Below are 115,343 nucleotides of genomic sequence, written 5' to 3' on the forward strand. Positions count from 1 at the left end.
TACCGGACCACCCCGGCCACACCCGGGTAGCCGCCGGCGGCGTTCTGCCGCAGCACCTCGGCGTGCACGCCGGCCGGGTTGACCGCGCGGGGTTCCCAGCGCCGGCCGGTGTCGGCGTGCCGCAGCCGGGCGGCCAGGCTCTCCAGGGCCCGCACCATCATCATCGACGCGTCGTAGGCGAGGCTGACCCGCTCCCCGACCGGCGGGCCGGCGTCGTCGCGGCAGCGCGGCGGCTCCAGCAGGTCGTCGGCGCGCACCCAGCCGAGGAAGGTGCCCCGGGCGTCGTCGCGCCGGGCCTGCGCGGCCCGCAGCGCGCCGCAGGTGGCCAGGGCGGCCTTCGACACGTACGTCACCGGCAGGTTGCCGGGCGCGCTGGCCCGCAGCCCGGGGTTGGCCATGTAGCGGTTGACCGAGTCGTCGGCGAGCAGGTGCCGGGGCGGGTTCGCGCCGCACTCCTTGAGCGCGCGCAGGAACCCGTCGAACTCCGACCAGCGGCCGGCGAAGACCAGCACGCCGGGGTAGCCGCACTCCTGGGTCAGCCGCCGCCCGGTACGCCACTCGTCCAGCCGGGTGAGCCGGTCGCCGAAGCGTTCCCGCAGGCCGTCGACGAGGGTGGAGACGTAGAGGTCGTCGGCGAGCGAGCTGCCCTCCCCGGTGGTGTGGTAGACGTGCGCCTCGGTCACCTTCAACACCTGCCGGGCGTACGCCTCCAGCATCCGGGCCTGGTCGGAGTTGGGCGCCGACATCTGCAGGTAGAGGCTGGAGTTCTCGTCCATCCGGTCGGCCGACAGGGTGGGCGCGAGCACCGGCAGGCCGACCCGGTTGAGTTCCCGCAGCGCGGCGGCGGTGCTGGTGCGGCTCTCCACCAGGCCGACCACGCCGAGCAGGGTGGGGTCGTCGCGGGCCAGACCCTCCAGCATGGTCACCGCCCGACCGGCGTGGCGCATCTGCCGGCCGCCGTTGGCGACGACGATGTGCAGCAGGGCGGCGCCGTCCGCGGCGGCGGACTCCTTGAGCAGGGCGTACTGGGCGGTCGCCATGCCCTCCAGCTCCTCCCGCTCGGAGACGTACGACTCCTCGTCCGCGCGGGTCCGGTTGCCGGTCAGCGAGCCCAGGTAGACCAGGGTCAGGTACGGCCGGCGGTGCTCGCTGCGCCGCCACACCTCCTCGGCGGCGCGGTTCTGCGCGAAGATCCGCCGCTGCACCGCCCGGAGCCGCTCCTGGCCGGGGTCGCTGTTGAACAACTGCCCCGCGCTGTCGCTGTAGCCGACGCACTCACCGTCGACCATCTGCACCCGGACCTGCCCGGTCGGGGACGGGTGGCAGTCGGGCGCCCAGCGCCGGTCGGCCCACGCCCCGGCGGCCAGCAGCAGCACCAGGACCACCGCCGCCGGCAGGAAGCGCCGCGACCACCAGGGCGGGTCCGGCGCCACCAGCGCCCGGGGGGTGACCCCCGGCGGGGGTACGACGTCCCCCTGCGCCAACCGCAGGACGACCAGCCAGGCGGCGGCCCGGCGCAGTCGCCGGGTCTCCGGCAGCGCCTCGGCCCACTCCTCGTACGCCTCGTCGGCCTCGCGCAGCGCCCGCGTGGCGGGCAGTTCCGGCGGCGGCTCGTCGGCGACCGCCACCACCAGCAGCGGATCGTTGCGACCGGTCTCGTTGCGGACGTCGTTGAGCAGCCGGACCAGGGTGTGCCCGACGGTGCTTACGGCGACCCCGTCGAGCAGCAGCACCGGGTACGCCGTGCGGCGCCAGTCCCCCGGCCGCCAGAACCGCCGGCGGTACGCCTGCCGCAGGTCCTCCAGAAAGGCGTGCAGCAGCAGCTTGTCGACCTGGGCCGGCTGTTCGCCGTCCCGCCAGCCGGCGGTGAGCCGTTCGGCGAAGCCGAGGAAGGTCACCGACTGCCGGGGCGCGAGGTACTGCTGCCGCATGAACCACCGGTAGTGCCGACCGACCAGCGGCACCCGCCCGGAGACGGCGACCCGGAACACCGCGCTGGGCACCGCGCGGCGCAGCAGCCAGAGCAGCACCTGCAGGGCGGTGCCGAAGCCCGACTCGCCGGTCACCGGGGGTTCCTCGGCGGAGCGCCGGCCCCGCCGGTCACGAAGCCGCCGCACCAGCGCGGCCCGGCCGCTGTCGGCGGCGTCGACGCCATCGGCGAGGGTCTGGTGCATCAGCCAGTCGGCCAGCGGGTAGTGCCGGAACCGCAGCCGGGCCGTGCCGAACGCCTCCAGGGAGAGCTGCCGGTGCAGCTCGCGCAGCACGGCGGGGATGTCGTCGGCGCCGGGCCGGGTGGCCGGGTCGAGCACGGCGTGCGGCACCCGGCGGCCGGTGCCCTGACCGACGAAGCGGCGCAGCAGCCCCGCCACGTCACCGGCGCCGGCCGCGCGGACCAACCAGAGCAGCGGCAGCCGCCGGTCACCGCGCCGGGGCCGGCGCAGCAGCCGGGCCAGCAGGGAGAGCAGCTCCGGCCCCCCGGTGGGGAGCCGGTCCCGGGCCGGCCGGGGCCGCTGCCGGGTGGTCGGTTCTCGCATCGCGCACCTCCGCCGGGTCCGGGGCAGCCACGGACTCTCCATTGTCGGCGATGGATGCAACGGCGGCCGGCGGCCCGGTTACGGGACCGCCGGCCGCCGAGGCGCGTCGGTCAGCCGAGCACCGCGTTCAGCGCCGGCAGGTAGCCGTAGCGGTAGCCGGCGGCGTTCGGGTGGTAGGCCTCGATGACCCCGGAGACGTCCCGGATCCACGGGTCGGCGGCGCAGACCCCGTGACCGGCGAAGAAGGGCCGGGTGTCGGCGAAGGTGGCGCCGGCCGCGCGGGCCCGGTCGGCGATGACCGTGGCGAGCAGGTCGGCGGCCTCGTTGAGGATGGTGCGCTTGTACGTGCTCATGGCCAGCAGCCCGCAGTAGTTGGTCTCGAACAGCCGCGGGTAGCCGAGGACGACGAGCCGGGCGTTGGGGGCCCGGTTGCGGATGGCGGCGTAGGTCGTGTCGAGCCGACCGGGCAGCGTCGAGGTCCCGAAGCTCTTGGCCTCGTTGACGGCGTTGGTGCAGGTGGAAGTGCTGCCGAACCGGCAGCTGGTGATCACGTCGGCGAAGCCGGCGTCGTTGCCGCCGATGGTGATGGTGACCAGCGTGGTGCTGGTGCTCAGCGAGTTGACCTGGCTGTTGATCACGTCGGCGGTGACCGCGCCGCCGCAGGCCGGGAACCGGAAGCTGGTCACCGCGTTGGCGGCGGCCCAGAGCGGGGCGTACGACTTCTCGCTGCGCAGGCAGGTGGAGAGGTCGTACGGGCCGGCGCCGACCCCGGACGAGTAGGAGTCGCCGAGAGCGACGTAGTTGACGGTGGCCGCCTGGGCGGTGCCGGGGACGAGCACGACGCCGAGGACGGTGGCGAGCAGGGCGGCCAGCGCGGTGACGGCGCGGGCCAGGGCGCGGTGGGGCATCACGGACCTCCACGGAGCAGGGGTGGTGGGATCCTCGTGACCGCGCGCTGGCCAGGGGTGTGGGTCTTGTTACTAGTCAGTAATGCTATCGAAACATTTAGATCAAGTGAACAGCTGATCTCACCGCGCGGGGCGGACACGTTCACAAACGTCGATTAGGTTCATTCTGCGAACACCCCGACGGAGGGAGTCCACCTCGTGCGACGTGTTTTCACGGCGGCCATCGCCGCCCTGACCGTCACCACCGCCGGCACCCTGGTGACCGGCACCCCCGGCCAGGCCGCCCTACCGGGTTGGGGCCGGCCGGTCCCGGTCGCCGCCGCACCGGCGCCCGGCAGCCCGGGCCTGGGCGACAGCTACTTCCCCGACTACGGCAACGGCGGGTACGACGTCAGCCACTACGACGTCCGCCTGCGCTACGAGCCGGCCACCGACCGGCTCACCGGCACCACCACCATCCTGGCGACGGCCACCCAGGACCTGTCCCGCTTCAACCTCGACTTCCTGCTCGACGTGGAGTCCGTCCGGGTCAACGGCTGGTCCGCCGCGTACACCCGCGAGGGCACCCACGAGCTGGTGGTCACCGCGCCGCGCGGCATCGCGAAGGGCCAACTGCTCACCATCGTGGTCAAGTACTCCGGCGTGCCCTCGGAGACCCTGGTCGGCGGCTACACCGGCTGGACCCGGACCGACGACGGCGCGCTGGCGGTCAACGAGCCCGAGTCGGCCTGGTGGTGGTTCCCGGCCAACGACCACCCGCTGGACAAGGCCACCTTCGACATCTCGGTGTCGGTGCCCGCCGGGGTCGAGGTGATCAGCAACGGCGTGCAGCCCCGCCCGCCGCTGGCCGAGCCCGGCAACCGGATGCGGTGGGGCTGGCGCAGCACCAGGCCGGCCGCCACCTACCTGGCGTTCCTGGCGATCGGCCAGTACGACATCGTCACCGACACCGCGCCGAACGGGCAGCCGGTGATCAACGCGTACAGCGCCACGCTGGGCGAGCGCGGGCCGGCCGCCCGGGCCAGCATCGAGCGGACCGCCGAGATCGTCGACTGGGCGAGCGGGCTGTTCGGGCCGTACCCGTTCGAGGCCCAGGGCGGCGTCGCCGGGCCGATCGACGGCATCGGATTCGCGCTGGAGACGCAGACCCGCCCGGTGTACGGGCCGAGCTTCTGGCGCCGCGGCGCGAACACCTACGTGGTGGTGCACGAGAACGCCCACCAGTGGTTCGGCGACTCGGTCTCCGTCGCGCAGTGGCGGGACATCTGGCTCAACGAGGGCTTCGCCTCGTACGCCGAATGGCTCTGGTCCGAGGAGCAGGGCGAGGGCACCGCGCAGGAGCTCTTCGACTTCACCTACGCCGCGTACCCGGAGGACTCCGGGTTCTGGCAGGTGCTGCCGGGTGACCCGGGCGCCGACCGGGTCTTCGACGACGCGGTCTACGACCGGGGCGCGATGGCGCTGCACCAGCTCCGGCTGGCCGTCGGCGACGAGGCGTTCTTCGAGATCCTGCCGGCCTGGACCGCCGAGCACCGGTACGGCAACGGCTCCGTGGCGCAGTTCCAGGCCCTCGCGGAGCGGATCTCCGGACTGGACCTGGACGAGCTCTTCACCACCTGGCTGTTCACCGCCGGCCGTCCGGAACTGGCCACGGCCGCCCGCGCGACGGCAGCGGCCGCCCCGGCGCAGCCGAAGTCGTGGACGAAGATCCGCGAAGCGCACCAGCTCCTGCAACGCTGACCCCGGCCCGGCCGGGTGCCCGCGCCCCTACCCGGGGGCCGGGTACCCGGCCGGCCGCTACCGACCTGATGTCGTGGACGACTCACACCCGCCCGGCCGGCGTCAGGCGGCCGGCGCCGACACCGGCGGCGCGGCCGGCGCGCCGGCGGCCTCGATCGCCCGGATGTGCCGGTAGGCGAACCAGAGCGGCGGGAAGGCGCCGACCGCGAAGGAGAGGTCGACCAGCGTCCAGAACCACGGGATGTCCCGGATCGGCCCGCAGATCAGCGCCAGCGGCACGATCCCGGCGCACGCGATCATGCCGAGCTGCACCACCCAGACATTGCGCACCGGATCCCGCAGCGGTCCCCAGAAGGCCACCGCCAGCACCAGGTGGGCGAAGGCGAGCCAGTCGGTGCCGTAGAGCATGAACGGGTAGCGGTCGCCGGTCTCCACCAGCCCGGTGTGCACCCGCTCGATCCAGCCGACCAGCGCCGGCAGGTCGGCGGCGAGCGGGTCGAGCGCGCGCAGCAGCCAGCGCACCTCGATCTCCAGCGGGAACGCGGTCGCTCCACTGAGGAAGAGACCCACCAGCACGATCCACAGCCACCGGCGGATCCGCCGCAGCCGCTCCTCGGTATCCATGGCCGGAGCGTAACGATGATCTTCGCGCCGCTCGGTCCCGTGCACACCTGATCCACCGGCGAAGCTCATGACGTCGCTCACCCGCAGCCGGTCCCCGCCACGCCCCGGTGACTCCATCAGGAACGGCCACGCGGCCACCGGAGGACTCCGCATCGCCACCGGCGAATCGTCTACGACATCAGGTCCGTAGCGTCCGGACACCGCAGCAGCAGGCGCGGCTCCCCGGGCCAGGCGGCGAGCAGCACCTCACGCGGCCACGCGGGTCGCACCGGGTGAGGTCGGGCGCAGCCGGGTCGGAAACCTCGCCCGAGGCAGGTGTGCAGCCGCACCGAGAGCGCTTCCGCAGCGCCCTGCCCCTGCGTCGAGCCTCCTCAGGGCAGGCAGTCGCCCGGGGGCACCTCGACCAGGGCCGCGCCGCCTGCCATCCGGGGGCGACGGCGGGACCGGGCCGGCGCCCCGCCGGCGCAGTCGGCCGCGGCCCGGACCAGTCGGCTGGACGGCAGCCGGCCCGCCCCCGGCCGGCGCACCGCCGCCGGGTACCAGCCGGGCGGCGGGCTCCCCGCCGGGCGGGGCGTCGTGGCCGGGCGGGCGGTCGCCACGGGCCGGGTCGCGGGCCGGGCCACGCGGGTGGCGATGGCGGCGACCCGGCGGGCCGGGCGGCGCACCACGGGCGCGGCCAGCACCAGGGTGACCCGGCGACGCAGCCGGCGGTCGCGCAGCGCGTCGAGGGCGACGCCCGCGGCGGCCGTGGCGACGGCGGTCACCGCGCCGGCCAGCACCAGGGTCTGCCGGGGGCCGGCGTGCTCGGAGAGCCAACCGAGCAGGGGCGCGCCGACCGCCGCGGAGACCGAGCCGGTGACCGCCAGGGCGGCCAGCACCCGACCGCGCATGGCGTAGTCGGTGTCGAGCTGGGCGCGGGCGCCGACCGTGGTGTCGATGACCACCGCCGCCGCGGCCACCGGGAGGATCACCGCGGCGAAGCTGACCGTGCCGGGGGCCAGCCCGGCGGCGATCTGCAACACGCTGGCCAGCAGGCCGGCGCAGATCAGCAGCCCGTAGCCCAGCTCGCGGCGGCGGGCCGCCACCAGCGCGCCCAGCACCGTGCCGACCGCGAAGACGGTGGAGAGCACGCCGTAGCCCGACGCCCCGGCGGCCAGCGGGCCGTCACTCATCGCCGCCATGGTCACCTGGTAGTTGCGGCCCAGGCTGCCCAGCACGAACGACAGCGCCAACGCGACCAGCACCACCGGCTGGCGCAGCAGGTAGCGGAAGCCGGCCCGGATGCCGCCGTCCGCCGGCGCCGCATCGGCCGCCGCCGGCTCGCCGGTGTGCCGCTCTCCCTCGCGTACGGCGAACAGGGCGCCGACCACCGCGACGAAGCTGGCCGCGTTGACGGCGAAGAGCAGCGCGGGGCCGACGGCGGCGACCACGACGGCGCCGGCGCTCATGCCGAGGATGCGGCCGGCGGAGTTGGTCAGCGAGCCGAGCGCGAGGGCGTTGCCGAGGTCCTTCCGGTCGACCAGCGTCGAGGACCAGCGGCCCGACACCGGCCCCTCGATCGCCGACACCGCCCCGGTCACCAGCGCGATCGCGTAGATCGCCGGGAGGCCGCCGACGCCGGTGACGGCGACCACCGCCAGTCCCGCGGCGAGCAGAGCGTGTACCGCCTGGGCGGCGATCAGCAACGGCTTCGCCCGCAGCCGGTCGGCCAGCGCCCCGCCCCAGACGCTGAGCAGCAGCGTCGGCAGGGCCTGGAGCAGGACGGCCAGGCCCATCGAGGTCGCCGAGCGGGTCTGCTCGAGCACGTACCAGTTGACGCCGAGCACCTGCATCCAGGTGCCGATCACCGACACGAAGCCGGCACCGGCCCAGATCCGGTAGTTGCGGTGACGCAGTGCGGCGAACGTGCTCCCGAGGGCCACGAGGGCCTCCCCGTCCAGACGACGACATGACGAAGCCGAACCCACGGCGGGTTCGGCAGCGGCCAAGTCTGCCGCGCGCTAAACCAATTTGCGGCTTTCGTGAGCGGACTCACCGGGGTCGACGGCGCCGGCGTCGGGCACGCCCCACCAGCCCGGCAGGCCCCGGGACAGACCGGACGCCGACGACGGACACCCCGGTCGGGACGGGCACGTCCGGACCGGGGTGTCGGTGCGGCGGAGTCGCCGCCGGGGTCGTCAGCGGGCGGCGAGCGGCTGCCGGGCCGGGTCCACCGGGGCCGGCAGCTCCCCGACCCCACCGAGGTACGCGTGGATCGCCGCGGCGGCGGCCCGCCCCTCGGCGATGGCCCAGACGATCAGCGAGGCGCCCCGGTGCATGTCACCGGCGACGAAGACGCCGTCGGCGTCGGTCTGCCAGTCGGGCCGGGCGTCGACCGCGCCCCGGGCGTTGCGGCGCACCCCGAACTGCTCCAGCAGCGGCTGCTGCTCGGTGCCCTCGAAGCCGATGGCGAGCAGCACCAGGTCGGCGGGAAGTTCGCGCTCGGAGCCGGGCAGCGGGGTGACGATCCGCCGGCCGTCCCGCTTCTCGACGCTGACCTCGGCGATCCGTACGCCCTTGACCTGGCCGGTGCCGTCGTCGACGAACTCCTGCACCGCGACGGCGAAGACCCGCTCGCCGCCCTCCTCGTGCGCCGGGTAGTTGCGCAGCACCCACGGCCAGGTCGGCCACGGGTCCCGGGCGGCGTCCCGGGTCTCCGGAGGCTCCGGGTAGAGGTCGAGCTGGTGCACCCCGGCGGCGCCCTGCCGGTGGGCCACCCCGAGGCAGTCCGCGGCGGTGTCTCCACCGCCGATGATCACGACGTGCTTGCCGGCGGCGTCGATCGGGGTGCCGTCGGGCAGCACGGCGAGGGCCGGTCGCCCGTCGCCGGCCGCCGCGACCACGCGGTTGGCGGCGACCAGGTGCGACATCGCCTGGTGTACGCCGCGCAGCTGCCGCCCGGGGGTCTCCGGGGTGTCCCGGCCCTGGAGCGCGCCGCAGGCCAGCAGCACCGCGTCGTGCTCGGCGCGCAGCTGCTCGGCGGTGACGTCCACGCCGACGTCCACTCCGGTGCGGAACTGGACGCCCTCGGCGGCGAGCTGGGCCAGCCGCCGGTCGATGTGCTCCTTCTCCAGCTTGAAGTCGGGGATGCCGTACCGGAGCAGGCCACCGATCGCGTCGTCGCGCTCGTACACGGTCACGGCGTGACCGGCGCGGGCGAGCTGCTGCGCGGCGGCGAGGCCGGCGGGGCCGGAGCCGACCACGGCGACCGACCGGCCGGTCGGCGCCGGCACCGGGCGGGGCCGCAGCCCGCCCCGGGCCACCGCCGCGTCGGCGATCTCCACCTCGACCTGCTTGATGGTGACCGGCTGCCCGCCGCCGATGCCGAGCACGCAGGCGGCCTCGCACGGCGCCGGGCAGAGCCGGCCGGTGAACTCCGGGAAGTTGTTGGTGGCGTGCAGCGACTCCACCGCGGCGTCCCAGTTGCCGGTGCGGACCAGGTCGTTCCAGTCCGGGATGCGGTTGCCCAGCGGGCAGCCGTCGTGGCAGAACGGGATGCCGCAGTCCATGCACCGGGTGGCCTGCTCGCGGATCAGCTCCTCGCCGGCCGGCGGGTAGACCTCGCGCCAGTCGCTGATCCGCACCGGCACCGGGCGGCGCGCCGGCAGCCGCCGGTCGTAGCGCAGGAAACCGTTCGGATCAGGCACGAGCCACCTCCTGGGCCGCCACCCGCGGGGCGGGCGGCACCGGCGCGGTCAGCGCAGACATGACCGCGTCGTCGACGTCACGGCCGGCGGCTTCGGCGGCCCGCATGATCTCCATCACCCGGCGGTAGTCCCGGGGCACCACCGCGGTGAACTCCTCCACCGCCTCCGGCCAGCGCTTGAGCAGCTCCGCGCCGAGGACCGAGTCGGTCTCCGCGACGTGCCGCTGCACCAGCTCGTGCAGCAGGTCGCGCTCGGAGTCGCGCAGCGACACCAGGTCGACCAGTTCGGCGTTGACCCGGTCCCGGTCGAGCCGGTGCACGTACGCGGTCCCGCCGGACATGCCGGCCGCGAAGTTGCGGCCCGTCTCGCCGAGCACCACCACCGTGCCGCCGGTCATGTACTCGCAGCCGTGGTCGCCGACGCCCTCGACGACGGCCACCGCGCCGGAGTTTCGCACCGCGAACCGCTCCCCCACCCGGCCGCGCAGGAACAGCTCGCCGCCGGTGGCCCCGTACAGGATGGTGTTGCCGGCGATGATCTGGTCCTCGGCCCGGGCGCCGGCCGCGGCGTCCGGGTCGGCGAACGGCGCGGCGGCATCCGGGCGGACGACGATCCGCCCGCCGGAGAGTCCCTTGCCGACGTAGTCGTTGGCGTCGCCGTGCAGCCGCAGGGTGACCCCGCGCGGCAGGAACGCGCCGAAGGACTGCCCGGCGGTGCCGCGCAGCACGAACTCGATCGTGTCGTCGGGCAGGCCGGCGCCGCCGAAGCGGCGGGTGACCTCGCCGCCGAGCATCGCGCCGACGCTGCGGTGCTCGTTGCGCACCGCCACCTCGACCCGGACCGGGCTGCCGTCGCGCAGCGCCGGCTGCGCCAGGGCGATCAGCTCGTTGTCCAGGGCCAGTTCCAGGCCGTGGTCCTGGGCCCGCACGCCGCGCCGGGCGGCGTCCGCCGGCAGCTCCGGCACGTGCAGTACGCGCCCCAGGTCCAGCCCGTGCGCCTTCCAGTGCTCCACCGCCGGGGCGACGTCGAGCAGCTCGGCGTGCCCGATCGCCTCGTCGATGCTGCGGAAGCCCAGCTCGGCGAGGTAGCCGCGGACCTCCTCGGCGAGGAAGAGGAAGAAGTTCTCCACGAACTCCGGCTTGCCGGTGAACCGCTCGCGCAGCACCGGGTTCTGGGTGGCGATGCCGACCGGACAGGTGTCCAGGTGGCAGACCCGCATCATCACGCAGCCCTCGACGATCAGCGGGGCGGTGGCGAAGCCGAACTCCTCGGCGCCGAGCAGCGCCGCGACCAGCACGTCCCGGCCGGTCTTGAGCTGGCCGTCGACCTGCACGGTGACCCGGTCGCGGAGCTTGTTGAGCAGCAGCGTCTGCTGCGCCTCGGCCAGGCCAAGCTCCCACGGGGTGCCGGCGTGCTTGAGCGAGTTCAGCGGGGACGCGCCGGTGCCGCCGTCGTGCCCGGAGATCAGGATGACGTCGGCCTTGAGCTTGGCGACGCCGGCCGCGACGGTGCCCACGCCGACCTCGCTGACCAGCTTGACGTGCACCCGGGCGGCCGGGTTGACGCACTTCAGGTCGTGCACCAGCTGGGCGAGGTCCTCGATGGAGTAGATGTCGTGGTGCGGCGGCGGGGAGATCAGGCCGACGCCCGGGGTGGCGTGCCGGGTACGGGCGATCCACGGCCAGACCTTGTTGCCGGGCAGCTGCCCACCCTCGCCGGGCTTGGCGCCCTGCGCCATCTTGATCTGGAGATCGTCGGCGTTGACCAGGTATTCGCTGGTCACGCCGAAGCGACCGCTGGCGATCTGCTTGACCGCCGAGCGGCGGGCCGGGTCGTACAGCCGCTCGACGTCCTCGCCGCCCTCGCCGGTGTTGGACTTGCCACCGAGCCGGTTCATCGCGATGGCCAGGGTCTCGTGCGCCTCCGCCGAGATCGACCCGTACGACATGGCGCCGGTGGCGAACCGCTTGACGATCTCGGTGGCCGGCTCGACCTCGTCGATCGGCACCGCCGGGCGCACCCCGGTACGCAGGGTGAACAGCCCGCGCAGCGAGCCGGCCCGCGCGGCCAGCTCGTCGACCTTGGCGGTGTACTGCCGGAACACGTCGTACTGCCGGCTGCGGGTGGCGTGCTGGAGCAGGAAGACCGTCTCCGGGTTGAACAGGTGCAGCTCACCCTCGCGGCGCCACTGGTACTCGCCGCCGACCTCCAACCGGTCGGAGGTCTCCGCGCCCGGCGCCGGCCAGGCCAGCGCGTGCCGGGCGGCCACCTCGGCGTGGATCTCGTCCAGCCCGATGCCGCTGATGGTGCTGGGGGTGCCGCGGAAGTAGCGCTCCACCAGCCGGGTGTGCAGCCCGACCGCCTCGAAGACCTGCGCCCCGCAGTACGACGACACCGTCGAGATGCCCATCTTGGACATGATCTTCAGGACGCCCTTGCCGAGCGCCTTGACGTAGTTGCGTACCGCCTTGGCCGGGTCGACGCCGACCAGCGCCCCGGTGGAGATCATGTCCTCGACCGACTCGAAGGCCAGGTACGGGTTGACCGCCGCCGCGCCGTACCCGATCAGCACGGCCGCGTGGTGCACCTCGCGGCAGTCGCCGGACTCGACGATCAGCGCCACCTGGGTGCGGGTCTGCTCGCGGACCAGGTGCTGGTGCACCGCCGCGGTGAGCAGCAGCGACGGGATCGGCGCCAGGTCGGCGTTGGAGTCCCGGTCGGACAGGACGAGGATCCGCACCCCGTCCTCGATGGCCTCCGAGACGTGCCGGCAGATCTCGGTGAGCCGGGCCTTGATGCCGGCACCGCCGTCACGGACCCGGTAGAGCCCAGAGACCCGGACCGCCTTGAAGCCGGGCAGGTCGCCGTCCTCGTCGATCGAGAGGATCTTGGCCAGCTCGTCGTTGTCGATCACCGGGTACGGCAGCACGATCTGCCGGCAGCTCGCCGGGCCCGGGTCGAGCAGGTTGCCCTCCGGGCCGATGGTCGACGACAGGCTGGTCACCAGCTCTTCCCGGATGGCGTCCAGCGGCGGGTTGGTGACCTGGGCGAAGAGCTGGTGGAAGTAGTCGTAGAGCAGCCGCGGCCGGGTCGACAGCGGGGAGATCGGGGTGTCGGTGCCCATCGAGCCGAGCGGCTCCGCGCCGAGCCGGGCCATCGGCGCGAGCAGGATCTTCAGCTCCTCCTCCGTGTAGCCGAAGGTCTGCTGGCGGCGGCGTACCGAGTCGTGGGTGTAGACGATGTGTTCGCGCGGCGGCAGGTCGGTCAGGTCGATCAGCCCGGCGTGCAGCCACTCGGCGTACGGCCGGGCGGCGGCCAGCTCGGCCTTGATCTCGTCGTCCTGCACGATCCGCCCGTTGACGGTGTCGACCAGGAACATCCGGCCCGGCTGGAGCCGCCCCTTGGCGACCACGGTGGCCGGGTCGAGGTCGAGCACGCCCGCCTCGCTGCCGAGCACGACGAGGCCGTCAGAGGTCCGCCACCAGCGGCCCGGGCGCAGCCCGTTGCGGTCCAGCACCGCGCCGACGATCTCGCCGTCGGTGAAGGCGACCGAGGCAGGACCGTCCCAGGGCTCCATCAGGCTGGCGTGGAACCGGTAGAAGGCCCGCTTGTCCGCCCGCATGCCCGGGTCGTTCTCCCAGGCCTCGGGGATCATCATCAGCACCGCGTGCGGCAGGCTCCGCCCGGCCAGGTGCAGCAGTTCGAGGACCTCGTCGAAGTTCGCCGAGTCGGAGGCGCCCGGGGTGCAGACCGGGAAGATCCGCCGGATGTTGCCGGGGATCTCGGGGCTGCGCAGCAGCGCCTCCCGGGCCTGCATCCAGTTCCGGTTGCCGCGGATGGTGTTGATCTCACCGTTGTGCGCGATGAACCGGTACGGGTGGGCCAGCGGCCAGGACGGGAAGGTGTTGGTGGAGAACCGGGAGTGCACCAGCGCGATCGCGCTCTCCACCCGCTCGTCGGTCAGCTCCGGGAAGTACGCCGGCAGCTGGTCCGGGGTGAGCATGCCCTTCCAGGTCATGGTCCGGGAGGAGAGCGACGGGAAGTACGCCGGCACGCCCCGCTCGGCGCTCTCCCGCTCGGCCTGCTTGCGCACGCAGAACGCCACCCGGTCCAGGTCGAGGCCGGTCAGCGGCGAGCCGGCCGGGCCGGCCGGGGTGTCGGTGAGCCGGTGCGCGGCCAGGAAGAGCTGACGGATCCGGGGCATCGCCGCGAGCGCCGTCTCGCCCAGCCCGCTCGGGTCGACCGGCACGTCCCGCCAGCCGAGCAGGTCGGCCCCCTCCACCAGGGCGTACTTCTCCACCACCTGCCGGGCGCGGGCCTCCGCCGCGTCGTCGTCGGGGAGGAAGACCAGGCCGGTGGCGTACTGGCCGGCCGGCGGCAGCGGGAAGTCGACCACCGCGCGCAGGAAGGCGTCCGGGACCTGGATCATGATCCCGGCGCCGTCACCGGTGTTGTGTTCCGCGCCCCGGGCGCCCCGATGGTCCAGGCGACAGAGCGCGCCGAGGCCGCCCGCCACCACCGCGTGGGAGCGCCGGCCGTGCAGGTCCGCGACGAAGGCCACGCCGCACGCGTCGTGCTCGTTGGCGGGGTCGTAGAGACCGGCCGGGGGCGGGGCCGACTGCGGGCTGTGAGGGTACGGAAAGGCCACCGGGCCTCCTGTCGTCACTCAGGTTGGATCATGGTCGGGACGACGTCGGCCCTTGGCGGTTTATTGAGTCTACGTTAGGGAGACCCGCGCAAGGCCAGTGCAGATTGATCACACCTTCCAGACTCTGGGACATGTAGTCTCGCGCGGTGGATCCCCTGCGCAGCGAAATCCTCGCCCGGCTGGAACGCTTCTACGACGCGGTGCCCCGCGACGTCGCACGCGGGGAGGAGCACGGCGCGCTCGTGCTTTTCGTGCGGGAAGGGGTCGGCTGGCCGTTCTACGCCCGACCCCGCCTCGACGCCCCCACACCCCCGTCGCTGGCCGACGTGACCGCCGTCCGCGAGCGGCAGCGCGAGCTGGGCCTGCCCGAGGCCCTCGAATGGGTGCACGAGACCACGCCCGACCTGCTCGCGGTGGCCCGGGCGGCGGGGCTGAGCGTGCTGGAGGCGCCGCTGATGGTGCTCGACCCGGCCGCCCTGCCCGACCCGGCGACGCTCACCGACGTACCGGTGCGGGTGCTGGACCCGGACGCGCCCGGCTTCGCCGCCGACGTGGCCGCCCGCCGCGCGGTCGCCGCGGTCGGTTTCGCCGCCGCCGGCACGGCGCGCGGCGACGCGGGCCCGGCGGAGCGGGACGCCGCGATCACCGAACTGGACGTGGCGGCGCTGGACGAGGAGCGGACCCGCCTCGCCGACGGCCGCCGGCTGTCGGTGCTGGCCGGCACGGCCGAGGAGGGGGCGCTGGCCAGCGGGATGGCGATGCGGGTCGACGACGTGGCCGAGATCGCCGGGGTGGCCACCCTGCCGGTGGCCCGCCGCCGGGGCCTCGGCGCGGCGGTCACCGCCACCCTCGCCCACGAACTGCTGGCCGCCGGCACCGACCTGGTCTTCCTCTCCGCCGGCAGCGAGGAGATCGCCCGGGTCTACCTCCGGGTCGGCTTCCGCCGCGTCGGCACCGCCTGCATCGCCGAACCCACCGCCCTCATCTGACCCCCGGCCCCCGGCCGCCTGCGTCGATCATGAGGTTGGCGGCGCGACACGCCGCGGCGCGCCCGGCCAACCTCAGGATCAACGAGGGGGGCGGGGCGGCGCGAGGGGCGCGGGGTGGGTCAGGGGGTTGGGGGGCGCCACTGGGCGGCCGACGAGGCGGCGGTGGAGAGCAGGCGGGGGCTTATCGTGCCGAGGGCGGCGTCGCGGGCGCGCAGGGCCAGCCGGCCCCGGGCCTGGAGGACCGCCGACATCCGGCGGGTCTGCCGGACCACCGTCGCCGCGCGGGGACGGCGCAACCGGTCGTACGCCTGCACGGCGTCGGGCAGCCGGGATTCGCGCAGCAGCGAGGAGAGGGTGGCCGCGTCCTCGAAGGCGAGGCAGGCCCCCTGCCCCAGGTGCGGCGGCATCGCGTGCGCCGCGTCGCCGAGCAGCACCACGCCGCCGGAGCCGGCCGGGAAGCCGTACGCGCGGGGCAGCGGGCGCAGCTCGCGGACCTCCTGCTGCACCAGGTCGGCCGGGTCGGTGGCGTCCAGCAGCTCGCCGATCGGCGCGGGCCAGCCGGCGTACCAGCGCTTGAGCAGGGCGAGCTGGGTCTCCGGCGGCTCGGGCCGGGGCGCTCCGGCGGCGGTGGCGACCCAGTAGATGCCGCCCCGGCGGGAGGCGCCGGAGGAGCCGCGCTCGCCCAGCGAGGCGGCCACGAAGCGGTAGCCCGCCCCCAGCACCTCCCCGCCGAGCGGCTGGTCGGCCGGTAGCCGGGGCGCCCGGTACCAGGGGATCACCGCGCGCCAGGCCGCGCAGCCGGAGCTGATCACCGCCGAGGAGGGGGCGAGCTGGCGGCGTACCGCGCTGTCGGTGCCGTCGGCCGCGACCACCAGGTCGGCCTCGAACAGGTGCCCGGCGGTGCCGACCGCGGGCCGCTGGTCGGGACGGACCCGGACGGTGTCCACGGCCACGCCGGTACGCAGCTCCACCCGGTCGCCGAGCCCGGCGATCAGCGCGTCGTGCAGGTCCTCCCGGTGCACCACCACCGGCATCCGGTCGGCCGGCGTCGGGCGCGGCTGCACCAGCCAGTGCCCGTCCGGCCGGCGCACCCCGGCGTCGGGCAGCGGGGTGGCGATCGCGTCCAGGCCCGCGCCGAGGCCGAGCGCGTGCAGCGCGCGTACCCCGTTGGGCCAGAGCACCACGGCCGTGGCTTCCGGACGGACCCGGTCCGCCCGTTCCAGCAGGGTGACCTGCCAGCCGGAGCGGGCCAGCGTGCCGGCCACCGCCAGCCCGCCGAGCCCGGCGCCGACCACCACCGCGGTGCGCATCCCCGCCCCGCTCAGCTGTCCCGGTCGGCGGGCCGGGCGCCGGCGGCGCCCGCCCGGTCGTCCCGCTCCGGGACGTCGTCGTCGCCCACGGGCGCGGCCTCGTCGTCGGCGGGCGCGGCCTCGTCGTCGGCCGGGGGTTCGTGGTCGGCCGAAGGTTCGTCGTCGGTCTCGGTGGTCGTCTCGGCGGCGGGTTCGTCGGGGACCTCGCCGGTCTCCCGGTACGCCTGGAACTGCTCCTCGCTGACCGTCCGGTAGCCCTCCGGGGCGACCGCCCGGGGCCCGTTCTCGGTGCGGGAGAGGTCGACCTGGGAGACGTCCCCACCGGCCGGCGGCACCGGAGTGGCCGGCACGCCCACCGGGATCAGGTACTCGCGGGGACCGCGGACCCGGAGGAAGTAGATCAGCGCGCCGAGGAAGACCAGGGCGGCGGTCCAGACGTTGAGCCGGACGCCGAGGATCTCGTTCGCCTCGTCGGTGCGCATCAGCTCGATCCAGAACCGACCGGCGGTGTAGCCCATCACGTAGAGCGCGAAGGCCCGACCCTTGCCGAGCTTGAATCGGCGGTCGAGGGCGAACACCAGGGCGGCGACGCCGACGTTCCACAGCGCCTCGTAGAGGAACGTCGGGTGGTAGAGCCCGGGCTCCAGGACCGGCTGGCCGGCGGGGTCGCGCTGCGCCCGGCCCGGGTCGGCCGGGTCCATCTTGTGGATCTCCAGCCCCCAGGGCAGCGTGGTGCGGCCGCCGTAGAGCTCGTTGTTGAACCAGTTGCCGAACCGGCCGACCGCCTGGGCCAGCGGCAGGCCGGGGGCGAGCGCGTCGGCCACCACGGCGAACGGGATGCCGAGCTGCCGGGCGGCGATCCAGGCGCCGACCGCGCCGCCGGCCACCGCGCCCCAGATGCCCAGGCCACCCTCCCAGATGGCGAACGCCTTCAGCGGCTCGCCACCGGCGCCGAAGTACTTCTCCGGCGAGGTGATCACGTGGTAGATCCGGGCGCCGATGATGCCGGTCGGCACCGCCCAGACCGCGATGTCGAGCACCGCCCCGGGGGCCACCCCGCGCTGGCGCAGCCGGCGCTCGGTGATCCAGCAGGCCAGCACGATGCCGAGGATGATGCAGAGCGCGTAGGCCCGGATCGGCACCGGCCCGAGCTGCCAGACCGCGGTGGTCGGGCTCGGCAGGGCCGCCTGGGGGCTGAACGAGGCGAGGGTCACGGCTGCAAAGGCTACCGTTGCGGACCGCATCCGCGGCACCCCGGTCCGGCGAGCTTCCGGTGGCGGCTGACTTCCGGTTTGCCGGCCCGTACGCTCTTTGTCCATGAGCACGCTCACCTGGGCGGTCGCCGCGGTCCTGACCGACGAGGCCGGTCGGGTGCTGCTGTGCCGGCGTGACCGGGGCGGGCGGTGGGCGTTGCCCGGTGGGCGGCTGCACCGGCCGGGGTGCCCGACCGCAGCGGTGGCGGGCGAGGTCCGGCGGGAGACCGGGTGCGCGGTCGAGATCGTCGATCTGGTCGGCCTCTACCACCTCAGCGGCTCGCCCTGCGGCGGACCGTCGACGCCGGACCCGCTGCCCGACGTGCTGGTGCACGTGTTCCGGGCGCGTACCCGTCAGGACGCGGCTCCGACGCCGCCGGCCGGCTGCACGCTCTCCTGGCATGTGCCGGAGCGGCTGCCCGCGGAGGTCACCCCGGTCACCCGGGCCGCCGTCGCCGACGCCCGGGCCGGGTGCTCAGGGGTGCTGCGCGACCTGCGCCCGGACCCCGCGACGGGAATCCCGACCCCGCCGTCGCGGGCTGGCGATCCGGTGCCGCCCGCGCCGCGTGGCGCGTCGGCCGTCCGGCCCACTCCCTGACCGAGGCGCCCAGCCTGCGGCCTCCGGGCGCACTCCCGTTTGCGGCGTGTCGGGGTGTTCCGGCTTCGGGACACCCCGACCCGCCGCACACCGAGTTGATCACTGTCGCGGAGCGCGGGCATGGACGTCGGACACCGGCAGTGGCCGGGGCACCGGCCCCCGGGCGCGAGCGCGTTCGGGGACCCGGGCGCGTTACGGCCGAGGCGTCCGGCGGCGGCGGGGGCGGTGCTGGTCAGCGGACGGGGTGGCGGACGCCCTCGGCGAGTTCGGCGCTGAGCGTGCGCAGGGCGGTCAGCCCGGCAGCCGGGTCCGGGGCGTCGAGCACGCAGCGGACCAGGGCGCTGCCCACGATCACGCCGTCGGCGTACCCGGCGACCGTGGCGGCCTGGGCGCCGGTGCCCACGCCGAGGCCGACGCCGACCGGCAGGTCGGTGACCTCGCGGAGCCGGGAGACCAGGACCGGCGCGGCCTCCGAGGTCTGCGCCCGGGCGCCGGTGACCCCCATGATCGCGGTGGCGTAGACGAAGCCCCGGCAGTGCTCGACGGTCATCTTCAGCCGGGCGTCGGTGGACGACGGCGAGACCAGGAACGTGCGGTCCAGGCCGTGGGCGTCCGAGGCGGCCAGCCACTCGCCGGCCTCGTCGGGGATCAGGTCCGGGGTGATCAGGCCGGTGCCGCCGGCGGCGGCGAGGTCGCGGGCGAACGCGTCGACGCCGTACTGCTCGATCGGGTTCCAGTAGGTCATCGTCACTACCGGGGCGCCGGTGGCGGCGACCGCCTCGACGATCCGCAGGGTGTCCGCGGTGCGGACCCCGCCGGCCAGGGCGATGTCGCTGGCCTTCTGGATCACCGGCCCGTCCATCACCGGGTCGGAGTACGGGATCTCGACCTCGATGACGTCGACGCCCGCCTCGACCATGGCGGTCATCGCGGCGATGCTGCCCTCGACGGTCGGGAAGCCGGCCGGCATGCAGCCGACCAGCAGGGCCCGCCCGTCGGCGCGGGCCTTGTCGAAGGCCACCCCGATCCGACTCACGCTGTCACTCCTTGTCGAGGATGCCGAAGTACTCGCCGGCGGTGTGCACGTCCTTGTCACCCCGACCGGACAGGTTGACCACGATGACCGGCTGCCGGCCGAGTTCGGCGGTGAGCCGGGGAGCGATCCGCAGCGCGCCGGCCAGCGCGTGCGAACTCTCGATCGCCGGGATGATCCCCTCGGTACGGCAGAGCAGCTCGAACGCGGCCATCGCCTCGGCGTCGGTCACCGGCTCGTACGTGGCCCGGCCGCTGTCGTGCAGCCAGGCGTGCTCCGGCCCGACGCCCGGGTAGTCCAGCCCGGCGGAGATCGAGTGCGACTCGACGGTCTGGCCGTCGGCGTCCTGGAGCACGTACGTGCGGGTGCCGTGCAGCACGCCCGAGGTGCCGCCGGTGATGCTGGCCGCGTGCCGGCCGGTCTCCACCCCGTCGCCGCCGGCCTCGAAGCCGTACAGCCGCACGTCGGTGTCGCCGACGAAGGCGTGGAAGATGCCCAGCGCGTTGGAGCCGCCGCCGACGCAGGCGGCGACCGCGTCCGGCAGCGCGCCGGTCAGGTCGAGGCACTGCTGGCGGGCCTCCTCGCCGATGCCCCGGACGAAGTCCCGGACCATCTCCGGGAACGGGTGCGGGCCGGCGGCGGTGCCGATCAGGTAGTGGGTGTCGTCGACGTTGGCCACCCAGTCCCGCATGGCCTCGTTCATCGCGTCCTTGAGGGTGCGCGAGCCGGTGGTGACCGGGACGACGGTGGCGCCGAGCATCCGCATCCGGGCCACGTTGAGCGCCTGCCGCTGGGTGTCGACCTCACCCATGTAGACCACGCACTCGAGGTCGAACAGGGCGGCGGCGGTGGCGGTGGCCACGCCGTGCTGGCCGGCGCCGGTCTCGGCGATCACCCGCTTCTTGCCCATCCGCCTGGTGAGCAGCGCCTGACCCAGCACGTTGCGCACCTTGTGCGCCCCGGTGTGGTTGAGGTCCTCCCGCTTGAGCAGCACCCGGGCGCCCACCTCGGCGGAGAACCGCTCGGCGGAGTAGAGCAGCGACGGGGTGCCGGCGTAGTCGCGCAGCAGGGCGTCGAACTCGGCGAGGAACGCCTCGTCGGTCATCGCCTTGCGGTACGCGGCGTCCAGCTCGTCCAGCGCCGCGACCAGCGCCTCCGGCACGAACCGGCCGCCGAAGCGGCCGAAGTGACCGGCGGCGTCGGGAAGCTGACCGGCCGGGGCCGAGGCGTTGGCGCTCATCGCGGTGTCCTCTCGCTGCTGACGTCTCCTGGGCGCGGGCTCAGCGCACCGGGCGGGGCGTGGCCGGGTGGTTGCCGGCGTTGACCAGCTCGGCGACGGCCTCGCGGGGGCTCTTCTGGGTGACCAGGCCCTCGCCCACCAGCACGGCGTCGGCGCCGGCCGAGGCGTACCGGATGAGGTCGTGCGGGCCACGCACGCCGGATTCGGCGATCTTGACGACGCTGCTGGGCAGGCCGGGTGCGATCCGCTCGAAGACCGACCGGTCGACCTCCAGGGTACGCAGGTCGCGGGCGTTGACCCCGATCACCTGCGCGCCGGCCTCCAGGGCGCGGTCGGCCTCCTCCTCGTCGTGCACCTCGACCAGGGCGGTCATGCCGAGCGACTCGATCCGCTCCAGCAGGCCGACCAGCACGTTCTGTTCGAGGGCGGCGACGATCAGCAGCACGAGGTCGGCGCCGTGCGCGCGCGCCTCGTGCACCTGGTAGCTGGAGACCACGAAGTCCTTGCGCAGGACCGGAACCCGGACGGCGGCCCGAACGGCGGCCAGGTCGTCCAGCGAGCCGCCGAACCAGCGCCCCTCGGTCAGCACGCTGATCGCCCGCGCGCCGCCGGAGGCGTACTGCCCGGCCAGGTCGGCCGGGTCGGCGATCTCGGCCAGCCGGCCCTTGGACGGCGAGGAACGCTTGACCTCGGCGATCACGGCCACTCCGGGCCGGCGCAGGGCCGCGTACGCGTCCAGCGGCGGCGGTGCCGCGGCGGCCAGCTCGCGGATCCGCTCCAGCGGAACCTGCTCCTGCCGCCGCGCCACGTCCTCCCGGACGCCGGCCAGGATCTCGTCGAGCACGCTTCCGGACGCCGCCGAACCGGCCTCGTCCCCCTCCGCGTGCCCATGCTCAGCAGTCACCAACGGACTCCCCTCTCCGGGTGTCATGGGCCGATGCTAGGGGGCGCCAGGTGACGACGGGTGCCGGGGGTATGGCGCTCCTCACGAAATGGGCTGTGGCATGATGGCCGACTTCCGGTGAACGCGATGTCACGCAGCGCCACGATGTCCATCGACCGGCCCTCACGCCCCGCTCCGGGTCGTCGCGCGAGCATCCACCGTGGCCCATGGACCATGAGAGCACGGCCGCCCGGTCCCCGCATCATGGCGACGCCCGTCGATGCTGTGACGAAGGTCAAGGAAGAACGGCCCTACCCTGGTCGTTCGCTCCGACGGACAGTTGATCCGCCCGTCACCACGGTGAAACGTGAGCCGGGCAGCGTGTCCACCGGGCAGACTCGATGACGCGCCTGCCGAGACGTCGGACTCCTCCTGCGGGGTGACCTCATGAGCACGACCGGGCCGAACTCCACCGCCCTCGGACTGACCACCCTTTCCCGCACCGTCGCCTCGTTGGCCGTCGGGGTGGTGCACACCCTGGAACGCGCCGTGGTCGGCGAGGGTCGGGTGCGTACCGCGCGCGGCAACGCCTGGGAGGCGGTCTGCGCCGACCGGGCCCGCGCCGACCAGCGGGCCGAGCTGGACCGCCTGGTGGCCGAGCTGGCCGCCGCCCGGGCCGCGGCCCGGGACCGCCGCGAGGTCCGCGAGCGCCAGCCGGTCAGCTGATCGTCGGGTCCTCGCCCCGGTCCAGCGCGTCCCACGCCTCGCGGGTGCCCCGCTCGGTGGTCGGGCGCCCGTCGGCCGCCGCCGGCGCCTCGGCGCCGGCGGGGCGCTCGTACCGGGCGCCCATCGCCGGCCAGCGCTGACCGCGCGCCGCGGTGAGCACGCCGCCGAGCGCCGCCAGCAACCCGCCGAGCAGGCAGAGCGCCGGCCACTGCCGGCTCACCTCGCCGTCGAACGCGGCGACCAGCCCGTACCCGCCGCCCGCCGCCACCGCCGCGCCGAGCAGGGCCAGCAGCCCGCCCAGCAGGCGCCGGACCCGACCCCTGGTGGCCAGCACCGCGCCGCCCCCGGCCAGCCCGACCAGCGCCAGCGCCGACAGCCACGGCAGCAGGTCCGCGCCGGTGCGGCCCTGCCGCGCCGACGGCAGCGATCCGCGCGGGGTCACCTCCACCGACCAGGTCCGGGTCGCCGCCCAGAAGGCGAGGCCCGCCCCGGCCAGGCTGAGCAGCACCGCGTACGTCAACTCGCGGCGGCCCGACGCGGCCGGCGTACCCGCCTCGGCGGGGAGGTCCGGGCCACTCATCGGGCCGGCCGGAGGGTTTCGGCGGCGGCGATGGCGGCGAGCACCGCAGCGGCCTTGTTCCGGGTCTCCAGGTCCTCGCCGGCGGGATCGGAATCGGCCACCACCCCGGCCCCGGCCTGCACGTACGCCCGCCCGTCGCGGATCAGCGCGGTGCGGATGGCGATGGCCATGTCCAGGTCGCCGCCGAAGCCGAAGTAGCCCACGGTACCGCCGTAGATGCCGCGCCGGACCGGCTCCAGCTCCTCGATGATCTCCATGGCGCGCACCTTCGGGGCACCGGAGAGGGTGCCGGCCGGGAAGGTCGCGGCGAGCGCGTCGAAGGCCGTCCGGTCGTCGCGCAGCGTGCCCACCACGGTCGAGACGATGTGCATCACGTGGCTGTACCGCTCGATGGTGGCGAACTCCGGCACCTCCACCGTGCCCGGACGGCACACCCGGCCCAGGTCGTTGCGGCCCAGGTCGACCAGCATCACGTGCTCGGCCCGCTCCTTCGGGTCGGCGAGCAGCTCCGCGGCGAGCCGGGTGTCGGCGTCCGCGGTGGCGCCGCGCGGCCGGGTGCCGGCGATCGGGTGCAGCAGCGCCCGCCGCTGCCCGTCCGGACCGGCGTTGACCTTCAGGTGCGCCTCCGGCGACGAGCCGACGATGTCGAAGCCGTCGAAGCGGAGCAGGTACATGTACGGGCTGGGGTTGGTGGTGCGCAGCACCCGGTAGACGTCCAGCGGATCGGCGCGGGTGTCCCGCTCGAAGCGCTGGGCGAGCACGATCTGGAAGCACTCGCCGGCGCGGATCGCCTCCTTGGCCGCCTCGACCGCCTTCGGGTAGCCGCCGTCCGGGGTACGGCTGACCACCTCGCCGGCCGGCGGCCGGCCGACGGTGGAGATCATGGGCGGAATCGGTCGGGACAGCGCGGTGGTCATCGCGTCGAGCCGCCCCACCGCGTGGTGGTACGCCGCCGCGACCAGCGGCTCCCGGTCCGGCGCGTTCAGCGGCGGCAACACCGCGTTGGCGACCAGGATCGCCGAGCCGTCGTAGTGGTCGAGCACCACCAGGTCGGTCGCGAGCATCATGCCCAGCTCCGGCACCCCGAGGTCGTCCTCGGTCAGCTCGGGCAGCCGCTCGAAGCGCCGGATCAGGTCGTAGCCCAGGTAGCCGACCATGCCGCCGGTCAGCGGCGGCATGTCGCTGGCCGGGTCCCAGACCGGGCCGGCCAGCGCCTCGACGGTCTCGCGCAGCACCTCGACCGGGTCGCCGGAGGACGGCACGCCGGCGGGGGGCTGGCCGGTCCAGACCGCGACGCCGTCCCGCTCGACCAGGGTCGCGCCGCTGCGCACCCCGATGAACGAGTACCGCGACCAGGACATCCCGGCCGAGCCGACGCCCTGCTCGGCGGACTCCAGCAGGAAGGTGCCCGGGCCGCCGGCGAGCTTGCGGTAGACCCCGACCGGGGTCTCCGCGTCGGCCAGCAGCCGCCGGGTCACCGGCACCACCCGCCAGCGGGCGGCCAGCTCGGTGAAGCTGCCCAGGTCGGGGCTCAGGGTGCCGTCGGTCATCGCCGGGCCTGCCTCTCGTCCGCGCCGGCGCGGTCCGGCCGCGCCCCGCTGTCCGCGCTCACCGCTGGGTCCCCGCGCCGCTGACCGGCAGTTCGGTGAAGAAGCAGGTGCGGTGCCCGGTGTGACAGGCCGCCCCCACCTGGTCGACGCTGACCAGCAGCGCGTCACCGTCGCAGTCCAGCGCCACCGAGCGGACGTACTGGTGGTGCCCGGAGGTGGCCCCCTTGACCCAGTACTCCTGCCGGCTGCGCGACCAGTAGGTGGCCCGGCCGGTGGTCAGCGTGCGGTGCAGCGCCTCGTCGTCCATCCAGGCGACCATCAGCACCTCGCCGGTGTCGTGCTGGCGCACCACCGCGGCGACCAGGCCGTCGGGGGTGCGGCGCAGCCGGGCGGCGAGGGCCGGATCGAGGCGCGACGGGCGCACCGCGCCGGCGTCGGCGTCGCTCGGGGAAGAGTCAGTCACGGGCACAGTGACCCATTGTCCCGCACGCGGTGCGGGGACCTGCGGGGCGTACCCGCCCCGGCGGGCGGCCCGGGCGAGCTGGGCGACGTAGCGGTCCAGCCGCCCGTCGGCGAGCGCCGCCGCCAGGTCCGGCCCGGCCACCTCCGCGACCCGGTCGGCGTACGGGCGGACCAGCGGGAGGACCCCGGCCACCAGCCGCGCCGCGGCGGCCCCGAGCTGGCCGGTGGAGGCGGGGCGCAGCCCGAGGCAGAGCAGCATGTCGTCGCGGTAGCCCGGCGGGGCGACCGGCAGCGCGAGCGCGGCGGCGAAGGCGGCCCGCCGGGACACCACCCGGACGCTCGGGTTGGCCAGCCGCAGCACCGAGGGGCAGAGCCGGGCCAGGTCGGCGGCGGCGAGGCGTACCCCGAGATGGTCGTCGGCGGCGCGGGCGCCGGCCACCTTGCCCAGGGTGGCCACCAGCTCCTCCAGGCGGGGCTGGTCGGCGGGCTGGCAGAGCACCGGCAGGTCGATCCGGGGCCGCCAGCCCTCCTCCGCCCAGAGCAGCCGGACCGGCGCGGTGACCGGCAGGCCGAACGCCCAGTCGGCCGGCTCGCCGAGCCGGTCCACCCAGGAGCGGACGTCGCGGGCGGCCACCGACACGTGCACCAGCCGGCCGTCCACCTCGACCAGGTACGCCTGCCGCGCGGCGTACGGGGTGCGGCCGGTGGACCAGCCCGTCGTGCCCGAGGTGGGCGGGGCGGGCCGGTCGTCGTCGGCGACGAGCACGTCGAAATCGACGTCGCTGTGCGCGGTGGCGGCCCGTCGGGCGTGGCTGCCGCGCAGCAGGATCCCGACGACGGGGCGTTCGGCGCCCTCGCGCAGCCGGGTCGCCCAGTCGTCGAAGAAGGTGCCCGCCAACAACGGAGCGTGATCCACCGCGCCATCGTGCCGTGCGCCCCATCGGGCCGCAATGCCCGATGACGGACACGGTGTCCGATGACGGACACCGTGTCCGATCGGCGGGCTAGTGCCCCACGGTTCGCATTGATGCCTCGGGATACCTTTCGCCGGCCACCGCGCCGGCGGGAACGGCCGCACCCAGCCGGTCCCGCTGTTCCGGGGTGAGCCGGATGTCGGCCGCCGCGGCGTTCTCCTCCAGGTAGCGGACCCGCTTGGTGCCGGGGATCGGCAGGATGTCCTCGCCCTGGGCCAGCAGCCAGGCCAGCGCGGCCTGGGCCGGGGTGCAGCCGATCTCCTCGGCCACCGCGCGCACCGCCGCGACCAGCCGCAGGTTGGCGTCGAGGTTGCCCTCGGCGAACCGCGGCACGCCGGCCCGCCAGTCGTCGGCGGCGAGCTGGTCGCGGCCGCTGATCGCCCCGGTGAGCAGCCCTCGCCCGACCGGGGAGTACGCCACCAGCGCCACCCCCAGCTCCCGGCAGGTGCCCAGCATCTCCCCCTCGACGTCCCGGGTGAACAGCGAGTACTCCATCTGGACCGCGGTGACCGGGTGCACCGCGTGCGCCGCCCGCAGCGTCGCCGGGCTGACCTCGCTGAGCCCGATCAGGCGGACCTTGCCGGCCTCGACCAGCTCGGCCAGCGCGCCGACGGTCTCCTCGATCGGCGTACGCGGGTCGCGCCGGTGCAGGTAGTACAGGTCGATGGTGTCGACGCCGAGCCGGTCCAGCGAGGCGTCGCAGGCCTCGCGGGCCCAGGCGGCGCTGCTGTCCACGTACGCGCCAGGCGTGCCGGTGCCGCCGAAGCCGTCGCCGCTGGTGCGGTTGCCGAACTTGGTGGCCAGGAAGACCTCGTCGCGGCGGGCCCGCACCACCGGGGCGAGCAGCCGCTCGTTCGCGCCGGCGCCGTACATGTCGGCGGTGTCCAGGTGGTTGACGCCCAGGTCCAGGGCCCGGTGCAGGGTACGGGTGGACTCCGCGTCGTCGCGGCCCCCGTAGGCGAAGCTCATCCCCATGCAGCCCAGCCCGATGGCCGAGACCTCGGGGCCGGTGGCCCCCATCCGTCGGCGGATCATCGGCCCTCCTCGGCCCGGCGGTAGAGGTCGATCTTGTAGTTGAGCACCTTCAGGTCCTCCTCCAGTTCGGCCATCCGGGCCAGCACCCGGGCCCGGTGCGCCTCGAACAGCGCCCGCCGGGCGCCGAGCGTGCGGTCGCCCTGCCGGGCCAGTTCGGCGTACCGGCGCATGTCGCGCACCGGCATCCCGGTGCGGCGCAGCCGGGTGAGCAGGAGCAGCCAGTCCAGGTCGGACTCGGTGTAGCGGCGGCGCCCCGCCGAGTCCCGGCCGACCGGGGCGACGAGCCCCTCCTGCTCGTACCAGCGCAGCGTGTAGGTGGTCAGACCGACCCGGGCCGCCGCCTCGCCCACGGAGAGGGCCGGTTCCTGCGTGCTGATGTCCACGCCACCCAGGCTTCCAGTTCGAGAGCACTCGAAGTCAACCGTTGCGCCCGCACGGGTATCTCATCTAGCGTTGAGTTCAACAGCTGATGAGTTTTGGAGGTGGGCGGTGGAGGACGCGATCACGGTCCGCGACCTGGTCGTCGACCGGGGCCGGCGGAGGGTGCTGCACGGCATCGACTGCACCGTCCCCCGGGGCTCGGTGACCGGGCTGCTCGGGCCCAGCGGCAGCGGCAAGACCACCCTGATGCGGGCGGTGGTGGGAGTCCAGGTGATCGACTCGGGCACGGTCACCGTGCTGGGCCGGCCGGCCGGCTCGGCCGACCTGCGCCACCGGGTCGGCTACCTGACCCAGGCGCCCAGCGTCTACGCCGACCTGACGGTCCGGGAGAACGCCCGCTACTTCGCAGCGCTGCAGGGCCGGCACGCGGCCGACGCCGACCGGGCGGTCGCCGACGTCGGGCTGGCCGACGCGGCCACCCAGCTGGTCGGCACCCTCTCCGGCGGGCAGCGCAGCCGGGCCTCGCTGGCCTGCGCCCTGGTGGGCGACCCCGAGCTGGTCATCCTCGACGAGCCGACGGTCGGCCAGGACCCGGTGCTGCGGGCCGACCTGTGGGCCCGGTTCCACGAGATGGCCGCGGCCGGCACGACGCTGCTGGTGTCCAGCCACGTGATGGACGAGGCGGCCCGCTGCGACCGGCTGCTGCTGATCCGGGAGGGCCGGCTGGTCGCCGACGACACTCCCGACGCGATCCGCGAGCGCACCGGGGTCGACGACCTGGAGGAGGCGTTCCTGCGGTTGATCCGGTCGAGCGAGGCGGGCCAGCAGCCCGCCGGCAAGGAGGCATCGTGAGCGCGAGGAGTGAGCCGGGCCTGCGAGCCCCGCAGTCGCGAACGGAGGAGGCATCGTGAACGCGCGGATTCTGGCCGTCACCACCGGGCGCATCCTGCGCCAGCTGCGGCACGACAAGCGCACGGTGGCGCTGCTGGTGGTGGTGCCGACGGTGCTGCTGACCCTGGTCTACTACATGTACGCCGACCAGCCCACCGCCCCCGGGCAGCCGTCGACCTTCGACCGGATCGCCCTGATCATGCTGGGCTTCTTCCCGTTCATCGTGATGTTCCTGGTGACCAGCATCGCGATGCTGCGCGAGCGCACCACCGGCACGCTGGAACGGCTGCTCACCACGCCGCTGCACAAGCTCGACCTGCTTTTCGGCTACGGCATCGCGTTCGGGCTGGCCGGGGCGGTGCAGGCGGCGATCGCCGCGGGCGTGGCGTACTGGCTGCTCGGGATGGAGACCGCCGGCAGCGCCGGGCTGGTCATCCTGGTCGCGGCGCTGAACGCCGTGCTGGCCGTGGCGCTCGGGCTGTTCTGCAGCGCCTTCGCCCGCACCGAGTTCCAGGCGGTCCAGTTCATGCCGGTCGTGGTAGCCCCGCAACTGCTGCTCTGCGGGCTCTTCGTGCCGCGCGGCCAGATGGCCGGCTGGCTCCAGGCGGTCAGCGACGCGCTCCCCCTGTCGTACGCGGTCGAGGCCCTGCAGGAGGTCGGCGCGCACGCCGAGCCGACCGGCACCATGTGGCGGGACGTGGCGATCGTCGCCGGCGCGGCGGTGGCGGCCCTGGTGCTCGCGGCGGCGACCCTGCGGCGGCGCAGCGGATGACGCCGCGCCGCACCGGGCGGCGCCCCGGCAACCCGGACACCCGGCAGGCCATCCTCGCGGCGGCCCGGACGACCTTCGCCGAGCGCGGCTTCGACGCGGCCTCGATTCGGGTCATCGCCGCCGCCGCGGGGGTCGATCCGGCCCTGGTGCACCACTACTTCGGCAGCAAGGAGGAGCTCTTCAGGGCCACCGTCGAGATCCCGCTGGACCCGGCGGCGCTGCTCCCCGTCGTGCTGGCCGGCGGCGCGGACGGCGTCGGCGAGCGGCTGGTCCGGACCTTCCTCGGGGTGTGGGACTCGCCGGCCGGCAAGGCGGCGATGGCCCTGCTCCGGTCGGCGGTGAACAACGACTGGACCGCCCGGCTGCTGCGCGAGTTCCTGGTCACCCAGGTGCTGCGCCGGGTGCTCGACCACCTCGACGTCCCGCCGGCGGAGCTGCCGCTGCGCGGCTCGCTGGTGGCCACCCAGATGATCGGCCTGGCCATGATGCGGTACGTCATCCGGCTGGAGCCCGTCGCGTCGGCGGCACCGGAGACGCTGGTCGCCGCGATCGGCCCGACGGTGCAGCGCTACCTCACCGGCGACCTGCCGGCCGGACGGGGCCGTGACGTCTAGAGTGCGCGCGAGCGGTCCGGCAGAACGGCCGGCTCCGGCTCGTCTTCCGGCGTGCGGCTGCGGCCGACGGCGTTTGTTCTGCCCCAGCGGCCGGGGATGTTCAGGAGCTCGACACGTCCGACGTCGGTCGGCAGTTCTGGGTCGACGATGAGGTGTTCGCCCTGAGGTTCGAGGCCGAGCATGACGCGCAGCAGCAGCAGCGGGGCCCCGGCCGACCAGGCCTGTGGGCTGCAGGCGGTGGGGTATTCGACGGGGTAGGTGGTGCGGGCTCGCGGGTAGCCGGCGAACGCCTCAGGCAGCCGGCCCTGGAAGTACTCGGCGGCGTCGAAGATGGCCTGACAGATGGTGGCGGCCTCGCGGCGGAAGCCGTAGCGCCACAGGCCCCAGGCGATGATGGAGTTGTCGAACGGCCACACCGTGCCGACGTGGTAGCCGAGCGGGTTGTACCGGGCGCAGTCGGTGGCCAGGGTGCGCACGCCCCAGCCGGAGAAAAGCCTGGGGCTGAGCAGAAGTTCGGCGATCCGGCCGGCGCGGGACTCGTCGACGATGCCGCTCCACAACAGGTGTCCAATGTTGGACGACAGCGCGTCGACCTGGCCGCCGTCGGTGTCGAGGGCGAAGGCGTAGTACTCCCCGTCGGCTACCCAGAACTCCTGGTTGAACCGGGTCTTGAGGTCGGCGGCTTCGCGTTCGAGGCGGTCGGCGTAGCCGGGGTCGTTCCAGTACAGGCGGGCCAGGCGGGCACCGCGCACCTTCGCGTCGTAGGCGTAGCCCTGCAGTTCGCAGGTCGCCCGCGGAAAGTCGGGCAGCCGGCCATCGCGGTAGGACACGGAGTCCCAGGAGTCTTTCCAGCACTGGTTGGGTAGCCCGGTCTTGGGGTTGCGGGTCTGATACCAGATGTATCCGGTGTCAAGAAGGTCGCCGTAGGTGTCGATCCACCGCAATGCTGCGCGAGCCTCGAATTCGTACGCGCGCACCAGGGTCGCATCCCCGGTCCAGCGTTCGTACTCATCTAGCAAAATCACGAACAACGGGGTGCTGTCCGCAGACCCGTAGTACGGAGAGTGCGGCTGCTCCTCGAAGCCGGCCGATTCGCCGTAGCGCAGCTCGTGCAGGATCTTGCCCGGTTCCTCGTCGGAGAAGTCGTTGATCCGGGTGCCCTGACCGTAAGCGAGGGTGCCGAGGGTGGCCGGCACGAGCTGCGGGGTGAACGGCAGGGCCTGCAGGCAGGTGAAGATGCTGTCACGGCCGAACACGGTCATGAACCACGGCAGGCCGGCGGCGATCAGCTCCGCGGCCATGCTGATCGACGTGTATCGCAGCGCCGCCAGGTCCACCAGACTCCGGCGGTAGGTGGACGCTATGGGCGGGCTGTCGCAGGAGAGCCGCGGAGCTGCTGCCACCCACCGTCGCATCTCCTCGTCCAGCTCGTCCCGGGAGCGGACGTACCGCAGCTTCAAGCTCTCCCGGAAGTCCCGTTCCTGCGCACCGAGCACAAGGGTCCGCACGTGCAGCTGCGTCTGCCACTCCGCCTGCGGCGGGATACGGACCTGGAAGGTCATCCCGTCGGCGTCGATGACCGCCGCGGCCGAGGACGAGATCACGGTCTCCCGGTGGAACCGGTCGCGCAGATAGCGCAGTCGCAGCTGCCCCTCCTCCACGATCGCCGACACCGGCGCCTTCTTGCGCTGCGGGTTCTTGATCTCGAAGATGTCGGCGAAGTCGCTGCCCATGTCCACCCGCACGGACAGTTCGACCTCGTGATCGCCGTGGTTGAGGACAGCGAGGTCTTCAGTGAAACTGCCACCGATCGTCCGGTTGCGAATCACCGAGATTTTCGCGTCGATGTAGTGGGTGGGCTCCCCGGGCACGAGAAAGAAGCGGGTCTCGAAATACCGGACGTCGTCAACCGACAACGCGTGCAGACGCTCACCGTTCACCCTCAGCCGCCACGTCGACAAGAAGCGTGTGTCATAGGAGAACAAGCCTGTCGGCACACTCGGCGATGGATCGACATCGCCCTGCTCGTCGCAGGCCAGGAACGTGTTGCCGTCCAGAATGCTGATTGACCTTCTCATCCCGGCATCACCGGATCCGTGCCTGCAGGCGCTCCCGCCACGCCTGCCCGTGCGGGGCCTGCTGCCGCGCCACCTCCCGCGGATCTCGGGTGCCCGACGGTGAGGGGAAAAACCGCCGGAAAGTCAGGATCAGGCGGGCGTCACCGGCAAAAGACGCCTCATTACGGAGCAGCGCAGCTGTCGTCGGCGTTTCGCCGCAAATCAGCCGCTCGAAAAGCTCGTGGGTGGTCGTCAACACGGCCTCAGCGGCCTTCGCCTCTCGCGTCACCACCACAGCATCCGCCAGGCTCATGTTCACATACCAGTGATCGGTGTGACCGCCATCGACCAGGTCGATGCGCATGGTCCCCCTGATACGTGGCGGCAACAATGAGCGACCGCGTGATTCCAGCGCGAGCAAGAACTCCTCAATCGCCCCGCCCATGCACCCTCCCACGCACCTCGGCAAAGTGTAGGCAGGCGCCAGCCTCGTCGAGGTGGTTTCGAGGGACCATGGTGCAAATCAGATCCCGTCAGCCCTGGGGATCGATGTCGGAGACCGACGCTGGTTCCTGCGGCGGCAGAAATGCCTACCGGCTCCGCTCGCCGGCGCCGGCGTGCGGGCAGAGCATGGGGTGCAGCAGCCGGGCCAGTTCCGCGTGGTCGGCCACCGGATGCGGAAAGGCGAGCCGGGCCCGGCGACGGGCGCCGGGACGGCCGTACGAGACCACCAGGCCGTACCGGTCGATCCGGACCACCCGGGGTGCGGTGTCCGTGCCGCCGTCGGCCAGGCCGAGCCGCCGGCGCAGGTAGCCCGCCACCTGGTCGGCGTGGTGGTCGGTGAGGTCGGCCAGCAGCTCGGGCTCGATCGCGTGCAGCGGGTCCGGCTCGGCGGCGGCGTACTCCGCGGGGTCGACGCGGCGCACGGAGTCGGCACCCTCCAGGCGGGCCTCGACCACCTCGAACCGGTGCAGCCGGAACCGGGTGCCGACGTCGAGCAGGTCACCGGTCGGGTCGACGGCCGCGAAGTCGGCCGCGCCGCGCCGGGCGTCCGCGCCCCGCAGCGGCGCCGCCCAGCCGGAGATCCAGGCCCGGCCGAGCGACGGCGCACCGGGTGCCGGGGGCAGGTCCAGCACGTCGAGCACCACGGCGACGTCGTCGCCGGCCCCGGGGTCCAGCTCGGCGGCGAGGTCGCTCACCACCGGCACGAGCATCAGCACCCGTCCCTCCGGGTCGGTGGCGTGCCGGACGTGGTACGGGCCCGGGCGGTGCGCGAGGTGCACCAGACCGGGGAGCCGACCGGCGACCAGGGTGCGGACGATCTCGGCGGGGCTCGGTCCCATCGGGGCACCTCCTGCGTAGGTTAGGCTTACCTAAGTAGCACCCTAGAACACCCGAGCGGAGACGTCCACGTGAACCACCCCCGCCCCAAGGCCCGCCTCTCCCGGGCCCTCGGCATCCCGCTGACCCGCAAGTGCGTCCAGTACCTCGAACGCCGCCCCTACCCGCCGGGCGTGCACGGCCGGGCCCGCCGGCGCACCTCCGACTACCAGGTCCGACTGCTGGAGAAGCAGCGGCTGCGGCACCAGTACAACGTCAGCGAGGTACAGCTGCGCCGCGCCTTCGAGGAGGCGGCGCGGGGCGCCGGCAAGACCGGCGAGACGCTGGTCGCGCTGCTGGAACGGCGGCTGGACGCGGTGGTGCACCGCGCCGGCCTGGCCCGCAGCATCTACCAGGCCCGGCAACTGGTCGCCCACGGGCACCTCACCGTCGACGGGCGCAAGGTCGACCGCCCGTCGTACCGGCTGCGGCCCGGTCAGGTGGTCGCCGTCCGCGAGCGCAGCCGGCAGCTGCCGCCCTTCCAGCTCGCCGCCACCGGCGCGAACGCGGACGAGGGGACCGGCCGGCCGTACCTGTCGGTCGACCTGACCGGCCTGCGCGCCACCCTGCTGCGCGAGCCGGCCCGGCACGAGGTGCCGGTGATCTGCGACGAGCAGCTGGTGGTCGAGCACTACTCCCGGTGAGCCGACCGGATCCGGCGCGCGACGCGCCGGATCCGGGCTCAACGGGTCAGCGGGTCTGCTCCAGCCAGGAGGCGTAGAGCAGGGCGTAGACCGACTCCGGGTCGCGGACCAGCTCGTCGTGCGGGCCGCGCTGCACGATCCGGCCCCGGTCCACCACGATCACCTCGTCGGCCGCCTGCGCGGTCGAGAGCCGGTGCGCGATGGCCAGGGTGGTCCGGCCGCGGGTCACCGCGTCCAGGGTGCGCTGCAGGCGTACCTCGGTGGCCGGGTCGACGGCGCTGGTGGCCTCGTCGAGCACCAGCAGGTCCGGGTCGGCCACGTACGCCCGGGCGAGCGCCACCAGCTGCCGCTCCCCCACGCTCAGCGACTCGCCCCGCTCGCCGACCGCGGTGGCCAGCCCCGACGGCAGGCCGTCCAGCCAGTCGGCCAGCCCCAGCTCGGTGAAGGCCGCGGTGAGTTCCGCGTCGGTCAGCTCGGGGCGGGCGAAGCGGACGTTGTCGCCCACCGTGGCGTCGAAGAGGAACCCGTCCTGCGGCACCATCACCACCCGGGCGCGCAGCGAGTCGAACCGCACCCGGTCCAGCGGCACCCCGGAGAGCAGCACCTGCCCGTCGGTCGGGTCCATCAGCCGGGTGAGCAGCTTGGCGAAGGTGGTCTTGCCGCTGCCGGTCTCGCCGACCACCGCCACCCGGCTCTTCGCCGGGATGTCCAGGGTGACGTCGTGCAGCACCGGCGGACCGCCCGGGTACGCGAATGTCACCCCGGCGAAGCGGATGTCCAGCGGGCCCGGGGGCAGCTCCCGCCCCTGCTCGCCCGGGTCGGCCACGTCCGGCGCGACGTCGAGCACGTCCAGCACCCGACGCCAGCCGGCGATGGCGTTCTGCGCCTCGTTGAGCACCTCGGTGGCGATCTGCACCGGCTGGATGAAGAGCGTGACCAGGAACAGGAACGCGGTGAGCTGGCCGATGGAGAGCGAGCCGTCCACGCCGAGCAGCACCCCGAGGACCACCACACCGGCCAGCGCCAGGCCGGCGGCCAGCTCCCCCACCGAGCTGCCCAGGATGCTGATCCGGATCGCCCGCTGCTGGGCGTGCCGCTGCCCCTCGATCGCGGTGTCGAGCCGCCGGGCGGTGCGCCCGGCGATGCCGTACGCCCGGATCACCGGCGCGCCGACCACGCTCTCGGCGATGGTGCCGAGCAGGGTGCCCGTCCGCTGCCGGACCACGCCGTAGGCGGCGCCGAGCCGGCGCTGGAGCTGCCGGATCACCAGCACCGCCGGCGCGAAGGCGACGAGCACCACCAGGGTCAACTGCCAGGAGTACGCCAGCATCACGGCCGTGGTGACCACCAGCTGGCCGAGGTTGACGAGCAGGATCACGCCGCCCCACTGGAGGAACTGGGTGATCTGGTCGACGTCGCTGGTCACCCGGGAGACCAGCGACCCGCGCCGCTCGGACTGCTGGTGCAGCATCGACAGGTCGTGCACGTGCCGGAACGCCCGGGTCCGGACGTTGGCCAGCGCGGTCTCGCTGACCGTGAACAGCCGGCGCATCATCAGGTAGCCGCAGCCGGTGGTGATCACCAGCACGGCCGCGGTGATCGCGACCACCCGCCACACCACGGCCAGGTCCAGGCCGCCGACGATGCCGCCGTCGATGCCCCGCTGCACGGCGACCGGCACGGCCACCCGGCCGACCATGTAGACCAGGGCCAGCGCGAGGGTGCCGGCCAGCCCGGTCCGCAGCTCCGGGGAGAGCGCCAGCCCGCGCCGCAGCGTCCGCCAGGTCGTCTCGGAACGCTCCTGCGGCTCCTCCCGCTGCTCCGGCTCCACCGTCGTCGCGCTCACCGGGCCGACCTTTCGTTCGCGACTGCGGGGCTCCGCTCCGCTGCACTCCTCGCGCTCACCGGTCCACCTCGATCTCCAGGCCCGAGGTCAGCGGCGCGACCTCGTCGTACGTGCGGTTCTGCTCGCGTTCGTGCTCGGCCTGCTCGTACGCGGTCACCAGATCGGCGTAGCCGGGCACGGTGGCGAGCAGTTCGGTGTGCGTGCCCCGGGCCACCACCCGCCCCTGCTCCACGTAGATCACCTCGTCGGCGAGGGCGATGGTCGCCCGCCGGTACGCGACCACCAGGATCGACGCGGCGGCGCCCTGCCCCCCGGTCGGGGCGCGCAGCCCGGCCAGGATGGCCGCCTCCACCCTCGGGTCGACGGCGCTGGTCGCGTCGTCGAGCACCAGCAGCCGGGGCCGGCCGGCGAGCGCCCGGGCCAGGGTGAGCCGCTGCCGCTGCCCGCCGGAGAGCGAGGTGCCCCGCTCGCCGACCATGGTGTCCAGCCCCTCGGGGAGCGCGGCGACGAAGCCGTCCGCCTCGGCCAGCCGCAGCGCGGCCCACACGTCCTCGTCGCCGATGCCCGGCCGGTCCAGGCTGATGTTGGCCCGTACGGTGTCGTCGAAGACGAACGGCACCTGGGCGACCAGGGCGACCGTCGCCGCCAGCGAGTCCGCGGTCAGCTCGCGGACGTCGACGCCGTCCAGGGCCACCGTGCCGGCGCGCGGGTCGACCAGGCGCACGGCCAGCGAGGCGATGGTGGACTTGCCGGCGCCGGTCGGGCCGACCAGGGCGACCGTCTTCCCGGCCGGCACGGTGAAGGTGACCTCGCCGAGCACCTCCGTGCCGGGCAGGTGCGCCTCGGCCGGCTCGTACCCGAAGCAGACGTCGGCGAAGGCGAGCGTGGCGGGCTTTGGCTCGGCCGGGTCGAGCCGGCGCTCGCCGTACGGCATCTCGCCGGTGGCGTCCAGGACCCGGCGGACCCGGTCCCAACCGGCGACGCTGCGCGGCAGCTCGGCGAGGACCCAGCCGATGGCCCGCACCGGGAAGGCCAGCACGGTGAAGAGGAAGGCGACGCTGACCAGCTCGGCGACGCTGATCGCGCCCGCCCGCAGCCGGAACGCCCCGACCACCAGCACGGCGAGGGTGCCGAGGCTGGGCAGGGTCTCCAGCAACGGGTCGAAGACGCCGCGCAGCCGGCCGACGGAGACCAGCGCGTCGCGCAGCTCGCCGGCCCGGGCCGAGAACCGGGCGGTCTCCTCGGCCTCGCGACCCATCGTCTTGACCACCAGGGCGCCGTCGAAGCTCTCGTGGGCGATGCCGCTGACCTCGGCGCGCAGCCGCTGGGCGCGGGCCTGCCGGGGCGCCATCCGCCGGGAGTAGACCACGTTGAGCGCGAAGAGCGCGGGGAACACGGCCAGCCCGACCAGGGCCAGCGCCCAGTCGGTGAGGAAGAGCGAGACGATCGCCCCGACCAGCATGACCAGGGTGCCGACGGCGAACGGCAGCGGGGCGATCGGGTACCAGGCCGCCTCCACGTCCGAGTTGGCGTTGGACAGCAGGGTGCCGGTGGCGTTGCGCTGGTGCCAGGCCAGCGGCAGGTCGAGGTAGCGGCGGGTGACCCGGCGCCGGTAGGCGGCCTGCAGACGGAACTGCATGTAGCCGGCGCCGAGCCGGCGGCCGAAGATGCCCGCCACCCGCAGCACGCTGATGCCGAACAGCGCCGTCGCGGCCAGGGCCAGCGCGCCCGTCCCGACGGAGCCCCGGGCGACGGCCGGCACCACCACCTCGCCGACCACCGCTCCCACCACGAAGGCGCTGGCGATGACCATGAGGCCGAAGAGCACGCTGCCGCTCACCGCTACCGCGAAGATCCGCGGTTGTTCCCGGATCGCCCGACCGAGGACCCACAGCCCCCTGCCGAGCACGTCCCGACTTGTCCCGCTCGCCACACTGTCCCCCGCCGTAAGCCGCCCTGTTCCCCCTCATCCTTACCGCTCCCGGCCACCTCCGCCGACCCGGACCCGGTATGTCCGCCGTCACGTGCGCTCCGGCACACTCCGGCGCGCCCCGGTCACCGCGGCACGCGCTCCGGCGCGCCGACACCGGCCGGCGCGCCTACCATCACCCTCATGCCGCGGTACGCCCGATCGGAGCGCGAGGCGCTCGTCGATCTCATGCTGGAGCTGGGACCGGACGCACCGACCGTCAACGAGGGGTGGACGACCCGCGACCTCGCCGCCCATCTGGTGGTGCGCGAGCGCCGCCCGGACGCCGCCGGCGGCATCGTGCTGCCGCCGTTGCGCGGGTACGCCGAGCGGGTGCGCCGGCGGATCGCCGCCCGCCCCTGGGCGGAGCTGGTCGGCCTGGTGCGCCGCCCGCCGCTGTGGAGCCCGGTGAGCAACCCGCTCACCGACGAGCTGGCCAACACCCTGGAGTTCTTCATCCACCACGAGGACGTCCGGCGGGCGGCGGCGGGATGGCAGCCGCGTGACCTGCCGGCCGGCCTGCGGGCGCGGCTGTGGAAGCCGGCCTCCCTGATGGCCCGGGCGGCGTTGCGCCGGTTTCCGGCCGACCTGCTGGTGCAGGCGCCCGGTCACGGCGAGCTGTCGGTGGGCCGGGGCGGCGAACGGCTCCGGCTGGTCGGGTCGCCGGGCGAGCTGGCGCTCTTCCTCTCGGGCCGGCAGCGGGTGGCCCGGGTCCAGGTCGACGGCTCCGCTCCCCTCGCCGACCGGCTCCGCCACGCCTCGCTCGGCCTCTGACCTCCCGGCCGGGTGGAACCGGTCAGGAGGAGTTTTCCCACCATGCGCGCCCAGCGATTCCCGCCAATGTGAGGTGTCGTACTCTTCTGCCCGCCGATCCCGTTCCGGGCGGCGGACGAGGGGGGCCACCATGCGCGGCATCGCCGGGTCGGGACTGCACGAGCCCCCCTTCCTCGCCCGCCGGCATTCCGCCACCGGTCGGGTCGCCGCCGAGAGCCTGACCTGGGCCCGGAGCCTCGGGCTGGTGGAGGACGGGCCGCGCTGGCACCGGCTGCGGGCCGCGGACGCCGCCGAACTCGCCGGCCGGGCCTGCCCAGGGGCGCCGGTCGACCGGCTGCGGCTGCTCACCGACCTGATCACCTGGCTGTTCGTGGTGGACGACAGCTGCGACGAGGACGACCTCGGGGCCGAGCCGGGCCGGCTCGCACCGACCGTCGGCGCGCTGCTGGACGTCCTCGACCGGCACGGCGTCGACGGCGAGGCGGCACCCGCCGACGGGCCGCTGGGCGTCGCGCTGGCCGACATCTGCCGGCGGGTACGCGAGCACCGTCGCCCGGCGCTGCTGCTGCGGCTGGTGGCCCAGTTGCGCGAGTACCTGCTGGCCCTGCTCTGGGAGGCGGCCAACCGGCAGCACCGGCGGGTGCCGGAGCTGACCGAGTACCTCCAGCTGCGCCGGCACACCGGCGGCGTACGCCCCAGCCTCACCCTGACCGACCTGGCGTACGACGTCCGGCCGGGCCCGGGAGGGCGCACCGACCCGGCGCTGCTCGCCCTCGACGACCTCACCACCGACCTGGTCTGCTGGTGCAACGACCTCTTCTCGCACCGCAAGGAGCTGCGCGGCGCGCCCGACCCGCACAACCTGGTCACCGTCATCGCGGCCCGCACCGGGCAGGACGTCGACAGCGCCGTCCGCACGGCGGCCGGACTGTTCAACGACCGGCTGGACCGCTACCTCGCCGGCGAGGCGGCGCTGGCCGGTGAGCCGGCCATGGCACCCTTCCTGGAGGTCCGCCGGTCCTGGATCCGGGCCACCTACGACTGGTCGCTGCGGGCCGTCCGGTACGCCTGAGCGTTCCAACTCGCGGGACACAGTCGGCTCACAGCTTTCGGGGCTAGCCGAGGCCCCGGTGCAGGCAATACTCTTCGGTAACCGCAGAACGGCGTGACCCCCGTCACGTCCATCCACCCCCTGAAGGCGGCTACAGCGATGGCTCTCGATGTACCGTACCGTTCCATTCCCGACATGTTCCTCAAGCGCGTGGCCGCCACTCCCGACCGGCACGCGTTCGCCCACCCGGGCCCGGACGAGTCCGGCCCCGTCTGGCTGACGTGGGAGCAGGTCGGCCAGCGGGCCAAGGCGGTCGCCGCCGGCCTGCACGCACTGGGCGTCGGCCAGGAGGATCCGGTGGCGATCCTGGCCAACACCCGGCTGGACTGGGTGATCGCCGACTTCGGCATCATGTGCGCCGGCGGCGCGACCACCACGGTCTACCCCACCACCGAGCCCGAGGACGCGGTCTACATCATCGCCGACTCCGGCTCCCGGGTGCTCTTCGCCGAGAACCCGGCCCAGGCTGCCAAGATCGCCGGCGCGGAGCTTCCCGCGCTCACCCACGTGGTGCTCTTCGACGGCGCCGTCGACCCGGCCGCGGCCGTACCCCAGCTCACCCTCGCGGAGCTGGAGGAGCAGGGCGCGGCGCGGCTGGCGGCCGAGCCGGACCTGGTCGAGCGCCTCGTCACCCCGATCGGCCCGGAGCACCTGGCCACCCTGATCTACACCTCGGGCACCACCGGCCGGCCCAAGGGCGTCGAGCTGCTGCACGGCGGCTGGTGCTGGGAGGGCGTGGCGCAGGCCGAGATGGGGCTGCTGCGCGACGACGACCTGCAGTACCTCTGGCTTCCGCTGTCGCACTCGTTCGGCAAGACGCTGCTCTGCGGCGCCACCCACGTCGGCCTGCCGACGTACGTGGACGGGCGGGTCGACAAGCTGGTCGACCTGCTCGGCGTGGTCCGGCCGACGCTGATGTGCGGCGCGCCCCGGGTCTTCGAGAAGGTCTACAACAAGGCGGTCACCACGGCCCAGAGCGCCGGCGGCGCGAAGGCGAAGATCTTCGCCTGGGGCGTCCGCGTCGGCAAGGAGAAGGTCGCGCTGGAGCAGGCCGGCCAGCCGGTCCCGGCGGGGCTGAAGCTGAAGTACGCGCTGGCCGAGAAGCTGGTCTTCAGCAAGCTCCAGGCCCGTCTCGGCGGCCGGATGCGGGTGCTGGTCTCCGGCGCGGCGCCGCTGAGCAAGGAGATCGCCACCTTCTTCGCCGCCGCGAACCTGCCCATCTCCGAGGGGTACGGCCTGACCGAGACCAGCGCCGGCAACTTCGTCAACCCGCCGGAGGGGCTGCGCATCGGCACCGTCGGCAGGGCGATGGGCGACCTGGAGTGCCGGATCGACACCGACGGCGAGATCCTGGTCAAGGGCACGCCGGTGATGCGCGGCTACCACAACCTGCCCGAGGAGACGAAGGCCGCGTTCACCGAGGACGGCTTCTTCCGTACCGGCGACATCGGCAGCCTCGACGACGACGGCTACCTGCGGATCACCGACCGCAAGAAGGACCTGGTCAAGACCTCCGGCGGCAAGTACATCGCCCCGTCGCACATCGAGGGCATGTTCAAGGCGATCTGCCCGTACACCTCGCAGGCGATCGTGGTCGGCCAGGCCCGCAACTACTGCACCATGCTGGTCACCCTGGACCCGGACGCGATCAAGGGCTGGACGGCCGGCGGCCCGCTGGAGGGCCGGGACTACGCCGAGGTCGTGGCCTCCCCCGAGGCGAAGGCCATGGTCGAGGAGTACGTCGCGCAGCTCAACGCGAAGCTCAACCGGTGGGAGACGATCAAGAAGGTCACCATCCTGCCGCGCGACCTGACCATCGAGCACGGCGAGATCACCCCGTCTCTCAAGATCAAGCGACGCGGCGTGGAGACCAACTTCGCCGCCGAGATCGACAAGATGTACGAGGGCACGCTGGCTGAGCTCTGACCGCCTCGGGTGGCCGTGACCGGTTCCTCGCCGGGCACGGCCACCCGGGGCCGTCCGCTCACAGGTGCTCGCCCCGCCACCTGCTCTGCTCGGCCTCCGACGCCTCCTGCTCCGCCAGCGCCACCTGCCGGGTCCGGCGCCGGCGCGGGCCGTCGACCATCGTCTGCGCCCCGGTGGAGGCCACGCCGACGAGCGCCAGCAGCCCCAGCGCGACCAGTTCCGGCACCCGGCTGGACAGCGGCCCGAGGGCCGCGAGCAGCACCACCGTCGCCAGCGGCACCCACCGCACCTCACCCCACGTTCGCCACCCCAGCCCGGCCAGGCCGAGCAGGTAGACGGCCACCCCGCCGTGCAGCACCAGCACCCAGAAGCCGCCCAGCGGCTCACCCCAGGCCGGCGTGCTCGGGTCCGCACCCTCGCTCAGCAGATCCTTGATCCCCAGCGCGACGAAGATGATCCCGGCGATCAGCGGCAGGTGCAGGTAGGTGTACACGTCCCGGGCGAGGCGCGCCCGCGCGGCCGGTTCCCGGGTGCCGTGCAGCGCCTGCTCCATCGCCAGGGCGAGGGTGTCGAAGTAGGCCCACCACAGCGCCGAGACGACCGCGATGCCGAGTACCGCGGCCACCATCACCGGCCAGGTCAGCGGCAGCTCGGTGAGGAACCGCGTGCCGAAGCCCAGCGCGATGACCGTCTCGCCGAGCGCGACCAGCACGATCAGCGCGTGCCGTTCCGCCCAGTGCCCGGCCGACCCCACCGCCCAGTACGCGCCGCGCAGCAGCACGCCCGCCCCGTACTCGACCAGGACGGCCGACGACCACAGCAGCAGCCGGAGCCACCCCTCGACGGTGCCGTCGGCGACCCGGTGCGGCACCAGGGCGGCGGTGACCAGCAGCGCGGTCGCGATCACCGGCGGGCTGGCCAGCAGCAGCCACCGCCGGCGGCGGGCCGGGTCGGGCCACTCCACCCAGCCGAGGACCGACAGCTGCGACATCCGGACCACGAAATAGCAACCGGCGAAGACGAGCGGGCCGTTCAACCCGCCCGGCCGGTCCACGAACGCCGTGGGCATGCTCAGCGCGAGCAGGAAGGTGGCGGCCAGGGTGACGAAGCCGATCAGCGGCAGCACGCCCTGGTCGGTGCGGACCGCGTTACCGACCGTGGCGAACCCGGTCCAGCACCACCAGAGCAGCGACAGCACCAGCAGGCAGCCGATCAGGTTGGCAACCGACGGCCGGCTCGACGTCACCGTGGTGACGGTGAGGAAGGCGAACACGAAGACGACGTCGTAGTAGAGCTCCAGCCGGGTGGTCCGGGACCCGGGCGCGCCGGGGCGGACCCCGCGCGACCAGCGTTGGCCTCCGCCCGCCGCGCCCGGCCGCCGGTCCGCTGCCCCCACCCCCGCAGTGTCCCAGCGGGCCCGGCGCGGCCGGGGTGGATCGGCGCAACCCCACCCGGGCGGGCGGCCGGTCTAGTGGTCGGACGCCGGCGCGGAGCCGTGCTCGGCGAGGAAGGCGTCGCGCAGCTTGCGCCGGGCGTCGCCGAAGAGCACCATCTCGACCGCGATCATCCCGACGCAGACCACGGCGAGCAGCCCGAGGGCGGCCAGCGCCGGCAGCCGGTCGGCGACCGGGATCAGCAGCACCAGCAGCACGGTGGTCACCGCCCGCGGCCGGTTGACCGAACGCATGTTGCGCAGCCGGAAGCCGAGGTGGCCGAGGAGGTAGAGGATCACCCCGCCGTAGAGGGCGTACAGGCCGATGCCGTGCAGCGGGTCGGTCAGCTCGTGCGCGGTGCCGTCGCCCACGTACGACAGGACCTTCTTGAGGCCGAGGGCGAGCAGGATGATGCCGGCCACCATCGGCAGGTGCAGGTACGTGTAGGAGTCGCGGGCCAGCGCGGCCCGCTCGGCGCCCTCGGCCCGGGCCAGCACCCGCTCCGCGGCGATCGCCACCACGTCGAAGTACGCCCACCAGAGCGCGGCGGCCACCGCGATGCCGAGGAACGAGGCGACGATGATGGGCCACGAGATCGGCAGCGCGGTCACCCCGACGCCGATCGCCACCAGCGACTCGCCGAGCGCGACGATGATGATCAGCCCGTGCCGCTCGGTCCAGTGGGCGGCCGAGTAGACCCGCCAGCCGCTCGCGCCGATGGCCATGATGCCGCCGTAGTCGAGGGCGAGGGCGAGCGCCCAGAGCGCCGTCCGGATGACGTCCTCCTGGTGCGGGGAGTCGGCGAGCTGCTGGGGCAGCAGGGCGGCGGTGAACAGCAGGGTGGCTCCGGCAAGCATCGGCAGGGCCGCCCGCAGCAGTTGCCGGCGCAGCGCGGCGTCGTCCCGGACCCGGGCGGCGTGCCAGTAGATGACCAGGTGCAGCACCCGGACCACCAGGTAGCCGGCCGCGAAGACGGCCGGCCCGGAGAGCCCGCCGGGCAGGTCCCTGAACGCCTCGGGAATGGTCACCGCGACGACGAACATGGTGCCCATCACCGCGAACAGCGCCACCCGGACCACACCCTCGTCGGCGCGCACCGTGTTGCCCAGCCAGGCGTAACAGCACCAGCACCACCAGAGCAGGGCCAGCAGGAGCAGCCCGTGCAGCATGCCCCACCAGGTCAGGTCCCCTGCCATCAGCGCGGTCACCTGGGTGAGCGCGTAGACGAAGACCAGGTCGAAGAAGAGCTCCAGCGGGGTGACCGAGGCGCCCTCGGTCACGGCCCGCATCCGCGGCGCGCGCCGCGTCGTACCGCCGTCCGTCACGGCGCACAGTCTGGCAGCCGGGACCACGGCGCGGCGTCCCGGTGGGCCCGTCGCGCCGGGCTCAGGCGATGACCGTCGCCTCCCGCCACTGCGGACGCCCGGCCCGGTCCAGGTCGTAGCGGACCGCGGCGAGCCGGCCCACCGCCTCGACCAGGTCGGCGGCGGGCAGGGTGAAGGGCAGCCGCAGGAAGCGTTCCAGCGTCCCGTCCAGGCCGAACCGGGGGCCGGGCGCCAGGCGTACGCCGACCTCCTCGGCGGCCCGGGCCAGCGCGCTGGAGATCGGGCCGTCCAGCTCGGCCCAGAGGGTGACCCCACCGTGCGGCGCGGTGACCCGCCAGTCGGGCAGGCGCTGCGCGAGCGCGTCGAGCAGGGCGTCGCGCTGGGCGGCGAGCTGGGCCCGGCGGGCGGCGACGATGGTCGGCGCGTCGGCGAGCAGGTGCACCGCGACCAGTTGATCCAGCACCGGGCTGGCCATGTCGACGCCGACCCGGGCCGCGGCCAGCCGCTGGACCTGCGGCGCGGAGGCGCGTACCCAGCCGATCCGCAGCCCACCCCAGTACGGCTTGCTCATCCCGCCGATGCTGATCACCCGGCTGTGCCGGTCGAAGGTGGCCGCCGGCGGGGGCAGCTCGGTGCCGTCCAGCGGGAGATCCACGAACGACTCGTCGACGACCAGGTCGGTGCCGGCGCTGTGGGCGGCGGCGACCACCCGCTCGCGCAGCTCGGCCGACATCAGGTGACCGGTCGGGTTCTGGAAGTCGGGAATCAGGTAGGCCAGCTTGGGCCGGACCTGGCGGATGCTGCCCAGCAGCAGGTCGGCGTCCCAGCCGGGCCCGTCGACGGCCAGCCCGTGGGTGGTGATCCGGGCCCGCCGGGCGGACAGCGCGGCCAGCGCGTTCGGATAGGTCGGGGACTCCACCAGCACGCTGCCGCCGGGCGCCAGCGCCAGCCGGAGCACCAGGTCCAGCGCGTGCTGGGTACCGCTGGTCACCATGATCTGCTCGGCGCTGGTGGGCAGCCCCCGCGCGGTGTACGACCGGGCGACCGCCTCGCGCAGCTCGATGATCCCGGTCGGGTGGTAGCCGGCGCCGCCGAGATAGCGGGGCAGGTCCTCGGCGGCGGCGCGGGCGGCCGGCACCAGCTGCGGCGGGGCGGCCAGCGCGGCGACGCCCAGGTCGATCATGTCGCGGTCGTCCAGCGGGGTCCACAGCCCGGTGCTGGCCACCCGGTGGGTGCCGGGCAGCATGGTCCAGCTGCCCGCCCCGCGCCGGCTGGCCAGGTGCCCGGTCTCGCGCAGTTGCCGGTACGCGGCGGTGACCGTGGTCCGGCTGATCCGCAGCGCCTCGGCCAGCTCCCGCTCGGCCGGCAGGCGTACCCCGAGGGGGAGCCGGCCGTCGGCGAGCAGGCCGCGGACCGCGGCGGCGAGCGCGGCGTAGTCCGGGCTGCGACGGCGGCCCGGCAGCGCGTGCCACTGCCCCAGCAGCCGAGCCAATTGGGCTCCCCGCACCTGGCTGGTCACGGCCACCCCTCCCAAATTGGCTCTTCTCTCGCCACGATTGGCACTTAGGGTGGCATGCATGGCAGCGATTGGCAATCTGCGGCACCGGCCGGTCCGGCGGCTCACCCAGCTCTACGTCGGGCTGGTCCTCTACGGCGTCAGCATGGCGCTGATGATCCGCTCCGGCCTCGGGCTGAACCCGTGGGACGTCTTCCACCAGGGCCTGTCCCGGCAGACCGGCATCTCGGTCGGCACGGCGAGCATCGTGGTCGGCGCGGTGGTGCTGCTCCTCTGGATCCCGCTGCGGCAGCGGCCGGGGCTCGGCACGGTCAGCAACGTGGTGGTGATCGGCCTGGCCGTGGACGCCACCGTGGCGCTGCTCCCGGAGGGCCTGCCGCTGCCGGCGCGGATCGGCCTGCTGGTCACCGGCATCGTCGCCAACGGCGTCGCGACCGGCCTCTACCTCGGCGCCGACCTCGGCCCCGGCCCGCGCGACGGCCTGATGACCGGGCTGGTCGCCCGGCGCCCGGGCAGCTCGGTGCGGCTGGTCCGCACCGGCATCGAGGTGACCGTGCTGGCCCTGGGCTGGCTGCTCGGCGGCACGGCGGGCATCGGCACCGTCGCGTACGCCCTCGCCATCGGCCCGCTGGCCCAGTTGTTCACCCCGCTGTTCACCGTCCCGCCCCGGTCCACCCCGGACACCCCGGTGGCCACCCTCGCTGAGCTGCGCTGACGTCACACCGGGAAAGTAGGTGTTTCCTCAGCCGACCCCGCCGGGCATCATTCGTGCATGGGGGAGAGCGGATGGCGCTGGAACGACGCCTGGATCTTCGTGTCACTGGTGATCGCGAGCGGCGCCGGACGGCACCGCCGCGCGGCGGACACCCGGCGCCCGGAGGGCGTCCGGCTGACCGACGTCCTCTCCACCGCGGAGCACCTCAACCAGGCGATCCCGGAGCGGGAGGACGTCGAGGCGGCGGTCCGCCGGCTGGCCGGCGCCGGACTGGTCAGCGTCTCCGACGGCTGGTTCCGGATCACCCCCGACGGCGAGCGGCTCTGGCGCACCCGGCCGAGCGCGGGCGTGGGGACCACGGTGGACACCGTGCAGGGGGTACTGGTCCGGCGGCACACCCCCGGTAGCGCCGAGTGGCACCTGCCCGAGGAGGACCACGCCGCCGCCGTCCAGGAGTACATCGTCCGGTCGATCCCGGCCCCGCGCCGCTCGCCCGAGGGGCGGACCGGCCGCTGAGCCGCGGGTTGCGTAGGTGGAGCCGGCGGAAGGCACCACGTCGGTGAGGGTGATACCTCAGAGTCATATTGATACCTGAGAGGTATCACGCTCACACCGGAACGTGCGCCTTGACCGGGAGCCTCAGCGGATGGGGTGGCCGGCGGCCTTCAGCGCGTCCTTGACCTCGCCGACGGTCAGCTCGCCGAAGTGGAAGACGCTCGCCGCGAGCACCGCGTCGGCGCCCGCGCCGATGGCCGGCGGGAAGTGCGCCACCTCGCCGGCGCCGCCGCTGGCCACCACCGGCACGTCCACCACCGCGCGGACCGCCTGGATCAGCGCCAGGTCGAAGCCGGCCTTGGTGCCGTCGGCGTCCATCGAGTTGAGCAGGATCTCCCCCGCCCCCAGCTCGGCACCGCGCCGCGCCCACTCGACCGCGTCCAGGCCGGTGCCCCGGCGGCCGCCGTGGGTGGTCACCTCGAACCCGCTAGGCGTGGTGCCCGCCGGAGCCCGGCGCACGTCCAGCGAGAGCACCAGCACCTGCCGGCCGAACCGGTCGGCGATCTCGGCGATCAGCTCGGGGCGGGCGATCGCGGCGGTGTTCACCCCGACCTTGTCCGCGCCGGCCCGCAGCAGCGTGTCGACGTCGGCGACCTGCCGTACGCCGCCGCCGACGGTCAGCGGGATGAAGACCGACTCCGCGGTGCGCCGGACCACGTCGAGCATGGTCCCCCGGTCGCTGGAGGAGGCGGTGACGTCGAGGAAGGTCAACTCGTCCGCGCCGGCCCGGTCGTACGCCGCGGCCAGCTCCACCGGGTCGCCGGCGTCGCGCAGGTCGAGGAAGTTGACCCCCTTGACCACCCGCCCGGCGTCCACGTCCAGACACGGAATCACCCGTACCGCCACCGTCATGTGGCGAGCCTATCCAACGGGCACGGGGCGGCGACCGACCTGTGAGGCCGGCCACCGCCCCGCGTCGGGACTCACACCCGGACGAGCATCTTGCCCAGGTTCTCGCCGCGCAGCAGGCCGAGGAACGCCTCGGGGGCGTTCTCGATGCCGTCGACGATCGTCTCGTCGTACGTGAGCTTGCCGTCGCGCAGCCAGCCGGAGACGTCCCGCACGAACTGCTCGCGCAGGTTGCCGTGGTCACCGACGAGGAAGCCGCGCAGGGTGAGCCGCTTGCCGATGACCATCGCCAGGTTGCGCGGGGCGGCCGGCGGCTGGGTGTCGTTGTATTGCGCGATCATGCCGCAGATGGCGGCCCGGCCGTGCAGCTTCATCGCCGAGATCGCCGCCTCCAGGTGGTCGCCGCCGACGTTGTCGAAGTAGACGTCGATGCCGTCGGGGGCGGCCGCCTTGAGCGAGTCGCGTACCGGTCCGTCGTGGTAGTCGAAGGCCGCGTCGAAGCCGAGCGCCTTGAGCCGCTCGACCTTGGCCGCCGAGCCGGCGCTGCCGACCACGTGCCCGGCGCCCTTGAGCTTGGCGATCTGGCCGACCAGGCTGCCCACCGAACCGGCGGCGGCGGAGACGAAGACGCTCTCCCCCGGCTTCATGCCGGCCACGTCGAGCAGCCCGGCGTACGCGGTCAGACCGGTCATGCCGAGCACGCTCAGGTACGCGCTCACCGGCGCGATCGTCGGGTCGACCGGGCGGGCGGCCTTGGCGTCGAGCAGCGCGTACTCCCGCCAGCCGAGGCCGTGCAGCACGGTGTCGCCGACCTTGACGCCGTCGGCCTCGCTGGCCACGACCTCGCCGACCGCGCCGCCGTCGAGCGGCGCCCCGAGCTGGAACGGCGGGACGTACGACTTCACGTCGTTCATCCGCCCCCGCATGTACGGGTCGACCGACATGAACTGGTTGCGGACCACGATCTGGCCCGGGCCGGGCGTCGGCACCTCGGTCTCGACGAGGCGGAAGTTGTCGGCGGTCGGCCAGCCCTGGGGGCGGGAGGCCAGGTGGATCTCACGGTTGGTGCTCACGGGGTCGTCCTTTCGTACGCGGGAGAAGGGCCGGGCGGCGCTCAGGCCGCGGCGGCCTCGCGGACGGTGAGGGCGACCTCGATGTTGCCGCGGGTCGCGTTCGAGTACGGGCAGACCTGGTGGGCCTGCGCGACCAGCTGCTCGGCGGCGGTGCGCTCGACGGCGGGCAGGTCGACCAGGAGGGCGACGGTCAGCCCGAAGCCGCCGCTGCCGTTCGGGCCGATGCCGACCTCGGCCTCGACCACCGAGCCGGAGACGTCGGCCTTGGCCCGGCGGGCGACCAGGCGCAGCGCCGAGTGGAAGCAGGCCGCGTAGCCGGCGGCGAAGAGCTGCTCGGGGTTGGCCGCGCCACCGGCGCCGCCCATCTCCTTCGGGACCGCCAGGTCCAGCTCGACGGTGCCGTCGGAGGTGCGGACGTGGCCGTCGCGGCCGTCGCCGCTGGCGAGGGCGGACGCGGTGTAGAGCACCTGCATGGTCACTGCTCCTTCTGTCGGTGGATCGTCTCGGTGACCCGGGTGAGGGTGTCGCGCAGGGCGATCAGCTCGGCCTCGGTGAGGCCGGTGGCACGGGCGACCTGCAGCGGCACCTCGTCCATCCGCTGCCGCAGGGCCCGACCGTCGGCGGTGAGCCCCACCTCCACCCGTCGCTCGTCGCGCGCCGACCGGGACCGGACCACCAGGCCCGCCGCCTCCAACCGCTTGAGCAGCGGGGAGAGCGTGCCGGAGTCCAGCCGCAGCGCGGCGCCGAGCTCGGAGACCGTGGGGGCGTCCTCGCGCTCCCAGAGCACCAGCAGCACCAGGTACTGCGGGTAGGTCAGGCCGACCTCGTCGAGGATGGGCCGGTAGACGTCGGTGAGGGCGCGCGACGCGGCGTAGAGCGCGAAGCACACCTGTCGACGTAGCACCAGATCATCGGTCACCGGCAAACCGTAGCCCACGATTGAATTGCGCACAACCGATCTGGCCGGGATGTGGCCGCGCCCACCCGGCCGCCCGGGCGGGGCGACCGGGGGTCAGCGCTCGCCGAGCCAGGCCTCCAGCTCCACCTCGACCAGCTGGTCGGGGTCGAGCAGGCCGGCCACCACCACCATCGTCGCCGCCGGACGGACGGCCCCGAACACCGCGTTGTGCGCCCGGCCCACCTCGTCGGCGTAGCTCCGGTCGGTCACGTACATCCGGGTCCGGACCACGTCGCCCGGCTCAACGCCCACCTCGGCGAGCGCGTCCAGCCCGATCCGCAGCGCCTGCGCGGTCTGCGCCGCGGCGTCGCCGACGTGCGTCACCCGACCGTCCACGGTCGACGTGCAGCCCGCCGTCCACGCCAGGTCGCCCGCCCGGACCACCCGGGCGTAGCCGTAGACGGCCTCCCACGGGCCGCCCGAGCCCAACCGGGTGACGGTCACGCGGCGGCCAGCGTTTCCAGCGCCTGGGCCACGGTGAACGCGCCGGCGTAGAGCGCCTTGCCGGCGATCACGCCCTCCACCCCGAGCGGCTCGAGGGTGGCCAGCGCCCGCAGGTCGTCCAGGGTGGACACGCCACCGGAGGCGATCACCGGGGCGTCGGTGCGCGCGCAGACCTCGCGCAGCAGGTCCAGGTTCGGCCCGCGCATGGTGCCGTCCTTGGTGATGTCGGTCACCACGTACCGGGCGGCGCCCGCCTTGTCCAGCCGCTCCAGCACCTCCCACAGGTCACCGCCGTCGCGGGTCCAGCCCCGGGCGGAGAGGGTACGACCGCGCACGTCCAGCCCGATCGCGATGCGGTCGCCGTACTCGCCGCAGACCCGGTCGCACCACTGCGGGTCCTCCAGCGCGGCGGTGCCGATGTTCACCCGGGCCGCCCCGGTGCCCAGCGCCGCCTGCAACGACTCGTCGTCCCGGATGCCGCCGGAGAGCTCCACCTTCACGTCGAGCTGCCGCACCACCTCGGCGAGCAGGTGCGCGTTGGAGCCCCGACCGAACGCCGCGTCCAGGTCGACCAGGTGGATCCACTCGGCGCCGTCGGCCTGCCAGGCCAGCGCGGCCTCCAGCGGGTCGCCGTAACCGGTCTCGCTGCCGGCGGCGCCCTGCACGAGCCGGACGGCCTGGCCGTCGGCGACGTCCACGGCGGGCAACAGGGTGAGGCTCAACTTCTCTCTCCTCGCATCAGATCCGACGGTCCAGCGCGATCACGACGATCGCCGGCAGGACCAGCAGCAGCAGGACGACCAGCACCAGGCGCAACGCCAGATCGTCGACGAACGTCCAGATCCCGAACAGCGCGGCCAGGCTCAGGCCGACGATCGCGGCCCGCTCCCCCCGGCTGCGGCGGCCCAGCCGGCCGGTGCGACCCCGCCGCCACTGCGGCGTCAGCCGGCGTACCAGCGTGCGGGTGCGCTGCCGGCGGGCCAGCCGGCGCTGGCGCACGACGCGTTCCCGGGCGGCCTCGGCCTCCCGGACGGCGCGGCGGCGGGCCCGCTCCTTGCTCACGCCGTGCCCCGCGGTGCCCCGGCGGCCGCCGTGCCCCGCGCCGGGCCGGCCGGCTCAGCCACCTCAGCCAACCGTGGCCAGCCAGTTGCGCAGGAGGGCGGCCCCGGTGTCGGCCGACTTCTCCGGGTGGAACTGGGCGGCCGACAGCGCGCCCCGCTCCACCGCGGCGACGAAGTCGGTGCCGTGGTGGGCGGTGGTGACCATAGCACCGGCGGCGGCCAGCCCGGCGACGTCGTTCACCCCGTACGAGTGGACGAAGTAGAACCGGCTGTCGGCGGGCAGCCCGGCGAAGAGCACCGAACCGGCCGGCGCGTCGACCGTGTTCCAACCCATGTGCGGCAGCCGGTCGGCGGGCAGCTTCGTCACCCCGCCGGGCAGCAGCCCGAGCCCCTTGGTGACCACGCCGTGCTCGTCGCCGTGCTCGAAGAGCACCTGCATGCCGACGCAGATGCCCAGCACCGGCCGGCCGGCGGCGACCCGCTCGGCGATCACCGGGCCGGCGCCGAGCGCCTCGATCCCGGCCATGCAGGCGGCGAAGGCGCCCACGCCCGGCACCACCAGGCCGTCCGCGTCGGCGGCGGCGGCCAGGTCGTCGGTGACGGTCACCTCGGCGCCGGCGCGCTCCAGGGCGCGCTCGGCCGAGCGCAGGTTGCCCGAGCCGTAGTCCAGCACCACGATCCTGGTGGTCATCAACCCTCCCCGGGAAGCAGCCAGAGCACCCCGCCGACGGTGGCGAGCGTGGCCAGCAACGCCATGATGACCACCGCGCCGCGCGGCGCGCCCTGCTTGTGCAACGACCAGGTCCCGCCGACCAGCACGCCGGCCAGGATCAACAGCAACGTCGGCAGCACCGGCCCCATCAGAGCTCTCCTTCATTCGCGACTGCGGGGCTCCGCTGCGCTGCACTCCTCGCGCTCATCAGAGCGCACCCTTCGTGCTGGGCACCACGCCCGCCGAGCGCGGGTCGATCGCGGTGGCCTCGCGCAGCGCCCGGGAGACCGCCTTGAACTGCGCCTCCACCACGTGGTGGGCGTCCGGGTGGCCGCCGGGGCGGGCCGCCCGCAGCACGTCCACGTGCAGGGTGATCCGGGCCGACTGGCCGAAGGACTCCCAGATGTGCCGGGTCATGCTGGTGGGGTAGACCGGGCCGATGTACGGCGCGAGCGCCGGCTCGTCGTGCAGCACGTACGGGCGGCCGGAGAGGTCGACGGCGGCCCGGACGAGGACCTCGTCCATCGGCACGGTGGCCGAGCCGTAGCGCCGGATGCCGGCCTTGTCCCCCAGCGCCTGGTCGAAGGCGGCGCCCAGGGCCAGCGCGGTGTCCTCCATCGTGTGGTGGGCGTCGATCTCCAGGTCGCCGACGGTCCGCACGGTGAGGTCGAAGCCGCCGTGCCGGGCGATCTGGTGCAGCATGTGGTCGTAGAAGCCGACGCCGGTGCTGATCTCGGCCTGGCCGGTGCCGTCGAGGTCGATCTCGACCAGCACCTTGGTCTCCTTGGTGATCCGCTCCACCCGGGCGGTGCGACTCATTGCTTGCCTTTCGGTCGCGACTGTGGGGCTCGCAAGCTCACTCCTCGCGCTCCCATCTCAGCTTCTCCATTGCGGTCAGGAAGGCGTCGGTCTCGGCGGGGGTGCCGGCGGTGACCCGCAGCCAGCCGGGCAGGCCGACGTCGCGGACCAGCACGCCCGCGTCGAGCAGGGTGCGCCAGGCGACCGCCTGGTCGCCGGCCACCTCGAAGAGCACGAAGTTGGCGTCGCTGTCGGCGACCCGGTGGCCGCGGGCGCGCAGCTCGGCGACGATCCGGTCGCGCTGGGCCTTGATCGCGTCGACGGTGCCGAGCAGGGCGCCCCGGTGCGCCAGCGCCGCCCGGGCGGCGGCCTGGGTGAGCGCCGAGAGGTGGTACGGCAGCCGGACCAGCTGCACGGCGGCCACCACCGCCGGGTCGGCGGCCAGGTAGCCCAGCCGGCCGCCGGCGAAGCCGAACGCCTTGCTCATCGTCCGGGTGACCACCAGCCGCGGGTGGCCGGGCAGCACGGCCAGCGCGCTGACCGTGCCGGGGCGGGCGAACTCGGCGTACGCCTCGTCGACCACCACCATGCCGGGGGCGGCGTCGAGCACCGCGGCGACCACCGCCGGGTCCAGCGCGGTGCCGGTGGGGTTGTTCGGCGAGCAGAGGAAGACCACGTCCGGCCGGTGCTCGCGCACCTGGGCCACCGCGTCGTCGACGGTCAGCCCGAAGTCGACGCCCCGGACCCCCGGCACCCAGCCGGTGCCGGTGCCCAGCGCCAGCAGCGGGTGCATCGAGTACGCCGGGGTGAAGCCGAGCGCGGTGCGCCCCGGGCCGCCGAACGCCTGGAGCAGCTGCTGCTGGATCTCGTTGGAGCCGTTGGCCGCCCAGACCTGCTCGACGGTCAGCCCGTGACCGAGGTACGCCGCCAGGTCGGCGCGGAGCGCCACCGCGTCCCGGTCCGGGTACCGGTTGAGGTCGCGCAGCTCCGCCGCGAGGGCCTTGCCGATCGCCTCGACCACCGGCTCGGGCACCGGGTACGAGTTCTCGTTGGTGTTCAGCCGCACCGCCACGTCGAGCTGCGGCGCCCCGTACGGCCGCAGGCCCCGCAGGTCGTCGCGGAGCGGCAGGTCGTCCAGGGTGGTCACGCCGGCCCCCCGGGGAAGCGGGCCGCGACGGCCTGGCCGTGCGCCGGCAGGTCCTCCACGTTGGCCAGCGTCACCACGTGCGGGGCCACCTCGCGCAGCGCGTCCTCGGTGTATTCCACGAGGTGGATGCCGCGCAGGAAGGACTGCACCGACAGTCCCGAGGAGTGCCGGGCGCAGCCACCGGTGGGCAGCACGTGGTTGGAGCCGGCGCAGTAGTCGCCGAGCGACACCGGCGACCAGGCGCCGACGAAGATCGCGCCGGCGTTGCGGACCCGCATCGCCCAGGCGCGGGCGTCCACGGTCTGGATCTCCAGGTGCTCGGCCGCGTACGCGTCCACCACCCGCAGCCCGGCGTCGAGGTCGTCCACCAGGACCACGCCGCTCTGCTCACCACTGAGCGCGGTGCTCACCCGCTCGGCGTGCTTGGTCGCCGGCACCTGCCGGGCCAGCTCCCGCTCGACCGCCTCGGCCAGCTCGACCGACGGGGTGACCAGCACGCTGGCGGCGAGGGGATCGTGCTCGGCCTGGCTGATCAGGTCGGCGGCGACGTGCGCCGGGTCGGCGGTGTCGTCGGCCAGGATGGCGATCTCGGTCGGGCCGGCCTCGGCGTCGATGCCGACCACGCCGCGCAGCAGCCGCTTGGCGGCGGTGACCCAGATGTTGCCCGGACCGGTGATCATGTCGACCGGGTCGCAGTGCGCGCTGCCCTCGGCGTCGACCGCCGCGCCGTACGCCAGCATCGCCACCGCCTGGGCGCCGCCCACGGCGTACACCTCGTCGACGCCGAGCAACGCGCAGGCCGCCAGCACCCGCGCGTCGGGCAGGCCGCCGTTGTCCTGCTGCGGCGGGCTGGCCACCACCAGCGAGCGCACCCCGGCCGCTTGGGCGGGGACCACGTTCATCACCACGGTCGACGGGTACATCGCCAGGCCACCGGGGACGTAGAGGCCCACCCGGTCGACCGGCACCCAGCGCTCGGTCACCGTGCCGCCGGCGACGACCTGGGTGGTGTGGTCGGTGCGTCGCTGGTCGGCGTGCACCCGGCGGGCGCGCGCGATCGACTCCAGCAGCGCGGCGCGCACCTGCGGGTCGAGCGTCCCCTCGGCCTCGGCGATCGCCTCGGCCGGCACCCGCAGCACCGCCGGGGAGACCCCGTCGAACCGCTCGCTGGCCTCCCGGATCGCCGGGTACCCATGCTCCCGGACCGCCTCCACGAGCGGGCGGATCCGCTCGACGGCCACGGAGACGTCGAGCTGGGCACGGGGCAGCAGGCGGCGCGGGTCACGGACACCGCCGCGCAGGTCGATCCGATTCAACACCCTTGCGAGTCTAGGCGGCTTCGGCGGGATCTTTCCGCGCCGCCCGTACCGCGGGAGGCGTGAGCCGAGCCACGCCGCGGGCGGCCGGTCGGGCTAGGCTCGGACGCGTGACTGCGCGGCTGCCGGTGTTCCCGCTCGCAACGGTGCTCTTTCCCGGACTCGTGCTGCCGCTGCACATATTCGAGGAGCGCTACCGCGCCCTGGTGCGCCACCTGGTCGGGCTGCCCGAGGGGGCGCCGCGCGAGTTCGGCGTGGTGGCGATCCAGGCCGGCTGGGAGGTCGCCCCGGCGCCCGGCCGGTCGACCCCCGGCGGCGGTGACGTGACGCTGCACGAGGTGGGGTGCACCGCCGAGCTGCGGCAGGTCACCGAGCTCGACGACGGCGGCTTCGACATCGTCACGGTGGGCCGGCGACGGTTCCGGATCGCCGACGTGGACCGCTCCTCCGCGCCGTACCTGACCGCGCGGGTCGAGTGGCTGCCCGAGCCGAGCGGCACCGACGAGATCGCCGAACTGCTCGCGGCCCGGGTGATCGCGGTCTTCCGGCAGTACCTGGGGCTGATCCGGCCCGATCCCGAGGAGATCTCCGAGCAGCTGCCGGAGGACCCGACCGTGCTGTCCCACCTGGTCGCCGCGACGGCCGCGCTCACCGTGGCGGACCGCCAGCGACTGCTCGCCATCGACGACACCGCCACCCGGCTCCGCGCCGAGCTGCGGCTGCTCAACCGCGAGGCGGCTCTGCTGCGCCAGGTGCGGGCGGTTCCGGTGCCGCTGTCGGAGCTGGCGTCGCCCCCGGCCCCCAACTGAGGCCGCCGGGCTCCGGCTCCGGGCGCAGCGACGGCCAGCGCGACCAGCCGGCCAGCAGGGTGTACGTCACGGCCGCGGCGAACGCCGGCAGCAGCACGTCCCCGAAGGGCACCGGCAGGAACCCGAACAGCCACTCGATCCCGCCGGCGCGCAGGTCGGCCGGCTTGGTGAAGGCGGTGCCGTCCGGGGCGTTCTCCAGCAGCCGCTGGTAGCCGGAGAGCCCGACCCGGCGGCCGACCTGCCAGGCGACCAGCGCGGCGCCGAGCGCGCCGAACGCCGCCCCGGTCAGCACGGCGGGGCCGCGGCGGCGGCGCAGCACGACCCAGAGCCCGACCGCGGCGAGCAGCCCGAAGCCGAGCCCGAGCAGGCTGAACCAGCCGTCGGCGGCAATCGGCTGCTCCGGCTGCGGCTGGGCGTAGATGGCGCCCTCGGCGGTCTTGAGCACCGGGGTGTCCGGGGCCACGGCGGCCCAGAGCAGCCCGAGCGGCACGCCCAGCACGGTCAGCGCGAGCACGGTGGCGAGGGTCGCCGCGACGGGCCGGCGGGGCCGGTCGGCCGGCTGCTCCGGGAGGCCGGCGTACGCCGGGGGCCACGACGCGGCCGGTCCCGGTCCGCCCGGCTGCGACCAGGGGTCACCGCCCGGTGTGGCCGGCTCGACCGGGCCCGGCTCGCCAAGCCGCGATCCGACGTCGGGACTGCCGGAGAGCGGCGTCCAGCCGTCGTTCACCGAGCGGGCCGGCGGGGCGGGGCCGGCGGGCGCGGCGGCACAGTCCGGCTCGTCGGGACGGTCGACGGACCGGTGCGGATCGGGGGTGTCCGGGCTCACCCGATGATCCTCTCAGGCGGGGCGGTGACGCGGGGCGCCGGTGGCCGGACACCCCCTCAGCGGGCGAACGGCTCCAGCATCACCGCGGCGGCGCGCAGCCACGCCTGCCGGGTATCCGGCTGGAGCTGGTGGTACTCGATCGAGGAGCCGGTCTCCAGCGCCGGGTCGTACGGCACCACGGCGACGGCCCGGGTGCGGGTGGCGAAGTGCCGTTCCAGGTCGTCCTGGAGCTGGGAGCGGCCGGGCGTCGGGCAGGAGATCAGGGTGACCGCGTTGTCGGCCAGCTCCCCCATCCCCTCCTCGTGCAGCAGGTCCAGCATCCAGTCCGCGCTGAACGCGGCGTCCTCGCGCGGCACGGTGGTCACCACCAGCTGATCGGCGGCGTGCATGACGGTGCGCCAGTTGGCGCTCTCCACGTTGTTGCCGGTGTCCACGCAGACCACGTCGTGGGTGCGGCGCAGCAGCTCCAGCACCCGCTTGACGGTGAACTGGTCCAGCCGCTGGGCGAACCGGGGGCTCTCCTCGCCGGCCAGCACGTCGTACGAGCCGTCGGAGGCGTGCCGCAGGTAGTCGTCGAGGGACTCCAGCAACTCGGCGCCCTCGCGGATCTCGATGTGCGCCAGGTCGCTGATCAGGTGCCGGATCGTCCGGGCGTGCCGGGCGCTGCCGGCGCGCAGCCCGAGGGTGCCGCGCAGCTCGTTGTCGTCCCAGGCCAGCACGCCCCGGCCGCGGACGCTGCCGACGGTGGCCGCGGCGAGCACGGTGGCGGTGGTCTTGTGCACCCCGCCCTTGGGGTTGGCGAAGGCGAGCACCCGGGGCGTGCCGAGGTCGCGGCGCAGCACGGCGGCGGCCCGCTCCTGCTCGTCCTGCGGGGCCTGCGGGCGCCACTCGATCCGGGCCGGCTCGATCCGCGCCGGCGCATAGCCCCGGTCGGCGGTCACCGCCGGCGGGTACGCCGGCTCGGCGGGCACGGCCGGCTCCGGCGGATAGGTCGGCTCGGGCCGGTACGACGGCTGCGGCGGGTACGCCGGCTCGGCCGGGGCGTAACCGGGTCGGTAGGCGTCGTCGAGCAGCGGGGCGTACCGCGACTCGACCGGCGGCGGCTCGTGCCGGTAGCCGTTGTCCAGCAACGCGTAGCGGGACTCCGCCGTCGGCTCGGGCGGATAGCCGGGCTCGGCCCGGTAGGCCGGCTCCGGCGGGTACCCCGGCTCACTCCGGTACGACGGCTCGGGCTGGTACGACGGCTCCGGCTGGTACGACGGCTCGGGCTGGTACGACGGCTCCACCCGGTACGCCGGGTCGACCCGGTAGGTCGCCTCGGCCCGGTAGCCGGGGTCGGCGCCGTACCGGGGCTCGACGGGCGGCACGGCGGCCGAGGCCCGGCCGGACCAGCCGGTGCCCGGCCCGCGCCGGGGCAGCGCCTCGCGCGCCGGTGGCGGCTCCTCGGGGCGCGGGTCGGCCTCCGCCGGCTCGCCGGCGCGACCGCCGAGCCGGGCGCGGTCGAGCAAGGCCCGCCATCGCGGTGCCGGTTCGGCCGACCGGCCCCAGCCGGTCTCGGTGCCGTCCAAGGCTCGCCCTCCCCGCGCCATCGATCTCCGCCTGACAGGCTACGAACGAAACCCTATTCGGACCACACCTGTCCCCGCACATCCCCCATGGGCAATCCTCACCCGCCCGGCGCCGGTCCACCCCCACCGCCGGTGTCCGGCGAGGTCGGAGGCGGTGTGGGCGCCCGCGAGCCGGCCGATCCGCCGGGTGAGGGATCGATCACGTCCCGTGCTTGTTCCGACGAAACGCCCACCGACGGAACGCCCACCGACGGGAAGTCCAGCGCGGTGTCGGCCGGCGGCCGCACCACGTCCCGCTGTTCGGGCAGCGGCGGCAGGACCACCGCCCGGTCCAGCCGGCGCAGCTCCGGGGCCGGGTCCACCGCCCGCACCCCGGGCCGGCCGGCCAGCTTCCGCAGCACGGCGGGGTCGGCGCGCACCACCGCCGCGTAGACGCACGCGCACCCCGTCCGGTACGCCCGCGCCTCCCGCGCGGCGACCTCCGCGCCGGTGGCGTACACCCGGCGCAGCTCGCCGTCGCCGGTGCCGGCGGCGCGGGCGCGCTGGTCGGCGGTCTCCCGGTCCTTGCGGTCGGCCACCGCCGCCATCCCGGCGACGACGTCCTGCGGCAGCAGCTGCGCCGCCAGGCGGACCACCTCGGTCTGCCGGTCGGGCAGCGGCACCCGCGTCACCACCTCGGAGGCCGGCGCGTCGGCGAGCACGCCGGGCAACTGCGCCGGCGCGAGGTAGCCGGTGAACGAGACCAACGCGTACGTCCCGGACGGCGACTCGGACGGCGGCAACGCGGCCAGTTCGGCCGCGGCGGCGCGCACGTACTCGGGAATCCGGTCGCCGGGCCGCACCCCGACCCGGGTGACCTCGCCGACCGTGCGGTCGCCGACCGGCTCCTCCCGGCGCCCCGCCCAGCCGGCGGTGAGCAGCACCGCCCCCACCGCGGCGAGCGCGGCCGAGGTCAGCCAGCGCGGCCGGGCACGGCCGGGCCGGCCCACCGGCGGTGTCGGCCGGTCGGCCGGTGGCGGTGCGGCGGCGCTCACCGGCGCGGGCCCCCTGTCGGCTCGGATCGGGTGGGGTTGGGTCGGCTCGGACCGGATGCGGTCCGGTCGGCTCGGACCGGGTGCGGTCAGTCGCGCAGGATCGCCAGCGCCCGGGCCAGGTCGTCCGGGTACTCGCTGACGAAGGTCACCTCGTCGCCGGTACGCGGGTGCAGGAAGCTCAGCGACCGGGCGTGCAGCCACTGCCGGCCCAACCCGAGCCGGGCCGAGAGGGTGGGGTCGGCGCCGTAGGTGATGTCGCCCACGCAGGGGTGCCGCAGCGTCGAGAAGTGCACCCGGATCTGGTGCGTGCGGCCGGTCTCCAGGCGCACGTCGAGCAGGCTCGCCGCCGGGAACGCCTCGATGGTGTCGTAGTGGGTGATGCTCGGCTTGCCGCCGGAGACCACCGCCCAGCGGTAGTCGTGGTGCGGGTGCCGGTCGATCGGGGCGTCGATGGTGCCGCGCAGCGGATCCGGGTGCCCCTGCACCACGGCGTGGTAGCGCTTCTCCACCTCGCGGTACTTGAACGCCCGCTTCAACGCGGTGTACGCCTGCTCGCTCTTGGCCACCACCATGATCCCGGTGGTGCCGACGTCGAGCCGGTGCACCACGCCCTGCCGCTCGGCGGCGCCGCTGGTCGAGATCCGGTGCCCGACGGCGGCGAGGCCGCCGATCACGGTCGGCCCGGTCCAGCCGGGGCTGGGGTGGGCGGCCACGCCGACCGGCTTGTCCACCACCACGATGTCGTCGTCGGCGTGGACCACGGTGAGGCCCGGCACCGCCTGCGGCACCACCGTCGGCGGCGCGACCGGGGCGGGCAGCGTCACCTCCAGCCAGGAGCCGGCCTTCACCTTGTGCGAGTTGGGCCGCGCGGCCCCGTCGACCAGCGCGTCACCGGCGTCGACCAGGGCCGCCGCGGCGGTGCGGGAGAGCCCGAAGAGCCGGGACACCGCCTGGTCCAGGCGCATGCCGTCGAGCCCGTCCGGGACGGGCAGGGACCGCTGGTCGCCGCCACCGGCGGCGAAGGCCGAGGTCACGCCCGCTCCCGGGGGTGAGCGCCGGTGGCGTCCCGGTCGTCGGCGGCCGCGTCGTCGGCGCGCTGCGTACCGACCCGGCTGCCGTCGCGCTGGCGGCCGGTCAGTTCGAGCAGCACGGCGAGGAGCACCCCGGAGACCAGCGCGCTGTCGGCCAGGTTGAACACCGGCCAGACCTGCCCGTACGGGTCGAAGAGGCTGACCATGTCCACCACGTGCCCGACGAAGTGGCCGGGGGCGCGGAAGATCCGGTCGGTGAGGTTGCCCAGCGCGCCGCCCAGCACCAGGCCGAGGGAGACCGCCCAGGGCAGGGAGCGCAGCCGTACCGCCATCCAGACGATCCAGCCGACCACACCGATGGTGATCAGCGGGAAGATCCAGGTGTGGTCGGCGCCGATGCTCCAGGCCGCCCCGCTGTTGCGGGTCAGGGTCAGGTAGACGGCGCCGCCGAGCAGGCGTACCGGCCCCCGGTCGTCGAGCGTCACCAGCGCGAGGTGCTTGGTGAACAGGTCGGCCAGCAGGGCCGCGAGGGCGATGCTGGCCAGGACCACGACCGCCTTGCGGCGAGGCGTACCGTCGCCCGGCTCAGCGGTGCCGGATCCGGCGGTCGGTGCTGTGGTCATCGACTCCCCATCGACTGTCCGACGGTGAGGGGTTCACCGTCTCGCGTTCGTCACCGGGGAGCGGACGTCAGCGCCGCTCCTCCAGCTGCTTGCAGGTCACGCAGAGGGTCGCCGACGGGAAGGCGGCGAGCCGCTCGACCGGGATCGGGTTCCCGCACCGCTCGCACCACCCGTAGCCACCCTCGTCGAGGCGCTCCAGGGCCCGCTCGACCTGCGTGATCCGTTCCCGGATGCTGTTGGCGAGGGAGATCTCCTGCTCGCGCTCGAACGTCTTGGTGCCGGTGTCGGCCTGGTCGTCCCCGGCCGAGTCGGTCAGCCGGTCGCGCTGCAGCTCGGTGATCTCGCTCAGCGTCTGATCGTACTCGGCTCGCAGCTCGTCCCGTCGGGCCGCCAGGGCCGCCCGGATCTTCTCGGTCTCCGCCGCGCTGCGGGTGGCCTTCACCGCAGGCTTGCGGCCGGCGGTCCTGGTGTCGGCTGGCTTCGCCATCGTCAGCTCCCTCAGCCGCGTAACGCGGCGCTCGGCGGTGTCCGGACAGGGGTCACCGGCCTGGCGTCCCCCACGTAACAAAACGGGCGCACGGCATCGAGGGCCGCGCACTCCGGAGGTTGGCAAGAATACGGAACGTACAGGCGTCCGACAACGTGGCGCACCGTCGTGCCGCTATTCAGCCCCTAGTAAGCCCTAATTGGGGCAAAGGGAACGCTAGCAGATCAGCCATCCCGATCCTCGCCGTACTCGCCAAACCACCTGGCCAGTCGACCCCGCCGACTGACCGCCCGCAGCCGCCGCTCGACCTCGTCCCGCACCCCGGCGGTCGCCACGATCAACAGGCTGTCGCCCGTCTTGAGCCGGGTGTCCGGGCCAGGCACGAAGCCCGCCCCGTCGCGCAGCACCAGGGTCACCGAGGCACCCACCGGCAACCGCAACTCGTCCACGTGCACGCCGGCCAGCCGGGAACCCGGCGGCACCTCCAACTGGAGCAGGTCCGCCCGCATCCGCTCCAGCGGCGCCGTCTCCACCCGGATCTCGGCCAGCTCGGCCGGCGCGGTCACCCGCAACCGGCGGGCCGCCGGCGCCAGCGTGCCCGCCTGCAAGAGCGTGAAGATCACCACGAGGACGAAGACCGCGTCGAAGAGCTGGTCCGCCCCGGGCACCCGCTCGGAGAGCGGGATGGTGGCCAGCACGATCGGCACCGCCCCGCGCAGCCCGGCCCAGGACAGGAACGCCTGCTCGCGCAGGTTGACCCGGAACGGCAGCGCGGCCACCAGCACCGACAGCGGCCGGGCCAGCAGCAGCAGGGCCAGGCCGGCGACCACCGCCGGCAGCACCGCCGCGTCCAGCCGGCTGGGCGTGGCCAGCAGCCCGAGCAGCACGAACAGCCCGATCTGGGCCAGCCAGGCCAGCCCGTCGGCGAAGCCCAGGATGGCCTGCCGGTGCGGCAGCCGGGCGTTGCCGAGCAGCACCCCGGCCACGTACACGGCGAGGAAGCCGGAGGCATGCAGCACCGCCCCGGCCGCGTACGCCAGCACGGTGAAGCCGACCGCGGCGATCGGGTAGAGCCCGGACGAGGGCAGCGCCGCGCGGCGCAGCGCGAAGCGGCCGGTCAGCCCGGCGGCGAGCCCGACCGCCGCCCCCACGCCCAGCTCGTAGCCGACCAGGAACACCTCGTACCACCACGGGTGACCGCCCTCGGCGCCGCGGGAGAGCAGCACCACCAGGATCACCACCGGGGCGTCGTTCATCCCGGACTCGGCCTCCAGCGTGGCCACCAGCCGGGGCGGCAGGCGCAGCCGGCGCAGCGTGGCGAAGACCGCCGCCGCGTCGGTGGAGGAGAGCACCGCGCCGTAGAGCAGGGCGAGCCGCCAGTCCAGGCCGAGCAGCAGGTGCACCACCAGGCCGACGACCAGGATGCTGACCAGCACCCCGACCGTGGAGAGGGCGGCGGCCAGCCCGAGCACCGGGCGCAGGGTGCTCCACCGGGCGGTCAACCCGCCCTCCGCGATGATCACGATAAGCGCGCAGAAGCCCAGCACCCGGGTCAGCTCGGCGTCGTCGAAGCGGATGCCGAGGCCGGCCTCCCCGATCGCCACGCCGAGCGCCAGGTAGACCAGCAGACTCGGTACGCCGAGGCGGGTGGAGAAGCGGACCGCGCCGATCGCCACCAGCAGGACGGCGGCGCCGAGCAGCAGCGCGAGGTCCAGCCCCGCCGTCACGGGCCACCGACCCGCAGCGCCCTCACCCGTCCGATCCGTCTCGCAGCCGGTGGAGCACGTCGGTCACCCCGGGGGCGGGACGCTCGACGGTGAACAGCTTGTCGCGGCTGGCCGCGCCGGTGCGCAGCGACACCGCGGCCGGTCGTACGCCGAGCGCGTCGGCCAGCGCCTTCCGGGCCGCCTCGGTGGCCCGCCCGTCCACCGCCGGCGCGTTCACCGCGATCACCAGCGCGGGACCGTGCGGGCCGTCGAAACGGCCGCCGACGCGGGCGCGGGAGGCGCCGGGCTTGACGCGTACCGCCACGGTGAGCGGCTCCCCGGTGGGCATCGACGCGACTCAGCCGGGTCGGGTGTCGGCGAGCAGGGCGGTGTCCGGCGCGCAGTCCGCGCACGGGGTGAAGCCGAGCGAGACCGCCTCGGAGACCGGCAGCGGCTCGTCGTCCCGGCCCAGCAGGTGGGGGCAGGAGCGCAGGTGGTAGCGGGGACGGCCGTCGACGACCCGCACCTCGGTGTCGAGCCGGGCCACCCACGCGGCGTCGGCGGGGGACACGTCCTGGGCCTCCGGTTCGTCGTCGACCTCGGCCTGTTCCGCCGCCCAGCCGCCGGCCGTCCCGTCGCGCCAGCGGCCCGGCGCCGGACTCACCGAGTCCCACGGGCTGGCGTCGTCGACGTCGCGGGAGCGCCCGGCGGCCGGCGTGGGCTCCCACGCCGGGTCCGCGTCCGGTGCGCGGCGCGCGGCCATCCCGTCGGAGTCCCACGGGCTCTCGGCCTGCGGCTCCCACGGGTCGGCGTCGCCGGTCACCGGCGGCTCGGGCGGTTGCCGCCACCCGTCGCCACCGGTGCCGCTCGTCGGGGGAACGTGCTGGACGGGGATCTCCGGCTCCACCGGGGCGTAGGGCTCCGGTGGAGTCGTGGCGCGGGGCGTGCCCGCGAACCCCCGGCCCGCGCGCGGCCCGGGCCGGTCCGTCGTCGCCTTGGCGGCGGCCACCTGGCGGGCGCCCGCGATCAACGCGACGGCGGCCAACAGGCTGGCCGCGATGGAACTGATCAACAGGGTGCTGGAGCCGTCAGCGAGACCGAACACCAGCAGTACGACCGCGACGAGGATGAGCAGCAGACTTGCGACTATCACGGCTCACCCCCGCCGCGTCGTGTCGGTGTGGCGCGGTCGGCGACCGTCGGGCGACGGCCGCCGACCGTGGATCAGCGACCGGCTTCGAGAGCGCCGGAGCGACCGCCGCCGTACGAGCCGGCGAGGCTCGCGGCGGCCAGCCCGTTGCCGGTGGCGGCGCGGCTGCCCTCGGCGCGGGTCATCTCGGCCTCCAGGCCCTGGCCCCGGCCGTCGAGGTCCCGCAGCTGGCTCTCCAGGTACGCCTTGAGCCGGGTGCGGTACTCGCGCTCGAACTGCTTGAGCTCCTCGATGTGCTTCTGCAGCGCGGTGCGCTTGGCGTCCAGGCCGCCCATGGCCTCCTGGTGCCGCTGGCGGGCGTCCCGCTCGAGGGCGTCGGCCTTGGCGCGCGCCTCGCGGGTGACCTCCTCGGCCTTGGACCGGGCCTCGGAGAGAAGCTGGTCGGCCTCGCGGCGGGCGTCCGACACGTGGTCGTCGGCGGTGCGCTGGGCCATCATCAGGACCCGCAGCGCCTGCTGCTCGCCGTCGCCACCGCCGGCCGGGCCACCGGCGGACCGGACCTGCTCCAGCTCGGCCTGCATGGCCCGGGCGGCCTGCTCGGCCGCGGCCTTGTCGCGCTGCACCCGGTCGAGCTGGGCCTTGACGTCGTTGAGCTCCGCCGCGAGACGGGCGTCGCCGCCGGGGCCGGCGGGAGCGCCACCACGGCCGCCGCGCTCCACCTGGGCGCGCAGCTCGTTGTTCTCCTCGATCAGACGGGCAAGCTCACGCTCGACCTCGTCCAGGAAGGCGTCGACCTCCTCCTCGTCATACCCCCGCTTGCCGATCGGCGGCTTTTTGAAGGCGACGTTGTGGACGTCGGCCGGGGTCAGCGGCATCGAAACTCCTCGGGTCAGTTGCGGCCGCGTAGCGGGCTGGGCCACCGGACGTTCATCCGATGATCAACCGCTTCAACACGAACTCCATCAGCACGAACAGGATAACCAGGAGCACAAGGGAGGCCAGGTCGATGCTCACGGTACCAATTCGCAGTGGAGGGATCACACGCCTCAACGCCTTGAGAGGCGGATCAGTGACGCTCCACACGGATTCCAGTCCCGCCGATGCCCCGCGCCCCGGTTGCCACCGGCGACCGTACTGCAGGACGGCGCTGAGGACGAATCGGGCCAACAGCACAATTAGGAAGAGGTACAGGAGCAGGTACAGCGCTTGGAGCACGATCGACAACACGGCAGGCGACGTCCCTCGGTCGGGCGGACTTAGCTCAGGCTGAAAAAGCCGCCCTCAGCGATCTTGGCCTTGTCCTCCGCGGTGACCTGGACGTTGGCCGGTGAGAGCAGGAACACCCGGTTGGTCACGCGCTCGATCGTACCGCGCAGCCCGAACGCCAGCCCGGCGGCGAAGTCAACCAGCCGACGGGCGTCGGCCTCGTCCATCTCGGTGAGGTTGATGATCACCGGAACGCCGTCGCGGAAGTGCTCGCCGATGGTGCGCGCCTCCCGGTAGGTGGTCGGGTGCAGCGTGGTGATCTGGTAGCGCTGCTCCTCCTCGGCCACCACCGCGCGCTCGCGCGCCTGGGTCTGCGGAGCCAGGGCCAGGTTGTCCCGGGTGTGGTAGGTCAGCGCACCCGAGGTCTCCCCCGCGCCGGACCGCGTGATCGAGCGGACGCTGGACCGCTCGACCCGCTCCGGACGCTCGTCGTCGGCCCGGTCGGCCTCCACAGCCCGGCTCCCGCCGCGCTCGCTCAGCCGGCCCCGCTCGCCGAGCCGCGGGCGCGGCGCCGGCGGCTCCTCCGACTCGTCCTCGTCGTCGTCGGCGAACTCCTCGGAGTACCGGCTCGACCGGTACCGCGAGTCGCGGTAGCCCGGCTTGTCGTAGCCGTCGTCGTAGGCCCGCTCGTCATCCTCCTCGACGAGACCGAGCCAGACCCCCGCCTTGCGCAGTGCACCCATCCCGCGCCCTTCCGTCCGCCGTGCGGCACGCACCCCCGTGCCGTGTCGCCTGATCACGAATGGACAATCCATGCCCACCGGATCGGAGCGGCAATCCCCCGACAGGCGATTCGCGGCCGCCCGCCGTGGCCCCCGACAACGGGACGCCGTTCCTCAAACAACACAGATGTAATTTGCTTCTACCGCGGTCAGGCTACCGCAGCGTGGGACGCATTCCGAGCAACGCGCTGCCGAGGCGGACATGTGTCGCGCCATATTCGATGGCCGCTTCGAGGTCGCCGCTCATTCCGGCGGAGAGCGCGGTCGCCTCCGGGTGCCGGTCGCGGAAGCGCGCCGCCACCTCGGCGAGCCGGGCGAACGCCCGCTCCGGCTCCCAGCCCAGCGGCGCCACCGCCATCAGCCCGGCCAGCCGCAGGCCGCCGGCCCCGGCCAGCGCCTCGGCCACCGGGCCCAGACCGCGGTCCGGGTCGGCCGAGTCCGGCAGCGCGCCGCCGCGCGCCGGGTCGCCGTCGATGCTGACCTGCACCAGGGCGTCCAGCGGCCGGTCCCGGCCGGCGGACGCGGCCGCGTCCAGGGCCCGGGCCAGCCGGACGCTGTCCACCGAGTGCACGACGTCGGCGTAGCGGACCACCGAGCGGGCCTTGTTGCGCTGCAGCTGCCCGATGAAGTGCCAGCGGACGGCCACCCCGGCGGCGGCCACCTCGGCCGCCTTCGGCGCGGCCTCCTGGTCGCGGTTCTCCCCCACGTCGGTCACCCCGAGCCCGGCCAGCGCGACCACGTCGCCGGCCGGGTACGTCTTGGTGACCGCGATCATGGTGACCTCGGCGCGGTCCCGTCCGGCGGCGGCGCAGGCGTCGGCGATCCGGGCGCGGACCCGGGCCAGCCCGGCCGCGAGTTCGGCACGCCGGTCGGGCCGTACCGTGGCTGGTTCGTCGGTCATCGGCGGAGCTCAGGAACCGTTCTTGAGAAAGTCGGGCACGTCCACGTCGTCGAAGAGCACCCGGCGCGGCGACTGCTGCTGGGCCGGCAGGGTGGTCGGCGGCGCGACCGGCGGGTTCTGCGGCGCCGGCTGGTTCTGGTTGGTCTTGCGCGGCACCTCGGCCGCCTTGTACGACGGCGCGCCGCCGTCGAAGCCGGCCGCGATGACGGTGACCCGGACCTCGTCGCCCAGCGCGTCGTCGATGACCGCGCCGAAGATGATGTTGGCGTCCGGGTGTGCCGCGTCGGTGACCAGCTGGGCGGCGTCGTTGATCTCGAACAGGCCGAGGTCGGAGCCGCCGGCGATGGAGAGCAGCACGCCCCGCGCGCCGTCCATGCTCTGCTCCAGCAGCGGGCTGGAGATGGCCGCCTCGGCCGCCTCCACCGCGCGGTTCTCGCCGCGGGCGCTGCCGATGCCCATCAGCGCGCTGCCGGCGCCGCTCATCACGCTCTTGACGTCGGCGAAGTCCAGGTTGATCAGACCCGGCGTGGTGATCAGGTCGGTGATGCCCTGGACACCGGAGAGCAGCACCTGGTCGGCGGTGCGGAAGGCGTCCATCATGGAGATGTTGCGGTCGCCGAGCGCCAGCAGCCGGTCGTTCGGGATGACGATCAGCGTGTCGCACTGGTTGCGCAGCTCGTCTATGCCGGACTCAGCCTGCACCTGGCGGCGCTTGCCCTCGAAGGAGAACGGTCGGGTCACCACGCCGATGGTGAGCGCGCCGAGCTTGCGGGCGATGTTCGCCACCACCGGCGCGCCGCCGGTGCCGGTGCCGCCGCCCTCGCCGCAGGTCACGAAGACCATGTCGGCGCCCTTGAGGACCTCCTCGATCTCGTCGCGGTGGTCCTCGGCGGCGTTCTTGCCGACGTCCGGGTTGGCGCCGGCGCCGAGGCCCCGGGTCAGCTCCCGGCCGACGTCGAGCTTGACGTCGGCGTCACTCATCAGCAGCGCCTGCGCATCGGTGTTGATCGCGATGAACTCGACGCCCTTGAGCCCAACCTCGATCATCCGGTTGACGGCGTTGACGCCGCCGCCCCCGATGCCGACGACCTTGATGACCGCCAGGTAGTTGTGCGGAGGTGTCATCTCCGGTCCTTTCCCTTCGAGATTGGCATCGCCCCGACCGGGTACGGCGTGGCCAGACCGACGGTCGACGACAGCTGTCACCACAGAGGATCAGGAATAAACCCTCACCCTCTACTAGAGGCTTACAGTTATGTCAACCACTGATCCTCTTCGGGGCAACGTAAGCGCCCCCACGCCGAGAGCCAAGGACCTGCCCGGCGTGTCGCCGCCCTTAGCGGGACGGCTCACGTCCGGCGGCACCGATCACTTGAAAGTGACCACGTCGGGTGCGCTGACGTCGATCGTGTCGGCCTTGCGACCCAACAGCGCGGTGGCCACCCGCGCCTTGTCCGTCCCCCGGGTCGCATCCCCCCAGACGACCGTCCGATCGCCACGGAGGGTGAGGCTGATCCGGGCCAGCCCCTGCACGGTGAGCTCGGTCAGCTCCGCGCGCAGCGGCGGGGTGAGCACCGCCAGCACCTCCAGCGCCGCCCGGGTGCCCGGGTCGTCCGGGCCGGGGGTGGCCAGCCGGACCACCGGCAGGCCGTCGGGGGCGCGCGGCGCCGTCCGGAACACCACCCCGTCGGCGTCGAGCACCACGAACTGCCCGTCCCGGGGCACCGCCGCGACCCCGGTCCGCTCCACCACCGTCACCACCAGCGTGCCCGGCCAGTCCCGGGTGACCGTGGCCCGCTCGACCGGGGCCAGCGCGCCGATCCGGCGGCCGGTCGCGGCCAGGTCCACCCGGGCCAGCGGGACCCCGTCCGGAACCCCCGCGGCCTCCCGCACCTCGACCGGGGTGACCAGCTCCGCGCCGACCACCCGCACCTCGCGGACCCCGAACAGCCCGGTGCCGAGCACCGTCCAGGCGACCAGCGTGGCCACGGCGAGCACCGCGGCGGCCACCGCCCAGGGCAGGGCCGCGCGCATCCGCCGCTGCCGCGCCCGGGCCATGAACCGCCGGGTGGACGGCGGGACCGCGTCGCTGCCGGCCCGGACGAGCTGCCAGCGCCGGACCGGGTTGCGCCGGGGGCCGCCGCCGTCCGTGCCGGCGGTACGGCCCCGCGCCGGACCCGGACTCATCCGGCGGCGGAGGCCGCGCCGTCCGGGTCGACGGCCACGCCGAGGGCCGTCGGGTCGGCGGCGCCGCCGGAGGCCCGCGCGGTGAGGGCGTCGATCAGCTGGTCGCCCATCAGGGAGATCGGCGGGGCGCCCATGGTCACCACCACGTCGCCGGGGCGGGCCCGGCGGGCCACCTCGGCCGGGGCGTCCTCCCACGAGTCGACGAACACCTTGTGCGCGGCGTCCAGCGGCACCGCCTCGACCAGGGCCGCGGAGCCCTCCCCCGGCTGGCGCAGCTCGCCCGGCCCGAAGACCTCCAGCAGCACCAGCTCGTCGGCGATGCCCAGCGCCGCGGCGATCTCCGCCTGGAGATCCCGGGTGCGGTAGAGCCGGTAGGGCTGGAAGACCACGATCAGCCGGCCGTCCCCGGCCACCTCGCGCAGCGTCTGCAACGCCAGCGTCATCGAGGTCGGGTGGTACGCGTACTCGTCGTAGACCAGCACGCCGTCCGCGACGCCCTTGCGCTCGAAGCGCCGGCGTACGCCGGGGAAGGCGCCCAGCGCCGCCTCGGCCGACTCGACGGGCAGCCCGAGCAGGTACGCGGTGAGCACCGCCGAGGCGCTGTTGAGCCCCATGTGCCGCCCCGGCACCGGCAGCCGGATCTCGCCCAGCGAGTGGCCGTCGACCTCGGCCAGGAAGCGCACCCCCTGCGCGGTGGAGGCCATGTCGTCCAGCCGCAGGTCGGCGTCGGGAGACAGGCCGTAGGTGTGCACCCGGCGGCCCTCCGCGCGCAGCGTCTCGGCCAGCCGGCGGCCGCCCGGGTCGTCGGCGCAGGTGATGATGAAGCCGTCCGGGTCGGTGAGCCGGGCGAACTCGGCGAAGGTCGCCTCCAGGTTGGCCAGGTCGCCGTAGGTGTTGAGGTGGTCCGCCTCGATGTTGGTGATGATCGAGACGTACGGGCGGTAGATCAGGAACGAGCGGTCGCTCTCGTCCGCCTCGACCACGAAGTACTCGCCGGTGCCGTGGTGCGCGCCGGAGCCGACCTCGGAGATCTCCCCGCCGATGACGAAGGACGGGTCCACCCCGGCCTGCTGGAGCACCATGGTGACCATCGAGGTGGTGGTGGTCTTGCCGTGGGTGCCGGCGACCGCCACCGTCCGGCGGCCGGTCATCGCCGCGGCGAGGGCCTCGGAGCGGTGCAGCACCCGCAGGCCGCGCCGGCGGGCCTCGACCATCTCCAGGTGGTCCTGCGGGATGGCCGAGGAGTAGACCACGGTGTCCACGCCGTCGAGGTTGCTCGCCTCGTGGCTCATGTGGATCGTCCCGCCGAGCGCCCGCAGCCCGGCCAGCGACGGCCACTCGCGCAGCTCGCTGCCGGAGACCGGCAGGCCACGGGTGAGGAAGAGCCGGGCCAGGCCGCTCATGCCGACCCCGCCCACCCCGATCAGGTGGATCCGGCCCAGGTCCTCGGCGGTGAGCGTGCCGGCCGGGGTGAACTGCGCGGTGTTCATGCCAGGTACCTTCCCGTCGCGGTGGCCGGCGTCGCCGCGCCACCGTCGTTCGCGACTGCGGGGCTCGCAAGCTCACTCCTCGCGCTCACCGGGCCACCGCCTCGTAGACGAAGTTCAGCAGCGCGACGTCGCCGTCGCGCCGCCCGTACCCGGCCGCGGCCGCGCCCATCGCGGCGAGCCGGCGGGGGTCGCGGACCAGCGGGATGACCGTCCGCTCCAGCCAGTCCGGGGTCAGCTCGGCGTCGTCGACGAGCAGCCCGCCGCCGGCCTCCACCACGGGCAGCGCGTTGCGCTTCTGCTCCTGGTTGCTGTGCGGGTACGGCACGTAGATGGTGGGCAGGCCGATGGCGGCCACCTCGGCGCAGGTCATCGCCCCGCCCCGGCCCAGCATCAGGTCGGCGGCGGCGTAGCCCAGCTCCATCTCGGACAGGTACGGCAGGGTCACGTACGGCACCGGCAGGTCGGTGGGGATTGGCACCGGCTCGTTGCGGGCGCCGATCACGTGCAGCACCTGCACGCCGTTGCGGGCCAGTTCCTTGGCCGCGCCGGAGACCGCCAGGTTGATCGAGCGGGCGCCCTGCGAACCGCCGGCGACGAAGAGCACCGGCAGGTCGGGGCGGAGTCCGAAGTGGGCCCGGGCGGCGTTGCGCATGGCGACCCGGTCCAGCCCGGCGATGCCCCGACGCAGCGGCACGCCGACCACCCGGGCGTCGCGCAGCGACTCGGCCTGCGCGGGCTGGTGCGGGAAGCCCACCGCGACGTTCTTGGTGAACTTCATGCCGAGCCGGTTGGCCACGCCGGGCGGCACGTTCACCTCGTGGATGACGATCGGCAGCTCGCGACGCCAGGCGGCGAGGTAGCCGGGGACGGAGACGTACCCGCCGAAGCCGACCACCGCGTCGGCCTGCACCTCGTCGATCACCTTGCCCGCGGCGCGGGCCGCCTTCCACATCCGGTCCGGGGTGCGCACCAGGCTCATGTTGACCGAGCGGGGCAGCTGGTACGCCGGAATCTGGCGCAGGTCGTAGCCGGCCGGCGGGATCAGCTCGTTCTCCAGGCCCTTCGGCGTGCCCAGACAGGTGATCCGGACGCCCGGGTCGTGTCGGCGCAGGCAGTCGGCGAAGGCGAGCAGCGGGTAGATGTGGCCACCCGTACCCCCTCCACAGAGCACCACCGAACGCAGCGGACCCATCAGCGTCTCCTCTCGCTCGCCGTCCCGCCACGGGTCCGGCCCTGCCGGCCACCGCGCGGTGCGGCCTGGTCGTCCTCCCGCCGCGCTCGCGACCGGGGCACGGACCCTCGGGCAGCCGGTGGCGTCGCCGGGCGGCGGCGCCGGCCGGGAAGCGGCGGCAACGGGGCCCAGAGTAGTCGGACCCACCGGGCGGGCGGACGGGCATGCAGGGCTCGCGCGGCGTCGGGCTCGGCGCGGGCGAACGAGGCGAGGATGCCGACCGCCGCCAGCGTCACGACCAGGGCGCTGCCGCCGTCGGAGATGAACGGCAGCGGCACGCCGGTCAGCGGCAGCAGGCCGATCACGCCACCGATGTTGATGACGGCCTGGCCGACCAGCCAGGCGGTGATCGCGGCGGCGGCGAGCCGGCGGAACGGGTCCTCGACCCGCCGCGCGACGCGCAGCCCGGTGTAGGCGAGCACGGCGAAGAGCACCAGGATGACGGTGCAGCCGACCACCCCGAGCTCCTCGGCGATCACCGCGAAGATGAAGTCGTTGTGCGCCGCCGGCAGCCAGCCGAACTTCAGGCTGCTCTTGCCCAGCCCGACGCCGAACCAACCGCCGTGCTCGATGGCGTTGCGGGCCTGGACGAGCTGCCAGCAGCCGGTCTCCAGGCAGGTGGCCGGGTCGGGCGGGTTGATGAACGAGGTCAACCGGGCCAGCCGGTAGTTCTCCTCGCCGACCGCGCCGGAACCGGCGCCGAGCGAGGCCACGGCCACCAGCACGCCGATGCCGAGCAGGCCCACCGCGGAGAGCGCGGCGAACACCCGCATCCGCACCCCGGCCGCCCAGAGCAGCCCGACCACGATCGCCAGCAGGCAGAGCATGGTGCCCAGGTCGTTGTAGCCGACCAGCACGAAGAGCAGCCCGACCACCGGGAAGAGCGGGGTGGCCAGTTCCTTCCACCAGCCGAGCGCGGCGCCCTTGCGGGCGATCACGTGCGCGCCCCAGAGCACCAGCGCGAGCTTGGCCAGCTCGGAGGGCTGCACCTGGATCGGGCCGAGGTAGAGCCAGAGCAGGTTGGCCCGCAGCGGCCCGAGCGCCTTGATCCGGAACAGCGAGTCCAGGGCCAGCAGCAGGTTGAGCACCAGCAGCAGCACCACCGCCGCGGCCAGCACCGGCCGGCCGAGCGAGCGGAAGGTGCTGGCCGGCAGCCGCTGGCAGGCCCAGAACGCGACGATGCCGATCACCGCGAAGACGGCCTGCTTGGTCACCGACGCCGAGGCGTCGCCGGCCTCGGCGTAGTCCTTCACGCTGGTCGCCGAGAAGACCATGGTCAGGCCGATCAGCAGCAGCAGGCCGGCGCTGGACAGCAGCAGGTAGTAGGAGGCCAGCGGGCGGGCCAGCAGGCCGCGCAGCCCCGCCAGGCCGCCGGCCGCGTCCAGGCCGGGGATCGCCGCCGGCGGGTCGGCGGTACGCCCCGCGCCCGCGACCCGCCGTGCCTGGGTCTCCGCCGCCGTCGTCGTCGTGCCGGTGCTGCCTCGGTCCTCCCCCACCAGCCCATCATCGCCGCTCTTCCGGGCCCGTTCGCGCCGTTCGGCCCGGTCGGCGTGTCGGAATGCGGAACGGGGGCCCCTCGGCTATGAGGGACCCCCGTACGCGACGGTCGCGGCGCGGCCGGCATTCTCCGACCCTGCCGGGCCGGTGTCGGCGACTCAGCCCATGCTGGCCAGGAAGTCGCTGTAGAACAGGCCGAGCGCGATGGCGACGCCGATCCCGGCGATGATCCAGAACCGCACCACGATGTTGACCTCGCTCCAGCCGGCGAGTTCGAAGTGGTGCTGCAGCGGCGACATCCGGAACACCCGCTTGCCGGTGGTCCGGAAGGAGATGATCTGGATCACCACCGACATGGTGATGATCACGAACAGCCCGCCGATGATCGGCAGCAGCAGGATCGTCCGGGTGGACATCGCCATGCCGGCGATCAGACCGCCCAGGCCGAGCGCGCCGGTGTCGCCCATGAAGATCCGGGCGGGCGAGGTGTTCCACCAGAGGAAGCCGACGCAGGCGCCGGCCGCCGCCCCGGCGATCAACGCGATCTCCAGCGGGTCCCGCACGGCGTAGCAGTAGTTGTTCGGGTTGGCGGTGTAGGTCGGGTCGGCGCACCAGTGCCGGTACTGCCAGAACGCGATCAACGCGTACGCGGCCAGGACCATCACCGAGGCGCCGGTGGCGAGGCCGTCGAGGCCGTCGGTGAGGTTCACCCCGTTGGTCGCGGCCATCACCACGAAGATGATCACGATCACCGAGGCGATCTTGCCGATCTCCAGCGCCGGGATGTCCCGGATGAAGCTGAGCGTGGTGGCCCCGACGGTCTCGGTGTTGGTTGCCGCGCCGCTGGCGTCGGTCATCGTGCTCGGGAAGTAGAGCGCCACCACCCCGAAGATCGCGCCGACCAGGATCTGCCCGAAGAGCTTGCCGCGCTTGTTGAGACCGCCGCTGTGCCGCTTGCGGACCTTGAGGAAGTCGTCGATGAAGCCGACCGCCCCGGAGAAGACCATCAGCCCCAGCAGCACCAGCGCCGTGATGGTCGGCTCGACCTGGGCGATCTGCGCGTCCGGCAGCGTGGTCAGGGCCAGGTGACCGGCGACGTACGCGATCACCGTGGCCAGGATGAAGACCACGCCGCCCATCGTCGGCGTGCCCTTCTTGCCCTGGTGCATCGCCGGGCCCTCGGCCCGGATCGGCTGGCCGGCCTTGAGCCGGGTGAACACCTTGATCGCGATCGGGGTGCCGAGCAGCGAGATCAGGAACGCCACACCGACGGCGATGATGACCGCCCTCATGCGATGTCACCCTCGGTCGCGACTGCGGGGCTCGCAAGCTCGCTCCTCGCGCTCCCGCCGACCCCGTTCCAGTCGGCCTCGGCGCGCAGCGCGTCGGCCACCTCCCAGGTGCGGTACCGGGAGCCCTTCACCAGGACGACATCGCCCGGTCGTAGCTCGCTGCGCAGCACCTCGACGGCCGCCGCCTGATCGGTGAGCAGCACCGACTCTCCTCCCCAGTCACTTACCGCTGTCGCGCCCTCGTGGATCGGCGCCGCCGGCTCACCCACCACGAGCAGCCGGTCCACGCCCAACTCCGCCGCCAGCCGGCCCACCTCCCGGTGCCCGTCGCGTTCGAAGTCGCCCAGCTCGGCCATGTAGCCGAGCGCGGCAAAGATACGCCCTTCGCGGCGCATGCCGGCAAGGGCGCGCAGCGCCACCGCCATCGACGCCGGGTTGGCGTTGTACGAGTCGTCGATCACGGTCACCCCGTCGGGCCGGTCGAAGACGTCCATCCGGCGGGTGGAGACCAGCCCCAGCTCGCCCAGGGCGTCGGCCACCTCGGCCAGCGGCATCCCGAGCTCGCGGGCCACCGCCGCCGCGGCCAGCGAGTTGGAGACCTGGTGCCGGCCGGTCAGCCCGAGCCGCACCGGGGCGGTCCCCTCCGGGGTGAGCAGCGTGTACGACGGCCGGCCCCGGTCGTCCAGCGACACGTCGACCGCCCGGACGTCGGCGTGCGCGGCCTCGCCGTACCGGACCACCCGGGCGGCGGTGCGCGCGGCCATCGCGTCGACCAGCGGGTCGTCGGCGTTGAGCACGGCCAGCCCGTCGGCCGGCAGCGCCTCGACCAGTTCCCCCTTGGCCAGGGCGATGTTCTCCACCGAGCCGAACTCGCCGATGTGCGCGACCCCGACGTTGAGCACCACGGAGATCCGCGGCGGCACCACGTCGCACAGGTAGCGCACGTGCCCGATCCCCCGGGCGCCCTTCTCCATCACCAGGAAGCGGGTCTCCGGCGTGGCCTGCAACGCCGTGTACGGGTGCCCCAGCTCGTTGTTGAACGAGCCCGGCGGGGCCACCGTCGGGCCGAGCCGGACGGTGAGCTGGGCGATCAGGTCCTTGGTGGTGGTCTTGCCCGACGAGCCGGTCAGCCCGATCACGGTCAGCTGCGGCAGCCGGTCCACCACCGCGCGGGCCAACCGGCCCATCGCGGTCAGCGCGTCTCCCACCAGCACCATGGGCACCCCGGGCACCTCGCGGGTGCCGAGCACCGCCACCGCGCCCGCGTCCACCGCGCCGGCGGCGTAGTCGTGCCCGTCGACCTTCTCGCCCGGGAAGGCGACGAAGAGCGCCCCGGCGGTGACCTTGCGCGAGTCGAACTCGACCGGGCCGGTGACCCGGGCCGCCGGGTCGGCGCCGACGAGGCGGCCGTCGACGGCCGAGGCGACCTCGGCCAGGCTCAGCGGGATCACCGTCGACCCGCCAGGTCCCCGAAGCGGGCGCCGAGCGCCTCCGCCAGCTCCACCCGGTCGTCGAACGGGTGCACCTCGCCGGCGACCTCCTGGCCACGCTCGTGGCCCTTGCCGAGCACCGCCACCACGTCGCCGGGCTCGGCGAGCCGGACCGCCTCGGCGATGGCGGCCCGCCGGCCCGGGGCCTCGATGATCCGGGCGGGGGTGCCGGCCGCGTACGCCCCGGCGAGCACCTCGGCCCGGATCGCGGCCGGGTCCTCGGTGCGCGGGTTGTCGTCGGTCACCAGCACCACGTCGGCGCCCCGCGCCGCGGCGGCGCCCATCACCGGCCGCTTGCCCCGGTCCCGGTCACCGCCCGCGCCGATGACGCAGATCAGCCGACCCGCGCTCAGCTCGCGCAGCGCGGCCAGGGCGGCCACGATGGCGTCCGACTTGTGCGCGTAGTCGACCACGCCGCGCACCGGACCGGCCGCGCTGACCAGCTCCAGCCGCCCCGGGACGCCGCCGCAGGCGGCCACCCCCTCGGCGGCGACCGCCGGGTCGACCCCGGCGGCCACCAGGCTGGCGATGGCCAGCAGCGCGTTGGCCACGTTGTGCCGGCCGGGCAGGGCCACCCCGGCGGGCAGCGCCAGGCCGTCCGGGCCGTGGACGGTGAAGCGCTGGGCGTACCCCTCGCCACCGACCTCGTCGGCCCACCAGGTGGCCGCGCGGTCGCCGGCCGCCGAGTAGCTGATCGTGGCCGGCTTGAACAGCGGGCGCAGCGCCGGGTCGTCGAGGTTGAGCACCTCGGCGGCGCAGCGGCCGTCGAAGAGCCGCGCCTTGGCCGCGAAGTAGTCGGCCGAGTCGGCGTGGAAGTCGAGGTGGTCGGAGCCGAAGTTGGTGTAGCCGCCGACGGTGAACCGGACCCCGCCGACCCGCCCCATCGCCAGGGCGTGGCTGGAGACCTCCATGACCACCGCGGTCACCCCGCGCTCGCGGGCGGCGGCGAGCATGGCGTGCAGGTCGGTCGCCTCCGGCGTGGTCCGCACGCTGTCGATCACCAGATCGCCCAGCCGGGTCTCCACGGTGCCGATCAGGCCGGTGGTGTGCCCGGCGGCGCGCAGGCCGGACTCCACCAGGTAGGCCGTCGAGGTCTTGCCGGCCGTGCCGGTGACCCCGATCACGGTCAGCCCCTCGGTCGGGTCGCCGTAGACGGCGGAGGCGAGGTCGCCGAGCACCGCCCGGGGGTCCGGGACCACCAGGGCGGGCAGGCCGGCCGCGGTCACCGCGGCGGCGCCGGCCGGGTCGGTCAGCGCGGCCACCGCGCCGGCGGCCGCGGCGGCCTCGGCGAACTCCGCGCCGTGCCGGCGGGCGCCGGGCAGCGCGGCGTACAGGTCGCCGGGACGGACCTCCTGGCTGGCGTGGGTCGCCCCGGTCACCGCCACGTCGGCGGCGGCCTCCGGCGGCGCGACGGCGAGCCGGGCGGCGAGGTCGCCGAGCCGGACTCCGGGCACGGTACGGGGACGTGGATTGCCGGGCACGGCGTCAGACCCTACCCGGTCGTCCGGTTCCGACCGCACAGCCGCCCCGGTGGTTCGTCCCCACTCACCGATGATGTCCCGCCTTGGCTGTTCAGCGCGGAAAGACCTCGAACTTGGGGGCCTTGCCGCCCGACGGGGGAACCCGGTAATGCCGCAGCGTGAAGCCCATCATCTCGCGGAAGGCGGGCGCGGCCACCGTGCCGCCCTCGCCGCCGGGGCTCCACACGAAGACCGCCACCACGTACCGGGGCTTCTCCGCCGGTGCCATCCCGATGAACGAGCCGACCTCGCCGGGCTGCTTCTCCCCGTCGACCAGCCGCCAGCCGGTACCGGTCTTGCCGGCGACCCGGTAGCCGGGCACCGCCGCGGCCACGCCGGTCGCCCCGTCGACGGTGGTGACCGCCTCCAGGATGGTGCGCAGCGCGGCGGCGTTGGCCGGGCTGAGCACCGGTCGGGTGACCGGCGGCCCGGCGGGCGTGCGCTTCCCGTCCGCCCCGCTGATCACCTCCTTGATCAGGTGCGGCTGGACGTACGTGCCGTTGTTGGCGATGGTGGCGTAGGCGGCGGCCATCTGCAGGGGCGTGGCGTCCACGCTGTGCCCGATCGGCACCGACCCGTACGACGACCCGCTCCACTCGTCGGCGGGCAGCAGCCGCCCGGAGGCCTCCCCCGGCATCCCCTCGCCGGTGGGCTGCCCCAGCCCGAACCGCTTCTGGTAGTCGATCAGCCGGTCCCGGCCCAGCTCGTCGGCGATCTTGATGGTGCCGACGTTGGACGAGAAGGCCATCATCCCCGGCAGGCTCATCCGCCGGCCGTTCGCCGGGTGGGTGTCGGCGAAGGTCGTGTCGCCCATGATGACGGTGTTGGGGATGGGCAGGGTGGTGTCGGGAGTGATCACGCCCTCCTGCAACGCCGCGCCGAAGGTGATCGCCTTGTGCACCGACCCCGGGTCGACCACGAAGCTGGTCGCCGCGTCCTCCCGGTCGGTCGGCCGGCTCGGCTCCGGGTTGGCCGCGTTGTAGCTGGGGTGGCTGGCCTGGGCCAGCACCTCGCCGGTCGCCACGTCCAGCACCACGGCCGCGCCGACGCTGCCCCGGGTCTGCGCCATCTGCCGGCCGAGCACCTGCTGCACCTGGTACTGCAGGTCCCGGTCGATGGTGAGCACCAGCGAGCTGCCCGGCTTGGCCGGGGTGGTCTGGCTGTAGCCGCCGGGGATGGGGGCGTCCAGGTCACCCTGGCCCGCCTCGTAGACGCGCCGGCCGTCCTTGCCCTGGAGCACGTCGTCGTAGCGCGCCTCCAGCCCCTCCAGGCCGTTCATGTCCTGGCTGACGAAGCCGACCAGGTTGGCGGCCAGATCGCCGCCGGGCACCTCGCGCCGCTCGTCGCGGTGGGTGCCGATGCCGGCGAGGTCGAGCGCCTCGATCTGCTTGGCCTTGGGGATGTCGACGCCCCGGGCCAGGTACTGGAACTGCGACTCGCCGCCGCCGGGCAGGCCGCGCCGCTTCATCTTCTCGGCCAGCTCGGAGGCGGGCACGCCGAGCAGCGGGGAGAGCAGCCGGGCCGTGGTCGCCCGGTCCTTGACCTGGGTCGGGTCGGCGAAGACGTACCGGGCCTCGACGCTGCGGGCCAGCGGCGCGCCGGTGCGGTCGACGATCGCGCCGCGCGGGGCGGGCAGGTCGACCCGGGTGAGCCGGGAGTCGATGCCCCCACCCGCGTACGCCGGGGTGTCCACCGCCTGGAGGAAGACCAGCCGGATGCCGATGGTGACGAAGAGCGCCAGCACGAGCATGGTGCCCAGCCGCAGCCGGCGGCGCGGCTCGGCCAGCTTCGGCGGCCGGCGCGGCTTGCGGGCGGGGCGGCGGGGCACCGGGCGGTCCGGCCGGCGCGGTGCGCGCCCGCCGGCCCGGCGGCGCGGCGGCGCCAGCTCCTCCTCGTCGTCGTCGACCCAGCGCGGCCGGGTCGGGACGGTGCGGATGACGCCGGCCCGGGCGACCGGAGCGGCCTCCCGCCGCCCGGCGCGGGCCCCCGCCCGGCCGCCGTCAAGCACCTGCAACGCCGGGCGGAACGGGTCGCCGGAGCGGCCCGCCCGGGGGTTACGCCGCTGGCCGGCCCGCTCCTCACGGCCGCCGGCCCGCTCCTCGCCGCTCTCCCGGATGGTCCGGCCCCGGGGGGTGTACGCCCGGGCGTCGGAGATCCCGCCGATCCCCGGCTCGCCGGTCCGCGGGTCCCCGCCCCGGCCGGCCCGGGACGGGCCGCGCCGGGAGCCCGTGGTGGGGTCCCGGCGCGGTTCGTCCGATCTCGGCGGCACTGCTATCCCCCGTTGCCCTGCTGGCTGGTGATCGCCGGCTGTCCGTCGGCGGGCTGCGGCACGCCGATCATCCGGCCGTCCGGCAGCCGGATGTACGCCGGCTCGCCGGCCTCGACCAGGCCGAGCTTGCGCGCCTCGGCGGTCAGGTTGCCCGGCGCCTTGGCCTCCTCGATCTGCTTGTTCAGCTGCTGCTCGTCCACGTCGAGGCGGGACTGCTGCTGCTGGAGCTGCTGGAGCTTGAAGGCGTTCTCGTTGATCTTCGTGTTGACGGCCAGGATGCCCAGCACCCCGCCGACGACCAGCACCACGATCAGCGCCGCGAACGGCGCCCGCGGCACCCGCACCGGCGGCGGCGGAGCGACCCGCAGCCGGGGCCGGGCGGCCGTGGTGTCGGCGACCTTCTCGGCCGGCCGCAGCGCGGCGTTGCCCTGGACCGGGAACTCGCGCGCCCCCCGGGCGCGAGTCTCCCCCTGCCGGCCGGCGAGGTCCGCCGGCTTGTCGCCGCGCGTAGTGCGCTGCGCCGCGGTCCGGCCCCCCGACCGCGGTGCGCGCTGCCCGACGGCCTCCCGGCCGTCGCGCTTGTTGACGTTCATGTCCCCTCCCCCTCTTCGTCCGTCCCTCTGCCGTCCCCCGGCGCCGACCTACGGTCCACTGTGGAACCCGACGTCGACCCCGTCCCCGGTTGGTGCATCGCCTTGACCCGGCGGCGGTACCGTTCGCGGTCGGTCCGCCCCTGCTGCGCGGTGGCCGGGTCGAGTCGCTCCGCGGCCCGCAGGCGCACCGAGGCGGCGCGCGGGTTCACGGCGACCTCCGCCTCCCCGGGAAGCTCGGCGCCCCGGCTGAGCAGCCGGAACGTCGGGCCTGACCCGGGAAGTTCCACCGGAAGGTCGATCGGGCCCTTACTGCGGACCCGGTCGGCGAGCGCCTGCTTGGTGAGCCGGTCCTCCAGCGAGTGGTAGGACAGGACCACCATGCGGCCGCCCACGTTGAGCTTGTCCAGAGCGGCCGGCAGCGCCGTCTCCAGCGCTGCCAGCTCCCTGTTTACCTCGATCCGTAAAGCCTGAAACGTTCTCTTGGCCGGGTGTCCACCCGTTCGCCGGGCTGGTGCCGGAATGCTCTCCCTGACCAGCTCGGCGAGCCGGGCCGAGGAGGTGATCCGGCCGCGCTCGCGCTCCCGGATGATCGCCGAGGCGATCCGCCCGGCGAATTTCTCCTCGCCGTAGACCCGCAGCACCCGGGCCAGGTCCGGGTGCGAGTAGGTGTTGACCACCTCCTCGGCGGTCACCCCCCGGGTCTGGTCCATCCGCATGTCCAGCGGCGCGTCCTGGGCGTACGCGAACCCGCGGTCGGGCGCGTCCAGCTGCAACGAGGAGACCCCCAGGTCGAACAGGATCCCGTCGATGCCCGGATAGCCGAGCTGGTCCAGCACCTCGGGCAGCTCGTCGTAGACGGCGTGCACCAGGTGGATCCGGTCGGCGAAGCGGGCCAGCCGGACCCGCGCGTGGGCGAGGGCCTCGGTGTCCCGGTCCAGGCCGATCAGCACCGTCCGCGGGTGCCGCTCCAGCACCGCCTCGGCGTGCCCGGCCAGCCCCAGCGTCGCGTCGACGTGCACCGTCCGGTCACCCCGGTCCAGCGCGGGGGCCAGCAACTCGAGACACCTCTCGAGCAGCACCGGCACGTGCGTGCCGCGTAGCTCCCCCATGTCGACCCCCACTGGTTGAAAGTTCCGTTCGGTCCTGCGACCCTGCTCGTCGGACGACGCCGTGCCGTCGTACCGCCAGATCCCCATCCGCTCCCGCTTCGCCTCCCGAGGCCGCGGCCCCGGAGACTGATCGTGCGCCTGGCACCGGGGAAGGGGTGCCAGGAACTCGAAAGCGGCTGGAGATCTCGCAGTACGTCGGGCGCCGTCACGCCCTACAGGCCGCCGGGCAGCACCCCCTCCTCGATGTCGGCGAAGTCGTCTTCGCTCTCGGCGAGATAGGTCTCCCAGGCCGCCTTGTCCCAGATCTCCACCCGGGTGCTCGCCCCGATCACCACCAGGTCCCGGTCGAGCGCGGCGTACGACCGGAGGTGGGCCGGGATGGTGACCCGTCCCTGCTTGTCGGGGACCTCGTCGTGCGCGCTGGCGAAGAAGACCCGGCTGTAGGCCCGGGCCGCCTTGTGCGTCATGGGCTGCGCGCGCAACTGGTCGGCGATCCGCTGGAACTCGGGCGTGGGGAAGACGTAGAGGCAGCGCTCCTGCCCTTTGGTGATCACGACACCCCCCGCCAGCTCGTCCCGGAACTTCGCCGGAAGGATCAACCGGCCTTTGTCGTCCAGGCGCGGAGTGTGGGTGCCGAGGAACATCGGCCCTACCCCCTCGCCCTTTTAGCGGCGTTCGCGGCGCCGCTGACCCCCCGGGCCGGTGGGCCCTCCCGGCCTCACCATCGCGCCCCACTCTACTCCACTTCCCTCCACCTGCAACCAGAAACGCCCGCGTGGCGCGCCGCTCTGCCGGGCAAAAGCGCACGTCAGGAGGGGTGGAGCGGAGTGGAGGGCCGGAGCGCCCCCCGAGCCGCGTCCGCTACCCGACACCGGTCGACTCCGACCGGCGGAGCGCGGGGCGACCGGACGCCCGAGAAGGATCCGGCCGAACGGTTCGCCGTCGGCGGCGATCTGGTGGGCGTGCCGGTCCGGTAACCTCGCTCGGGTGACGGACGCGAAGATGCCCCTGCGGGCAAAGGTGGCCAGCTCCGTGTCCCGGACGGCCGCGGCCCTGTCGCGCGCCGCCGGCCGGGGCGACGGCTCGGTGATCGGCGGCTGGATCGGGCTGAAGATCGACCCCGACCTGCTCGCCCACCTCTCCGCCGGCCGCGCCATCGCGCTGGTCTCCGGCACCAACGGCAAGACCACCACCACCCGGCTCGCCGCCGCCGCCGTCGGGGTGCTCGGTCGGGTGGCCACCAACTCGTTCGGCGCCAACATGCCGACCGGCCACACCTCCGCCCTGGCCAAGGCGGGCAGCACCCCGTACGCGGTGCTGGAGGTCGACGAGCACTACCTCGCGCAGGTGCTGGAGTCCACCGAGCCGCACGTGGTGGCGCTGCTCAACCTCTCCCGCGACCAGCTGGACCGGGCCAAGGAGGTCGCCATGATGGCGCAGCTCTGGCGCGCGGCGCTGGTCCGGCACGCCGACGTGCGGGTGGTGGCCAACGCCGACGACCCGATGGTGGTCTGGGCGGCCACCCCGCCGGCCGACCCGGCGCGCGGGGTCAACCCGCCGCACGTCACCTGGTTCAGCGCCGGCCAGCGCTGGCACGACGACTCCTGGGTCTGCCCCGAGTGCGGCTCCACCATCCAGCGCTCAGGAGAGCAGTGGTGGTGCACCGGCTGCCCGCTGCGCCGGCCCGAGCCGCAGTGGACCGTGGAGGACGATGGCGTCCTCGACCCCACCGGCGCCTGGCACAAGGTGGCCCTCCAGCTCCCCGGCAAGGTCAACATCGGCAACGCGGCCACCGCGCTGGCCGTCGCCGCCGAGTTCGGGGTACGCCCCGTCGACGCGGTCTCCCGGCTGGGCACCGTCACCTCGGTCGCCGGCCGCTACGCCCAGGTCGACCGGGACGGGCGCAACATCCGGCTGCTGCTGGCCAAGAACCCGGCCAGCTGGCTGGAGGCGTTCGACATGGCCGACGTGGCGCCGACGCTGCTCTCCATCAACGCCCGCGACCCCGACGGGCTGGACACCTCCTGGCTCTTCGACGTCGACTTCGCCCCGCTGCGCGGCCGGCAGGTGCTGATCACCGGCGACCGGGCGTACGACCTGGCGGTCCGGCTCGACGTCAACGCCGTGCCGTTCCAGCACGTGCGGACGTTCGACGAGGCGGTCCGGGCGGTCCCGCCGGGCCGGCTGGAGGTCATCGCGAACTACACCGCCTTCCAGGACATCCGAGCGGAGTTGGACCGTGTCAACTGAGAGCCTGCGCATCGTCTGGATCTACCCCGACCTGCTCTCCACCTACGGCGACCGGGGCAACATGCTGATCCTGGCCCGCCGGGCGCAGCTGCGCGGGATGCCGGTCGAGGTGCTGGAGGTCCGCTCCGACCAGCGGCTGCCCGCCACCGCCGACATCTACCTGATCGGCGGCGGCGAGGACGGCCCGCAGGCGCTCGGCGCCCAGCGGCTGATCGCCGACGGCGGCCTGCACCGGGCGGTCGCCCAGGGCTCCGTGGTCTTCGGCGTCTGCGCCGGCTACCAGCTGCTCGGCACCTCCTTCTTCGCCAAGGGCACCAAGTGCGCCGGGCTGGAGCTGCTCGACCTCTCCTCCGACCGGGGCCCCACCCGGGCCGTCGGCGAGCTGGCCGGCGAGATCGACCCGCGGCTGGGCGTACCGGCGCTGTCCGGGTTCGAGAACCACGGCGGGCGCACCCACCTGGGCCCCGGCGTCTCGCCGCTGGCCCGGGTCACCGCCGGGGTCGGCAACGACGGCGCCACCGAGGGCGCCTGGCGCGGCAAGCTGCTCGGCACGTACTCGCACGGGCCGGCGCTGGCCCGCAACCCGGCCCTGGCCGACCTGCTGCTGCGCTGGGCCACCGGGGTGCACCAGCTCCCGCCGCTGGACGACACCTGGGCCGACCGGCTCCGCTCCGAGCGCCGCGCCGCAGTGGCCGCCGCCGACCGGGCATGATCCACGCCGTCCGGCGGCTGCTCGGCCAGCCGTCCGGGCGTCGCTTCACCGCGCTGCTGCTCCTGCTCGCCGGCTTCGGGGTGCTGCTGCTGGTGGCGCCCCGGCCGGACGTCGCCCGGCTGCCGCACCTCGCCGACTCCCTCGGCGGGTACGCCCCGCTCGCGGCGATCGCCGCCGGGGCGGTGCTGCTGGTCGCGCTGGTCCCGCGGACTTTCGTCACGCTCGCCTCCGGCGCCATCTTCGGCCCCCTGGAGGGCGCCGCGTACGCGCTCGGCGCGGCCCTGCTCGCCGCGGCGATCGGCTTCGCGGTCGGCCGGGTGCTGGGCCGGGAGTTCGTCGCGGAACGGGTCCGGGGCCGGCTGGCCCGACTCGACGGCTGGTTCGCCCGGCAGAGCGTGCTGGGAGTGATCACCGTCCGGCTGCTGCCCATCGCCGGCTTCGGCCTGGTCAGCTACGGCTACGGCACCACCGGCGCGCGGGTGCTGCCGTTCCTCGCCGGCAGCGCGCTGGCCTCCGCCCCGACCGCGTTCGGCTACGCCGCGATCGGCGCGGCGGTCAGCTCGCCGGGCGAGGTCAACTGGTACGCCGCCGCCCCCGCCAGCCTCGGCCTGATCGCCAGCGCCGTGCTGATCCACCGCTGGTGGCGGGCCGAACGGCAGCGCCGGCTCGGTGCGATGGAGCCGCGACCGTGACGGGTGGGAGCGGGCCGCCGCGCCGCGCCGAGGTGGCCGCCGCCGACGGGCAGTCCGCCGAGGTGGCCGGCGCCGACGGGTCCACCGTCGAGGTGGCCGGCGCCGGCGACCCGGCCGGCGAGGTGGTGCGGGGCGGCGGGTTCGACGCCGAGGAGGTGCTGGCCGGCGGGTTCATCGCCGAGGTGGTCCGGATCGGCGACACCGTCCGCCGCACTCCCCCGGCCAACGCCGGGTTCGTCACCGCCCTGTTGGCGCACCTGGACCGGGTCGGCGCGCAGGTGGCGCCCCGTTTTCTGGGCACCGACGAGCGGGGCCGGCAGGTGCTCAGCCACGTCGCCGGGCGGGTGCCGTGGCGGGAGCGGGAGGACCCGGCCTTCTTCTCGGACGCCGCGCTGACCCGGCTGGCCGAACTGATCCGGGCCCTGCACGACGCCTGCGCCGGCACCGCTCTGGCCGGCGGCGCGGAGACCGTCTGCCACCGCGACGTGTCGCCGAAGAACACCGTGTACCGGGACCTGCCCGCCGGCCTACTGCCGGTGGCGTTCCTAGACTGGGACCTCGCCGCGCCGGGCCGCCGGATCGACGACGTGGCGTTCGCCGCGTGGCACTGGGGGCGGCTGGGCGAGGGCGCCGACCCGGCTGAGCTGGGCCGGCGCTGCCGGCTGCTCTGCGACGCCTACGACGCGGCCGCCGCCGGACCGGATCCGGTGCCGCTCCCCCGGGACGTGTTGGTCACCGTCATGCTCGACCAGATCGAGGGCACCTGGCGGGGCATCGACGCCGGCGCGGACCGGGACGAGCCCGGCATGCGCCGGCTGCGCGCGGCCGGCGCGGTCGACGGGGTACGCCGCTGGCAGGACTGGCTGCGCACCCACCGGCGCACCGTGCAGTCGACCCTGCACGCCTGAAGCCACCCGCGCCGCCAGCCGCAGCTCGTGCCGCGGGCTGGCGTCCCGGCCTGCTGGCGTCCCGGCCCGCAGTGGAGGTCCCCCTATGAGGGTGATACCTCAGAGGCATATTGATGACCCTGAGGTATCACGGTCATAGGAGCATGCGCCACCACGGAGGTCACGCTCCGTGTATCGCCTTCCGGGCGCCGCTCGCCCGATTGGGACCGCACGGCCGCGCCCGACCGCCGGGGACCGGGTGGGTCATTCCGACGGGTGGACCAGCCTCGCCTCGTAGGCGGCGATGACCAGGTGCACCCGGTCGCGGGCGCCGAGCTTGGTGAAGAGCCGGGCCACGTGCGCCTTGGCGGTGGCCGCGCTGATCACCAGTTCGGCGGCGATCTCGGCGTTCGACATGCCCCGCCCGACCAGGGTCAGGACCTCCCGTTCCCGGTCGGTCACCCCGGCCAGCGCGCGCGGTCGGGCCGGTGGGCCGGGTCGGCGGACGAACTCGGCGATGAGCCGGCGGGTGACGCCGGGCGCGATCAGCGCGTCCCCGGCGGCCACCACCCGGATCGCGCCGAGGATGTCGTCGAGGGCCATGTCCTTGACCAGGAACCCGCTGGCGCCGGCCCGCAGCGCGGCGTGCACGTGCTCGTCGTCGTCGAACGTGGTGAGCACCAGGACGCGGGTCGGCCCGCCGGGCCCGGTGATCGCCCGGGTGGCCTGGATGCCGTCCGTGCCGGGCATCCGCAGGTCCATCAGCACCACGTCGGGCGCGACCTCGCGGGCCAGCCGCACAGCCTCGGCGCCGGTGCCGGCCTCACCGACGACGTCGATGCCCGGCGCGTCGGCGATGAGCACCCGCAGGCCGGCGCGGACCAGCGGCTGGTCGTCGGCGAGCACCACCCGGACAGTCACCGGTCGGCCTCCGGCACCGGCAACCGGGCCGTCACCCGGAAGCCACCCTCGGGGCGCGGCCCGGCGCGGAACCGCCCGCCGAGCAGGGCGACCCGTTCCCGCATGCCGACGATGCCGTGCCCGTCGCCGGCGACCGGCCCGCCCCGGCCGTCGTCCACGACGTCCACCACCACCTCGCCGGGACCGTGCTCCACCGTCACCCGGCACCGGTCGGTGCCCGCGTGCCGGACCACGTTGGTGAGCGCCTCCTGCACGATCCGGAACGCGGCGAGGCCGAGGTCGGCCGGCACCTCGACCGGCCGGCCGCGCCGCAGCAGCTCCACCTGGACGCCCGCGTCGCCGGCGGCGGCGACCAGCCGGTCGAGGTCGGCCAGCCCGGGCGTCGGGTCCAGCGACGCCGGCTCGGCGTCCGGTCGGCGCAGCGCGCCGAGGGTACGCCGCAGGCCGGCCAGGGTGTCCCGGCTGGTCGCCTCGATGGTGGCGAGCGCCGCGCGCGCCTGCGCCGGCTGGGTGTCGATGACCCGGGCCCCGACGCCGGCCTGGATGGCGATGACGCCGATGCTGTGCGCGACCATGTCGTGCAGCTCGCGGGCGATCCGCAGCCGCTCGGCGGTGATCGCCTCGGCGGCGGCGTGCGACCGCAGCGCCTCGGCGTGCCGGCGTCGGGTCCGGAGCGAGTCGCCGACGGTCCAGGCGGTGACGACCGCCAGCACGGAGAGCACGGCCCGGTTCACCGGGTCGCCGGCGAGGCTGAGGAAGCTGGCTCCGACCTGCACCACGAGCACCGCGCCGGCGGCGGTCACCGACACCCGACGGGACCGCTGCGCCGCGACCAGCCCCACCACCAGGTCGATCGCGAGGAACTGGAGGTACCAGATGTCGGTGAGGTAGCCGACCTCCCTGGAGTGGACGGTCGCGGTCAGCAGGGTCGCGCCGGCGAGCATCAGCCCGAGCGCCGGCAGCGGCCGGTGCCGGAGCAGGCCGGCGGGAAGCGCGACGACCAGCGCCGGCACCAGGTAGCGCAGCGGGATCCACCACTCGCCGAAGCCGACCCCGTCACCGCTCTCCGCGACCGCCGGCGCGTACACCCAGAGCAGGGGCGCGACGACGACGCCGACCCACGCGAGGACGGCCCGCGCGGTCGCGGCGGCGGCGCGCGGCGCGGGCAGGGTGGCGTCCATGGGCACACCGTAGCCAGCCGGGCCCGGCGCGGGCATCGACCCACGGGCGTACGCCCCGGGGCGTACGCCCGGCGCGGCGGTGTGGCCCCCGGTGCGACGCGGCCCGGCCCGCCGCCCGGCAGCGTGGAACGGGTGATCGAACTGACCGCCCTGACGAAACGGTACGGCCGCACGACGGCCGTCGACGACCTCACCCTGAGCGTGCGCCCCGGCCACGTGACCGGGTTCCTCGGCCCGAACGGAGCCGGCAAGTCCACCACGCTCCGGATGATCATCGGCCTCACCGTGCCGACCAGCGGAACCGCCACGGTCGACGGGGTGCCCTTCCGGGCCCGCCCCCGGGGGCTGCGGCACGCCGGCGCGCTGCTCGACGCCGGGGACGTGCACGGTGGGCGCAGCGCCGTGGCCCACCTGTCGGCCCTGGCCCGCAGCAACGGCATTCCGCGCTCCCGGGTCGAGGAGGTGCTGCGGGAGGTGGGGCTGTCCGCCGCCGCCCGACGGCGGATCGGCGGCTTCTCGCTCGGCATGCGGCAGCGGCTCGGCATCGCCGCCGCGCTGCTCGGGGATCCGCCCGTACTGCTCTTCGACGAGCCGTTCAACGGCCTCGACCCGGAGGGGGTGCGTTGGGTACGGGACCTGTTCCGGCGGCTGGCCGGCGAGGGGCGCACGGTCTTCGTCTCCAGCCACCTGATGAGCGAGATGGAGCACTGCGCCGACCGGCTCGTGGTGATCGGCCGCGGCCGGCTGATCGCCGAGCAGAGCCTCGCCGAGTTCGCCGCCGGGAGCACCCGGGCCAGCGTGACCGTCCGTACGCCCCACGCGGCGAGGCTGGCCGCCGTGCTGGCGGCCGAGGGCGCCGACGTCCGACCGGCCGCCGCCGGGGCGCTCGTCGTGACCGGCCTGACGGCCGCCCGGGTCGGCGACCTCGCGCTCGCCCACGGCATCGGGCTGCACGAACTGACCACCCGCACCGCCTCGCTGGAGGAGGCCTTCATGGAACTCACCGCCGACAGCGTGGAATACCTCGCCGGGGAGGGGACCCGATGACCGCCGTGACCGAGCTGACCCGCCGGCCGACCGTGACCGGAACGCCGGCCCGGTTCCGCGACCTGCTGGCCGCCGAATGGATCAAACTTTGGTCGCTGCGCTCGACCCGCTGGACGCTGCCGCTGGTCTTCCTGTTCGTGGTCGGGGTCAGCGTCAACGCCAGCCTCGCCGACCACCGGAACTGGCCGGCGTACCCCGAGGGGCGCCGGGAGATGTTCCGTCTGTACGGGCCGGTACGCGACGCCTTCCCCGAGGCCGGCTACCTGCTGCTGATCCTCGCCTCGGCCACCATCGGCGCCCTGACCGTCGTCGGCGAGTACCAGAGCGGGCTGATCCGGGCCACGTTCGCCGCCGTCCCCGCCCGCCGGGCGGTGGTCGCGGCGAAGGCCGCCGTACTGGCCGGGGTCATGCTCGTCCTCGGCACGGCCACCGCAGGGACCTCGTTCTGGGTGTCCCAGGCGATCCTCGCCGACCGGGACGCCGGCTGGTCGATCGGCGAGCCGGGGGTGCTGCGCGCCGTCGTGGCGAGCGCCGTGCTCGTGCCCGTGTGCGCGCTGGTCGGGATGGGTCTGGGCGCACTCACCCGACACGCCGCCGGGGCCGTGGCCGGGGCCACGTCGGTACTCGTGCTGGTGCCGATGGTGGTGGACAGCGACGAACACCGGTGGATCGCCGAGCTGTACAACGCCCTGCCCCTCACCGCCTGGCTGCGACTGATCGAGGTGCACCCGGACGTCATCAACCCGGACCCGTTCCCGGCCACGGTGACCGGCTCCTGGCTCACCCTCGCCGCCTGGTCCCTGGCCGCGACCCTGACCGCCGTGACCGTCGTCTACCGCCGCGACCCATAGCCCCCACCCACCCACCCCGCCCCATGCGGGAAACGGGGCGGGGCGGGGCGGAGCTTCTGACGAGCCTGGTCAGGCGACGACGGAGACCATGCGGCCCTTGACGACGATGACCTTGCGGGGTTCCTTGCCGGCCAGCGGGCCGGCGACCGCCTCCAGGGCCGCCGCGCGGACGGTCTCCTCGGACGCGTCGGCGGGGACCTCGACCCGGCCGCGGACCTTGCCGTTGATCTGCACCGGGTACGTCACCGTGTCGGCGACCAGCAGCGCCGGGTCGGCGGTCGGGAAGTCCGCGTACGTCAGCGAGGTCTCGTGCCCCATCCGCCGCCACAGCTCCTCGGCCACGTGCGGGGCGAACGGCGCCAGCATCAGCACCAGCGGCTCGGCCACCTCGCGCGGGGTCTCCGACAGCCGGGTCAGCCCGTTGGTCAGCTCGATCAGCTTGGCGATCGCGGTGTTGAACCGGATCGCCTCCATGTCACCGCGGACCCCGTCGACCACCTTGTGCAGCAGCCGCCGGGTCGCCTCGTCGGCCGGGGCGTCGGTGACCCGCAGCGCGCCGGTCTGCTCGTCGACGACCGCCCGCCAGACCCGCTGCAGGAACCGGTACGACCCGACGACCGCCCGGGTCTCCCACGGGCGGGACACCTCCAGCGGACCCATCGACATCTCGTAGACCCGGAACGTGTCGGCGCCGTACGCGGCGCACATCTCGTCGGGCGTGACGACGTTCTTCAGGGACTTGCCCATCTTGCCGTACTCGCGGTTGACCCGGGTGTCGCCCAGGTAGAAGCCGCCGTCGCGCTCGACCACGTCCTCGGCCGGCACGTAGGCGCCCCGGGCGTCGGTGTACGCGTACGCCTGGATGTAGCCCTGGTTGAACAGCTTGCGGAACGGCTCGAACGACGAGACGTGGCCCAGGTCGAACAGCACCTTGTGCCAGAACCGGGCGTACAGCAGGTGCAGCACGGCGTGCTCGGCGCCGCCGACGTACATGTCGGTGCCGCCGCAGTCGCCCTCGCCGCGCGGGCCCATCCAGTACCGCTCGTTCTCCGCGTCGACGAACCGCTCCGAGTTGGTCGGGTCCAGGTAGCGCAGCTCGTACCAGCAGGAGCCGGCCCACTGCGGCATCACGTTGGTCTCGCGGGTGTAGCGCTTCGGGCCGTCACCCAGGTCCAGCTCCACCTCGACCCAGTCGCGCCGCCGCGACAGCGGGGTCTCCGGGTTGCTGTCGGCGTCGTCGGCGTCGAAGGTGCGCGGCGAGAAGTCGTCCACCTCGGGCAGCTCGACCGGCAGCATCTCCTCGGGCAGCGCGATCGCCGCACCGGTCTCGTCGTACACGATCGGGAACGGCTCGCCCCAGTAGCGCTGCCGGGAGAACAGCCAGTCGCGCAGCCGGTAGGTGACCGCGCCGGCGCCGTGCCCGTTGGCCTCCAGCCACTCGATGATCGCCGCCTTGGCGTCGGCGACCCCCAGGCCGTTCAGGTCCAGGCCGCGGTCGGGCGCGGCGCTGTTGATCGCCGGACCCTCCCCGGTGTACGCCTTGCCGTCGAAGCCCTCCGACGGCTGCACGGTCCGCACGATCGGCAGCTCGAAGACCTCGGCGAACGCCCAGTCCCGCTCGTCCTGCGCGGGCACCGCCATGATCGCGCCGGTGCCGTAGCCGGCCAGCACGTAGTCGGCGATGAAGATCGGGATCTGCCCGCCGGTGACCGGGTTGACGGCGTACGCGCCGACGAAGACGCCAGTCTTCTCCTTCGTGTCGGCCTGCCGCTCGACGTCGGTCTTGGCCGCCGCCGCCTTCCGGTACGCCTCCACGGCCGCGCGCGGGTTGGCGTGTCCGCCGGTCCAGGCGTCCTTCGTCCCCGCCGGCCATGTCGCCGGCACCAGCGCGTCGACCAGCTCGTGCTCCGGGGCCAGCACCATGTAGGTGGCGCCGAAGACGGTGTCCGGGCGGGTCGTGAACACCCGGATCGGCTCCCGCTCCGTGGGGAAGTCGATGTGGGCGCCCTGGGAGCGGCCGATCCAGTTGCGCTGCATCAGCTTGATCGGCTCGGGCCAGTCCAGGGTGTCCAGGTCGTCCAGCAGCCGGTCGCCGTACGCGGTGATCCGCATCATCCACTGCTTCAGGTTGCGCTTGAAGACCGGGAAGTTGCCCCGCTCGGAGCGGCCGTCGGCGGTGACCTCCTCGTTGGCCAGCACGGTGCCCAGCCCGGGGCACCAGTTCACCGGGGCCTGCGAGACGTACGCCAGCCGGTGGTCGTCGACGATCGTCCGCCGCTCGGCCACGGTCAGCTCGGCCCAGGGCCGGCCGTCCGGGGTGGGCCGGTTGCCGCCCTCGAACTCGGCGATCAGCTCCGCGATCGGGCGGGCCCTGCGCACGTCCGGGTCGTACCAGGAGTTGAAGATCTGCAGGAAGATCCACTGGGTCCAGCGGTAGAAGTCGGTGTCGATGGTCGCCACCGAACGGCGCTCGTCGTGGGCCAGCCCCAGCCGGCGCAGCTGCGCCTTGTACCGCTCGATGTTCGCCACCGTGGTGGTACGCGGGTGGGTGCCGGTCTGCACCGCGTACTGCTCGGCGGGCAGGCCGAACGCGTCGAAGCCCATCGCGTGCAGCACGTTGCGCCCGGCCATCCGCTGGTAGCGGGCGAAGCAGTCGGTGCCGATGTAGCCCAGCGGGTGGCCGACGTGCAGGCCGGCGCCCGACGGGTACGGGAACATGTCCAGCACGTACAGCTTCTCCGCGCCGGCGCGGGGGTGGTCCGGGTCGGCCAGCGGGCCGGTCGGGTTCGGGGCGTGGAAGGTGCCCTCGCGCGCCCAGACGTCCTGCCAACGGTTTTCGATCTCGTCGGCCAGGGCCGCGGTGTACCGGTAGGGGGGAATGTCGCCCGCCGGTGCGGCTGCCTCACTCATGGCGTCTCCTCGCTTCGCTCGTCGCCGCCGGCCGTGCGCGGCCGGGCTGGGTGCTGACCTCGCTCGGCGTGGTCATGGGTCGGTATGGGGAGTGGATCCGCTCTCGGTGCGGCCCGTCCGGGCCGGGCGGGTCGCGGGGCGCACGCCGGCCGGCGGAGGGCACAAAAAAGCCCCTCGCGCAGGAGGGGCCGCCGTGCTGTCGCGCGTCAGCGCATCAGCACGGCCCGGTAAGAAGCAGGAAGACTCCGGCCATGTCCGGCAGTGTACCCCGCTCGCCGGGCGCGCGGGTGGCCCGCCACCGCGGTTCGGCCGGGTCCACCCTCGCCGGGGCCCGCGCCGGTGCCCATCGTGATCATGGCGGGCACCGACAGCGACCGTCAGGTCCCCCGTTGCGGCGAATATTCGGGGCGTAACCGACCGTCTACCTGCGGGGGTCGGCGACAACGAGAAACATGGTTAGCCTGAGAACCAGTGAGATTTCTGCGGCAGACGTGGCTCGGCGTCGCGAACCCAACGGCGGGTCCAGGTGCTCTATACAGAGCTGCCGTTCCGGCGACGAGGAGGAGGCCCGTGACACAACAGACCTGGGACGAGGTGGGCGGCCTGCTGCCGCACGACCAGTTCCGCGCCGCCAGCGAAGCCATCGTGGCCAACATCGAGCAGGTCATCGAAGGCAAGACCGCGACCGTGCGCCTCGCCCTGGCCGTCCTGCTCGCCGAGGGACACCTCCTGATCGAGGACGTGCCGGGGGTCGGCAAGACCAAGCTGGCCAAGGCCCTCGCCCGTTCGATCGACTGCTCGGTCCGGCGCATCCAGTTCACCCCCGACCTGCTGCCCAGCGACGTCACCGGGGTCAGCGTCTACAACCAGGAGACGCACGACTTCGAGTTCCGTCCGGGCGCCGTCTTCGCCAACCTGGTGGTCGGCGACGAGATCAACCGGGCCTCGCCGAAGACCCAGTCGGCGCTGCTGGAGTGCATGGAGGAGCGGCAGGTCACCGTCGACGGGGTCACCTACCAGCTCCAGACGCCGTTCATGGTGATCGCCACCCAGAACCCGATCGAGATGGAGGGGACGTACCCCCTGCCGGAGGCGCAGCGCGACCGGTTCACCGCCCGGATCGCCATGGGCTACCCCGACCCCGGCGCCGAGCTGGCCATGCTGGACGGCCACGGCGCCACCGACCCGCTGCAGGAGCTGCGCCCGGTCTCCGACGCCGCGACGGTGCGCCAGCTGATCGCCACGGTCCGGCAGGTGCACGTCGCGGACGCGGTCAAGCAGTACGCGGTCGACCTGGTCACCGCCACCCGCGAGGCCCCCGACCTGCGCCTCGGCGCCTCCCCCCGGGCCACGCTCCAGCTGCTGCGCACCGCCCGCGCGGTCGCCGCGCTGGAGGGTCGCGACTACGTGCTCCCCGACGACCTGCAGGCGCTGGCGGTGCCGGTGCTGGCGCACCGGATCATCCCGACCGCCGACGCCCAGCTGGCCCGGCGCACCACCGACGCGATCGTCTCGGAGCTGGTGCACCGGCTGGCGCTGCCGCAGGAGCGCAAGCGCACCCCGTACGACACGCCGCGGCCCGCCGCGGGCAACGGCCGCGGGCCGTACGAGCCGCGGAGGCCCTGAGGTGCGCGACGGGCTGCGCGGCCTGACCACCCGCGGCCGCTCGTTCCTGGCGGCCGCGGTCGCGGCGGCGGTCTCCGCCGGCATCCTCGGCGAGAAGGACCTGCTGCGGGTGGCCGTGCTGCTCGCCGTCCTGCCGCTGCTCGCCGCGCTCTACGTCGGGCGCAGCCGCTACAAGCTGGCCTGCAACCGGTCGCTGGAGCCGCACCGGGTGCCGGTCGGGGCCAGCTCCCGGGTGGTGCTGCGCCTGCAGAACATGTCCCGCCTGCCCACCGGCACCCTGCTGCTGGAGGACCGGCTGCCGTACGCGCTGGGCAGCCGGCCCCGGGTGGTGCTGGAGCGGCTCGGCGCGCACCAGGCCAGCTCGGTGGCGTACACGGTCCGCGCCGACGTGCGCGGCCGGTACGAGGTGGGCCCGCTGGTGGTCCGGCTGACCGACCCGTTCGGGCTCTGCGAGCTGACCCGGGCCTTCCCCAGCACCGACCACCTGACCGTGATCCCCCAGGTCAGCCCGCTGCCGACGGTCCGCCTCCCCGGCGAGTACGCCGGCAGCGGCGACAGCCGGGCCCGGTCGGTGGCGGTGCACGGCGAGGACGACGCCGCCACCCGGGAGTACCGGGTCGGCGACGACCTGCGCCGGGTGCACTGGAAGTCCACCGCCCGCACCGGTGAGCTGATGGTGCGCCGCGAGGAGCAGCCCTGGGAGAGCCGGGCCACCGTCGTGCTGGACACCCGGGCGTTCGGCCACCGCGGCGACGGCCCGACCGCCAGCTTCGAGTGGGCGGTCTCCGCCGCCGCGAGCATCGCGGTGCACCTGCGCCAGTCCGGCTACAAGCTGCGGCTGGTCACCGGCTCCGGTGCGGACGTGGACGCCACCGAGGGCGCCGGGGAAGGCCTGCTCCTGGACCACCTGGCGGACGTCCGCCTCGACCAGCGCGGCGAGGTCGCCACCCTGGTGCAGCGGGTCCGGCAGCGCTCCGACGGCGGCCTGATCATCGCCCTGCTCGGTGCGGTGAGCACCGCCGAGGCCGAGCTGCTGGCCGGGCTGCGCGCCAACGGGGCGACCTGCGTCGCCTTCCTGTTGGACAGCTCCACCTGGCTCAACCTGCCGGAGAAGGCCCGCGCCGAGTCGGAACGGGCGCACGGCGCGGCCGCGCTCGCCCTGCTCCAGGGCGGCTGGCGGGTGATCGGGGTGGACCACGGCGGCCGGCTGCCGGCGCTCTGGCCGCAGGCCGCCCGGGGCTCGCAGGGCTTCGCGTTGCGCGCGGCGCTCGCCGAGACGGTCGCCGGCGGCGTCCGATGACGGAAAGGGTGACGTCGTGATCGCGTCCCGGAACCTCGGCTTCGTGGCCGCCGCGGCGACTCTGCTCGCCGCGGCGCCGCTGTCTTCGATCTTCCAGCGCTGGACCTGGCTGATCGAGGCCGCCATCGCGGTGGCCGTGGTCGCCGGGGTGGCCGCGCTGACCCGACTGGTCCGGGCTCCCCTGTGGGGCCAGGTGCTGGGCATGCTGGCCGGCCTGCTGCTCGCCCTGACCTGGCTCTTCCCGGGCGGCACCGAGCTGGTCGCGTTCCTGCCCACGCCGGCCACCCTGGCCCACTTCGGCGAGCTGTTGCAGGGTTCGTTGCAGGACATGCGCTCGTACGGCGTCGAGGTGCCGGACACCACCCCGCTGCTGTTCATCACCGTGCTCGGAGTGGGCTCGGTGGCGATCATGGTGGACGTGCTCGCGGTGGGGCTGCGCCGTCCGGCGCTGGCCGGCCTGCCGATGCTGGCGATCTACTCGGTGCCGGTGGCGGTCTACGTGGACAGCGTGCCCGCGCTGCCGTTCGTGGTCGGCGCCTCCGGCTACCTGTGGCTGCTGGTCACCGACAACGTCGACCGGGTACGCCGGTTCGGCCGCCGGTTCACCGGCGAGGGACGCGACGTCGACGTCTGGGAGTCCTCCCCGCTGGCCGCGGCCGGTCGCCGGCTGGCGGTGGTGGGCGTGGCGCTGGCCGTGGTGCTCCCGCTGGCCGTGCCCGGGATGACCGGTGGGCTGCTCGACCAGGTCAACTCGACCGGCAACGGCACCGGCAACGGGCGGCCCGGCCAGGGCGGCAGCCCCGGCCGGATCGACCTGTTCGCCGCGCTCAGCGGCCAGCTCAACCAGAGCGAGGTGGCCGAGATGGTCAAGGTGACCACCACCGAGTCGAGCCCGTTCTACCTGCGCTTCGGCGTCGCCGACGAGCTGCGGCCGGACGGCTTCCGGGTGCGCCCGCCCAACGGCCGGCGGGTGGACCGGGACCTGCCCGCCCCACCGGCCCGGCAGGGCGCCGAGCAGCAGCGGTACCGGGCCACGGTGGAGGTCACCCGCAACCTGGACATGCCGTTCGTGCCGGTGTACGCCGACCCGGTCAACGTCGACGGGCTCAGCGGCAACTGGCTCTACGACTCCAACCTCGGGGTGGTCTTCTCCAGGGGGGACAACTCCCGGGGCAAGCGCTACTCCTTCGAGTACGTCCGCTCGACGTTCACCCCGTCGGCTCTGCGCCGGGCCCGCTCCCTGCCCGCCGAGCACCCGATCGCCGTCCAGCAGACCCGGCGGCCGGCGGTGCAGCAGGTCGACCTGCTGGTGTCCCGGCTGGTCGAGGGGAAGCAGAACGACTACGACAAGGTCCGGGCGATCTACGACTACTTCTCCCGGGAGAACGGCTTCAGCTACTCGCTGAGCACCAAGGGCGGCACCAGCGGCGAGGAGATCGTCGACTTCCTCACCAACAAGGTCGGCTACTGCCAGCAGTACGCGGCGGCGATGGCCTGGCTGGTGCGCTCCGCCGGCATCCCGGCCCGGGTGGCGTTCGGCTTCACCAACGGCACCAGCGCCGGCGACGACACGTACCTGCTGACCAACCGCAACCTGCACGCCTGGACGGAGGTCTACTTCGACCAGCTGGGCTGGGTCCCGTTCGACGCGACCCCGGCGTACGCGGTGCAGGGCGCGAACCGCTCGGCCTGGGCCCCGGACAGCGACGCCCCGGACCCGGAGCCGTCGGAGACCAGCGCGCCGGGCGCCTCCCCGGAGGACCCGGCCGCCACGGCCGGGCCGGACCGGGAGGACGCCGCCGACCGGGACACCGACGCCGGCTTCGACGCCGCCGGCGGCGCCCCGACCCGGCGCGCGCCGAGCTGGCCCTGGTGGACGGCGGGCGCCGTGCTGGCGCTGATCGCCCTGCTCTGCCTGCCGGCCCTGCGGCGGATGGCGCTGCGGCGTCGCCGCCACGGCCGGCCGGCCCGGGCGGTCGCCGCCGTCGCCGGCGGCCCGGACGTTGCGGGCGGGGCGGGCGCCGACGCGCCCGGCATGGTCGTGCTCGGCGCGGACCACGACCGGGCCCGCGCCGACGCGCACGCGGCCTGGGACGAGCTGCTGGACACGCTGGTCGACTACCGGGTACGCGTGGACCACACCGAGACGCCCCGGGCCACCGCCGAGCGCCTGGCCCGCGAGGCCGTCGCCGACGACACCGCGTCCGCGGCGGCGGTACGGCTGCTCGGCCGGGCGGAGGAGCGGGCCCGTTACGCCCGTGACCCGCTCACCGGCGAGCCGTTGCACCGGGCGTTGACGACGGTCCGGGGCGCCATCGCCGCCCGGTCGGACCGGCGAACCCGGTTCCTGGCGACCGTGCTGCCGCCGTCGGTGCTGCTGCGCTGGCGGCTGACGGTGGCGGACTCGTCCTCCCGGCTGGTTGCCAGTGGCGGGCGGACCCGCTCACGGTTGCTGCGCTGGAACCCGCGCCGGCTGCTCGCCAACCGCGCCGCCCGCCGGGCCTGACCCGGCCCTCACCCGGCCACGTGCTCGGGGCCACTCCGGCCCCGAGCACGCCTCGGCGGACCGGGCGGCACCGACGAGCCGCCGCCGTCTGCGGCGGCAGGCAATATCGCCGACATGGCGGCATTCCGCGCCTCCGGACCCCGCCACGGCGCCGACACCGAGTCGATCACGACCGACGACCCGGCCTCGGATCGGGGCCGGACGTGCGGAAACGACGGAGGTGGCCGGACCGCGTCCGGCACCCACCGTCGTGGCGACGCCCACCCGCCTCAGGGGCGGTGAGCGTTCAGCGATGTCCCTCCGGACGCTGCCGCCACCGGTCCTCCATGCGGTCCAGCAGCGACGGCCGTCGACCACCCGCGCGTCCGCGCGGACGACGGCGACTCGTCGTCGTGCCACCCACCACGTGCAGGTCGGGTGACTGCGACCGGCGATGCGACTGCACCGCGTAGCCCAGCGCGGCCAGCATGACGACGAAGCCCGCCACTGCCAGCGGCGGAGTCTTGATCACCGCGCCGTAAACCAACAGGGCCAGGCCGACGACGACCACGCCGGCAGCGACGAGCAGGCGACGCCGCGCGTGGAAACGCGGGTCGCTGGCGCGCACGGCCGAGGCGAATTTGGGGTCCTCGGCAAGCGACCGCTCGATCTGCTCGAACAGCCGCTGCTCGTGCTCCGAGAGCGGCACGGCACTCCTCCCCGGTCACGTTGGTCGGCCCGGTCGGGCCGACAGACCGTGGCAGCCAACCGGCTGCTTGCCGTCAAGTCTACGAGGGGGCTCGCGCGTCGGAAAGCGGGACGACCTACGGCCGGGTCGGATTTTCGCCTCGACGGGTATCACGCTTGCCGAGCAGACTGGCCGGACCTATGACGGACCGCCCGAAACGGGCAGCCGCAGCGTCGGCGGCAGCTTCCGCCTCCCGCCAGCCGCGCTCGGGCGCGCCGAGGGTCAGCTGCTGCGGCGTCTCCGTCACCCCGGCCAGCCCCTCCACCCGGACGCCGACCAGGCGGACGCGCTCGGCGGGGTCGAGAACGGTGTACAGCGCCCAGGCGGTGTCGAAGATCTCCCGGGCGACGTCGGTGGACACGCCGAGGGTGCGGGACCGGTTGACCGTGCGGAAGTCGGTCAGCCGCACCTTGAGCGAGACCGTCCGGCCGACCTGCCCGGCCCGGCGCAGCCGGGCGCCGACCTTGTCGCTGAGGGCGAGCAGGGCGCGGCGGATCTCCACCGGGTCGGCGACGTCGGCGTCGAAGGTCACCTCGGCGCCGATCGACTTCTCCACGTGCTCGGGGCTGACCGTGCGCGGGTCGCGCCCCGAGGCCAACTCGTGCAGGTGGCTGGCGGACGCCTCGCCGACCGCCTTGCGGAGCATGCCGTACGGTGCCTCGGCCAGGTCGCCGATGGTGTTCAGGCCCAGCCGGCGCAGCGTCTCGGCGGAGCGCTCCCCCACCCCCCAGAGCGCGCCGACCGGCAGCGGGTGCAGGAAGTCCAGCACCCGGTCGGCGGGCACCACGAGCAGGCCGTCCGGCTTGGCCCGGGTGGAGCCGAGCTTGGCCACGAACTTGGTCGGGGCCACCCCGACCGAACAGGTCAGCTCCTGCTCGGCCGCCACCCGTTCGCGGATCCGGCGGGCGATCTCGGCCGGCGGCCCGAACAGCCGCCGGGCGCCGGCCACGTCCAGGAACGCCTCGTCCAGGGAGAGCGGCTCGACCAGCGGGGTGACGTCCCGGAAGATCTGCATGACCGCCCGGGAGGCGGCCGTGTACTGCGTGAAGTCGGGCGGGAGGTAGACCGCGTGCGGGCAGAGCGCCCGGGCGCGCATGGTGGGCATGGCGCTGCGGACGCCGTACCGCCGGGCCTCGTAGCTGGCGGAGCTGACCACGCCGCGCGGCCCGACGCCACCGACCACCACGGGCCGGCCGCGCAGCTCGGGGCGACGACGCACCTCCACCGAGGCGAAGAAGGCGTCCATGTCGACGTGCAGGATCGGGCTGCCGGAGTCGTCGGCGTCCGGCCCGAAGCGCGGGTCACCGCCGCCGCGCGGCAACGACTGGCTCCGACCCATTCCCGCAGGTTAGCCCCCGGGTACGACAGCCCGACCGGTCAGCCCCGCACCACCAGCAGCGGGATGGTCAGCTCCGCCGCCGTGTCCGCCCCGTGGTACGCCACCAGCCGGGACACCGCGGGCGGCTCGGAGCGGCTGGCCAGCACGGCGTACGTGCCGTGGCAGGTCACCACGACGTCGCCGACGCGTTGCAGGTGCTCCTCCGGCACCGGGCCGAACCGCCCGGCGGCCACCGCCTCCGCCCGGGTCTCCACCCGGGCGGCCGGGCCGAGCACCGCCGACCAGGCGGCCACCACGTCGTCCACGGCACCCGGCTCGACGTGCAGGTAGCGCACCCGCGGCTCCCCGGCGACGACCCGCACGCCGGCCCGCAGCCGGGAGTCGGTGTCCAGGTCGAAGCGGTGCGCGGCGGGCACGTCGAGCTGCCCGTGGTCGGCGGTGACCAGCAGCGCGGCGTCCGCCGGCAGCCCGTTGACGAGCCGGGCGAGCAGCGCGTCCACCTCGGCGGCGGCGATCCGCCAGGGTGCGGAGTCGACGCCGGTCAGGTGACCGTGCCGGTCCAGGTCGGGGTGGTAGCCGGAGACCAGGGTCGGCCCGGGGCCGGCGGCGAGCGCGGCGAGCATCGTCGCCGCCAGGGCGTCCACCCCGGTGGCGCCCCGGTAGTCGCCGCCCCGGTTGGCGGCCAGGGTCAACCCGCTGCCGGCGAACTCGGGGCGGCTGACCACGGTCACCGCGACGCCGGCCGCCCGGGCCCGCTCCCACTGGGTACGGACCGGCTGCCAGGTCAGCGGCTCCGGGTCACCGGCCCACTCGATGTGGTTGAGCACCCGGTCGGTGCCGGGCACCCGGACGGTGAAGCCGAGCACCCCGTGCGGCCCGGGCGCGACGCCCGCGCCGAAGCTCACCAGGCTGGTCGGGGTGGTGGAGGGAAAACCCGAGGTCAGCGGCCTACCGACGGTGGCGGCAAGCCCGGCCAGGGTCGGCGCGTACGGCGCGGCCGTCGGGATCTGGTACCAGCCGAGCCCGTCGACCAGGAGCACGGCGATCCGCCGCACCCCGGCCAGCCGGGGGGTGAGCCCGAGCAGGTCGACCGCGCCGGGCACGCCGAGCACCGCCAGCGCGCTGGGCACCACGTCGGCGAGGCTGCCGCCGCCGTAGCGGGGCGCCACGACGTCCAGCGGATCGGGCGGTGCGGCGGAGGTCATGCCGTCAGGCCGGCCGGCGGGCGAACAGGTGCAGCTGGGCGGCGAGGTCCCGGTACGGCGACCGGGCGGCGAGGGCCCGTTCCAGCTCGACCAGGCTGCCCGGCTGGCCGTCGGCCACGGCGGCGGGGAGCAGGTCGGCGAGGACGCGTACCCCGTGGATCTCCTCGACGGTGAGCCCGGCGGCGCGCAGCAGCGCGGCGGCGCCGTCGGCGTCGAAGCGCCGGCGCAGGGTGTCGCGCGGCCCGGCGGAGCCGTCCGGGGCGGCGGCGAGCGCGGCGGCGACGTCCAGGTGGCCGGTCATCGCCCGGGCCAGCACGGCGGCGGCCCGGCCGGCGACCAGCACGCTGGCCGCACCCCCGGGTCGCAGCGCGGCGGCCAGCGCGGTGACCACCGGCGTCGGGTCGTCGACCACCTCCAGCACGGAGTGGCAGAGCACCAGGTCGGCGCTGGCCGGTTCGACCAGCCCGGCCAGGGCGTCGCCGTCGCCCTGCACGGCGCGTACCCGGGCGGCGACCCCGGCCTCGGCGGCCCGGCGGGTCAGCGCGGCGAGCGCGTCGGGGCTGGCGTCGACCACGGTGACCCGGTGCCCGGCCTGGGCGAGCGGGACGGCGAAGCCGCCGGTCCCACCGCCGACGTCGAGCACGGTCAGCTCGGCGCCGGCACGTCGGTCCAGCTCATCGGCGAGGACCGACCAGATGACAGCGGTACGGGGGGTCAGCGGCGGCCCGGTGAACCGGCCTCGGGTGGTCTGCTCCACCCGGTCGAGCCTAGTCACCCGCGCCACCGGACCCCCCGCAGGCGGTACCGCGCTGGTCAGGACTCGCCGCCGGCGGCGGGGTCCTCCTCCGCGCGGGACCGGTTCGCGTTGGCCACCGGGCCGTCGTGGACCTGGTACTCGCGCGTCTCCACGTCCTGCGCCGGCGCCCATCCGGCCGCGAGCCGGGTGCGCCGGGCGTTCGCCACGCCGCCGGTGTGCATGCTGTTCGACGTCATCGCGTCTTCCCCCTTGCCGCGAGCGGGCCACTCTGCCCGCACGTGCCGGCAGTCTCCCGCCTGGCGTCCGAGGAAACCGTAATGTGGATCACTGGAATCAGCGGAAATCTCGGGACGCCGGGCTGACCGGTGGCTCGATGGCGTCCAGCCGGTCCGCGGTGAGGCTGGTGACTCCCTCGTGCCGCTGCAACCGGCCTCGCACCACCAACGCCGCGCTGGTGCGGGCGATTCGACGGTAGCGCTGCCACAGCCCCGGGGAGCAAGTGACATTGAGCATCCCCGTCTCGTCCTCCAGGTTGAGGAAGGTGACCCCACCGGCGGTCGCGGGCCGCTGCCGGTGGGTGACGATCCCGCCGACCCGGATCCGCCGGCCCGGCTCCACCCGGCCGAGCCGGGCGATCGGCACCGCGCCGAGGGCGTCGAGCCGGTCGCGGATGAACCGGGCCGGGTGGCTCTCCGGGGACAGCCCGGTCGCCCAGACGTCGGCGACCAGCCGGTCCACCGCCTCCATCCCGGGCAGGGTGGGCGCGGCCGTCCCGGTCACCGTGCCGGGCAGCCGGCCCGGCCGGTCCTGGGCCGCCGCGCCGGCGGCCCAGAGCGCCTGCCGCCGGGTCAGCCCGAAGCACGCGAAGGCGTCCGCGGTGGCCAGCGCCTCCAGCTGCGCGGCGGTGAGCCCGACCCGCCGGGACACATCCGGCATGTCCCGGTACGGCCCGCGCGCCGCCCGCTCCGCCTCGATCCGCTCGGCCACGTCCTCGCCGAGGGTACGCACGCTGCCGAGCCCGAGCCGGACGGCCGGCCCGCCCAGCCCCCAGGCGTGCGGCGGCTCCCCCGGCTGGCTCCCCCACCGGGTCTCCGGCGTCGACTCCAGCACCGCCTTGGCCCCGCTGGCGTTGATGTCCGGCCGGCGTACCTCCACGCCGTGCCGGCGAGCGTCGTCGACCAGGGTCTGCGGCGAGTAGAAGCCCATCGGCTGGGCGTTGAGCAGCGCGGCCAGGAACGGCCCCGGGTGGTAGCGCTTGAGCCAGGAGCTGGCGTAGACCAGGTAGGCGAAGCTCATCGCGTGGCTCTCCGGGAAACCGTAGCTGGCGAACGCGGTGAGCTTGCGGTAGACGTCGTCGGCCAGCTCGCCGGTGATGCCCCGCTCGGCCATCCCGGCGTAGAGCCGGTCGGCGATCTGCGCCATCCGCTCCACCGAGCGCTTGGACCCCATCGCCCGGCGCAGCTGGTCGGCCCCGGCCGCGTCGAAGCCGGCCAGGTCGATCGCGAGCTGCATGAGCTGCTCCTGGAACAGCGGCACGCCGAGGGTCTTCTCCAGCGCGTTGCGCATCAGCGGGTGCGGGAAGGTCACCGGCTCCTGGCCGTTCTTGCGCCGGATGTACGGGTGCACCGAGCCGCCCTGGATCGGGCCGGGCCGGATCAGCGCCACCTCGACCACCAGGTCGTAGAACTCGCGGGGCTTGAGCCGGGGCAGGGTGGCCATCTGGGCGCGGCTCTCCACCTGGAACACCCCGACCGAGTCGGCCCGGCAGAGCATGTCGTAGACCTCGGGGTCGTCCAGCGTCATGTCGCCCAGGTCGAGGGTCATCCCGATCATGTCGTAGCCGTAGTGCAGCGCGGAGAGCATGCCCAGGCCGAGCAGGTCGAACTTGACCAGGCCGACGGCGGCGCAGTCGTCCTTGTCCCACTGGAGCACGCTGCGGCCGGGCATCCGGCCCCACTCCACCGGGCACACCTCGATCACCGGCCGGTCGCAGATCACCATGCCGCCGGAGTGGATGCCCAGGTGCCGGGGGAACGTCTGCAGCTCGTTGGCGTACGCGACCACCTGCTCGGGGATGTCCTCGACGTCGACCGACGCCACCGAGCCCCACCGGTCGATCTGCTTGCTCCAGGCGTCCTGCTGGCCGGGTGAGAAGCCGAACGCCTTGGCCACGTCCCGCACCGCCGAGCGGGGCCGGTACGAGATGACGTTGGCGACCTGCGCGGTGTGCTCCCGGCCGTACCGGGTGTAGACGTGCTGGATCACCTCCTCCCGGCGGTCGGACTCGATGTCCACGTCGATGTCGGGCGGGCCGTCGCGCTCCGGGGCGAGGAAGCGCTCGAAGAGCAGCCGGTGCCGGACCGCGTCCACGTTGGTGATCCGCAGCGCGTAGCAGACCGCCGAGTTCGCCGCCGAGCCCCGGCCCTGGCAGTAGATGTCCTGCTCACGGCAGAACGTGACGATGTCGTAGACCACCAGGAAGTAGCCGGGGAAGCCCAGCTCCTCGATCATCTTCAGCTCGTGCTCCAGCTGCGCGTACGCCTCCGGGTGCGCCTCGGGCGGGCCGTAGCGCTCCCGGGCGCCCTGCATCGTCAGGTGCCACAGCCAGCTCATCTCGGTGTGCCCCGGCGGCACCGGGTACGCCGGCAGCTGCGGCGCGACGAGCTGGAGGTCGAAGGCCAGCTCGGCGCCGAACTCCGCGGCCCGGGCCACCGATCCCGGGTACGCGGCGAACCGCGCCGCCATCTCCGCGCCGCTGCGCAGGTGGGCGGTGGCGGCGGCGGGCAGCCAGCCGTCGATCTCGTCCAGGCTGCGTCGGGCCCGGACGGCGGCCAGGGTGGTGGCGAGCCGGCGCCGGGCCGGGGTCGCGTAGTGCACGTTGTTGGTGGCCACCGTGGGCAGCCCGGCGGCGGCGGCCAGCTCGGCGAGGGCGTCGTTGCGGTCGGCGTCGACCGGGTGGCCGTGGTCGGTCAGCTCCACCGCCACCGTCTCGGCGCCGAAGAGGGCGGTGAGCCGGTCCAGCTCGCGGGCCGCCGCGTCGACGCCCTCGGTGAGCAGCGCGCCCGGCACGTGCCCCTTGCGGCAGCCGGTCAGCACCAGCACGTGGTCGCGCAGCTCGGCGGCGACCTCCTCCAGCTCGCCGTAGACCGGGCGGCCCTTCTCCCCGCCGCGCAGCTGGGCGCGGGCGATGGTGGTGGCCAGCCGGGCGTACCCCTCGTGGCCGTGGGCGAGCACCAGCAGGTGCGCGCCGTGCGGGTCGGGCTCGCCGTTCTGCGGGCCCGGCAGCCCGAGGGAGAGCTCGGCGCCGAAGATCGTCGGCAGGTGCAGCGCGCGGGCCGCCTCGGCGAAGCGGACCACGCCGTAGAAGCCGTCGTGGTCGGTGACGGCGAGCGCGGTGAGCCCCAGCCGGGCGGCCTCCTCGGCCAGCTCCTCGGGATGACTGGCGCCGTCGAGGAAGCTGAAGTTGGTGTGCGCGTGCAGCTCGGCGTAGGGCACCGTGCCGTCCGGGTGGGGCAGCTCGGGCGCCTCGTACTGCTGGCGCTTGCGGCTCCAGGCCGGGGCGTCGCCGCCGTCGGCGTCGACCGCGAGCGGGTCGACCACGTGCAGGTGCCGCTCCTCGCGCGACCGCCCACCCCGTGGCCTCCCGCCGCCGCCGCCGCCCGACCCGCCGCCGGGTCGCCCGGAGAGCACCCGTTCCAGCTCGGACCAGGGCAGCTTGGGGTTGTGGAAGCTCATCTGGCCGCCCCCGCGGGCGACCGGACCCCGACGGCCGGCTCCACCGACGAAAGGGTCGGTGGGCGATATGCCTGACAGTCATAAATATGCCTGACAGTCATATCGCTCACCGGGGCATCCGCCCCCGACACGGAGCGGACCGACCGATCGGGGGCGCCAGCTCCGCGAGGGAACCGCCCCGGGCCGGACGGGACCGGCTCAGTCATAGATCGCCTCCACCAGCCACTGGCCGGCCTCGACCGCCAGCAGCAGGGCGGCGCCGTCGGCCAGGCAGACCTGGAACCGGGCCCGGCGCCGGGCCTCGGCGGGCGCCCACCAGCGCTCGTCCACCGGCCACGGGCCGGCCCAGCCGACGATCTCGACCGGTCGGGCCGTGCCGACGGCCAGCCGGGCCGGCGCGGCGCTCACCGCCAGGCGCGCGCTGACCACGACCGGCTCGCCGGCGGCGTCGTGCACGGACGCGGCGAGCGGGGTGGGCAGCACCACGGCCGGTGCGGGCGGCGGCAGCCGGCCCGGCCACGGCGGAACGGCGCTCCCCCCGCCGCCGGCGGCACCACTGTTGACCCGGCCGGTGCTCGTAGCCCGACCCCCACCGGCGGCCCGGCGGGGTGCCACGGCACGACCCTCGCCGGCGACCCGCTGGGCACCCCCGCCACCCTCGACGCCACCGGTGCCCGCGCCGTGATCCCCACCGGCGCCCGTGGCACGGCCCGCACCGACGGCCCGGTCGGCGTCCGGGGCCGGCTCGCCGGGCAGCGGGGGTGGGCCGGGGCGGGCCGGGAGCCGTTCGTCGCCCCAGGGGACCAGGTGGGTCTGGTCGGCCGGGGAGCGACCGCCGCCGAGCACGGCGGTGACCACCGACTCCGGGCCGAGGATGCCCTGCACCCGGCTCAACGCCCGGTGCGCCCGCTCCCGCTCCTCGCCGGTCTCCCCCCACAGGCCGGGTTGCAGCCCCGCCTGGGCCAGCACCCCGTCGGGGACCAGCCGCAGCCGGACGATCCCGGCGGTCGGCCGGGCCGGGCGGGCACCGGCCCGGCCGGTGCTGCCGGAGAGCCAGCCGTCGAGCTGCCACCGGACCCGGTCGGCGATGGCCGCGGCGGTGAGCAGGCCGTCGTGCCGCCAGACCCGGTGCAGCTCCTGCCCGTGCGCGGTGACCGCCTCGATGCCGAGCCGGGTGCAGGCCAGCCCGTGCGCGGCGAGCCGGTCGTGCAGCCGCTCGGCGAGCGCGCGGGCGGCGAAGGCGGCCGCGTCGACCCGGTCGAGCGGCTCGTCGTGGTCGGCGGTCACCGCCAGGTCGACCGGGGGCTGCCGGACGGCCAGCGGGCGGTCGTCCCGCCCGGCGGCGAGCCGGTGGGCCAGCGCCCCGTCGAGGCCGAACCGGGCCAGCACGTCGCCGGCGGGCAGCGCCGCGAAGTCGCCGAGGGTACGCACGCCGAGCCGGCGCAGCAGGTCGGCCAGCGCGGGACGGCCGAGCGCCTCGACCGGCAACCCGGTCAGGAACTCCGGCGTCCCGCCCGGCGGTACGACCCGGCCGGCGCGCGCGGCCAGCCCGGCGGCGAAGACCCCGTCGGCGATGCCGACCTGGCTCTCCACCGCGCAGGCCTGGGCCACCTGCTCGACGATCCGTTCGGCGGCCGCCTCCTCGCCGCCGAGGTAGCGGCTGGGGCCCCGGGCGGCCACCGCGCAGGCGCCGGGGCGTACCACCTCGACGCCGGCGACGACCTCCTCGACGGCGGCGACCACCGGTTCGAAGGCGCGGGCGTCCCGCCCCGGGTCGTGGTCGACGACGGTCAGCTGCGGGCAGCGCCCCTGCGCCTCCCGCCGGCGCAGGCCCCGCCGCACCCCCTCGGCGCGGGCCTGCTCGGAGCAGGCCACCACCCGGTTGGCGTGCAGCACGGCGACCGGGCCGGTGGCGGGCACCCCGTCGACGATCTCGGCGGCGATGACCGGCCAGTCCGGACACCAGAGCAGCAGGGTGCGCACCGGCGTGCCGGTCACGCGGACCCGACCACGGTGAGCGCGCCGCGCCGGGGGCGGCCGACGCCGCCCCCGGTCGCCGGCCGGGGGATGACCCGGGTGAGCCCGTCACCGGGCAGCCAGACCTTGATCTCCTTGGGGCGGGCGGCCGCGCCGCGCCCGCGCGCCGACACGGTCACCTCGCGGCGGCGCAGCCGGCCCCGGCCCGACCCCAGCCCCTCCCAGACCCCGCGGACCACCTGGAGGGTGACGTCCGCGCCGTCCCACCGGCCGTACGGGACGAGCACGCTGCCGCGCTGCCGGGCCCGGGCGGCGAGCCGGTTGGCGACCGAGGCGGAGACGGTCTGCGGCACGGCGGTCACCACCACGTCGACCCCGTCGATCAGCGCCGCGACGACGGTGGGCCACTCCGGGCCGGGGTCGGGCACCAGTGCGAGCCGGTCCAGCGCGATCCCGATCTCGGCGGCCGCGCCGGCCCCGAAGGTCGGCACCCCGACCACCGCGCACCAGGAGCCGGCCCGGGACGCCTCGGCGAGCAGCGCCAGGACCAGGGAGGTGCCGCCGCTGCGTCGGGGTTGGCCGGCGGAGACCGCGATCGTGCTGCCCCGGCGCAGCCCGCGGTTGGGCAGCAGGCCGGTCAGCTCGGGCGCCACCGGGAGCACCCGGTGGCCGCCGGCCGGGTCCGGTGCGCTCGCCGGGCGCACCAGATCGGCCAGTGCGGCGGAACCGACCACCATGCGGCCCGCCATTGGGACCAACCCCCCGTCGTGTTTCTGCTGGATCAGGTGTCGCTGTCGGATGGGACGCCGGGTGTGCCCGGCGGGGGACCCGGGCGGTGCCGGGTCAGGCGGCGAGGCCGTCGAGGGTCGGTTGGTGGGCCAGGCCGAGCGCGGTCTCCACCACCGAGACGAACTGCTCGGCGGCCCGGAGCAGGTCGTCGGCCTCCCGGGCGCTCACCACGCGAGGTATCCCCGCCTCGGCGGCGGCCCGCTTGCCGGCGCCGGCGGCGAAGTAGGCGGACCACTCGTCGAGCTCGGGGGCGACCGTGGAGAGCAGGACCCAGACGCTGGTGATCCGGTGGCGTCGGGCGGGGGCGGGGCGGGCGCGGGCGGCGAGCAGGGCCGCGGCCGCGCGCAGCGCGGCGAGGTGGGCGGCGGCGTAGCGCAGCCCGTCGGGGCGGGTCTGGGCGGCCTCGCTGAGCCCGATCCGGGCCACCGCGAGGAGCTGGGCCGGGGTGCGGTGCGGCAGCACGTGCGCGGGCACCGTCGGTGCCTGGGCCGGGTTGGTCGGCATGACTGTCTCCTCCGCGTGACCGGGGCGGGCGCGACGCGCGGCGGAAGGGATCCGTCGGCGGGCGCCCGGAGCGGGTGGTGCGGAGGAAGACGCACCGGATGGGGGCCGGCCGGGTGTGGACGCTTCCCCACACCACACCCGGCCGGCGAACCGGCGGGTTCGTCGTCCGCCGCCCGGGGGTCGTGGGCGGCGGACGACGATCCTGCCTTGACGGGACCGGGCTCGCGACTGCCCGGAACCCGGTGCGGTCCGCGAAACCGCACCTCTCCCGGAAGCCGGAGCCGCGAAACACCGCTCCCGGGCGTTGGAACGGGCGTACGACTCAATCGAACACTCGTTCTAACTGCTCTGACAGTACACCCTCCCTCCGACGAAAACGCAACGTGTGGCGTCCGGCGTGCCGCCGTCTCGCGGGGATCGCGGAGATCGTCTCGTGGACCCGCGCACCGGCCGCCCGGCGACCGCCGCCGACACCCGCCACATCGGCCGGACCGGTCGGCTCCACCGGATGCCGCCCGCCGCGCACGGCACCCGCCACGCCGACCGGACCCAACCGGCTCCACCGCGCCGGGGCGTACCGGGAAGAATGGGGGCATGCAGCCACATCCGAACGTGCAGGCGGTGCAGGCGGCCCTGGACGGCGCGGACGCACGCGACAGCGCGGGCGCGCCCAGCCTGGTCCGCCTGCTGCCCGAGGCGGTCCACACCGCGGCCGCGGCCGCCGCGGCGCTCGGCGTCGACGTCGGCGCCATCGCCAACTCGCTGGTCTTCGAGGCCGACGGCGAGCCACTGCTGGTGCTGACCTCCGGCGCGCACCGGGTGGACACCGCCGAGCTGGCCGCCCGGCTGGGGGTCACCCGGCTGCGCCGGGCCACCCCGGAGTTCGTCCGGGAACACACCGGCCAGGTGATCGGCGGGGTCGCCCCGGTGGGCCACCCCCGCCCGCTGCGCACCCTGGTCGACACCGCCCTGCAGGAGTACGCCGAGATCTGGGCGGCCGGCGGGGTGCCCCAGGCGGTCTTCCCCAGCACGTACGCGGACCTGCTGCGGATCACCGTCGGCATCCCGACCGAGGTGGCGTGAGCGAGTCCGGCGGGGCGACTGCCGGCGACACCGTTCCCGAGCTGGTCACCCTGCACGTGTGGCGGGTCTCCCGGGCCGCGCTGCCCCGGGCGCTCACCCGGATGGCGCTCGACCCGCGCCGGCTGCGCGCCACTCCCGGCGTACGGTTCGGCAAGCTGCTCGGCACGGGGACCGGCACCGGCTTCGGGCCCGGCGACGCCGACCTGACCCGGTGGGCGGCGTTGGCCGTCTGGGACTCCCCCGCCGCCGCCGACGGCTTCGACGCCTCCCCGGTCGGCCGGGGCTGGGCCCGGATCGCCCGGGCCGCCGTCCGGGTCGACCTGCGCCCGGTGAGCAGCCGGGGCGAGTGGTCCGGCCGGCGCCCGTTCGGCGACCCGCCCGGCGGCCGGGTCGGCGGACCGGTGCTGGCGCTCACCCGGGCCCGGCTGCGGCCCCGCCGGGCGGCCACCTTCTGGACGGCGATTCCCCCGGTGGCCGCCGCGCTGCACGCCGCGCCCGGGCTGCTCGCCCGGTTCGGCGTCGGCGAGGCCCCGCTGGGCTGGCAGGGCACGGTCAGCGTGTGGCGCGATCCCGCGGACCTCGTGGCGTTCGCGTACCGTCACCCGGAGCACCGCGCCGCGATCAGCCGCACCCCCACCGAGGGGTGGTACGCGGAGGAGCTCTTCGCGCGGTTCGAGGTGCGCGACGTGGTCGGCGACCGGACGGTGCTGGGGTGGGTCGCCGACGGCGACGCGGCAACGGTGAAGGGACACGCATGAGGTTGGTGCGGTGGACGCCGGACGATCTCGTCCGGCGGCTGGACGACGTGGTCGCCGTCTACGGGGAGGCGATGAACTACCGCGCCGACCTGCTGGAGGCCCGCCGCGGCTACATCGCCACCCACGTGCGCCGCCCCGGCTTCCGCGCCGTCGCCAGCCTCACCACCGACGGCCGGCTGGCCGGCTTCGGGTACGGCTACCTGGGCGCGCCCGGGCAGTGGTGGCACGACCAGGTGCACCGGGCACTGGACCCGGAGGCCCGCCGGCGCTGGCTGACCGACTGCTTCGAGGTGGTGGAGCTGCACGTCCGGCCACCGGCGCAGGGGCACGGCCTGGGCACCCGACAGTTGACCGCCCTGCTCACGCTCGCCGAGGGCACCACCACCCTGCTGTCCACCCCCGAAGCCGACGAGCAGACCTCGCGGGCCTGGCGGCTGTACCGGCGGTTCGGCTTCGTCGACGTGCTGCGGCACTTCCACTTCCCCGGCGACGAGCGGCCCTTCGGCGTGCTCGGCCGGGACCTGCCGCTGGCCGTCGCCGACCCGGCCGCCACCGTCCGGTCCGGCCCGGCCGCGCCGTGATCCGACGGCGAGCCCCCTGGGCGTTGCTGGCCGTCCTCGTCCTCGCCCAGATCTGCTACCCGCTCACCACCGGCACGACCCGGGCCCGGCTGACCGTGGCCACCGTGCTGCTGGGCTACCTGCTCGCGGTCGGCCACGCCCTGCTGCGCCGCGGCCCGCGTACGGCGGGGGCGCTGGTCGCGGTGGCCACCGGCGGCGGCTTCGCGATCGAGGCCCTCGGGGTCGCCACCGGCTTCCCGTTCGGCAGCTACGACTACTCCGGCGAACTCGGTCCGAAGCTGGCCGGGGTGCCGCTGATCATCCCGCTGGCCTGGACCTGGATGGCGTGGCCCGCCTGGCTGGCCGCCGTCCGGCTGACCTCGTCCGGGCCCGGGCGGATCGCGCTGGCCGCCGTCGGGCTGGCCGCCTGGGACCTCTTCCTCGACCCGCAGATGGTGGCCGAGGGCTACTGGGTGTGGCGCGACGCCGACCCGGCCCTGCCCGGGCTGCCCGGCATCCCGGTCAGCAACTACCTGGGCTGGCTGCTCTTCGCGGTGCTGCTGATGAGCGCGCTGCGCCCGCTGGCCGGGCCGTCCGTCGCGGTCACCGACTCCCGGGACGACCCGATGTTCGCGCTCTACCTGTGGACGTACTTCTCCAGCGTGCTGGCCCACGCGGTCTTCCTCGACCTGCCCGCCTCGGCGGCCTGGGGCGCGGCCGGCATGGCGGTGGCGGCGGTGCCGCTGGCGGTGACGCTGGTCCGCGCCCGCCGGCACGGCGACGACCGGCGGGCACCCCGCCGACCGGCGCGTCCCGGCGTCGACGCCACCGCATGAGCGCGGCGGTCCTCGCCCTGGTCCTCGCGCTCGCCACGCTGACCGCACACACCGGGATCAACGCGGGCCGCTGGCTGCGCCGACCCGCCGGCGGGCCGGTCGAGGTCACCGAGCCGGTGGCGGTGCTGCTGCCGCTGCGCGACGAGGCGGCCCGGCTCACGCCCTGCCTGCGGTCGCTGCTCGCCCAGCAGGGAGTGCCGCGGCTGCGGATCGTGGTGCTCGACGACGGGTCCACCGACGAGACCGCCGACGTGGTCCGCGACGTGGCCGGGGACGATCCCCGGGTCACCCTGCTCACCGGGGTCACCCCGCCGCCGGGCTGGCTGGGCAAGCCGCACGCCTGCCACCAGCTCGCCGGCCGGGCCGATCCGGCCGCCACCGCGCTGGTGTTCGTCGACGCCGACGTGGTGCTCACCCCGTACGCGGTCGCGGCGGCGGTCACCGAACTGCGCGCCGCCGGGGCGACGCTGCTGTCGCCGTACCCCCGGATCGTGGTGCGGACGGCGGCCGACCGGCTGGTGCAGCCGCTGTTGCAGTGGTTGTGGCTGACCTTCCTGCCGCTGCGCGCGATGGAACGCTCGCCGCGGCCGTCGCTGGCCGCCGCCGGCGGGCAGTTCCTGGTGGTGGACCGGGCCGGCTACGACCGGGCCGGCGGGCACGCCGCGGTGGCCGACAAGGTGCTGGAGGACATCGAGCTGGCCCGGGCGGTCAAGCGCTCCGGCGGGCGGATCGCCCTCGCCGACGGCTCCCGGTTGGCCGCCTGCCGGATGTACGAGGACTGGCCGCAGCTGCGCGACGGCTACACCAAGTCGCTCTGGGCCTCCTTCGGTCACCCGGCCGCAGCGGCGGTCGTGGTGGCCCTGCTGCTCCTGCTCTACACCGCTCCCCCGCTGGTCGCCGTCGCGGCGCTGGTTGCCGGCGCGCCGGTGGTGGCCGCGCTCGCCACCGCCGGCTACCTGCTCGGGGTCGCCGGGCGGGTGCTCAGCGCCCGGGCCACCGGTGGGCGGGCCTGGCCCGACGCGCTGGCACACCCCGTGTCGGTCGTGGTCCTCGGTTGGCTGACTCTGCGGTCGTACCATCTGCGGAAGCGGCGACGTCTGTCCTGGCGGGGCCGCCCGGTCAGCTAGGAGGACGCGGCATGGCGCGGATCGTGGTCGTCGGCGCCGGGGTGGGCGGCCTGGCCGCCGCCGCCCGGTTGGCCGTCACCGGGCACGAGGTCACCGTCTTCGAACGCGCCGACACCGTCGGCGGCAAGCTCGGCCGGTACGCGCACCACACCCCGGCCGGCTCGTTCCACTTCGACACCGGCCCCAGCCTGTTCACCCTGCCCCAGGTCTTCCACGACCTGTTCGAGGCCACCGGGGCCAAGCTCGACGAGTACCTCGACCTGGTGCCGCTGGACCCGATCGTGCGGCACGTCTTTCCCGGCGGCGGGCCGGCGCTGGACTCCTGCGCCGACCCGGCCGAGTTCGCCACCCGGATCGGCGCGGCCCTCGGCGACCGGGCGGCCGCCGACTGGCAGCGGCTGTGGCGCCGGGCCGCCCGGGTCTGGGAAGCCTCGCACCGGGACATCCTGCGCCGGGCCGTCGGCTCGCCGCGCGACCTCGCCGCGCTGGCCTGGCGGCTGGGCGACCTGGCCGCCATCGGTCCCGGCCGCAGCCTGCGCGGGCTGGGCCGGTCGCAGCTGTCCGACCCGCGGCTGCGGATGCTGCTCGACCGGTACGCCACCTACACCGGCGCCGACCCGCGCCGCGCCCCGGCCGCGCTGGTCGCCGTCCCCTACGCCGAGCTGACCTTCGGCGGCTGGTACCTGCGCGGCGGGCTGGGCACCCTGGCCGACGCACTGCTGTCGCGCTGCCTGGACCTCGGCGTGGTCGTGCAGACCGGCGCCACGGTCACCCGGATCGACGCGGCGGGCGGCCGGGTGCACGGGGTACGCCTCGCCGGGGCCGCCGCGCCCGTCCCCGCCGACGTGGTGGTGGCCAACACCGACGCGCTCACCCTCTACCGGGACCTGCTGCCCAGCCCCCGCCGGCTGGCCGGGCTGACCGACCGCAGCCTGGCCGGCTTCGTGCTGCTGCTCGGGGTACGCGGCGACTCCGGGCTGGCCCACCACAACGTGTTCTTCCCCCGCGACTACGACGCCGAGTTCGACGCGGTCTTCGGCGACCCGGGGCGGGGCGTACGGGCCCGGCCGGCGACCGACCCGACCGTCTTCGTCACCGTCGCCGACGACCCGATGGTCCGCCCGGACGGGCACGAGTCGTGGTTCGTGCTGGTCAACGCCGCCCGCCACGGCACCGCCGCCGGGGCGGTGGACTGGCGCCGGCCGGGGCTCGCCGAGGCGTA

102 protein-coding genes and 1 pseudogene (2 of these 103 only partly in view) are annotated in these 115,343 nt (G+C 74.7%); 29 read left to right on the forward strand and 74 right to left on the reverse strand.

Going from position 1 to position 115,343, the window contains the following annotated elements:
• A protein-coding gene (locus FHX75_RS29315) for a type 1 periplasmic-binding domain-containing protein (RefSeq protein ID WP_154943766.1) crosses the window boundary here: on the reverse strand, window positions 1–2,534 show its 5' portion. 145 nt of this gene lie to the left of the window's left edge; only the first 2,534 of its 2,679 coding nucleotides appear in the window; it begins with the start codon at window positions 2,532–2,534; its stop codon lies off the left edge, out of view.
• A gap of 110 nt (window positions 2,535–2,644) precedes the next feature.
• A complete protein-coding gene (locus tag FHX75_RS29320) occupies window positions 2,645–3,442 on the reverse strand; it encodes an SGNH/GDSL hydrolase family protein (protein ID WP_154943768.1) in 798 nt (265 codons plus the stop codon).
• 198 nt (window positions 3,443–3,640) lie between these two features.
• On the opposite strand from FHX75_RS29320, the gene FHX75_RS29325 reads away from it, so the two are divergent.
• Window positions 3,641–5,182: a M1 family metallopeptidase gene (locus FHX75_RS29325; RefSeq protein WP_154943769.1), complete on the forward strand. Its 1,542-nt coding sequence runs from the start codon at window positions 3,641–3,643 to the stop codon at window positions 5,180–5,182.
• 102 nt (window positions 5,183–5,284) lie between these two features.
• On the opposite strand, the gene FHX75_RS29330 is transcribed toward FHX75_RS29325, so the two are convergent.
• From FHX75_RS29330 to gltB, 4 genes are all read right to left on the reverse strand, one after another.
• Window positions 5,285–5,806 carry a hypothetical protein gene (locus FHX75_RS29330; protein ID WP_154943771.1) on the reverse strand — a complete coding sequence of 174 codons (522 nt, stop codon included), beginning with the start codon at window positions 5,804–5,806 and terminating at the stop codon, window positions 5,285–5,287.
• Between the two features lie 371 nt (window positions 5,807–6,177).
• Window positions 6,178–7,728, reverse strand: coding sequence for an MFS transporter (locus tag FHX75_RS29335; protein WP_154943773.1), 1,551 nt, complete (start codon window positions 7,726–7,728; stop codon window positions 6,178–6,180).
• Between the two features lie 255 nt (window positions 7,729–7,983).
• A complete protein-coding gene (locus FHX75_RS29340) occupies window positions 7,984–9,492 on the reverse strand; it encodes a glutamate synthase subunit beta (protein WP_154943775.1) in 1,509 nt (502 codons plus the stop codon).
• A complete protein-coding gene (gene gltB, locus FHX75_RS29345) occupies window positions 9,485–14,140 on the reverse strand; it encodes a glutamate synthase large subunit (protein ID WP_154943777.1) in 4,656 nt (1,551 codons plus the stop codon). The genes FHX75_RS29340 and gltB overlap by 8 nt, the downstream gene beginning before the upstream one ends.
• A gap of 146 nt (window positions 14,141–14,286) precedes the next feature.
• On the opposite strand from gltB, the gene FHX75_RS29350 reads away from it, so the two are divergent.
• Window positions 14,287–15,129 (forward strand): GNAT family N-acetyltransferase, encoded by an 843-nt coding sequence (locus tag FHX75_RS29350; RefSeq protein WP_154943779.1) that lies wholly within the window; start codon window positions 14,287–14,289, stop codon window positions 15,127–15,129.
• 119 nt (window positions 15,130–15,248) lie between these two features.
• Here the strand turns inward: FHX75_RS29350 and FHX75_RS29355 are convergent, their stop codons facing one another.
• Both FHX75_RS29355 and lgt read right to left on the reverse strand, forming a co-directional pair.
• On the reverse strand, window positions 15,249–16,439 hold the full coding sequence (locus FHX75_RS29355) for an FAD-dependent oxidoreductase (RefSeq protein WP_154943781.1): 1,191 nt from the start codon (window positions 16,437–16,439) through the stop codon (window positions 15,249–15,251).
• Between the two features lie 11 nt (window positions 16,440–16,450).
• Entirely contained in the window at window positions 16,451–17,653 is a 1,203-nt protein-coding gene (gene lgt / locus FHX75_RS29360) for a prolipoprotein diacylglyceryl transferase (protein WP_154943783.1), read from the reverse strand.
• Window positions 17,654–17,756: 103 nt separating this feature from the next.
• Between lgt and FHX75_RS29365 the strand changes: the two genes are divergently transcribed.
• Window positions 17,757–18,290: an NUDIX hydrolase gene (locus FHX75_RS29365; protein ID WP_154943784.1), complete on the forward strand. Its 534-nt coding sequence runs from the start codon at window positions 17,757–17,759 to the stop codon at window positions 18,288–18,290.
• 232 nt (window positions 18,291–18,522) lie between these two features.
• On the opposite strand, the gene trpA is transcribed toward FHX75_RS29365, so the two are convergent.
• The 3 genes from trpA to trpC are packed head-to-tail and all read right to left on the reverse strand — an operon-like array spanning window position 18,523 to window position 21,407.
• Window positions 18,523–19,326 (reverse strand): tryptophan synthase subunit alpha, encoded by an 804-nt coding sequence (trpA, locus tag FHX75_RS29370; RefSeq protein ID WP_154943786.1) that lies wholly within the window; start codon window positions 19,324–19,326, stop codon window positions 18,523–18,525.
• A 4-nt stretch (window positions 19,327–19,330) separates the two neighbouring features.
• Window positions 19,331–20,563, reverse strand: a complete 1,233-nt coding sequence (gene trpB, locus FHX75_RS29375) for a tryptophan synthase subunit beta (protein WP_154943788.1) — start codon at window positions 20,561–20,563, stop codon at window positions 19,331–19,333.
• Between the two features lie 40 nt (window positions 20,564–20,603).
• Window positions 20,604–21,407 (reverse strand): indole-3-glycerol phosphate synthase TrpC, encoded by an 804-nt coding sequence (gene trpC, locus FHX75_RS29380; RefSeq protein WP_211364642.1) that lies wholly within the window; start codon window positions 21,405–21,407, stop codon window positions 20,604–20,606.
• Window positions 21,408–21,893: 486 nt separating this feature from the next.
• Between trpC and FHX75_RS29385 the strand changes: the two genes are divergently transcribed.
• On the forward strand, window positions 21,894–22,172 hold the full coding sequence (locus FHX75_RS29385) for a hypothetical protein (protein ID WP_154943793.1): 279 nt from the start codon (window positions 21,894–21,896) through the stop codon (window positions 22,170–22,172).
• Here the strand turns inward: FHX75_RS29385 and FHX75_RS29390 are convergent.
• From FHX75_RS29390 to FHX75_RS29410, 6 genes and pseudogenes are all read right to left on the reverse strand, one after another.
• Window positions 22,165–22,752 (reverse strand): Trp biosynthesis-associated membrane protein, encoded by a 588-nt coding sequence (locus FHX75_RS29390; RefSeq protein ID WP_154943795.1) that lies wholly within the window; start codon window positions 22,750–22,752, stop codon window positions 22,165–22,167. The two genes, FHX75_RS29385 and FHX75_RS29390, sit on opposite strands and share 8 nt — an antisense overlap.
• Entirely contained in the window at window positions 22,749–24,302 is a 1,554-nt protein-coding gene (locus FHX75_RS29395) for an anthranilate synthase component I (RefSeq protein ID WP_154943797.1), read from the reverse strand. Before FHX75_RS29395 ends, FHX75_RS29390 begins: the two co-directional genes overlap by 4 nt.
• Window positions 24,303–24,360: 58 nt before the next feature.
• Window positions 24,361–24,771, reverse strand: coding sequence for a phosphoribosyl-AMP cyclohydrolase (hisI, locus tag FHX75_RS31840; RefSeq protein ID WP_425463547.1), 411 nt, complete (start codon window positions 24,769–24,771; stop codon window positions 24,361–24,363).
• 180 nt (window positions 24,772–24,951) lie between these two features.
• Window positions 24,952–25,842: pseudogene (locus FHX75_RS32135) on the reverse strand (hypothetical protein); the annotation flags it as partial.
• Window positions 25,769–26,773, reverse strand: coding sequence for an aldo/keto reductase (locus FHX75_RS29405; protein ID WP_154943801.1), 1,005 nt, complete (start codon window positions 26,771–26,773; stop codon window positions 25,769–25,771). The gene FHX75_RS29405 and the pseudogene FHX75_RS32135, both read right to left, overlap by 74 nt.
• On the reverse strand, window positions 26,770–27,156 hold the full coding sequence (locus FHX75_RS29410; RefSeq protein ID WP_088961162.1) for a MerR family transcriptional regulator: 387 nt from the start codon (window positions 27,154–27,156) through the stop codon (window positions 26,770–26,772). The genes FHX75_RS29405 and FHX75_RS29410 overlap by 4 nt, the downstream gene beginning before the upstream one ends.
• A gap of 106 nt (window positions 27,157–27,262) precedes the next feature.
• Between FHX75_RS29410 and FHX75_RS29415 the strand changes: the two genes are divergently transcribed.
• From FHX75_RS29415 to FHX75_RS29425, 3 genes are read left to right on the forward strand one after another with little or no spacing between them, the layout of a single operon-like run.
• The gene (locus tag FHX75_RS29415; protein ID WP_154943803.1) at window positions 27,263–28,006 is read left to right on the forward strand and encodes an ABC transporter ATP-binding protein; all 744 of its coding nucleotides are present in this window, start codon (window positions 27,263–27,265) and stop codon (window positions 28,004–28,006) included.
• A 55-nt stretch (window positions 28,007–28,061) separates the two neighbouring features.
• A complete protein-coding gene (locus FHX75_RS29420; RefSeq protein ID WP_154943805.1) occupies window positions 28,062–28,817 on the forward strand; it encodes an ABC transporter permease in 756 nt (251 codons plus the stop codon).
• Complete coding sequence (locus FHX75_RS29425) at window positions 28,814–29,431, forward strand: TetR/AcrR family transcriptional regulator (RefSeq protein ID WP_154943807.1); 618 nt, start codon at window positions 28,814–28,816, stop codon at window positions 29,429–29,431. The genes FHX75_RS29420 and FHX75_RS29425 overlap by 4 nt, the downstream gene beginning before the upstream one ends.
• On the opposite strand, the gene FHX75_RS29430 is transcribed toward FHX75_RS29425, so the two are convergent.
• The 3 genes from FHX75_RS29430 to FHX75_RS29440 all read right to left on the reverse strand — a co-directional run bounded on the left by FHX75_RS29430 (window position 29,428) and on the right by FHX75_RS29440 (window position 32,831).
• Window positions 29,428–31,509: an amylo-alpha-1,6-glucosidase gene (locus FHX75_RS29430; protein WP_154943809.1), complete on the reverse strand. Its 2,082-nt coding sequence runs from the start codon at window positions 31,507–31,509 to the stop codon at window positions 29,428–29,430. The two genes, FHX75_RS29425 and FHX75_RS29430, sit on opposite strands and share 4 nt — an antisense overlap.
• Before the next feature lie 7 nt (window positions 31,510–31,516).
• Window positions 31,517–31,852 (reverse strand): hypothetical protein, encoded by a 336-nt coding sequence (locus FHX75_RS29435; RefSeq protein ID WP_154943811.1) that lies wholly within the window; start codon window positions 31,850–31,852, stop codon window positions 31,517–31,519.
• Between the two features lie 226 nt (window positions 31,853–32,078).
• Window positions 32,079–32,831, reverse strand: a complete 753-nt coding sequence (locus FHX75_RS29440; protein ID WP_154943813.1) for a DUF2470 domain-containing protein — start codon at window positions 32,829–32,831, stop codon at window positions 32,079–32,081.
• Between the two features lie 69 nt (window positions 32,832–32,900).
• Between FHX75_RS29440 and rpsD the strand changes: the two genes are divergently transcribed.
• Window positions 32,901–33,512, forward strand: coding sequence for a 30S ribosomal protein S4 (rpsD, locus tag FHX75_RS29445; protein WP_154943815.1), 612 nt, complete (start codon window positions 32,901–32,903; stop codon window positions 33,510–33,512).
• Window positions 33,513–33,558: 46 nt separating this feature from the next.
• Here rpsD and FHX75_RS29450 read toward each other — a convergent pair whose 3' ends face one another.
• Window positions 33,559–35,358 carry an ABC transporter ATP-binding protein gene (locus FHX75_RS29450; protein WP_246158816.1) on the reverse strand — a complete coding sequence of 600 codons (1,800 nt, stop codon included), beginning with the start codon at window positions 35,356–35,358 and terminating at the stop codon, window positions 33,559–33,561.
• Window positions 35,359–35,413: 55 nt separating this feature from the next.
• Window positions 35,414–37,291 (reverse strand): ABC transporter ATP-binding protein, encoded by a 1,878-nt coding sequence (locus FHX75_RS29455; protein ID WP_154943817.1) that lies wholly within the window; start codon window positions 37,289–37,291, stop codon window positions 35,414–35,416.
• 180 nt (window positions 37,292–37,471) lie between these two features.
• Here FHX75_RS29455 and FHX75_RS29460 point away from each other — a divergent pair, with 180 nt between their 5' ends.
• From FHX75_RS29460 to FHX75_RS29470, 3 genes are all read left to right on the forward strand, one after another.
• Window positions 37,472–38,101, forward strand: a complete 630-nt coding sequence (locus tag FHX75_RS29460) for a TIGR03085 family metal-binding protein (RefSeq protein ID WP_154943819.1) — start codon at window positions 37,472–37,474, stop codon at window positions 38,099–38,101.
• 130 nt (window positions 38,102–38,231) lie between these two features.
• Window positions 38,232–39,173, forward strand: a complete 942-nt coding sequence (locus FHX75_RS29465; RefSeq protein ID WP_154943821.1) for a terpene synthase family protein — start codon at window positions 38,232–38,234, stop codon at window positions 39,171–39,173.
• Window positions 39,174–39,311: 138 nt separating this feature from the next.
• A complete protein-coding gene (locus FHX75_RS29470) occupies window positions 39,312–41,138 on the forward strand; it encodes an AMP-dependent synthetase/ligase (protein ID WP_154943823.1) in 1,827 nt (608 codons plus the stop codon).
• 58 nt (window positions 41,139–41,196) lie between these two features.
• On the opposite strand, the gene FHX75_RS29475 is transcribed toward FHX75_RS29470, so the two are convergent.
• From FHX75_RS29475 to yczR, 3 genes are all read right to left on the reverse strand, one after another.
• The gene (locus FHX75_RS29475) at window positions 41,197–42,534 is read right to left on the reverse strand and encodes a low temperature requirement protein A (protein ID WP_154943825.1); all 1,338 of its coding nucleotides are present in this window, start codon (window positions 42,532–42,534) and stop codon (window positions 41,197–41,199) included.
• Between the two features lie 72 nt (window positions 42,535–42,606).
• Window positions 42,607–43,896 carry a low temperature requirement protein A gene (locus FHX75_RS29480; protein ID WP_211364638.1) on the reverse strand — a complete coding sequence of 430 codons (1,290 nt, stop codon included), beginning with the start codon at window positions 43,894–43,896 and terminating at the stop codon, window positions 42,607–42,609.
• 61 nt (window positions 43,897–43,957) lie between these two features.
• On the reverse strand, window positions 43,958–45,415 hold the full coding sequence (gene yczR, locus FHX75_RS29485; RefSeq protein WP_154943827.1) for a MocR-like transcription factor YczR: 1,458 nt from the start codon (window positions 45,413–45,415) through the stop codon (window positions 43,958–43,960).
• Window positions 45,416–45,473: 58 nt separating this feature from the next.
• Between yczR and yczE the strand changes: the two genes are divergently transcribed.
• Both yczE and FHX75_RS29495 read left to right on the forward strand, forming a co-directional pair.
• Window positions 45,474–46,127 carry a membrane protein YczE gene (gene yczE / locus FHX75_RS29490; protein ID WP_154943829.1) on the forward strand — a complete coding sequence of 218 codons (654 nt, stop codon included), beginning with the start codon at window positions 45,474–45,476 and terminating at the stop codon, window positions 46,125–46,127.
• A 57-nt stretch (window positions 46,128–46,184) separates the two neighbouring features.
• Window positions 46,185–46,643: a hypothetical protein gene (locus FHX75_RS29495; RefSeq protein ID WP_154943830.1), complete on the forward strand. Its 459-nt coding sequence runs from the start codon at window positions 46,185–46,187 to the stop codon at window positions 46,641–46,643.
• A gap of 123 nt (window positions 46,644–46,766) precedes the next feature.
• On the opposite strand, the gene hisF is transcribed toward FHX75_RS29495, so the two are convergent.
• From hisF to hisD, 12 genes are all read right to left on the reverse strand, one after another.
• Window positions 46,767–47,534, reverse strand: a complete 768-nt coding sequence (gene hisF / locus FHX75_RS29500; RefSeq protein WP_154943832.1) for an imidazole glycerol phosphate synthase subunit HisF — start codon at window positions 47,532–47,534, stop codon at window positions 46,767–46,769.
• A gap of 71 nt (window positions 47,535–47,605) precedes the next feature.
• Window positions 47,606–48,604 (reverse strand): NADP-dependent oxidoreductase, encoded by a 999-nt coding sequence (locus FHX75_RS29505; protein WP_154943834.1) that lies wholly within the window; start codon window positions 48,602–48,604, stop codon window positions 47,606–47,608.
• Between the two features lie 41 nt (window positions 48,605–48,645).
• Window positions 48,646–49,077: an organic hydroperoxide resistance protein gene (locus FHX75_RS29510; protein ID WP_154943938.1), complete on the reverse strand. Its 432-nt coding sequence runs from the start codon at window positions 49,075–49,077 to the stop codon at window positions 48,646–48,648.
• 2 nt (window positions 49,078–49,079) lie between these two features.
• A complete protein-coding gene (locus FHX75_RS29515) occupies window positions 49,080–49,523 on the reverse strand; it encodes a MarR family winged helix-turn-helix transcriptional regulator (RefSeq protein WP_154943836.1) in 444 nt (147 codons plus the stop codon).
• Window positions 49,524–49,616: 93 nt separating this feature from the next.
• On the reverse strand, window positions 49,617–50,006 hold the full coding sequence (locus FHX75_RS29520; protein ID WP_154943838.1) for a RidA family protein: 390 nt from the start codon (window positions 50,004–50,006) through the stop codon (window positions 49,617–49,619).
• Window positions 50,003–50,728 carry a bifunctional 1-(5-phosphoribosyl)-5-((5-phosphoribosylamino)methylideneamino)imidazole-4-carboxamide isomerase/phosphoribosylanthranilate isomerase PriA gene (gene priA / locus FHX75_RS29525; RefSeq protein WP_154943840.1) on the reverse strand — a complete coding sequence of 242 codons (726 nt, stop codon included), beginning with the start codon at window positions 50,726–50,728 and terminating at the stop codon, window positions 50,003–50,005. The genes FHX75_RS29520 and priA overlap by 4 nt, the downstream gene beginning before the upstream one ends.
• A gap of 16 nt (window positions 50,729–50,744) precedes the next feature.
• Entirely contained in the window at window positions 50,745–51,068 is a 324-nt protein-coding gene (locus FHX75_RS29530; protein ID WP_154943842.1) for a hypothetical protein, read from the reverse strand.
• Between the two features lie 63 nt (window positions 51,069–51,131).
• Complete coding sequence (gene hisH, locus FHX75_RS29535; RefSeq protein WP_154943844.1) at window positions 51,132–51,758, reverse strand: imidazole glycerol phosphate synthase subunit HisH; 627 nt, start codon at window positions 51,756–51,758, stop codon at window positions 51,132–51,134.
• Window positions 51,758–51,928 (reverse strand): hypothetical protein, encoded by a 171-nt coding sequence (locus FHX75_RS31055; protein ID WP_170285505.1) that lies wholly within the window; start codon window positions 51,926–51,928, stop codon window positions 51,758–51,760. Before FHX75_RS31055 ends, hisH begins: the two co-directional genes overlap by 1 nt.
• A gap of 58 nt (window positions 51,929–51,986) precedes the next feature.
• Entirely contained in the window at window positions 51,987–52,598 is a 612-nt protein-coding gene (hisB, locus tag FHX75_RS29540; protein ID WP_154943845.1) for an imidazoleglycerol-phosphate dehydratase HisB, read from the reverse strand.
• A 37-nt stretch (window positions 52,599–52,635) separates the two neighbouring features.
• A complete protein-coding gene (locus tag FHX75_RS29545) occupies window positions 52,636–53,724 on the reverse strand; it encodes a histidinol-phosphate transaminase (RefSeq protein WP_154943847.1) in 1,089 nt (362 codons plus the stop codon).
• The gene (gene hisD / locus FHX75_RS29550) at window positions 53,721–55,043 is read right to left on the reverse strand and encodes a histidinol dehydrogenase (RefSeq protein ID WP_154943849.1); all 1,323 of its coding nucleotides are present in this window, start codon (window positions 55,041–55,043) and stop codon (window positions 53,721–53,723) included. The genes FHX75_RS29545 and hisD overlap by 4 nt, the downstream gene beginning before the upstream one ends.
• 107 nt (window positions 55,044–55,150) lie before the next feature.
• Here hisD and FHX75_RS29555 point away from each other — a divergent pair, with 107 nt between their 5' ends.
• The gene (locus FHX75_RS29555) at window positions 55,151–55,849 is read left to right on the forward strand and encodes an LON peptidase substrate-binding domain-containing protein (RefSeq protein WP_154943851.1); all 699 of its coding nucleotides are present in this window, start codon (window positions 55,151–55,153) and stop codon (window positions 55,847–55,849) included.
• Here FHX75_RS29555 and FHX75_RS32140 read toward each other — a convergent pair.
• The 25 genes from FHX75_RS32140 to mraZ form a co-directional block, all read right to left on the reverse strand.
• Window positions 55,764–56,675, reverse strand: a complete 912-nt coding sequence (locus FHX75_RS32140; protein WP_154943853.1) for a DUF2567 domain-containing protein — start codon at window positions 56,673–56,675, stop codon at window positions 55,764–55,766. The genes FHX75_RS29555 and FHX75_RS32140 overlap by 86 nt on opposite strands.
• A 56-nt stretch (window positions 56,676–56,731) precedes the next feature.
• Window positions 56,732–58,264: a MinD/ParA family ATP-binding protein gene (locus tag FHX75_RS29565; protein WP_154943855.1), complete on the reverse strand. Its 1,533-nt coding sequence runs from the start codon at window positions 58,262–58,264 to the stop codon at window positions 56,732–56,734.
• A gap of 77 nt (window positions 58,265–58,341) precedes the next feature.
• Window positions 58,342–59,277 carry a hypothetical protein gene (locus FHX75_RS29570; RefSeq protein ID WP_246158819.1) on the reverse strand — a complete coding sequence of 312 codons (936 nt, stop codon included), beginning with the start codon at window positions 59,275–59,277 and terminating at the stop codon, window positions 58,342–58,344.
• A gap of 86 nt (window positions 59,278–59,363) precedes the next feature.
• The gene (locus FHX75_RS29575; RefSeq protein ID WP_154943856.1) at window positions 59,364–60,311 is read right to left on the reverse strand and encodes an RluA family pseudouridine synthase; all 948 of its coding nucleotides are present in this window, start codon (window positions 60,309–60,311) and stop codon (window positions 59,364–59,366) included.
• Window positions 60,308–60,931 carry a signal peptidase II gene (lspA, locus tag FHX75_RS29580; protein WP_154943858.1) on the reverse strand — a complete coding sequence of 208 codons (624 nt, stop codon included), beginning with the start codon at window positions 60,929–60,931 and terminating at the stop codon, window positions 60,308–60,310. Before lspA ends, FHX75_RS29575 begins: the two co-directional genes overlap by 4 nt.
• 67 nt (window positions 60,932–60,998) lie before the next feature.
• Complete coding sequence (locus FHX75_RS29585; RefSeq protein ID WP_154943859.1) at window positions 60,999–61,418, reverse strand: TraR/DksA family transcriptional regulator; 420 nt, start codon at window positions 61,416–61,418, stop codon at window positions 60,999–61,001.
• 224 nt (window positions 61,419–61,642) lie between these two features.
• A complete protein-coding gene (locus tag FHX75_RS29590; RefSeq protein WP_154943861.1) occupies window positions 61,643–63,145 on the reverse strand; it encodes a potassium/proton antiporter in 1,503 nt (500 codons plus the stop codon).
• A 22-nt stretch (window positions 63,146–63,167) separates the two neighbouring features.
• Window positions 63,168–63,473, reverse strand: a complete 306-nt coding sequence (locus FHX75_RS29595) for a DUF167 domain-containing protein (protein ID WP_154943863.1) — start codon at window positions 63,471–63,473, stop codon at window positions 63,168–63,170.
• Window positions 63,474–63,482: 9 nt separating this feature from the next.
• Window positions 63,483–64,133: a hypothetical protein gene (locus tag FHX75_RS29600; protein ID WP_425463548.1), complete on the reverse strand. Its 651-nt coding sequence runs from the start codon at window positions 64,131–64,133 to the stop codon at window positions 63,483–63,485.
• 215 nt (window positions 64,134–64,348) lie between these two features.
• Window positions 64,349–65,149 (reverse strand): DivIVA domain-containing protein, encoded by an 801-nt coding sequence (locus FHX75_RS29605; protein WP_154943867.1) that lies wholly within the window; start codon window positions 65,147–65,149, stop codon window positions 64,349–64,351.
• A 52-nt stretch (window positions 65,150–65,201) separates the two neighbouring features.
• The gene (locus tag FHX75_RS29610) at window positions 65,202–65,501 is read right to left on the reverse strand and encodes a YggT family protein (RefSeq protein ID WP_088961129.1); all 300 of its coding nucleotides are present in this window, start codon (window positions 65,499–65,501) and stop codon (window positions 65,202–65,204) included.
• 29 nt (window positions 65,502–65,530) lie between these two features.
• Complete coding sequence (locus FHX75_RS29615; protein WP_154943869.1) at window positions 65,531–66,223, reverse strand: cell division protein SepF; 693 nt, start codon at window positions 66,221–66,223, stop codon at window positions 65,531–65,533.
• A gap of 193 nt (window positions 66,224–66,416) precedes the next feature.
• The gene (locus tag FHX75_RS29620) at window positions 66,417–67,163 is read right to left on the reverse strand and encodes a YggS family pyridoxal phosphate-dependent enzyme (protein WP_154943870.1); all 747 of its coding nucleotides are present in this window, start codon (window positions 67,161–67,163) and stop codon (window positions 66,417–66,419) included.
• A gap of 9 nt (window positions 67,164–67,172) precedes the next feature.
• Window positions 67,173–68,288 (reverse strand): cell division protein FtsZ, encoded by a 1,116-nt coding sequence (gene ftsZ / locus FHX75_RS29625; protein ID WP_154943871.1) that lies wholly within the window; start codon window positions 68,286–68,288, stop codon window positions 67,173–67,175.
• 243 nt (window positions 68,289–68,531) lie between these two features.
• Window positions 68,532–69,350 carry a cell division protein FtsQ/DivIB gene (locus FHX75_RS29630; protein WP_154943873.1) on the reverse strand — a complete coding sequence of 273 codons (819 nt, stop codon included), beginning with the start codon at window positions 69,348–69,350 and terminating at the stop codon, window positions 68,532–68,534.
• A complete protein-coding gene (murC, locus tag FHX75_RS29635) occupies window positions 69,347–70,840 on the reverse strand; it encodes a UDP-N-acetylmuramate--L-alanine ligase (protein WP_154943874.1) in 1,494 nt (497 codons plus the stop codon). Before murC ends, FHX75_RS29630 begins: the two co-directional genes overlap by 4 nt.
• A gap of 85 nt (window positions 70,841–70,925) precedes the next feature.
• Window positions 70,926–72,032: an undecaprenyldiphospho-muramoylpentapeptide beta-N-acetylglucosaminyltransferase gene (murG, locus tag FHX75_RS29640; protein ID WP_088961123.1), complete on the reverse strand. Its 1,107-nt coding sequence runs from the start codon at window positions 72,030–72,032 to the stop codon at window positions 70,926–70,928.
• Window positions 72,032–73,438 (reverse strand): FtsW/RodA/SpoVE family cell cycle protein, encoded by a 1,407-nt coding sequence (locus tag FHX75_RS29645; protein WP_154943940.1) that lies wholly within the window; start codon window positions 73,436–73,438, stop codon window positions 72,032–72,034. Before FHX75_RS29645 ends, murG begins: the two co-directional genes overlap by 1 nt.
• A 288-nt stretch (window positions 73,439–73,726) precedes the next feature.
• Window positions 73,727–74,860 (reverse strand): phospho-N-acetylmuramoyl-pentapeptide-transferase, encoded by a 1,134-nt coding sequence (mraY, locus tag FHX75_RS29650; RefSeq protein ID WP_154943876.1) that lies wholly within the window; start codon window positions 74,858–74,860, stop codon window positions 73,727–73,729.
• Window positions 74,857–76,311, reverse strand: a complete 1,455-nt coding sequence (locus tag FHX75_RS29655) for a UDP-N-acetylmuramoyl-tripeptide--D-alanyl-D-alanine ligase (protein WP_170285506.1) — start codon at window positions 76,309–76,311, stop codon at window positions 74,857–74,859. The genes mraY and FHX75_RS29655 overlap by 4 nt, the downstream gene beginning before the upstream one ends.
• Window positions 76,308–77,870 (reverse strand): UDP-N-acetylmuramoyl-L-alanyl-D-glutamate--2,6-diaminopimelate ligase, encoded by a 1,563-nt coding sequence (locus FHX75_RS29660; RefSeq protein ID WP_154943878.1) that lies wholly within the window; start codon window positions 77,868–77,870, stop codon window positions 76,308–76,310. The genes FHX75_RS29655 and FHX75_RS29660 overlap by 4 nt, the downstream gene beginning before the upstream one ends.
• 52 nt (window positions 77,871–77,922) lie before the next feature.
• Window positions 77,923–80,139, reverse strand: a complete 2,217-nt coding sequence (locus FHX75_RS29665) for a peptidoglycan D,D-transpeptidase FtsI family protein (RefSeq protein WP_154943880.1) — start codon at window positions 80,137–80,139, stop codon at window positions 77,923–77,925.
• A 2-nt stretch (window positions 80,140–80,141) separates the two neighbouring features.
• The gene (gene ftsL, locus FHX75_RS29670) at window positions 80,142–80,732 is read right to left on the reverse strand and encodes a cell division protein FtsL (RefSeq protein ID WP_154943882.1); all 591 of its coding nucleotides are present in this window, start codon (window positions 80,730–80,732) and stop codon (window positions 80,142–80,144) included.
• On the reverse strand, window positions 80,729–81,841 hold the full coding sequence (gene rsmH, locus FHX75_RS29675; RefSeq protein WP_154943883.1) for a 16S rRNA (cytosine(1402)-N(4))-methyltransferase RsmH: 1,113 nt from the start codon (window positions 81,839–81,841) through the stop codon (window positions 80,729–80,731). The genes ftsL and rsmH overlap by 4 nt, the downstream gene beginning before the upstream one ends.
• Before the next feature lie 212 nt (window positions 81,842–82,053).
• Entirely contained in the window at window positions 82,054–82,485 is a 432-nt protein-coding gene (mraZ, locus tag FHX75_RS29680) for a division/cell wall cluster transcriptional repressor MraZ (protein ID WP_088961118.1), read from the reverse strand.
• A 358-nt stretch (window positions 82,486–82,843) separates the two neighbouring features.
• On the opposite strand from mraZ, the gene FHX75_RS29685 reads away from it, so the two are divergent.
• From FHX75_RS29685 to FHX75_RS29700, 4 genes are read left to right on the forward strand one after another with little or no spacing between them, the layout of a single operon-like run.
• A complete protein-coding gene (locus FHX75_RS29685; protein ID WP_154943941.1) occupies window positions 82,844–84,091 on the forward strand; it encodes a MurT ligase domain-containing protein in 1,248 nt (415 codons plus the stop codon).
• On the forward strand, window positions 84,081–84,803 hold the full coding sequence (locus FHX75_RS29690; protein ID WP_154943885.1) for a type 1 glutamine amidotransferase: 723 nt from the start codon (window positions 84,081–84,083) through the stop codon (window positions 84,801–84,803). The genes FHX75_RS29685 and FHX75_RS29690 overlap by 11 nt, the downstream gene beginning before the upstream one ends.
• On the forward strand, window positions 84,701–85,495 hold the full coding sequence (locus tag FHX75_RS29695; protein ID WP_425463549.1) for a TVP38/TMEM64 family protein: 795 nt from the start codon (window positions 84,701–84,703) through the stop codon (window positions 85,493–85,495). The genes FHX75_RS29690 and FHX75_RS29695 overlap by 103 nt, the downstream gene beginning before the upstream one ends.
• Window positions 85,492–86,403, forward strand: coding sequence for a phosphotransferase (locus FHX75_RS29700; protein WP_211364639.1), 912 nt, complete (start codon window positions 85,492–85,494; stop codon window positions 86,401–86,403). The genes FHX75_RS29695 and FHX75_RS29700 overlap by 4 nt, the downstream gene beginning before the upstream one ends.
• Window positions 86,404–86,646: 243 nt before the next feature.
• On the opposite strand, the gene FHX75_RS29705 is transcribed toward FHX75_RS29700, so the two are convergent.
• Both FHX75_RS29705 and FHX75_RS29710 read right to left on the reverse strand, forming a co-directional pair.
• Entirely contained in the window at window positions 86,647–87,303 is a 657-nt protein-coding gene (locus FHX75_RS29705; RefSeq protein ID WP_154943887.1) for a response regulator, read from the reverse strand.
• Window positions 87,300–88,484, reverse strand: a complete 1,185-nt coding sequence (locus tag FHX75_RS29710; protein ID WP_154943888.1) for a sensor histidine kinase — start codon at window positions 88,482–88,484, stop codon at window positions 87,300–87,302. Before FHX75_RS29710 ends, FHX75_RS29705 begins: the two co-directional genes overlap by 4 nt.
• A gap of 132 nt (window positions 88,485–88,616) precedes the next feature.
• Between FHX75_RS29710 and FHX75_RS29715 the strand changes: the two genes are divergently transcribed.
• Window positions 88,617–89,531 (forward strand): ABC transporter ATP-binding protein, encoded by a 915-nt coding sequence (locus tag FHX75_RS29715; RefSeq protein WP_425463545.1) that lies wholly within the window; start codon window positions 88,617–88,619, stop codon window positions 89,529–89,531.
• Window positions 89,528–90,382, forward strand: coding sequence for an ABC transporter permease subunit (locus FHX75_RS29720; RefSeq protein WP_154943890.1), 855 nt, complete (start codon window positions 89,528–89,530; stop codon window positions 90,380–90,382). The genes FHX75_RS29715 and FHX75_RS29720 overlap by 4 nt, the downstream gene beginning before the upstream one ends.
• A gap of 69 nt (window positions 90,383–90,451) precedes the next feature.
• Here the strand turns inward: FHX75_RS29720 and leuS are convergent, their stop codons facing one another.
• A complete protein-coding gene (leuS, locus tag FHX75_RS29725; RefSeq protein WP_154943891.1) occupies window positions 90,452–93,292 on the reverse strand; it encodes a leucine--tRNA ligase in 2,841 nt (946 codons plus the stop codon).
• Window positions 93,293–93,862: 570 nt separating this feature from the next.
• Between leuS and FHX75_RS29730 the strand changes: the two genes are divergently transcribed.
• The 3 genes from FHX75_RS29730 to FHX75_RS29740 are packed head-to-tail and all read left to right on the forward strand — an operon-like array spanning window position 93,863 to window position 98,724.
• Complete coding sequence (locus FHX75_RS29730) at window positions 93,863–94,918, forward strand: AAA family ATPase (protein WP_088961109.1); 1,056 nt, start codon at window positions 93,863–93,865, stop codon at window positions 94,916–94,918.
• Window position 94,919: 1 nt separating this feature from the next.
• Window positions 94,920–96,218: a DUF58 domain-containing protein gene (locus tag FHX75_RS29735; protein ID WP_154943892.1), complete on the forward strand. Its 1,299-nt coding sequence runs from the start codon at window positions 94,920–94,922 to the stop codon at window positions 96,216–96,218.
• A gap of 16 nt (window positions 96,219–96,234) precedes the next feature.
• Window positions 96,235–98,724 (forward strand): transglutaminase TgpA family protein, encoded by a 2,490-nt coding sequence (locus tag FHX75_RS29740; RefSeq protein WP_154943893.1) that lies wholly within the window; start codon window positions 96,235–96,237, stop codon window positions 98,722–98,724.
• Window positions 98,725–99,010: 286 nt separating this feature from the next.
• Here the strand turns inward: FHX75_RS29740 and FHX75_RS29745 are convergent, their stop codons facing one another.
• The 9 genes from FHX75_RS29745 to FHX75_RS29785 form a co-directional block, all read right to left on the reverse strand.
• Window positions 99,011–99,412, reverse strand: a complete 402-nt coding sequence (locus tag FHX75_RS29745) for a DUF3040 domain-containing protein (protein WP_154943894.1) — start codon at window positions 99,410–99,412, stop codon at window positions 99,011–99,013.
• 115 nt (window positions 99,413–99,527) lie between these two features.
• The gene (locus FHX75_RS29750; RefSeq protein WP_154943895.1) at window positions 99,528–100,790 is read right to left on the reverse strand and encodes a DNA polymerase IV; all 1,263 of its coding nucleotides are present in this window, start codon (window positions 100,788–100,790) and stop codon (window positions 99,528–99,530) included.
• A 38-nt stretch (window positions 100,791–100,828) separates the two neighbouring features.
• Window positions 100,829–101,995, reverse strand: coding sequence for an alkaline phosphatase family protein (locus tag FHX75_RS29755; protein ID WP_154943896.1), 1,167 nt, complete (start codon window positions 101,993–101,995; stop codon window positions 100,829–100,831).
• Window positions 101,996–101,999: 4 nt separating this feature from the next.
• Window positions 102,000–102,770, reverse strand: coding sequence for a class I SAM-dependent methyltransferase (locus FHX75_RS29760; RefSeq protein WP_154943897.1), 771 nt, complete (start codon window positions 102,768–102,770; stop codon window positions 102,000–102,002).
• 38 nt (window positions 102,771–102,808) lie between these two features.
• Window positions 102,809–102,988 (reverse strand): hypothetical protein, encoded by a 180-nt coding sequence (locus FHX75_RS29765; protein WP_088961103.1) that lies wholly within the window; start codon window positions 102,986–102,988, stop codon window positions 102,809–102,811.
• 97 nt (window positions 102,989–103,085) lie between these two features.
• A complete protein-coding gene (locus FHX75_RS29770; RefSeq protein WP_154943898.1) occupies window positions 103,086–106,487 on the reverse strand; it encodes an error-prone DNA polymerase in 3,402 nt (1,133 codons plus the stop codon).
• A 198-nt stretch (window positions 106,488–106,685) separates the two neighbouring features.
• Complete coding sequence (locus FHX75_RS29775; RefSeq protein WP_154943899.1) at window positions 106,686–108,485, reverse strand: DNA polymerase Y family protein; 1,800 nt, start codon at window positions 108,483–108,485, stop codon at window positions 106,686–106,688.
• The gene (locus FHX75_RS29780; RefSeq protein WP_154943900.1) at window positions 108,482–109,213 is read right to left on the reverse strand and encodes a hypothetical protein; all 732 of its coding nucleotides are present in this window, start codon (window positions 109,211–109,213) and stop codon (window positions 108,482–108,484) included. Before FHX75_RS29780 ends, FHX75_RS29775 begins: the two co-directional genes overlap by 4 nt.
• 94 nt (window positions 109,214–109,307) lie before the next feature.
• Entirely contained in the window at window positions 109,308–109,757 is a 450-nt protein-coding gene (locus FHX75_RS29785) for an SAV_6107 family HEPN domain-containing protein (RefSeq protein WP_088961099.1), read from the reverse strand.
• Window positions 109,758–110,351: 594 nt separating this feature from the next.
• Here FHX75_RS29785 and FHX75_RS29790 point away from each other — a divergent pair.
• The 6 genes in view from FHX75_RS29790 to FHX75_RS29815 are tightly spaced (at most 11 nt apart) and all read left to right on the forward strand, a layout consistent with a single transcriptional unit that may run on beyond the window.
• A complete protein-coding gene (locus tag FHX75_RS29790) occupies window positions 110,352–110,840 on the forward strand; it encodes a YbaK/EbsC family protein (protein WP_154943901.1) in 489 nt (162 codons plus the stop codon).
• Window positions 110,837–111,598 (forward strand): monooxygenase, encoded by a 762-nt coding sequence (locus FHX75_RS29795; RefSeq protein ID WP_154943902.1) that lies wholly within the window; start codon window positions 110,837–110,839, stop codon window positions 111,596–111,598. Before FHX75_RS29790 ends, FHX75_RS29795 begins: the two co-directional genes overlap by 4 nt.
• Window positions 111,595–112,179, forward strand: a complete 585-nt coding sequence (locus tag FHX75_RS29800) for a GNAT family N-acetyltransferase (protein ID WP_154943903.1) — start codon at window positions 111,595–111,597, stop codon at window positions 112,177–112,179. The genes FHX75_RS29795 and FHX75_RS29800 overlap by 4 nt, the downstream gene beginning before the upstream one ends.
• Entirely contained in the window at window positions 112,179–112,994 is an 816-nt protein-coding gene (locus FHX75_RS29805) for a carotenoid biosynthesis protein (RefSeq protein WP_154943943.1), read from the forward strand. Before FHX75_RS29800 ends, FHX75_RS29805 begins: the two co-directional genes overlap by 1 nt.
• Window positions 112,991–114,121 (forward strand): glycosyltransferase family 2 protein, encoded by a 1,131-nt coding sequence (locus FHX75_RS29810; RefSeq protein WP_154943904.1) that lies wholly within the window; start codon window positions 112,991–112,993, stop codon window positions 114,119–114,121. The genes FHX75_RS29805 and FHX75_RS29810 overlap by 4 nt, the downstream gene beginning before the upstream one ends.
• A gap of 11 nt (window positions 114,122–114,132) precedes the next feature.
• Window positions 114,133–115,343, forward strand: partial view of a phytoene desaturase family protein gene (locus FHX75_RS29815; RefSeq protein ID WP_154943905.1) — the 5' portion only. The gene runs 277 nt beyond the window's last position; only the first 1,211 of its 1,488 coding nucleotides appear in the window; the start codon lies at window positions 114,133–114,135; the stop codon falls past the right edge of the window.

Source organism: Micromonospora palomenae (assembly GCF_007829925.1).
GTDB lineage: Bacteria > Actinomycetota > Actinomycetes > Mycobacteriales > Micromonosporaceae > Micromonospora > Micromonospora purpureochromogenes.

Bases quoted from the DNA above. Each gene is read 5' to 3' on its own strand.
- FHX75_RS29460 (WP_154943819.1), top strand. From the start codon at position 37,472: ATGCCGCGGTACGCCCGATCGGAGCGCGAGGCGCTCGTCGATCTCATG.
- FHX75_RS29435 (WP_154943811.1), bottom strand. From the start codon at position 31,852: ATGCGCATCGACCTGGTCGATGGCGGTCACACCGATCACTGGTATGTG.
- murG (WP_088961123.1), bottom strand. From the start codon at position 72,032: ATGGGTCCGCTGCGTTCGGTGGTGCTCTGTGGAGGGGGTACGGGTGGC.
- FHX75_RS29615 (WP_154943869.1), bottom strand. From the start codon at position 66,223: ATGGGTGCACTGCGCAAGGCGGGGGTCTGGCTCGGTCTCGTCGAGGAG.
- yczE (WP_154943829.1), top strand. From the start codon at position 45,474: ATGGCAGCGATTGGCAATCTGCGGCACCGGCCGGTCCGGCGGCTCACC.
- FHX75_RS31055 (WP_170285505.1), bottom strand. From the start codon at position 51,928: ATGGGGCCGGTGCTGCCGACGTTGCTGTTGATCCTGGCCGGCGTGCTG.
- FHX75_RS29425 (WP_154943807.1), top strand. From the start codon at position 28,814: ATGACGCCGCGCCGCACCGGGCGGCGCCCCGGCAACCCGGACACCCGG.
- FHX75_RS29790 (WP_154943901.1), top strand. From the start codon at position 110,352: ATGCAGCCACATCCGAACGTGCAGGCGGTGCAGGCGGCCCTGGACGGC.
- FHX75_RS29565 (WP_154943855.1), bottom strand. From the start codon at position 58,264: ATGGCGCGGGGAGGGCGAGCCTTGGACGGCACCGAGACCGGCTGGGGC.
- FHX75_RS29470 (WP_154943823.1), top strand. From the start codon at position 39,312: ATGGCTCTCGATGTACCGTACCGTTCCATTCCCGACATGTTCCTCAAG.
- FHX75_RS29365 (WP_154943784.1), top strand. From the start codon at position 17,757: ATGAGCACGCTCACCTGGGCGGTCGCCGCGGTCCTGACCGACGAGGCC.
- FHX75_RS29765 (WP_088961103.1), bottom strand. From the start codon at position 102,988: ATGACGTCGAACAGCATGCACACCGGCGGCGTGGCGAACGCCCGGCGC.
- FHX75_RS29395 (WP_154943797.1), bottom strand. From the start codon at position 24,302: ATGACCGACGGCACCCTGAGCCCCGACCTGGGCAGCTTCACCGAGCTG.
- FHX75_RS29385 (WP_154943793.1), top strand. From the start codon at position 21,894: ATGAGCACGACCGGGCCGAACTCCACCGCCCTCGGACTGACCACCCTT.
- FHX75_RS29710 (WP_154943888.1), bottom strand. From the start codon at position 88,484: ATGGACGCCACCCTGCCCGCGCCGCGCGCCGCCGCCGCGACCGCGCGG.
- FHX75_RS29720 (WP_154943890.1), top strand. From the start codon at position 89,528: ATGACCGCCGTGACCGAGCTGACCCGCCGGCCGACCGTGACCGGAACG.
- mraZ (WP_088961118.1), bottom strand. From the start codon at position 82,485: ATGTTCCTCGGCACCCACACTCCGCGCCTGGACGACAAAGGCCGGTTG.
- FHX75_RS29330 (WP_154943771.1), bottom strand. From the start codon at position 5,806: ATGGATACCGAGGAGCGGCTGCGGCGGATCCGCCGGTGGCTGTGGATC.
- FHX75_RS29320 (WP_154943768.1), bottom strand. From the start codon at position 3,442: ATGCCCCACCGCGCCCTGGCCCGCGCCGTCACCGCGCTGGCCGCCCTG.
- FHX75_RS29770 (WP_154943898.1), bottom strand. From the start codon at position 106,487: ATGAGCTTCCACAACCCCAAGCTGCCCTGGTCCGAGCTGGAACGGGTG.
- FHX75_RS29630 (WP_154943873.1), bottom strand. From the start codon at position 69,350: ATGAGTCCGGGTCCGGCGCGGGGCCGTACCGCCGGCACGGACGGCGGC.
- FHX75_RS29495 (WP_154943830.1), top strand. From the start codon at position 46,185: ATGGGGGAGAGCGGATGGCGCTGGAACGACGCCTGGATCTTCGTGTCA.
- FHX75_RS29750 (WP_154943895.1), bottom strand. From the start codon at position 100,790: ATGGGTCGGAGCCAGTCGTTGCCGCGCGGCGGCGGTGACCCGCGCTTC.
- FHX75_RS29440 (WP_154943813.1), bottom strand. From the start codon at position 32,831: ATGGGACCGAGCCCCGCCGAGATCGTCCGCACCCTGGTCGCCGGTCGG.
- murC (WP_154943874.1), bottom strand. From the start codon at position 70,840: ATGAACACCGCGCAGTTCACCCCGGCCGGCACGCTCACCGCCGAGGAC.
- FHX75_RS29605 (WP_154943867.1), bottom strand. From the start codon at position 65,149: ATGCCGCTGACCCCGGCCGACGTCCACAACGTCGCCTTCAAAAAGCCG.
- mraY (WP_154943876.1), bottom strand. From the start codon at position 74,860: ATGAGGGCGGTCATCATCGCCGTCGGTGTGGCGTTCCTGATCTCGCTG.
- FHX75_RS29595 (WP_154943863.1), bottom strand. From the start codon at position 63,473: ATGCCCACCGGGGAGCCGCTCACCGTGGCGGTACGCGTCAAGCCCGGC.
- leuS (WP_154943891.1), bottom strand. From the start codon at position 93,292: ATGAGTGAGGCAGCCGCACCGGCGGGCGACATTCCCCCCTACCGGTAC.
- FHX75_RS29685 (WP_154943941.1), top strand. From the start codon at position 82,844: ATGCCCCTGCGGGCAAAGGTGGCCAGCTCCGTGTCCCGGACGGCCGCG.
- FHX75_RS29465 (WP_154943821.1), top strand. From the start codon at position 38,232: ATGCGCGGCATCGCCGGGTCGGGACTGCACGAGCCCCCCTTCCTCGCC.
- FHX75_RS29755 (WP_154943896.1), bottom strand. From the start codon at position 101,995: ATGACCTCCGCCGCACCGCCCGATCCGCTGGACGTCGTGGCGCCCCGC.
- FHX75_RS29780 (WP_154943900.1), bottom strand. From the start codon at position 109,213: ATGGCGGGCCGCATGGTGGTCGGTTCCGCCGCACTGGCCGATCTGGTG.
- FHX75_RS29585 (WP_154943859.1), bottom strand. From the start codon at position 61,418: ATGGCGAAGCCAGCCGACACCAGGACCGCCGGCCGCAAGCCTGCGGTG.
- FHX75_RS29785 (WP_088961099.1), bottom strand. From the start codon at position 109,757: ATGCCGACCAACCCGGCCCAGGCACCGACGGTGCCCGCGCACGTGCTG.
- FHX75_RS29390 (WP_154943795.1), bottom strand. From the start codon at position 22,752: ATGAGTGGCCCGGACCTCCCCGCCGAGGCGGGTACGCCGGCCGCGTCG.
- FHX75_RS29430 (WP_154943809.1), bottom strand. From the start codon at position 31,509: ATGAGAAGGTCAATCAGCATTCTGGACGGCAACACGTTCCTGGCCTGC.
- FHX75_RS29355 (WP_154943781.1), bottom strand. From the start codon at position 16,439: ATGCGCACCGCGGTGGTGGTCGGCGCCGGGCTCGGCGGGCTGGCGGTG.
- trpB (WP_154943788.1), bottom strand. From the start codon at position 20,563: ATGAGCGCCAACGCCTCGGCCCCGGCCGGTCAGCTTCCCGACGCCGCC.
- ftsL (WP_154943882.1), bottom strand. From the start codon at position 80,732: ATGAACGTCAACAAGCGCGACGGCCGGGAGGCCGTCGGGCAGCGCGCA.
- lspA (WP_154943858.1), bottom strand. From the start codon at position 60,931: ATGACCACAGCACCGACCGCCGGATCCGGCACCGCTGAGCCGGGCGAC.
- FHX75_RS29810 (WP_154943904.1), top strand. From the start codon at position 112,991: ATGAGCGCGGCGGTCCTCGCCCTGGTCCTCGCGCTCGCCACGCTGACC.
- FHX75_RS29405 (WP_154943801.1), bottom strand. From the start codon at position 26,773: ATGATCCGCCGACGGATGGGGGCCACCGGCCCCGAGGTCTCGGCCATC.
- hisB (WP_154943845.1), bottom strand. From the start codon at position 52,598: ATGAGTCGCACCGCCCGGGTGGAGCGGATCACCAAGGAGACCAAGGTG.
- rsmH (WP_154943883.1), bottom strand. From the start codon at position 81,841: ATGGGGGAGCTACGCGGCACGCACGTGCCGGTGCTGCTCGAGAGGTGT.
- hisF (WP_154943832.1), bottom strand. From the start codon at position 47,534: ATGACGGTGGCGGTACGGGTGATTCCGTGTCTGGACGTGGACGCCGGG.
- FHX75_RS29800 (WP_154943903.1), top strand. From the start codon at position 111,595: ATGAGGTTGGTGCGGTGGACGCCGGACGATCTCGTCCGGCGGCTGGAC.
- FHX75_RS29510 (WP_154943938.1), bottom strand. From the start codon at position 49,077: ATGCAGGTGCTCTACACCGCGTCCGCCCTCGCCAGCGGCGACGGCCGC.
- hisH (WP_154943844.1), bottom strand. From the start codon at position 51,758: ATGACCACCAGGATCGTGGTGCTGGACTACGGCTCGGGCAACCTGCGC.
- FHX75_RS29620 (WP_154943870.1), bottom strand. From the start codon at position 67,163: ATGACCGACGAACCAGCCACGGTACGGCCCGACCGGCGTGCCGAACTC.
- ftsZ (WP_154943871.1), bottom strand. From the start codon at position 68,288: ATGACACCTCCGCACAACTACCTGGCGGTCATCAAGGTCGTCGGCATC.